101 protein-coding genes (1 of these 101 cut by a window edge) are annotated in these 114,343 nt (G+C 72.5%); 36 read left to right on the forward strand and 65 right to left on the reverse strand.

Going from position 1 to position 114,343, the window contains the following annotated elements; genetic code table 11:
• Nucleotides 1–633 carry the 3' portion of a pyruvate formate-lyase-activating protein gene (gene pflA / locus AC1DYZ_RS11805; RefSeq protein WP_477065380.1) on the forward strand. It extends 234 nt beyond the left edge of the window, so 633 of the gene's 867 nt are visible here — the last part of the coding sequence; its start codon lies beyond the left edge, outside the window; it ends in the stop codon at nt 631–633.
• Here pflA and AC1DYZ_RS11810 read toward each other — a convergent pair.
• The 5 genes from AC1DYZ_RS11810 to AC1DYZ_RS11830 form a co-directional block, all read right to left on the reverse strand.
• Nucleotides 630–2,741 (reverse strand): 3-hydroxyacyl-CoA dehydrogenase NAD-binding domain-containing protein, encoded by a 2,112-nt coding sequence (locus AC1DYZ_RS11810; RefSeq protein WP_477065381.1) that lies wholly within the window; start codon nt 2,739–2,741, stop codon nt 630–632. The genes pflA and AC1DYZ_RS11810 overlap by 4 nt on opposite strands.
• Entirely contained in the window at nt 2,738–3,982 is a 1,245-nt protein-coding gene (locus AC1DYZ_RS11815) for a thiolase family protein (RefSeq protein WP_477065382.1), read from the reverse strand. The genes AC1DYZ_RS11810 and AC1DYZ_RS11815 overlap by 4 nt, the downstream gene beginning before the upstream one ends.
• A gap of 124 nt (nt 3,983–4,106) precedes the next feature.
• On the reverse strand, nt 4,107–5,417 hold the full coding sequence (locus AC1DYZ_RS11820) for an HRDC domain-containing protein (protein ID WP_477065383.1): 1,311 nt from the start codon (nt 5,415–5,417) through the stop codon (nt 4,107–4,109).
• Nucleotides 5,418–5,527: 110 nt separating this feature from the next.
• Nucleotides 5,528–5,941: a helix-turn-helix transcriptional regulator gene (locus tag AC1DYZ_RS11825; protein ID WP_477065503.1), complete on the reverse strand. Its 414-nt coding sequence runs from the start codon at nt 5,939–5,941 to the stop codon at nt 5,528–5,530.
• A 176-nt stretch (nt 5,942–6,117) separates the two neighbouring features.
• Nucleotides 6,118–6,702 (reverse strand): DUF3000 domain-containing protein, encoded by a 585-nt coding sequence (locus AC1DYZ_RS11830; protein WP_456824300.1) that lies wholly within the window; start codon nt 6,700–6,702, stop codon nt 6,118–6,120.
• 246 nt (nt 6,703–6,948) lie between these two features.
• Between AC1DYZ_RS11830 and gndA the strand changes: the two genes are divergently transcribed.
• Both gndA and AC1DYZ_RS11840 read left to right on the forward strand, forming a co-directional pair.
• Nucleotides 6,949–8,403, forward strand: coding sequence for an NADP-dependent phosphogluconate dehydrogenase (gene gndA / locus AC1DYZ_RS11835; protein WP_477065384.1), 1,455 nt, complete (start codon nt 6,949–6,951; stop codon nt 8,401–8,403).
• Nucleotides 8,400–9,635: a carboxylate--amine ligase gene (locus AC1DYZ_RS11840; RefSeq protein ID WP_477065385.1), complete on the forward strand. Its 1,236-nt coding sequence runs from the start codon at nt 8,400–8,402 to the stop codon at nt 9,633–9,635. The genes gndA and AC1DYZ_RS11840 overlap by 4 nt, the downstream gene beginning before the upstream one ends.
• Nucleotides 9,636–9,684: 49 nt before the next feature.
• Here AC1DYZ_RS11840 and AC1DYZ_RS11845 read toward each other — a convergent pair whose 3' ends face one another.
• From AC1DYZ_RS11845 to AC1DYZ_RS11880, 8 genes are read right to left on the reverse strand one after another with little or no spacing between them, the layout of a single operon-like run.
• Nucleotides 9,685–10,170: a hypothetical protein gene (locus AC1DYZ_RS11845; protein WP_477065386.1), complete on the reverse strand. Its 486-nt coding sequence runs from the start codon at nt 10,168–10,170 to the stop codon at nt 9,685–9,687.
• Entirely contained in the window at nt 10,167–10,949 is a 783-nt protein-coding gene (locus AC1DYZ_RS11850; protein ID WP_477065387.1) for a dihydrofolate reductase family protein, read from the reverse strand. Before AC1DYZ_RS11850 ends, AC1DYZ_RS11845 begins: the two co-directional genes overlap by 4 nt.
• A gap of 10 nt (nt 10,950–10,959) precedes the next feature.
• Nucleotides 10,960–12,156, reverse strand: coding sequence for a uroporphyrinogen-III C-methyltransferase (cobA, locus tag AC1DYZ_RS11855; RefSeq protein WP_477065388.1), 1,197 nt, complete (start codon nt 12,154–12,156; stop codon nt 10,960–10,962).
• Nucleotides 12,153–13,592 (reverse strand): sulfate adenylyltransferase subunit 1, encoded by a 1,440-nt coding sequence (locus tag AC1DYZ_RS11860; protein ID WP_477065389.1) that lies wholly within the window; start codon nt 13,590–13,592, stop codon nt 12,153–12,155. The genes cobA and AC1DYZ_RS11860 overlap by 4 nt, the downstream gene beginning before the upstream one ends.
• Nucleotides 13,592–14,494, reverse strand: a complete 903-nt coding sequence (gene cysD / locus AC1DYZ_RS11865) for a sulfate adenylyltransferase subunit CysD (protein WP_477065390.1) — start codon at nt 14,492–14,494, stop codon at nt 13,592–13,594. The genes AC1DYZ_RS11860 and cysD overlap by 1 nt, the downstream gene beginning before the upstream one ends.
• Complete coding sequence (locus AC1DYZ_RS11870; RefSeq protein WP_477065391.1) at nt 14,491–15,180, reverse strand: phosphoadenylyl-sulfate reductase; 690 nt, start codon at nt 15,178–15,180, stop codon at nt 14,491–14,493. Before AC1DYZ_RS11870 ends, cysD begins: the two co-directional genes overlap by 4 nt.
• Entirely contained in the window at nt 15,177–15,335 is a 159-nt protein-coding gene (locus AC1DYZ_RS11875) for a hypothetical protein (protein ID WP_456787299.1), read from the reverse strand. The genes AC1DYZ_RS11870 and AC1DYZ_RS11875 overlap by 4 nt, the downstream gene beginning before the upstream one ends.
• Nucleotides 15,332–16,990, reverse strand: a complete 1,659-nt coding sequence (locus tag AC1DYZ_RS11880) for a nitrite/sulfite reductase (protein ID WP_477065392.1) — start codon at nt 16,988–16,990, stop codon at nt 15,332–15,334. Before AC1DYZ_RS11880 ends, AC1DYZ_RS11875 begins: the two co-directional genes overlap by 4 nt.
• Before the next feature lie 349 nt (nt 16,991–17,339).
• On the opposite strand from AC1DYZ_RS11880, the gene zapE reads away from it, so the two are divergent.
• The gene (zapE, locus tag AC1DYZ_RS11885) at nt 17,340–18,374 is read left to right on the forward strand and encodes a cell division protein ZapE (protein WP_477065393.1); all 1,035 of its coding nucleotides are present in this window, start codon (nt 17,340–17,342) and stop codon (nt 18,372–18,374) included.
• Nucleotides 18,375–18,378: 4 nt separating this feature from the next.
• On the opposite strand, the gene treZ is transcribed toward zapE, so the two are convergent.
• Genes treZ through glgX form a run of 3 tightly spaced genes read right to left on the reverse strand, consistent with a single transcriptional unit; the run spans nt 18,379 to nt 24,936 of the window.
• The gene (gene treZ / locus AC1DYZ_RS11890) at nt 18,379–20,169 is read right to left on the reverse strand and encodes a malto-oligosyltrehalose trehalohydrolase (RefSeq protein WP_477065394.1); all 1,791 of its coding nucleotides are present in this window, start codon (nt 20,167–20,169) and stop codon (nt 18,379–18,381) included.
• 4 nt (nt 20,170–20,173) lie between these two features.
• Nucleotides 20,174–22,684, reverse strand: a complete 2,511-nt coding sequence (gene treY / locus AC1DYZ_RS11895) for a malto-oligosyltrehalose synthase (protein ID WP_477065395.1) — start codon at nt 22,682–22,684, stop codon at nt 20,174–20,176.
• Entirely contained in the window at nt 22,681–24,936 is a 2,256-nt protein-coding gene (gene glgX, locus AC1DYZ_RS11900; protein ID WP_477065396.1) for a glycogen debranching protein GlgX, read from the reverse strand. The genes treY and glgX overlap by 4 nt, the downstream gene beginning before the upstream one ends.
• Nucleotides 24,937–25,108: 172 nt before the next feature.
• Here glgX and AC1DYZ_RS11905 point away from each other — a divergent pair, with 172 nt between their 5' ends.
• Nucleotides 25,109–26,338 (forward strand): NAD(P)/FAD-dependent oxidoreductase, encoded by a 1,230-nt coding sequence (locus tag AC1DYZ_RS11905; RefSeq protein ID WP_477065397.1) that lies wholly within the window; start codon nt 25,109–25,111, stop codon nt 26,336–26,338.
• Here the strand turns inward: AC1DYZ_RS11905 and AC1DYZ_RS11910 are convergent.
• Nucleotides 26,335–27,423 carry a carboxylate-amine ligase gene (locus AC1DYZ_RS11910; RefSeq protein WP_477065398.1) on the reverse strand — a complete coding sequence of 363 codons (1,089 nt, stop codon included), beginning with the start codon at nt 27,421–27,423 and terminating at the stop codon, nt 26,335–26,337. The two genes, AC1DYZ_RS11905 and AC1DYZ_RS11910, sit on opposite strands and share 4 nt — an antisense overlap.
• A gap of 612 nt (nt 27,424–28,035) precedes the next feature.
• Between AC1DYZ_RS11910 and AC1DYZ_RS11915 the strand changes: the two genes are divergently transcribed.
• From AC1DYZ_RS11915 to AC1DYZ_RS11925, 3 genes are all read left to right on the forward strand, one after another.
• Nucleotides 28,036–29,388, forward strand: a complete 1,353-nt coding sequence (locus AC1DYZ_RS11915; protein WP_477065504.1) for a DUF6421 family protein — start codon at nt 28,036–28,038, stop codon at nt 29,386–29,388.
• 44 nt (nt 29,389–29,432) lie between these two features.
• On the forward strand, nt 29,433–31,037 hold the full coding sequence (locus AC1DYZ_RS11920) for a LuxR C-terminal-related transcriptional regulator (protein ID WP_477065399.1): 1,605 nt from the start codon (nt 29,433–29,435) through the stop codon (nt 31,035–31,037).
• 125 nt (nt 31,038–31,162) lie between these two features.
• Entirely contained in the window at nt 31,163–32,272 is a 1,110-nt protein-coding gene (locus tag AC1DYZ_RS11925) for a flavin-containing monooxygenase (protein WP_477065400.1), read from the forward strand.
• Nucleotides 32,273–32,274: 2 nt separating this feature from the next.
• On the opposite strand, the gene AC1DYZ_RS11930 is transcribed toward AC1DYZ_RS11925, so the two are convergent.
• The 6 genes from AC1DYZ_RS11930 to AC1DYZ_RS11955 all read right to left on the reverse strand — a co-directional run bounded on the left by AC1DYZ_RS11930 (nt 32,275) and on the right by AC1DYZ_RS11955 (nt 37,795).
• Nucleotides 32,275–33,033 carry an ion channel gene (locus tag AC1DYZ_RS11930; RefSeq protein ID WP_477065401.1) on the reverse strand — a complete coding sequence of 253 codons (759 nt, stop codon included), beginning with the start codon at nt 33,031–33,033 and terminating at the stop codon, nt 32,275–32,277.
• Between the two features lie 25 nt (nt 33,034–33,058).
• The gene (locus tag AC1DYZ_RS11935) at nt 33,059–33,850 is read right to left on the reverse strand and encodes a transglutaminase-like domain-containing protein (RefSeq protein ID WP_477065402.1); all 792 of its coding nucleotides are present in this window, start codon (nt 33,848–33,850) and stop codon (nt 33,059–33,061) included.
• A 146-nt stretch (nt 33,851–33,996) separates the two neighbouring features.
• On the reverse strand, nt 33,997–35,460 hold the full coding sequence (locus tag AC1DYZ_RS11940; protein WP_477065403.1) for an SDR family NAD(P)-dependent oxidoreductase: 1,464 nt from the start codon (nt 35,458–35,460) through the stop codon (nt 33,997–33,999).
• Between the two features lie 83 nt (nt 35,461–35,543).
• Complete coding sequence (locus AC1DYZ_RS11945; RefSeq protein ID WP_477065404.1) at nt 35,544–36,305, reverse strand: hypothetical protein; 762 nt, start codon at nt 36,303–36,305, stop codon at nt 35,544–35,546.
• Nucleotides 36,306–36,329: 24 nt separating this feature from the next.
• On the reverse strand, nt 36,330–37,010 hold the full coding sequence (locus AC1DYZ_RS11950) for a class F sortase (RefSeq protein WP_477065405.1): 681 nt from the start codon (nt 37,008–37,010) through the stop codon (nt 36,330–36,332).
• Nucleotides 37,010–37,795, reverse strand: coding sequence for a hypothetical protein (locus AC1DYZ_RS11955; RefSeq protein WP_477065406.1), 786 nt, complete (start codon nt 37,793–37,795; stop codon nt 37,010–37,012). The genes AC1DYZ_RS11950 and AC1DYZ_RS11955 overlap by 1 nt, the downstream gene beginning before the upstream one ends.
• A 200-nt stretch (nt 37,796–37,995) precedes the next feature.
• Here AC1DYZ_RS11955 and gad point away from each other — a divergent pair, with 200 nt between their 5' ends.
• Together gad and AC1DYZ_RS11965 are read left to right on the forward strand one after the other, a co-directional pair.
• Nucleotides 37,996–39,408: a glutamate decarboxylase gene (gene gad / locus AC1DYZ_RS11960; protein WP_477065407.1), complete on the forward strand. Its 1,413-nt coding sequence runs from the start codon at nt 37,996–37,998 to the stop codon at nt 39,406–39,408.
• Entirely contained in the window at nt 39,405–40,250 is an 846-nt protein-coding gene (locus AC1DYZ_RS11965; RefSeq protein ID WP_477065408.1) for a hypothetical protein, read from the forward strand. The genes gad and AC1DYZ_RS11965 overlap by 4 nt, the downstream gene beginning before the upstream one ends.
• A 1-nt stretch (nt 40,251) precedes the next feature.
• Here the strand turns inward: AC1DYZ_RS11965 and AC1DYZ_RS11970 are convergent, their stop codons facing one another.
• Entirely contained in the window at nt 40,252–40,917 is a 666-nt protein-coding gene (locus AC1DYZ_RS11970) for a nitroreductase family protein (protein WP_477065409.1), read from the reverse strand.
• Between the two features lie 14 nt (nt 40,918–40,931).
• Here AC1DYZ_RS11970 and hrpB point away from each other — a divergent pair, with 14 nt between their 5' ends.
• Entirely contained in the window at nt 40,932–43,439 is a 2,508-nt protein-coding gene (hrpB, locus tag AC1DYZ_RS11975; protein WP_477065410.1) for an ATP-dependent helicase HrpB, read from the forward strand.
• On the opposite strand, the gene AC1DYZ_RS11980 is transcribed toward hrpB, so the two are convergent.
• On the reverse strand, nt 43,402–44,226 hold the full coding sequence (locus tag AC1DYZ_RS11980) for a bestrophin-like domain (RefSeq protein ID WP_477065411.1): 825 nt from the start codon (nt 44,224–44,226) through the stop codon (nt 43,402–43,404). The two genes, hrpB and AC1DYZ_RS11980, sit on opposite strands and share 38 nt — an antisense overlap.
• Nucleotides 44,227–44,313: 87 nt before the next feature.
• Between AC1DYZ_RS11980 and AC1DYZ_RS11985 the strand changes: the two genes are divergently transcribed.
• Entirely contained in the window at nt 44,314–45,039 is a 726-nt protein-coding gene (locus tag AC1DYZ_RS11985; protein ID WP_477065412.1) for an esterase/lipase family protein, read from the forward strand.
• On the opposite strand, the gene AC1DYZ_RS11990 is transcribed toward AC1DYZ_RS11985, so the two are convergent.
• Together AC1DYZ_RS11990 and AC1DYZ_RS11995 are read right to left on the reverse strand one after the other, a co-directional pair.
• Nucleotides 45,008–45,835 carry an alpha/beta fold hydrolase gene (locus tag AC1DYZ_RS11990; RefSeq protein ID WP_477065413.1) on the reverse strand — a complete coding sequence of 276 codons (828 nt, stop codon included), beginning with the start codon at nt 45,833–45,835 and terminating at the stop codon, nt 45,008–45,010. The genes AC1DYZ_RS11985 and AC1DYZ_RS11990 overlap by 32 nt on opposite strands.
• Before the next feature lie 65 nt (nt 45,836–45,900).
• Nucleotides 45,901–46,485, reverse strand: coding sequence for a DoxX family protein (locus AC1DYZ_RS11995; RefSeq protein ID WP_477065414.1), 585 nt, complete (start codon nt 46,483–46,485; stop codon nt 45,901–45,903).
• A gap of 225 nt (nt 46,486–46,710) precedes the next feature.
• Here AC1DYZ_RS11995 and AC1DYZ_RS12000 point away from each other — a divergent pair, with 225 nt between their 5' ends.
• Nucleotides 46,711–47,586: a universal stress protein gene (locus AC1DYZ_RS12000; RefSeq protein WP_477065415.1), complete on the forward strand. Its 876-nt coding sequence runs from the start codon at nt 46,711–46,713 to the stop codon at nt 47,584–47,586.
• 18 nt (nt 47,587–47,604) lie between these two features.
• On the opposite strand, the gene AC1DYZ_RS12005 is transcribed toward AC1DYZ_RS12000, so the two are convergent.
• A complete protein-coding gene (locus AC1DYZ_RS12005) occupies nt 47,605–49,155 on the reverse strand; it encodes a GAF domain-containing sensor histidine kinase (protein ID WP_477065416.1) in 1,551 nt (516 codons plus the stop codon).
• A gap of 137 nt (nt 49,156–49,292) precedes the next feature.
• Here AC1DYZ_RS12005 and AC1DYZ_RS12010 point away from each other — a divergent pair, with 137 nt between their 5' ends.
• A complete protein-coding gene (locus tag AC1DYZ_RS12010) occupies nt 49,293–49,847 on the forward strand; it encodes a flavodoxin family protein (RefSeq protein ID WP_477065417.1) in 555 nt (184 codons plus the stop codon).
• Here the strand turns inward: AC1DYZ_RS12010 and AC1DYZ_RS12015 are convergent.
• Entirely contained in the window at nt 49,783–50,502 is a 720-nt protein-coding gene (locus AC1DYZ_RS12015; RefSeq protein ID WP_477065418.1) for a response regulator, read from the reverse strand. The genes AC1DYZ_RS12010 and AC1DYZ_RS12015 overlap by 65 nt on opposite strands.
• A 4-nt stretch (nt 50,503–50,506) precedes the next feature.
• Nucleotides 50,507–52,030, reverse strand: a complete 1,524-nt coding sequence (locus AC1DYZ_RS12020; protein WP_477065419.1) for a helix-turn-helix domain-containing protein — start codon at nt 52,028–52,030, stop codon at nt 50,507–50,509.
• 121 nt (nt 52,031–52,151) lie between these two features.
• Here AC1DYZ_RS12020 and ppdK point away from each other — a divergent pair, with 121 nt between their 5' ends.
• The gene (gene ppdK, locus AC1DYZ_RS12025) at nt 52,152–54,857 is read left to right on the forward strand and encodes a pyruvate, phosphate dikinase (RefSeq protein ID WP_477065420.1); all 2,706 of its coding nucleotides are present in this window, start codon (nt 52,152–52,154) and stop codon (nt 54,855–54,857) included.
• 45 nt (nt 54,858–54,902) lie between these two features.
• On the opposite strand, the gene AC1DYZ_RS12030 is transcribed toward ppdK, so the two are convergent.
• The 4 genes from AC1DYZ_RS12030 to AC1DYZ_RS12045 all read right to left on the reverse strand — a co-directional run bounded on the left by AC1DYZ_RS12030 (nt 54,903) and on the right by AC1DYZ_RS12045 (nt 59,291).
• Nucleotides 54,903–56,753: a bifunctional metallophosphatase/5'-nucleotidase gene (locus tag AC1DYZ_RS12030; protein ID WP_477065421.1), complete on the reverse strand. Its 1,851-nt coding sequence runs from the start codon at nt 56,751–56,753 to the stop codon at nt 54,903–54,905.
• 113 nt (nt 56,754–56,866) lie between these two features.
• Complete coding sequence (locus AC1DYZ_RS12035; RefSeq protein WP_477065422.1) at nt 56,867–57,850, reverse strand: magnesium transporter CorA family protein; 984 nt, start codon at nt 57,848–57,850, stop codon at nt 56,867–56,869.
• A gap of 72 nt (nt 57,851–57,922) precedes the next feature.
• The gene (locus tag AC1DYZ_RS12040) at nt 57,923–58,189 is read right to left on the reverse strand and encodes a hypothetical protein (RefSeq protein WP_477065423.1); all 267 of its coding nucleotides are present in this window, start codon (nt 58,187–58,189) and stop codon (nt 57,923–57,925) included.
• Nucleotides 58,190–58,286: 97 nt separating this feature from the next.
• Nucleotides 58,287–59,291 (reverse strand): glycosyltransferase family 4 protein, encoded by a 1,005-nt coding sequence (locus AC1DYZ_RS12045; RefSeq protein ID WP_477065424.1) that lies wholly within the window; start codon nt 59,289–59,291, stop codon nt 58,287–58,289.
• A 203-nt stretch (nt 59,292–59,494) separates the two neighbouring features.
• Between AC1DYZ_RS12045 and AC1DYZ_RS12050 the strand changes: the two genes are divergently transcribed.
• Genes AC1DYZ_RS12050 through AC1DYZ_RS12060 form a run of 3 tightly spaced genes read left to right on the forward strand, consistent with a single transcriptional unit; the run spans nt 59,495 to nt 63,068 of the window.
• On the forward strand, nt 59,495–60,625 hold the full coding sequence (locus AC1DYZ_RS12050; RefSeq protein ID WP_477065425.1) for a glycosyltransferase: 1,131 nt from the start codon (nt 59,495–59,497) through the stop codon (nt 60,623–60,625).
• On the forward strand, nt 60,625–61,638 hold the full coding sequence (locus tag AC1DYZ_RS12055) for a glycosyltransferase (protein WP_477065426.1): 1,014 nt from the start codon (nt 60,625–60,627) through the stop codon (nt 61,636–61,638). Before AC1DYZ_RS12050 ends, AC1DYZ_RS12055 begins: the two co-directional genes overlap by 1 nt.
• Nucleotides 61,635–63,068 carry a glycoside hydrolase family 130 protein gene (locus AC1DYZ_RS12060; protein ID WP_477065427.1) on the forward strand — a complete coding sequence of 478 codons (1,434 nt, stop codon included), beginning with the start codon at nt 61,635–61,637 and terminating at the stop codon, nt 63,066–63,068. Before AC1DYZ_RS12055 ends, AC1DYZ_RS12060 begins: the two co-directional genes overlap by 4 nt.
• A 17-nt stretch (nt 63,069–63,085) precedes the next feature.
• Here the strand turns inward: AC1DYZ_RS12060 and AC1DYZ_RS12065 are convergent, their stop codons facing one another.
• The gene (locus AC1DYZ_RS12065) at nt 63,086–63,472 is read right to left on the reverse strand and encodes a Rid family detoxifying hydrolase (RefSeq protein WP_477065428.1); all 387 of its coding nucleotides are present in this window, start codon (nt 63,470–63,472) and stop codon (nt 63,086–63,088) included.
• Complete coding sequence (locus AC1DYZ_RS12070; protein ID WP_477065429.1) at nt 63,469–63,861, reverse strand: VOC family protein; 393 nt, start codon at nt 63,859–63,861, stop codon at nt 63,469–63,471. Before AC1DYZ_RS12070 ends, AC1DYZ_RS12065 begins: the two co-directional genes overlap by 4 nt.
• Nucleotides 63,862–64,092: 231 nt before the next feature.
• On the opposite strand from AC1DYZ_RS12070, the gene AC1DYZ_RS12075 reads away from it, so the two are divergent.
• Complete coding sequence (locus tag AC1DYZ_RS12075) at nt 64,093–64,842, forward strand: polyamine aminopropyltransferase (RefSeq protein ID WP_477065430.1); 750 nt, start codon at nt 64,093–64,095, stop codon at nt 64,840–64,842.
• A 46-nt stretch (nt 64,843–64,888) separates the two neighbouring features.
• Here the strand turns inward: AC1DYZ_RS12075 and AC1DYZ_RS12080 are convergent, their stop codons facing one another.
• The 3 genes from AC1DYZ_RS12080 to AC1DYZ_RS12090 are packed head-to-tail and all read right to left on the reverse strand — an operon-like array spanning nt 64,889 to nt 66,567.
• Nucleotides 64,889–65,188 carry a DUF3349 domain-containing protein gene (locus AC1DYZ_RS12080; RefSeq protein WP_477065431.1) on the reverse strand — a complete coding sequence of 100 codons (300 nt, stop codon included), beginning with the start codon at nt 65,186–65,188 and terminating at the stop codon, nt 64,889–64,891.
• Complete coding sequence (locus tag AC1DYZ_RS12085; RefSeq protein WP_477065432.1) at nt 65,188–65,412, reverse strand: hypothetical protein; 225 nt, start codon at nt 65,410–65,412, stop codon at nt 65,188–65,190. Before AC1DYZ_RS12085 ends, AC1DYZ_RS12080 begins: the two co-directional genes overlap by 1 nt.
• Before the next feature lie 12 nt (nt 65,413–65,424).
• A complete protein-coding gene (locus AC1DYZ_RS12090; protein WP_477065433.1) occupies nt 65,425–66,567 on the reverse strand; it encodes an inorganic phosphate transporter in 1,143 nt (380 codons plus the stop codon).
• A 211-nt stretch (nt 66,568–66,778) separates the two neighbouring features.
• Here AC1DYZ_RS12090 and AC1DYZ_RS12095 point away from each other — a divergent pair, with 211 nt between their 5' ends.
• The gene (locus AC1DYZ_RS12095; RefSeq protein ID WP_477065434.1) at nt 66,779–69,013 is read left to right on the forward strand and encodes an esterase-like activity of phytase family protein; all 2,235 of its coding nucleotides are present in this window, start codon (nt 66,779–66,781) and stop codon (nt 69,011–69,013) included.
• A 113-nt stretch (nt 69,014–69,126) separates the two neighbouring features.
• Here the strand turns inward: AC1DYZ_RS12095 and AC1DYZ_RS12100 are convergent, their stop codons facing one another.
• The 3 genes from AC1DYZ_RS12100 to AC1DYZ_RS12110 form a co-directional block, all read right to left on the reverse strand.
• Nucleotides 69,127–69,564: a rhodanese-like domain-containing protein gene (locus tag AC1DYZ_RS12100; RefSeq protein ID WP_477065435.1), complete on the reverse strand. Its 438-nt coding sequence runs from the start codon at nt 69,562–69,564 to the stop codon at nt 69,127–69,129.
• Between the two features lie 14 nt (nt 69,565–69,578).
• Complete coding sequence (locus AC1DYZ_RS12105) at nt 69,579–70,076, reverse strand: cysteine dioxygenase (RefSeq protein ID WP_477065436.1); 498 nt, start codon at nt 70,074–70,076, stop codon at nt 69,579–69,581.
• A 300-nt stretch (nt 70,077–70,376) separates the two neighbouring features.
• Nucleotides 70,377–70,850, reverse strand: coding sequence for a CD225/dispanin family protein (locus AC1DYZ_RS12110; protein WP_477065437.1), 474 nt, complete (start codon nt 70,848–70,850; stop codon nt 70,377–70,379).
• A 916-nt stretch (nt 70,851–71,766) separates the two neighbouring features.
• Between AC1DYZ_RS12110 and AC1DYZ_RS12115 the strand changes: the two genes are divergently transcribed.
• From AC1DYZ_RS12115 to AC1DYZ_RS12130, 4 genes are all read left to right on the forward strand, one after another.
• Nucleotides 71,767–73,359 (forward strand): glycosyltransferase family 2 protein, encoded by a 1,593-nt coding sequence (locus AC1DYZ_RS12115; RefSeq protein ID WP_477065438.1) that lies wholly within the window; start codon nt 71,767–71,769, stop codon nt 73,357–73,359.
• Entirely contained in the window at nt 73,356–74,087 is a 732-nt protein-coding gene (locus tag AC1DYZ_RS12120) for an HlyD family secretion protein (RefSeq protein ID WP_477065439.1), read from the forward strand. Before AC1DYZ_RS12115 ends, AC1DYZ_RS12120 begins: the two co-directional genes overlap by 4 nt.
• Before the next feature lie 65 nt (nt 74,088–74,152).
• Nucleotides 74,153–76,243, forward strand: a complete 2,091-nt coding sequence (locus AC1DYZ_RS12125; protein WP_477065440.1) for a glycosyl hydrolase — start codon at nt 74,153–74,155, stop codon at nt 76,241–76,243.
• A gap of 370 nt (nt 76,244–76,613) precedes the next feature.
• On the forward strand, nt 76,614–79,907 hold the full coding sequence (locus tag AC1DYZ_RS12130) for a glycosyl hydrolase (protein ID WP_477065441.1): 3,294 nt from the start codon (nt 76,614–76,616) through the stop codon (nt 79,905–79,907).
• Here AC1DYZ_RS12130 and AC1DYZ_RS12135 read toward each other — a convergent pair.
• A complete protein-coding gene (locus AC1DYZ_RS12135) occupies nt 79,900–80,898 on the reverse strand; it encodes a LacI family DNA-binding transcriptional regulator (protein WP_477065442.1) in 999 nt (332 codons plus the stop codon). The genes AC1DYZ_RS12130 and AC1DYZ_RS12135 overlap by 8 nt on opposite strands.
• A gap of 51 nt (nt 80,899–80,949) precedes the next feature.
• A complete protein-coding gene (locus AC1DYZ_RS12140; protein ID WP_477065443.1) occupies nt 80,950–81,459 on the reverse strand; it encodes a TlpA family protein disulfide reductase in 510 nt (169 codons plus the stop codon).
• On the opposite strand from AC1DYZ_RS12140, the gene AC1DYZ_RS12145 reads away from it, so the two are divergent.
• Together AC1DYZ_RS12145 and AC1DYZ_RS12150 are read left to right on the forward strand one after the other, a co-directional pair.
• Nucleotides 81,452–82,207, forward strand: a complete 756-nt coding sequence (locus AC1DYZ_RS12145; RefSeq protein WP_477065444.1) for a dienelactone hydrolase family protein — start codon at nt 81,452–81,454, stop codon at nt 82,205–82,207. The genes AC1DYZ_RS12140 and AC1DYZ_RS12145 overlap by 8 nt on opposite strands.
• A 16-nt stretch (nt 82,208–82,223) precedes the next feature.
• The gene (locus AC1DYZ_RS12150; RefSeq protein ID WP_477065445.1) at nt 82,224–82,667 is read left to right on the forward strand and encodes a hypothetical protein; all 444 of its coding nucleotides are present in this window, start codon (nt 82,224–82,226) and stop codon (nt 82,665–82,667) included.
• Nucleotide 82,668: 1 nt separating this feature from the next.
• On the opposite strand, the gene AC1DYZ_RS12155 is transcribed toward AC1DYZ_RS12150, so the two are convergent.
• The 6 genes from AC1DYZ_RS12155 to AC1DYZ_RS12180 all read right to left on the reverse strand — a co-directional run bounded on the left by AC1DYZ_RS12155 (nt 82,669) and on the right by AC1DYZ_RS12180 (nt 88,777).
• On the reverse strand, nt 82,669–83,157 hold the full coding sequence (locus AC1DYZ_RS12155; protein ID WP_477065446.1) for a GNAT family N-acetyltransferase: 489 nt from the start codon (nt 83,155–83,157) through the stop codon (nt 82,669–82,671).
• 29 nt (nt 83,158–83,186) lie between these two features.
• Nucleotides 83,187–84,713 (reverse strand): alpha-N-arabinofuranosidase, encoded by a 1,527-nt coding sequence (locus tag AC1DYZ_RS12160; protein WP_477065447.1) that lies wholly within the window; start codon nt 84,711–84,713, stop codon nt 83,187–83,189.
• A 15-nt stretch (nt 84,714–84,728) separates the two neighbouring features.
• Nucleotides 84,729–85,715, reverse strand: coding sequence for a glycoside hydrolase family protein (locus AC1DYZ_RS12165; protein ID WP_477065448.1), 987 nt, complete (start codon nt 85,713–85,715; stop codon nt 84,729–84,731).
• Nucleotides 85,712–86,530 carry a carbohydrate ABC transporter permease gene (locus AC1DYZ_RS12170; protein WP_477065449.1) on the reverse strand — a complete coding sequence of 273 codons (819 nt, stop codon included), beginning with the start codon at nt 86,528–86,530 and terminating at the stop codon, nt 85,712–85,714. Before AC1DYZ_RS12170 ends, AC1DYZ_RS12165 begins: the two co-directional genes overlap by 4 nt.
• A complete protein-coding gene (locus AC1DYZ_RS12175) occupies nt 86,527–87,480 on the reverse strand; it encodes a carbohydrate ABC transporter permease (protein WP_477065450.1) in 954 nt (317 codons plus the stop codon). The genes AC1DYZ_RS12170 and AC1DYZ_RS12175 overlap by 4 nt, the downstream gene beginning before the upstream one ends.
• A 61-nt stretch (nt 87,481–87,541) precedes the next feature.
• Nucleotides 87,542–88,777 (reverse strand): ABC transporter substrate-binding protein, encoded by a 1,236-nt coding sequence (locus AC1DYZ_RS12180; protein WP_477065451.1) that lies wholly within the window; start codon nt 88,775–88,777, stop codon nt 87,542–87,544.
• A gap of 89 nt (nt 88,778–88,866) precedes the next feature.
• Between AC1DYZ_RS12180 and AC1DYZ_RS12185 the strand changes: the two genes are divergently transcribed.
• Nucleotides 88,867–89,862, forward strand: a complete 996-nt coding sequence (locus tag AC1DYZ_RS12185; RefSeq protein WP_477065505.1) for a LacI family DNA-binding transcriptional regulator — start codon at nt 88,867–88,869, stop codon at nt 89,860–89,862.
• Nucleotides 89,863–90,094: 232 nt separating this feature from the next.
• On the opposite strand, the gene AC1DYZ_RS12190 is transcribed toward AC1DYZ_RS12185, so the two are convergent.
• On the reverse strand, nt 90,095–91,627 hold the full coding sequence (locus AC1DYZ_RS12190) for an MFS transporter (protein ID WP_477065452.1): 1,533 nt from the start codon (nt 91,625–91,627) through the stop codon (nt 90,095–90,097).
• Between the two features lie 126 nt (nt 91,628–91,753).
• On the opposite strand from AC1DYZ_RS12190, the gene AC1DYZ_RS12195 reads away from it, so the two are divergent.
• The gene (locus AC1DYZ_RS12195) at nt 91,754–92,380 is read left to right on the forward strand and encodes a TetR/AcrR family transcriptional regulator (RefSeq protein ID WP_477065453.1); all 627 of its coding nucleotides are present in this window, start codon (nt 91,754–91,756) and stop codon (nt 92,378–92,380) included.
• Nucleotides 92,381–92,452: 72 nt separating this feature from the next.
• Here AC1DYZ_RS12195 and AC1DYZ_RS12200 read toward each other — a convergent pair whose 3' ends face one another.
• Nucleotides 92,453–92,899, reverse strand: a complete 447-nt coding sequence (locus AC1DYZ_RS12200) for a DUF1579 family protein (RefSeq protein WP_477065454.1) — start codon at nt 92,897–92,899, stop codon at nt 92,453–92,455.
• Between the two features lie 108 nt (nt 92,900–93,007).
• On the opposite strand from AC1DYZ_RS12200, the gene AC1DYZ_RS12205 reads away from it, so the two are divergent.
• Together AC1DYZ_RS12205 and AC1DYZ_RS12210 are read left to right on the forward strand one after the other, a co-directional pair.
• Entirely contained in the window at nt 93,008–93,568 is a 561-nt protein-coding gene (locus tag AC1DYZ_RS12205; RefSeq protein ID WP_477065455.1) for a pyridoxamine 5'-phosphate oxidase family protein, read from the forward strand.
• 69 nt (nt 93,569–93,637) lie between these two features.
• Entirely contained in the window at nt 93,638–93,805 is a 168-nt protein-coding gene (locus AC1DYZ_RS12210; protein WP_477065456.1) for a hypothetical protein, read from the forward strand.
• Nucleotides 93,806–93,829: 24 nt separating this feature from the next.
• On the opposite strand, the gene AC1DYZ_RS12215 is transcribed toward AC1DYZ_RS12210, so the two are convergent.
• Together AC1DYZ_RS12215 and AC1DYZ_RS12220 are read right to left on the reverse strand one after the other, a co-directional pair.
• The gene (locus AC1DYZ_RS12215) at nt 93,830–94,423 is read right to left on the reverse strand and encodes a mismatch-specific DNA-glycosylase (RefSeq protein WP_477065457.1); all 594 of its coding nucleotides are present in this window, start codon (nt 94,421–94,423) and stop codon (nt 93,830–93,832) included.
• A 5-nt stretch (nt 94,424–94,428) separates the two neighbouring features.
• On the reverse strand, nt 94,429–95,262 hold the full coding sequence (locus tag AC1DYZ_RS12220; protein ID WP_477065458.1) for a nuclear transport factor 2 family protein: 834 nt from the start codon (nt 95,260–95,262) through the stop codon (nt 94,429–94,431).
• A gap of 158 nt (nt 95,263–95,420) precedes the next feature.
• Between AC1DYZ_RS12220 and AC1DYZ_RS12225 the strand changes: the two genes are divergently transcribed.
• From AC1DYZ_RS12225 to AC1DYZ_RS12240, 4 genes are read left to right on the forward strand one after another with little or no spacing between them, the layout of a single operon-like run.
• Nucleotides 95,421–95,921: a VOC family protein gene (locus tag AC1DYZ_RS12225; RefSeq protein ID WP_456825801.1), complete on the forward strand. Its 501-nt coding sequence runs from the start codon at nt 95,421–95,423 to the stop codon at nt 95,919–95,921.
• Between the two features lie 12 nt (nt 95,922–95,933).
• Nucleotides 95,934–96,101 (forward strand): hypothetical protein, encoded by a 168-nt coding sequence (locus AC1DYZ_RS12230; protein WP_456825800.1) that lies wholly within the window; start codon nt 95,934–95,936, stop codon nt 96,099–96,101.
• Nucleotides 96,098–97,429, forward strand: coding sequence for a dihydrolipoyl dehydrogenase family protein (locus AC1DYZ_RS12235; protein ID WP_477065459.1), 1,332 nt, complete (start codon nt 96,098–96,100; stop codon nt 97,427–97,429). The genes AC1DYZ_RS12230 and AC1DYZ_RS12235 overlap by 4 nt, the downstream gene beginning before the upstream one ends.
• Entirely contained in the window at nt 97,426–98,166 is a 741-nt protein-coding gene (locus tag AC1DYZ_RS12240; RefSeq protein WP_477065460.1) for an SDR family oxidoreductase, read from the forward strand. Before AC1DYZ_RS12235 ends, AC1DYZ_RS12240 begins: the two co-directional genes overlap by 4 nt.
• Before the next feature lie 4 nt (nt 98,167–98,170).
• On the opposite strand, the gene AC1DYZ_RS12245 is transcribed toward AC1DYZ_RS12240, so the two are convergent.
• Together AC1DYZ_RS12245 and AC1DYZ_RS12250 are read right to left on the reverse strand one after the other, a co-directional pair.
• Nucleotides 98,171–99,895 (reverse strand): MOSC domain-containing protein, encoded by a 1,725-nt coding sequence (locus tag AC1DYZ_RS12245; protein WP_477065461.1) that lies wholly within the window; start codon nt 99,893–99,895, stop codon nt 98,171–98,173.
• Between the two features lie 13 nt (nt 99,896–99,908).
• Nucleotides 99,909–100,514: a redoxin domain-containing protein gene (locus AC1DYZ_RS12250; protein WP_477065462.1), complete on the reverse strand. Its 606-nt coding sequence runs from the start codon at nt 100,512–100,514 to the stop codon at nt 99,909–99,911.
• 183 nt (nt 100,515–100,697) lie between these two features.
• Between AC1DYZ_RS12250 and AC1DYZ_RS12255 the strand changes: the two genes are divergently transcribed.
• Both AC1DYZ_RS12255 and AC1DYZ_RS12260 read left to right on the forward strand, forming a co-directional pair.
• Nucleotides 100,698–101,033: a YciI family protein gene (locus tag AC1DYZ_RS12255; RefSeq protein ID WP_477065463.1), complete on the forward strand. Its 336-nt coding sequence runs from the start codon at nt 100,698–100,700 to the stop codon at nt 101,031–101,033.
• A complete protein-coding gene (locus tag AC1DYZ_RS12260) occupies nt 101,030–102,268 on the forward strand; it encodes an RNA polymerase sigma factor (protein WP_477065464.1) in 1,239 nt (412 codons plus the stop codon). Before AC1DYZ_RS12255 ends, AC1DYZ_RS12260 begins: the two co-directional genes overlap by 4 nt.
• Here the strand turns inward: AC1DYZ_RS12260 and AC1DYZ_RS12265 are convergent.
• From AC1DYZ_RS12265 to AC1DYZ_RS12305, 9 genes are all read right to left on the reverse strand, one after another.
• Nucleotides 102,261–102,926, reverse strand: coding sequence for a hypothetical protein (locus tag AC1DYZ_RS12265; RefSeq protein ID WP_477065465.1), 666 nt, complete (start codon nt 102,924–102,926; stop codon nt 102,261–102,263). The genes AC1DYZ_RS12260 and AC1DYZ_RS12265 overlap by 8 nt on opposite strands.
• A 44-nt stretch (nt 102,927–102,970) precedes the next feature.
• The gene (locus AC1DYZ_RS12270; protein ID WP_477065466.1) at nt 102,971–105,106 is read right to left on the reverse strand and encodes a winged helix-turn-helix domain-containing protein; all 2,136 of its coding nucleotides are present in this window, start codon (nt 105,104–105,106) and stop codon (nt 102,971–102,973) included.
• 127 nt (nt 105,107–105,233) lie between these two features.
• Entirely contained in the window at nt 105,234–106,547 is a 1,314-nt protein-coding gene (locus tag AC1DYZ_RS12275) for an NAD(P)/FAD-dependent oxidoreductase (protein WP_477065467.1), read from the reverse strand.
• Nucleotides 106,544–108,409: a glycoside hydrolase family 15 protein gene (locus AC1DYZ_RS12280; protein ID WP_477065468.1), complete on the reverse strand. Its 1,866-nt coding sequence runs from the start codon at nt 108,407–108,409 to the stop codon at nt 106,544–106,546. Before AC1DYZ_RS12280 ends, AC1DYZ_RS12275 begins: the two co-directional genes overlap by 4 nt.
• Nucleotides 108,410–108,430: 21 nt before the next feature.
• Nucleotides 108,431–109,981, reverse strand: coding sequence for a GMC family oxidoreductase (locus AC1DYZ_RS12285; protein WP_477065469.1), 1,551 nt, complete (start codon nt 109,979–109,981; stop codon nt 108,431–108,433).
• Nucleotides 109,982–109,991: 10 nt separating this feature from the next.
• Complete coding sequence (locus AC1DYZ_RS12290; protein WP_477065470.1) at nt 109,992–110,759, reverse strand: glucose 1-dehydrogenase; 768 nt, start codon at nt 110,757–110,759, stop codon at nt 109,992–109,994.
• Complete coding sequence (gene cydB, locus AC1DYZ_RS12295) at nt 110,756–111,820, reverse strand: cytochrome d ubiquinol oxidase subunit II (protein ID WP_477065471.1); 1,065 nt, start codon at nt 111,818–111,820, stop codon at nt 110,756–110,758. Before cydB ends, AC1DYZ_RS12290 begins: the two co-directional genes overlap by 4 nt.
• 13 nt (nt 111,821–111,833) lie before the next feature.
• Complete coding sequence (locus AC1DYZ_RS12300) at nt 111,834–113,243, reverse strand: cytochrome ubiquinol oxidase subunit I (RefSeq protein ID WP_477065472.1); 1,410 nt, start codon at nt 113,241–113,243, stop codon at nt 111,834–111,836.
• Between the two features lie 120 nt (nt 113,244–113,363).
• Nucleotides 113,364–114,269: a bile acid:sodium symporter family protein gene (locus AC1DYZ_RS12305; RefSeq protein ID WP_477065473.1), complete on the reverse strand. Its 906-nt coding sequence runs from the start codon at nt 114,267–114,269 to the stop codon at nt 113,364–113,366.
• Between the last annotated feature and the right edge of the window lie 74 nt (nt 114,270–114,343).

Raw genomic sequence — 114,343 nt, forward strand, 5'->3', positions numbered from 1 at the left:
CTGTACTGCCACAACCCCGACACCATGCAGATGCGCCGGGGGACCGACGTCACCGCGAACGAGATCCTGGCGCGCGTCGCGCGGTACCGGACGGTGTTCGCGGCGACCGGTGGCGGGCTCACGATCTCCGGCGGCGAGCCTTTGATGCAGCCGGCGTTCGTCCGGACGCTGCTGCGGGGCGCGAAGGCGATGGGCGTGCACACCACGATCGACACGTCCGGGTTCCTGGGCGCGCAGTGCACCGACGAGATGCTCGACGACGTCGACCTCGTGCTCCTCGACATCAAGTCCGGGCTGCCGGACACCTACCGCCGGGTGACCGGGCGCGCGCTGCAGCCCACGCTCGACTTCGGCCGCCGGCTGCGCGAGCGCGGCACCCGCACGTGGGTGCGGTTCGTGCTGGTGCCCGGGCTGACTGACGCCCCGGAGAACGTCGAGGCCGTGGCCGACCACGTCGTGGCCCTGGGCCCCGTCGTCGACCGCCTGGAGGTCCTGCCGTTCCACCAGATGGGCCGGGACAAGTGGGACGACCTGGGGATGCACTACGAGCTGGGAGACACGAAACCCCCGACCCCGGAGCTCGTCGAGCGCGTACGCGCGACGTTCCGGGACCGGGGGCTGGCCGTGTACTAGGCGCTCGGGACGTTCGCCACGCCGTCGGGCAGGATCCGACGGCCCAGCACGCGCTCCGAGTAGCCGGTGCGGTCGAGGTACGGCGTGAGCCCACCGAGGTGGAAGCCCCAGCCCGCGCCCAGGATCATGCAGAGGTCGATCTGCTGCGGGGTGGCGACGACGCCCTCCTCCAGCATGTGCCCGACCTCGACCGTGAGGGCGGTGAGCACGCTGTCGAGCACGCCCGCCTCGTCGAGCGGGGTGCCTGCGGCCGCCTCGGTGAACACCGACTGGATGGCCGGGTCGACCGGCTTGGGCAGCCCCTTGGCCTTGGCGGGCAGCACGACCGTGGTGCCGTCGGCCACGAGCTTCTCGAGGCCGGGGGAGCGCGGGAACCGATCGCCGAGCTCCTCGCGCAGCGACGTCAGCACGTGCAGGCCGACGGCGGGACCGACCAGGTCGAACAGCTCGAAGGGTGGCATCGGCAGGCCGAGGGGCCGCAGCGCGCGGTCCGCGACCTCGACCGGCGTGCCCTTCTCGACCGCGTCGACGATCACGCCGAGCAGCAGGACGAGCAGCCGGTTGACGACGAAGCCCGGGCGGTCCGCCACGAGGACGGCCGTCTTGCGCAGCTTGGCCGCGACCGCGAACCCGGTGGCCAGCGCCTCGAGCGACGTGTGCTCGGCCTGCACGACCTCGACCAGCGGCATCGCGGCCACGGGGTTGAAGAAGTGCAGCCCGACCACGCGCTCGGGGTGCTGCAGGTCGGCGGCCATGGCGCTCACGCTCAGCGCGGACGTGTTCGTCGCCAGGATGGTGGTCGGGGCGATGACCGTCTCGAGCTCGGCGAAGACCTTCTTCTTGAGGTCGAGGATCTCCGTGACCGCCTCGATGACGAGGTCGCACGACGCGAACTCGGCCAGGTCGGTGGTGCCGTGGATCGACCCGATCAGGCGGCTCGCCGCGGACTCGCTCATGCGACCCGTCGACGTGAGGCGCTCGACGGAGGACCGCACCGCGGCGAGGCCCTTGTCGACGCGCTCCTGGTCGAGGTCCCGCATGACGACCGGCACGCCCAGGCGCTGCGCGAAGAGCATCGCGATCTGCGCGGCCATGAGCCCGGCGCCGACGATGCCGACGCGCGTGACCGGCTGCGCGAGCGAGCGGTCGGGCGCGCCCACCGGCTTCTTGCCGCCGGAGACCAGCCCGAACGCGTAGATCGACGCGCGCATCTCGTCGCTCATGATGAGGTCGGCGAGCGCCTCGTCCTCGGCCGCGAAGGCCTCGGCGCGCGACGCCGTGCGGGCGTCGGCCACCAGGTCGAGAGCGCGGTACGGCGCCGGTCGTGAGCGGTTGATGACCGCGTCGAGGCGCTGCCGCGCGGCGGCGACGACGCCGTCCCAGACCTCGGCGGAGTCGAGCTCGCGCCGCTCGACCACGACCTCGCCCGTGACCACGCGGGCGGCCCAGCGGATCGACTCCTCGAGGAAGTCGGCGGGGTCCAGCACGAMGTCCATGAGGCCGATCTGCGCGGCCTCCTGGGCGGCGAACGGCTTGTTGGCCGCCGGCCGTGTGAGGATGACGTCGAGCGCCTTCTCGACCCCGACGAGCCGCGGCACGATGTACGCGCCGCCCCAGCCGGGGACCAGGCCGAGCCCGGTCTCGGGCAGCGCGAGCGCCCGGACGTCGGAGGCGACCGTGCGGTAGTCGCAGTTCAGCGCCAGCTCGAGGCCGCCGCCCAGCGCGACGCCGTTGACGAACGCGAACGTCGGGACGCCCATCGTGTGCAGCAGCTCGTAGGCCGCGTGGCCCCCCTGGCCGAGGCCCAGGGCGACGTCGCGGCCGGCGATGGTGCCGATCTGGGTGAGGTCGGCGCCGGCGGCCAGGAAGTACGGCTTGCCGGTGACGGCGACGGCCGCGATCTCGCCGGCCGCGACGCGTGCCTGGACGGCGGTGAGCGTCACGGTCAGCTCCGCGATGCCCTGGGCGCCGAACGTGGTCGGCTTGGTGTGGTCCAGGCCGTTGTCGATGGTGACGAGCGCGAGCGTGCCGGCTCCGCCGGGCAGGGTGACGTCGCGGGCGATCGCGTGGCTGACGCGCTCGGGGCGCGGTTCCGTGGAGGTGCTCACTTGACGTTCCCCTCGAGGGCCTCGTAGTCGGCGTGGTGCGGGTTCTCCCAGATGACGGTCCCGCCCTGGCCCAGTCCCACGCACATGGTGGTCAGGCCGTAGCGGACGTCCGGGTTCTCCTCGAACTGGCGGGCCAGCTGCGTCATCAGGCGCACGCCCGACGAGGCCAGCGGGTGTCCGACGGCGATCGCGCCGCCGTACTGGTTGACGCGCGGGTCGTCGTCGGCGATGCCGAAGGCGTCGAGGAAGGAGAGCACCTGGACCGCGAACGCCTCGTTGATCTCGAACAGGCCGATGTCCTCGATGGACAGGCCCGCGCGGTCGAGCGCCTTGACCGTGGCCGGCACCGGGCCGATGCCCATGATCTCGGGCTCCACGCCGGCGTAGGCGAACGACACCATCCGCATGCGGGTGGGCAGGCCCAGCTCGGCGGCCGTGTCCTCGGCCGCGAGCAGGCAGGACGCGGCGCCGTCCGTCAGCGGGGCTGCGGTGCCGGCGGTGACGCGACCGCCCGCGCGGAACGGCGTCGGCAGCTTCTGGATCGCCTCGACGGTGGTGCCGGGGCGCGGCGGCTCGTCGGCAGTGGCCAGGCCCCAGCCGTTCTCCGGGTCGCGCAGCGCGACGGGGACCAGGTCGGGCTCGATCTTGCCGGCGGCCAGCGCGGCGGCGTACTTGTCCTGGCTGGCGACGCCGTACGCGTCGGCCCGCTCGCGGGTCAGCGCGGGGAACTTGTCGTGCAGGTTCTCGGCGGTGACGCCCATGTTGAGCGCGTCGTTGGCCACCAGGCGCTCGGACAGGAACCGCGGGTTCGGGTCGGCGTCGAAGCCCATCGGGTGGTGGCCCATGTGCTCGACACCACCGGCGAGCGCGACGTCCTGCGCCCCGACGCCGATCGCGGCGGCGGTGTTGGTCACCGCGGTCATGGCACCGGCGCACATGCGGTCGATCGCGTAGCCGGGGACGGACCGGGGGAGCCCGGCCAGGACGCCGACCGTACGGCCGAGCGTGAGGCCCTGGTCGCCCTGCTGCGTGGTCGCGGCGATGGCGACCTCGTCGATGCGCTCCGGCGGGAGCTCAGGGTGGCGGCGCAGGAGCTCGCGGACGGTCTTGACCGACAGGTCGTCGGCGCGGGTGTGGGCGTACAGCCCGTCCTTGCGCGCACGGCCGAACGGGGTGCGGACCCCGTCGACGAAGACGACGCGCCGGACGAGGGCGGCGGGCCGCGAGGAATTGGTGGGCATCAAGCCTCCAGGGGCGGGACGGCGGTGTCCGACGAGCTCGCAGCAGCGGGCCCGCGACGGTCGACGCTACCCGGGTCTACCCAGGCGGTGCCAGCCGTAAGTTACCGAAGAGTAACACCGGCGCTCAGTCGCGCGGGAGGGCCTCGAACGTGTCGGCCAACCGCTGCGCGACGAGCTCGATCTGCCACGGCCGGGCCCCGCCCGCCCGCAGGAATCCGGCGATCCCGTCGGCGTCGAGGACCTCGGGCGGCGTCCAGCACAGCCGGCGCAGCAGGTCGGGCTGCAGCAGGTTCTCGGCGGGGACGTCGTGGGTGGTCGACAGGTCCGCGACCACCTCGCGGGCGGCGACCAGGCGTGCGGCGGCGGCCGGGTCCTTCTCCGCCCAGGCGCGGGGCGGCGGCGGTGCGTCGCTCTTGGGCCCGCGCACCGAGGGAAGCTGGTCGTCCGGGGTCGCCAGGCCGCGGTCGATCGCCTGCTGCCAGAGGGCGGCGCGGCGGCGAGTGCCCTTGCCGGCGAACGCGGGCAGGGCCGTGAGGGCGCCGAGCGACCCCGGCAGCGCCTGCGCGGCGGCGACGATCGCGTGGTCCGGCAGGACGCGGCCGGGGGAGATGTCGCGGGTGCGGGCGTTCTGGTCGCGCGTGAGCCAGAGCTCGCGGACCACCGCCAGCCGGCGGGCGTCGCGGATGGCATGCAAGCCGGAGACGCGGCGCCACGGCTCGACCCGGGGCGCGGGCGGGGCTGCGGTGCGCACGGCCTCGAACTCCTGCGCGGCCCACTCGGCCTTGCCCGCGACGGCCAGCCGCTCGGCCAGCACCTCGCGCAGCTCGACCAGGACCTCGACGTCGAGCGCGGCGTAGCGCAGCCACTCGGTGGGCAGCGGGCGCGTGGACCAATCGACCGCCGAGTGCTCCTTCGCGAGCCCGAGGCCGAGGGCGTCCGCGACGACCGCGGCCAGCCCGACCCGCTCGAGCCCGAGCAGGCGTGCGCCGAGCTCGGTGTCGAACACGCGGCTGGGCCGCATCCCCTGCTCCGCCAGGCCCGGCAGGTCCTGCGAGGCGGCGTGCAGCACCCACTCGACGCCGACCAGCGCGTCGGACAGCGACGACAGGTCGGGGACGGCGATGGGGTCGATGAGCGCGGTGCCGGCGCCCTCGCGCCGGATCTGGACCAGGTACGTGCGCTGTCCGTAGCGGTAGCCGGACGCCCGCTCGGCGTCGACGGCGACCGGACCGGTGCCTGCGCCGAACGCCGCGACCACGGCCGCGAGAGCCTCGGGGGTTTCGACGACCGGCGGGATGCCCTCGGCCGGCTCGGTGAGCATGACGACCTCGGTGGCTGCATCAACCTCGGTGGCCGCATCGACCTCGGCGCTGTCGGGGGTCGGCGGCGGCACAGTGCCCCCGGCGGGGGCGCCGGCGGTCGCCTCAGGTCGCATGGGACCACGGTAAGCGACGACCCGGACGCATCTGCGCAGGCCGCGCGGGCGGCGCGTACTTCTGTCGAGGTGTCATCCGTACGCCCGACGTACCGGGCGGAGCGGGCCCGTCAGGCCAGGACGCCGCCGCGGATCGAGATCGCCACGAGCTCGGCGCGGTCGCCCGTGCCCAGCTTGCGGGAGATGCGGGCCAGGTGGCTCTTCACCGTGAGCGCGGACAGGCCGAGGTCCTCGCCGATGAGGCGGTTGGTGCGCCCGTCGGCCACCAGTCGCAGGACGCTGATCTCCCGGGCGGTGAGCTCGGGCAGGGGAGGGGGCGCAGCGGCGACCACGGCGGTGCGCGGCAGGCTCTGCGCGACGGCGCCGGCGACGACGCCGCGCAGCCCGCCCTGCAGGAGCACGCTGAGCTCGGGGCGGCTGGCGCGACGCGTGAGCACGACGACCCGCGGAGCGCCGCGACGACGCAGGTTACGGACCAGCAGGGCGCCGTCTCCGTCGGCCACCTCCGTGACGACCACGCACATCTGCTGGGTCGACGGGGGCGTTACCGTCCGAGAGGTCGGCACACCGGCCCGCAGCCCGGGCCGACGTACCGGGGCCACGTCTCGTCGCAGGGGCTCGATGGTCACGTGCCAGTCATCGGCATCGTGGTGCGCCGACTTGAGGTCGAAGTTGCGACCTGGCCCCCCCGGACCTCCGGTCAGCGCCTCGGCCCGAGGGCGACGACGCCGTCGGGCAGGGGTTCGAGGCCCGCCGCGGTGCACAGCAACGTGCCCCAGGCCTGCAGGTGGGGGCCGAGGTCCTCGTCGGCCGCGGTCCAGGACGCGCGGATCTCGAGCTCGGTCTGCTCCGAACGCCGCTCGAGGGCGCCGAAGCTCTGGGAGAGCACGCGGGTGACGGTCCCGCCGGCCGCGTGGGCGTCCAGCCCGGACTCCTCGAGGGCGTCCGTGAACCAGGTCCACGCCACCTCGGCGAGCAGCGGGTCCGCACCGACCTCGGCCTCCAGCGTCGCGCGCACGAGCGTGACCAGGCGGAAGTGGCCGTCCCAGGCCTCCTGGCCCGCGGGGTCGAAGAGGACGACGAACCGGCCGGACGCCAGCTCCTCCGCGGCGACCGAGCGTCGGGCCGTCCGGACCTCGGCCGTGAGCGCCGCCGAGAAGGGTGCGATGCGCGCTGGACCGGGTACCTCGTCGAGGATGACCTCCGGGCGGACGGTCACCCGGCGGAGCGAGCGCAGCGCGCTGACGAACTCGACCGGGACGTCCTCAGGACCAGCGGGTGTCACGCAGTGGAGCGTACGCACGGCAGTCGCTGAACGGGTGTCCGGCACGCCGCCGCCGACGCGCGGGGCTGCCCGTCTCGCCGTCCGGCACACCCCTGTGGTCCGCGGCGCACCGGACTAGGCTGACCCGCGCACCCAGCACCCCCGGACGTCGCCCCACCCGACCTGCGCCTGCACGTGCCCCGCACCTGCTCGTCGCCGTCGCGGCCGCGGCGCGTACCGGCCGTCGATCGAAGGAGCACTCCCCGCATGGTCGCCTCAGGAACCGCCACCGGAACCGCCCAGATCGGCGTCACGGGGTTGGCGGTGATGGGCCGCAACCTCGCGCGCAACTTCGCGCGCAACGGCTACACGGTGGCCATCCACAACCGCTCCTACGCGAAGACCGAGTCGCTCGTGGCGGACCACGGCGACGAGGGCGCGTTCGTGCCGTCCGAGTCCGTCGAGGACTTCGTCGCGTCCCTGGCGCGGCCCCGCAAGATCGTCGTCATGGTCAAGGCCGGCGGCCCCACGGACGCGGTCATCGACGAGCTCGTGCCGTTCCTGGAGGAGGGCGACATCGTCGTCGACGCCGGCAACGCGCACTTCCCGGACACGATCCGCCGCGAGGCCGCGCTGCGCGAGAAGGGGCTGCACTTCGTCGGCTCCGGCGTCTCGGGCGGCGAGGAGGGTGCTCTGCTCGGCCCGTCGATCATGCCCGGCGGTACCAAGGAGTCGTACGAGTCGCTCGGGCCGATCCTCGAGAAGATCTCGGCCAAGGTCGACGGCGTGCCGTGCTGCACGTACATCGGCCCGGACGGCGCCGGTCACTTCGTGAAGATGGTGCACAACGGCATCGAGTACGCCGACATGCAGCTCATCGCGGAGGCGTACGACCTGCTGCGCCAGGGGCTGGGTGCCTCGGCCGCGGAGATCGGCCAGATCTTCGCCGAGTGGAACACCGGGGACCTCGAGTCGTTCCTCATCGAGATCACCGCGGACGTCCTGCAGCACGTCGACGCCGAGACGGGGTCGGCGTTCGTCGACATCGTGCTCGACCAGGCGGAGCAGAAGGGCACCGGTCGCTGGACCGTGCAGAACGCGCTCGACCTCGGCGTGCCGATCACGGGCATCGCGGAGGCGACGTTCGCGCGCGCCCTGTCCGGCTCGGTCCCGCAGCGGTCGGCCGCGCTGGGCGTGCTCCCCGCGCACACGACCCCGTGGGACGTGACCGACCGCGACGGCTTCATCGAGGACGTCCGGCTCGCGCTGTACGCCTCCAAGGTGGTCGCGTACTCGCAGGGCTTCGACCAGATCGCCGCCGCGAGCGCCGAGTTCGGCTGGGACATCGACCGCGGGGCCATGGCCCGCATCTGGCGCGGCGGCTGCATCATCCGCGCGCGCTTCCTCAACCGCATCACCGAGGCCTACGAGCGCGACGCCCACCTGCCGCTGCTGCTCGCCGACGAGTACTTCACGGGCGCGGTCGGCAACGGCGTCGAGGCCTGGCGCCGGATCGTCGCGGGCGCCGCGCTGCACGGCGTGCCCACGCCGGCGTTCTCGTCGTCGCTGTCGTACTACGACGGTGTCCGGGCCGAGCGGCTCCCTGCCGCGCTGATCCAGGCGCAGCGCGACTTCTTCGGCGCGCACACCTACCGGCGTACCGACAAGGACGGCACCTTCCACACCGGTTGGTCGGCCGACCGCTCCGAGCAGACCGCGTGAGCGGGACGGCGCTGCAGCCCGTCATCCTCGGCGCCGACATCGGCGTGTACGCCCTGGCCCGGTCGTTCCACGAGGCCTACGGCGTCACGTCGGTGGTCGTCGCCGGCGCGGCGCTCGGTCCGGTCGCGCACTCGAAGATCGTGCGGCACGAGATCGTCGCCGACGGCCACGACCCCCGCCAGCTGGTGGACCGGCTGGTCGCGGTCGCGCAGGGGATGCCCGACAAGCGCCTGCTGCTCATGGCGAACTCGGACTGGCTGGTCCGCGTGGTCGTGCAGCACCGGGCGCTGCTCGAGCAGTACTACGTGGTCCCGTTCCTGTCGGAGCACCTGCTCGACAAGCTCTCCGACAAGGCGACGTTCGCCGAGATCTGCACCGAGCTCGGCATCTCCGTGCCGCGCACGATCGTGCAGGAGTTCTCCGGCGGCACGTCCTGGGAGGCCGCTCCGGTCGACCTGGAGTACCCGCTGATCGCGAAGGCGGCGAGCAGCGCGGACTACCAGGACATCGAGTTCGAGGGCAAGAAGAAGGTCTTCGAGATCGCGACGCCCGACGAGCTGGCGTGGCTGTGGGGCGCGCTGCGCGAGGCTGGGTTCCACGGGCGGTTCGTCGTCCAGGAGCTCGTGCCGGGCGACGACACCCAGATGCGGTCGATCACGGCGTACGTCGACACGCACGGCGAGATCACCCTGCTCTGCTCGGCGCACGTGCTGCTCGAGGAGCACACGCCGTCCGGGCTGGGCAACCCCGCCGCCATGATCACCACGCGCGACGACGCGATGCTCGAGCAGGCGCGCACGTTCCTCACCTCGACCGGGTACCGCGGGTTCGCCAACTTCGACGTCAAGGTGGACCCGCGCACCGGGCAGTTCCGGTTCTTCGAGGTCAACCCGCGGATCGGGCGCAACAACTACTACGTGACCGCGGCGGGGGCCAACCCGATGCGGTTCGTGGTCGAGGACGCGGTCGAGGGTCGGTCGGTGCCGCCCGTCGTCGTCGAGAAGGAGATCCTCTACTCGGTCGTGCCGCACCGGCTGCTGCTCAAGTACGTGCGGGACCCGCAGCTCGCCGCGTGGATCCGTCGCCTGGTCAAGGCGAAGGCCGTGGCGCGTCCGCTGGAGTACCGCGGGGACCTGTCGCCGCGCCGCCGGCTGTACGTCTGGATGGCGCTGGTCAACCAGGTGCGCAAGTTCCGGCGGTACTACCCGGAGGTCACGTCGACCGGGTTCTGAGCGCTCAGAAGGGCGGCACCCGACGCGGGGTGCCGCCCTTCTGCGTCGGTCAGCCGATCTCGCTGGTGCCCGAGTACAGGTGCAGCACGGGGACCTGCAGCTCCTCGCGCGCCCGGGACGCCCAGTCGCGGTGGAACGTGTCCTCGACGGCGTGCGGGTAGGTCACGACGGCGACCTCGACCACGTCGCCGTCGGCCACGGCGGCCTTGAGCGCGGGCAGCGGGTCGTCGTCGACGACGGAGCCGGTGGCCTCGCGGCCCGCGGCCATGAACGCGGCGATGCTGCCGGCCAGCTGCTCGTCGGCGGTCGACTTGGCCTCGTGCGTGGAGGGCTCCTTGCCGAGCGCGCGGTGCCACGCCTCCTTGAGCTCGCCGAGGCTGAGGTTGTCGATGATCGTGGAGACGAGCGGTCGGTCCGTGTCCGCCGGGACGAGGACGCGGTACGCGTACGTCTCGCCCTCGTGCAGGGCGAGCAGCTTCTCGACGTCGGCGCTGGCGAGGGTGTCCTCCGTGAGGACGATGATCGTGTCGGTCACGCGCCGAGCCTAGCCACCCGCCACCGTCCCAGCAGCACGCCGTCCGCGTGGAGCAGGTGCAGCGGCGCCAGTGCGCGGGGCGGCACGAACCAGGTGGGCAGGTGCGTGATGCGCCCCACGGGTCCGCCGACCAGCTGCGGGCTCCAGGTCAGGCAGAGCTCGTCGAGCAGGTCCGCGTCGAGCAGCTGGGCCAGGAGGGTCGGGCCGCCCTCGGCCAGGACGCGCACGAGCCCGCGGTCGGCCAGGGCCGCGACGACCGCCCGGGGATCGACGGGACCCGGGATCCCACCGTCGGCCACGACGACATGGTCGGCGCCGATCCGCTCCCGGAGCGCGTCCAACGACGGGTTCACGCCGGTGGTGAGCACGATCGGCGGGCGCTCGGAGTCGAGCAGCTCGGCGGGGAGCACGCCMGAGGCCGTGACCACCGCGAGCTCGAGCCGCTCCGGCAGGCCGAGGGCGGCCCGCGCCGCCCGCAGCTCGGCGGGGACCTCCAGCGCCGTGTAGCGCTCGCCGCGGGCCGTGCCGGCGCCGACGAGCACGACGTCCGCGAGCGCGCGCAGCACGCGGAACACCCGGAAGTCGGCCGGGCCGTTGATGGAGCCGCTCAGGTGGTTCGCGCCCGTCGCCGCCCCGTCGAGCGTGGTCACCATGTTGGCGCGCACGACCGGACCGTCGGCGAACAGGGCGAGCAGCTCGGCCTCGTCGGCGCTCGGCTCCAGGCGGCGGGCGCTCGCGTCGAGGGGGAGCAGGACGTCGAGCGCGGGGAGGTCGGGCACGAGCGCCAACCTAGGCCAGGACGTCCGCCAGTGCCGCGACGTCCCCGATGACCACGACCGCCGGGTTGCCGACCCCGCGCTCGCGGGCTCGGTCCGCGATGTCGGCCAGCGTGCCGACCGTGGTCCGCTGCCCGGGCAGCGTGCCGTTCTCGATGACGGCCGCCGGCGTGCCCGGGTCCTTGCCGTGCGCGAGCAGCTCGCGCGTGTGCGACGCCAGCTGGGCCACGCCCATGAGCAGCACGAGGGTGCCCTCGAGCCGGGCGAGCGTCGACCAGTCGGGGGCCGTGTCGTGCGCCGAGAGGATGGTGAGCTGCCGGGCCAGGCCGCGGTGCGTCACCGGGATGCCGGCGGCCGCGGGGACCGCGAGCGCGCTGGTCACGCCGGGCACGACGTCGACCTGTACCCCGGCCTCGAGGCACGCGAGCACCTCCTCGCCGCCGCGGCCGAGCACGAACGGGTCGCCGCCCTTGAGCCGGACGACGCGGTGCCCGGCCCGGGCCCGCTCGACGAGGACGGCGTTGATCTCGGTCTGCGTGAGGGTGTGCGCGTGCGGGGACTTGCCCGCCTCGATGATCTCGACGGTGGGGTCCAGCTCGGCCAGCAGTGCGCGGGGGGCCAGGCGATCGACGACGACGACGTCGGCCTCGGCGAGCGCGCGGCGCCCGCGGGTGGTGATCAGGCCCGGGTCGCCCGGACCGCCACCGACGAGCGTCACGCGGCCGGTCGACGGGCGGTGGTGGCGCAGCGGCAGGCCGCCGGTGTCGAGCAGGAGCGCGATGGCGGACCGCAGCGCGGCGGCGCGGCGCGGGTCGCCGCCCGCGCCGACGGCCACGGTGACGTCGCCCGTCCGTGCGACGGCCGGCGTCCAGGCGGTCGACGCGCTGGCGTCGTCGGCACGCACGCACCACAAGCGTGCGGCCTCGGCGTCGGCCGCGACGGCGTCGTCGACCGCGCGCTCGCCCGTCGCCGTGTGGACCAGCCAGGCGCCGTCGAGATCGGTGGCGAGGTAGTCGCGGGAGCGCCAGGTGACGCGGCCCGCGGCGGCGAGCTCGGCGAGGTCCTCGCAGAGCGCGGGCGCTACCACCACGACGTCGGCGCCGTCCTCGACCAGCCGCGCCGCCCGCCGCGCCGCGACCGGACCGCCGCCCACGACGACGACGCGCCGGCCGGTCACGTCGAGCAGCAGCGCGTGCTGCGGGGTGCTCATATCCCCGACCCAGCGAACCAGTCGTCGTCGTCCTGCGCCGGGGGTGCCGGGGTGAGCCGGTCCAGCAGGGTGGCGCCGATCATGCCCGCGGCGAGCGTGGTGCCGTCGGCCGGGTCGACCAGGAGGAAGCCGCCCGTGCGCCGGTGGGTGGCGTACTCGTCGAGCACGATCGGCTCCGCCAGCCGGATCTTCACGCGCCCGATCGCGTTGAGCGTGAGCGCGCGCGGCGGGATGTCGGAGGACGTGTCGGTGGCGTCGACCAGGTGCAGCGTGTCGACGCCGTCCCAGGCGTCGACCGTCAGGGTGTCGACGTCGAGCCGCGCGTTGACCTCCCGCAGGAGCGCGCGGACGGTGCGGGTGCCCACGCGGACCAGCAGCCGGGCGCCCAGGACGCTGCGCTTCTCCGCGAGCCAGCAGACGGTGCCGACGAGGTCCGTGCCGACCTCGACCGCCGCCGCGCTCGGCACGAGGACGTCCCCGCGCGCCACGTCGACGTCGTCGGCCAGCCGCAGCGTCACCGACTGGGGTGCGTGCGCCTCGGTCAGCGGCCCGTCGAACGTGTCGATCCCGACGACCGTGCTGCGCTTGCCCGACGGCAGGACCGTGACCTCGTCGCCGACCGACACGACGCCGGACGCGACCCGCCCCGCGTACCCGCGGTAGTCGGGGTGTTCCGCGGTGCGCGGCCGGATGACCACCTGCACCGGGAACCGGAACGGCTCGGACAGGGCGTCGCGGCCCACCGGCACCGACTCGAGGTGCTCGAGCAGCGTCGGACCGTCGTACCAGGGCGTCCGCGTGGAGCGGTCCACCACGTTGTCGCCGGCGAGCGCCGACAGCGGGACCGCGGTGACGTCCTCGATGCCGAGGCTGAGCGCGTAGGCCGTGAACTGGTCGGCGATCGCGCGGAACGTCGCCTCGTCGAAGTCGACCAGGTCCATCTTGTTCACGGCGAGCACGACGTGCGGCACGCGCAGCAGCGCGGTGATGGTGGCGTGCCGGCGGGTCTGCTCGAGCACGCCCTTGCGGGCGTCCACCAGCACGATCGCGAGCTCGGCCGTCGACGCGCCGGTCACCATGTTGCGCGTGTACTGCACGTGGCCCGGGGTGTCGGCGAGCACGAACGCGCGGGTGGCCGTCGAGAAGTAGCGGTACGCCACGTCGATGGTGATGCCCTGCTCGCGCTCGGCGCGCAGCCCGTCGGTGAGCAGCGCGAGGTCGACGTCGCCGCCGCCGCGGGCGAGCGTGGCGGCCTCGACGGCGCTCAGCTGGTCGGCCAGCACCGACTTCGTGTCGTAGAGCAGGCGGCCGATCAGCGTGCTCTTCCCGTCGTCGACGGAGCCGGCCGTGGCCAGGCGCAGGAGGTCCCGCGTCGCATGCTCGGTCACGTGATGGATCTCCTCGGTCGGGTCGAGCTGGCTGGTCGCGGCGCCCATCAGAAGTAGCCCTCGCGCTTGCGGTCCTCCATGGCGGCCTCGGACGCGCGGTCGTCGGCACGCGTCGCGCCGCGCTCGGTCAGGCGGCTGGCGCCGACCTCCGCGATGACCTCGGGGATGGTCGACGCCTCGGACTCGACGGCGCCGGTGCAGCTCATGTCGCCGACGGTCCGGTAGCGGACCGTGCGGACCTCGAGGGTCTCGGCCGCCCGCGGGCCGCCCCACTCGCCGGGCGCCAGCCACATGCCGTCGCGCAGGAACACCTCGCGCTGGTGGGAGTAGTAGATCGAGGGCAGCTCGATCTGTTCGCGCTCGATGTAGCGCCACACGTCCAGCTCGGTCCAGTTGGACAGCGGGAAGACGCGCACGTGCTCGCCGGGCTTGTGGCGGCCGTTGTAGAGGTCCCACAGCTCGGGGCGCTGGCGTCGGGGGTCCCACTGGCCGAACTCGTCGCGCAGGGAGAAGACGCGCTCCTTGGCGCGGGCCTTCTCCTCGTCGCGGCGGCCGCCGCCGAACACCGCGTCGAACTTGTGCGCGGTGATGCCGTCCAGCAGCGGGACCGTCTGCAGCGGGTTGCGCGAGCCGTCGGCGCGCTCGACCACGCGGCCGTCGTCGATGGCGTCCTGCACGCTGGCGACGACGAGCCGCAGCCCGTGCTCGGCGACGACGCGGTCGCGGTACTCGATGACCTCGGGAAAGTTGTGCCCCGTGTCGACGTGCATGAGCGCGAACGGCACCGGGGCGGGCCAGAACGCCTTGCGGGCCAGGTGCAGCATGACTATCGAGTCCTTGCCGCCGCTGAACAGCAGCACCGGACGCTCGAACTCGCCGGCCACCTCCCGCATGACGTGGATGGCCTCGGACTCGAGGGCGTCCAGCTGGGTCAGCGTCACCACGCTCATGTGTGCAACCCGCATTCGATCTTGGAGGTACCGGACCAGCGACCCGCGCGGGGGTCCTCGCCGGGGGCGACGGCCCGCGTGCACGGGGCGCAGCCGATGGAGGCGTAGCCGGCCTGGCGCAGCGGGTTGAGCACCACGTGGTGCTCGTCGACGTAGGCGTCCACGTCCGCCTGCGTCCACGCCGCCAGCGGGTTGAGCTTGACCTTGCCGCGCTTGGCGTCCCACCCGACGACGGTGATGTCCGTGCGGGTCGGGGCGTCCTCGCGGCGCATGCCGGTGACCCACGCGGTGTACGGCTCCAGGCCGCGCTCGAGCGGCTCGACCTTGCGCAGGGCGCAGCACAGGTTCGGGTCCCGGTCGTGGAGCTTCTCGCCGTGCTCGGCGTCCTGCTCGGCGACCGTGCGCAGCGGCAGGATCGTGCGCAGCGAGATGTTCGTGAAGTCGGCGTAGTAGTCGCGCGTCCCCAGGGTCTCTGCGAAGTGGTAGCCGGTGTCGAGGAAGATCACGTCGATGCCGGGGACGGCCTCGGCGGCGATGTGCACGAGCACCTCGTCGCCCATCGACGACGCCAGGACGAGGTCCGTGCCGAACGTCTCGGCGGCCCAGCGCAGGATCTCCGCGGGGTGGGCGCCCTCGAGGTCGCGGCCCGCCTGCTCGGCGAGCTCTCGCAGGTCGGTGGTGATCATGAGCGCGCCACCAGCCCGACGAACTTCAGCGCGAACGCGCGGGTGCACGAGCGGCACTCCCACTGGCCGTGGGTCTCGCCGGCGGGCCACAGGTCCTCGCTGGCGCAGAACGGGCAGTAGTAGGGCACCGCCCGCTCGCCTGACGTTCCGCTCATCGCAGGTCCTCCTCGTCCGCCCGCTGGGCCCACTGCGCGAACAGCTCGCCGTCCACCCGCTGCTCGTCGAACTTGCGCGTGACGCGCTCGATGTAGTCGGGGAGCTCCTCGGCCGGGACGCGCAGACCGCGCAGCGTCTTCCCGAGCCCGCTCGTCAGCCCGAGGCCGCCGCCGAGGTGCACCTGGTAGCCGTCCTCGCCGTTCGCCAGCGCGCCCTTGAGGCCGATGTCGGCCGTCTGGATGCGTGCGCACGAGTTGGGGCAGCCGTTGAGGTTGATGGTGATCGGCTGGTCGAACGTGGGGAGCCGGTCTTCCAGCTCGCCGATGAGGTGCGTCGCTCGCGCCTTGGTCTCGACGATCGCCAGCTTGCAGAACTCGATCCCCGTGCACGCCATGGTGCCGCGGCGGAACGTGCTCGCGGACCGGACCGGGAGCCCCAGCGCCTCGAGCCCCCCGACCAGCGGGTCCACCTTCTCCGGCGCGACGTCGAGCACGACGATCTTCTGCTCGACGGTCAGCCGGACCTTGTCCGACCCCGCGGTCTCGACGAGATCGGCCAGCTGCTGCAGCAGCTCGCCCGAGATGCGACCGACCGTGGGCGCCATGCCGACGTAGAAGTTCCCGTCGTTCTGCGGGTGCACGCCGACGTGGTCGCGGCGGCCCGAGGGCGGCGGAGGCGGCTCGGGACCGTCCTCCAGCGCGAAGCCGAGGTACTCGCCCTCCAGCACCTGCCGGAACAGCTCCGGTCCCCAGTCGGCGACCAGGAACTTCAGGCGCGCTCGCGTCCGCAGCCGGCGGTAGCCGTAGTCGCGGAAGATGCTCACGACGCCGACCCACACGTCCGGGATCTGCTCGAGCGTGACGAACGCGCCCAGGCGCACGCCCAGCTTCGGGTTGGTGGACAGGCCGCCGCCGACCCACAGGTCGAAGCCGGGACCGAGCTCGGGGTGCACCACGCCGACGAACGCGACGTCGTTGATCTCGTGCGCGACGTCGTGGTGCGGCGAGCCGCTGATCGCGGTCTTGAACTTGCGGGGGAGGTTGGAGAAGCGCGGGTCGCCGATGTAGTTGTCGACGATCGCGCGCACGGCCGGGGTGCCGTCGATGATCTCGTCGGCCGCGACGCCCGCGACGGGGGACCCGAGCACGACACGCGGGCAGTCACCGCAGGCCTCCTGGGTGCTGAGCCCGACGGCTTCGAGCCGGCGCCAGATCTCCGGGACGTCCTCGACGCGGATCCAGTGCAGCTGGATGTTCTGCCGGTCCGTGACGTCCGCGGTGCCGCGGCCGAACTCGACGGAGATGTCCGCGATGGTGCGCAGCTGCTGCAGGCTCAGGGCGCCGCCGTCGCAGCGCACGCGGAGCATGAAGAACTCGTCGTCCAGCTCGTGCGGCTCGAGCGTCGCCGTCTTGCCGCCGTCGATCCCGGGCTTGCGCTGCGTGTAGAGCCCCCACCAGCGCATCCGGCCGCGCAGGTCCTCCGGCGCGATGCTCGCGAAGCCCTCGCGGGAGTACACGTCCTCGATCCGCTGCCGGACGTTCAGGGCGTCGTCCTGCTGCTTGAACAGCTCGTTGCCGTTCAGCGGTTCCGTCTGGCCGAACGCCCACTGGCCCTCGGCACGAGCAGCGGGTGGGGCGATCCTGGTGTGCGCCATAGGGGCGTTATCTCCGGAAGAACGTGGACGTGCGCCTGCACCCACCGCTGGGGGAGCGGTTCTTAGGACGCAGACCGCGCGCCCGAGGGGACGAGGGGCGGGGTCAGTTGCTCCGCGGACAGCAGCACACGCACGGGTCCGCGACGACGGTGCACATGCACCGACACGACTGGCGGAACCGGGGGGCGATCACCCGACGAGGTTGTCACGTGAGCGTGGAACACGGGAGAGGGTGTCCGGATCATGAGATGTTCGGGTCGAAATATGGGACGGGCGTCCAGAACGCGATAAGTGGACCGATCCGGTCGTGATTCGGACCCGTCGCGAGCGCGACGTAGGCTGCTCGATCGTGACCTCTCCGGACGCCCCGAGCGGCGCCCCCAGCCTGACCGAGCGCCGCCCCGTCGTCCCGCCGGACCGCCTGCTGGCCGAGCTCGTCCCGCCCCGCCACTTCGCCGACGAGTCCTTCGCGACGTACCGCCCGGACCCGGCGCACCCGTCGCAGGCGGCGGCCGTCACCCGGCTGTCCGCCGCGGCCGACCAGATCCGGCGCGGACCGTCGCGCTCGTGGCTGAAGCGCGGGAGGTCGACGCCGGTCGCGATCTACCTCGACGGCGGGTTCGGCGTCGGCAAGACCCACCTGCTCACCTCGCTCGCGCACGCGGTCGGGGTTGACGACGCCGCCTACGGCACCTTCGTCGAGTACACGAACCTGGTCGGCGCCCTCGGCTTCCTGCCGACCGTCGAGGCGCTCGCCACCCGACGCCTGGTCTGCATCGACGAGTTCGAGCTGGACGACCCCGGCGACACCGTCCTCATGTCCCGCCTGCTGCGCGAGCTCGCCGACCGCGGGGTCGCGCTCGCGGCCACGTCGAACACGCTGCCCGGCTCGCTGGGCGAGGGCCGGTTCGCCGCCGAGGACTTCCTGCGCGAGATCCAGGCGCTCGCGGCGCGGTTCGAGGTGCTCCGGGTCGACGGCGACGACTACCGCCACCGGTCCGTGGTGACGGACGCGGACGGGCTGTCGGAGCGGGCCGTGCGCGACGCCGCCGCCGCGCGCACCGACGCCACGCTCGACGACTTCGGCGACCTGCTCGCCCACCTGGCCACCGTGCACCCGAGCCGGTACGGCGCCCTGCTCGACGGCGTCGGGCTCGTCGCGCTCACCGGTGTGCAGCCCGTGCCCACCCAGGACGTCGCCCTGCGGCTGGTCGTGCTGGTGGACCGGCTCTACGACCGGGACGTCCCCGTGCTGCTCGGCGGTGCCGGCGAGCGGGACCTGTTCTCGCCCGAGATGCTCGCCGGCGGCTACCGCAAGAAGTACTACCGCGCGCTGTCGCGCCTCGGCTCGCTCGCCGCGGACGGCGCCGCACTCGTGCACTGACCCGTCAGGCGAGCACCACGACCGACCGCGGCGGGGTGTGCACGAGCGCACCGCCGGGCGTCGGCGCGACAGTGACCGGGTCCCACGCGGCCACGACGTCGAGCGGGACGCCGGTGTGCACGGGGACCGCGACCTCGTCGTCGGACAGGTTCATCACGACGCGCGCGGCCCCGCGGTGCAGCACCATCCAGCCGTCCCACGGCACGTCCGCCCGGTCGTGCTCGGCGGCGCCGCCCCACACGAGGTCGGTCGCGGCGAGCTCGCCGGAGCGCAGGTCAGGCACGGTGCGGCGCAGGGCGATGAGCGTGCGGTACCAGTCGAGCAGCCGGCGGTGCTCGGGGTGGGCCGGGTCGTCGAGCTCCTCGCGGGTGAGGACCGAACGGCGGAACGTCGCGGGGTCCTGCGGGTCCGGTATCGCCATGTCGCCGCCGCCATCGAGCTCGCTCCAGCCGAAGCCCCCGAACTCGCGGCGCCGGCCGTCGCGCACGGCGGCGGCCAGGTCGGGTTCGGGGTGGTCCGTGAAGAACTGCCAGGGGGTGCGCGTGCCCCACTCCTCGCCCATGAAGAGCAACGGGCTGAACGGGGACAGCAGGACGAGCGCGGCCTCGACGGCGAGGCGACCCGGGTCCAGGCGGGCGGACGGGCGGTCGCCGAGCGCGCGGTTGCCCACCTGGTCGTGCGTCGAGGCCGCGACGACGAACCGGTGGCCGTCCGTCCCGGGCGGCACCGGGCGTCCCCAGTCGCGGCCGCGGAACGTCGAGAAGCCGCCGTCGTGCACGAAGACGCTGGTCAGCGCCTTGCGCAGTACCTCCGGGGAGCCGAAGTCGACGTAGTAGCCGTGCCGCTCGCCGGTGACCAGCGCGTGGATGGCGTGGTGCACGTCGTCGTCCCACTGCGCTGTCATGCCCCGGCCGCCGTCGGCTGTCGGCGTGACCGACACGGCGTCGTTGAGGTCGGACTCGGCGACCAGGGACAGCGGCCGCCCGAGCTCGGTGGAGATCGCCGCGACCTCGTCGGACAGCTGCCCGAGCAGGTGCCGGTCCGAGAAGTCGATGAGCGCGTGCACGGCGTCCAGGCGCAGGGCGTCCACGTGGAAGTCGCGGAACCACCGCAGGGCGCTGTCGCAGACCCAGCGCCGGACTTCGTCGGATCCCTCGCCGTCCAGGTTGATCGCGGAGCCCCACGGCGTCTGGTGGGCGTCGGTGAAGTACGGGCCGAACACCCCGAGGTAGTTGCCCGACGGGCCCATGTGGTTGTGCACGACGTCGAGGCAGACGCCCAGGCCGCGGGCGTGCGCGGCGTCGACGAACGCCTGGAGCGCCGCGGGACCGCCGTACGGCTCGTGCACCGCGAAGGTTCCGACGCCGTCGTAGCCCCAGCCGTGCACGCCGTTGAACGGCGCGACCGGCAGGAGCTCGACCAGGTCGACGCCGAGCGAGACCAGGTCGTCGAGGCGGTCGATCGCGGAGGTCAGCGTGCCGCCGTGGGTGAACGTGCCGACGTGCAGCTCGTACGTCACGTGCCCGCGGGCGTCGACGCCGGCCCAGCCCTCGTCCGTCCACGGGAAGGTGCCGGTGTCGTACACGCGGCTCGGACCGTGCACCCCGGCGGGCTGCCACGCGCTGCGCGGGTCCGGCCGAGGGTCGCCGCCGTCGACGGCGAACGCGTAGTCGGTGCCGTGGGGCAGGTCGCGGTCGCCGGACCACCAGCCGTCCTCGACCGACATCGGGAGGCGGGCGGGACCCAGCACGAGGTCGACGCGCGCCGCGGAGGGCGCCCACACGCGGGGGAGCACCGGCTCAGCCCTCCGCCCGCACGAGCAGCGCCACGGGCAGCCGGTCGAGCAGCGKGCCGACGTCGACGACGCCGCCGACGACGGGCCGGTCGGTGAGCACGTCGTGCCAGTCGCCCTCGGGCAGTGCCACGGTGTGGTGCGACCACCCGCCGAGCCGGTCGACGGCCGCGGCGAGGCGGGTGGCGACGACGGCCACTCGCGGGTCGCCCGCGACGGTCCTCGCGTAGGTGAGCGAGTGCCCCGACGAGTGGGCCAGCGGCAGGAACCCGCTGTCGGGTCCGACGAACGCCTCCGGCAGTGAGCGGCGCAGGCGCAGCGCCCGCGAGGTGACCAGCAGCTTCTCGTCGGCGAGGTCCCGCGGGCCGGCGCCGTCGTCGAGCCGCGCGAGGCGGGCGGCCAGGGGCTCCAGGGCGACGGGCCGCCGGTTGTCGGGGTCCACCAGCACCGGGTTCGGCACCTCGGTGCCCTGGTAGACGTCGGCGATCCCCGGCAGCGTCAGCTGGACCAGCTTGGTGCCCAGGGTCGCGGCGCGGACCGCGGGCCGCGTGAGGACCTCCCACCCGCCCAGCAGCGCGGCGACGGCGGGGTCGGCCAGCGCGTGCCGTGCGGCGTCGAGGACCGCGCGCTCGTAGGCCTCGTCCGGCGCCGTCCAGGTGGTACGGCTCTTGGCCTCGCGGATCGCCTTCGTGAGGTACTCCACCAGGCGGTCCTCGGAGATCGGGCCGCCGTCGGTCCACGTGCCTGCGAGCGTCTGCCACAGGAGGTACTCGGTGCGCCCGTCGAGCAGCGCGCTGCGGTACGGGGCGGACGTCGCGCGCAGGTCGTCGACCAGGACGGACCACTCCCGCGGCAGCTCGCTGAGCACGCCGAGGCGGGCGCGGGTGTCCTCGCCGCGCTTGGTGTCGTGCGTCGAGAGGGTGGTCATGCCGAGCGGGGCCGAGGTCTGCTGCTCCGCCGCCCACGCCGACAGGTCGGTGGGCGTCAGGGCGAACTGCTCCGGGGCGCCACCCACCTCGCACAGGCCCGTGAGGTGGGTCCAGCGGTAGAACGCCGTGTCCTCCACGCCCTTGGCCATGACGGCGCCGCAGGTCTGCTGGAACCGCACGACCAGCTCGTCGCGGCGGGCACCGCGGGTGCGACCGGCGCTGCCCACCTCGCGACCGAGCAGCAGGTCGACGACGACATCCATCGTCTCGCTGCGCTCCGGCGACAGGCGGGTGCGCGCGTGCGCCGCGGCGGCGTGCAGGACCTCGAGCGACTCGGGGTGCACGGGCTCGCCGGGCACGACGTAGGCGCGATAGCGGTCGAACGCGACGAGCAGCTCGATCAGGCAGTCCTCGAGCGCGCGCCACGTGTGGTCGCGCAGACGCAGGTCGTCCCGGCAGATGTCGGCCGCCAGCGACGTGAGCCGGTGCACCTCGGCGTAGAGCGGGCCGTCGACGATCTCGCGCTTGGCCTGCTCGGCGATCGCCGGGAACGCGTCCGACGTGTCGCCTGTGAGCCGGTGCATGACCGCACCGAGCACCGCAGCACCGCCCGGGTCGACGAAGGCCTGCTGGATGCGCCACAGCGCCTCGTACCCGGTGCTCCCGGTAGTCGCCCAGTCCGCCGGGAGCGTCTCGAGGCCCTCGAGGATCTTCTCGACGACGACCCACGCCCCGCCGCTGGTCTCGCGCAGCCGGGCGAGGTAGCCGCCGGGGTCCGCGAGCCCGTCGGGGTGGTCGATCCGCAGACCGTCGATCGTGCCGTCCTCGAGCAGCGAGAGCACGAGCTTGTGCGTGGCGTCGAACACGGCCGGGTCTTCGACGCGGACGGCGAGCAGCGTGCCGACGTCGAAGAACCGCCGGTAGTTGAGCTCCTCGTCCGCCACCCGCCAGTACGCCAGCCGGTAGTGCTGCCGCTCGACCAGCTCCGCCAGCGACAACGACTCCGTGCCCGGGCGGACCGGGAACACGTGGTCGTAGTAGCGCAGGACCGTGCGCGCCGGTTCGCCGGGGATCTCCACCTCGTCCAGCTGCAGCTCGTCGCGCCCGAGGACGGCCCCGATGCGGTCGCCCAGCACGGGCATGAGCACCGCGCCGTCGCCCGCGGACCAGTCCACGTCGAACCAGTCGGCGTAGGGGGAGTCGGGACCCTCGGCGAGCACCGACCACAGGGCACGGTTGTGCCAGACCGGCGTCGGCACCGCCATGTGGTTGGGCACGATGTCGAGCACGAGGCCGAGGCCGGCCTCGTGCGCGGTCGTCGCCAGGCGCCGCAGAGCCGGCAGGCCGCCTAGCGAGGGGGCGATCTCGTCGTGGTCGACCACGTCGTAGCCGTGCGTCGAGCCCGGCGCGGCGCGCAGGATCGGCGACAGGTAGACGTGCGTCACCCCGAGCGACGCGAGGTACGGGACCCGCGCCGCGACGTCGTCGAGTGTGAGGTCGGCGCCCAGCTGCACGCGGTAGGTCGAGACGGGCACGGGCTTGCCCGCCGTCGGCAGCCGGCGGGTGGGCGTCGGGCGCTGATCGCTCATGCGGTCGGGCGCGGCCGAGTCGTGCGTCGCTTCGGCTTCTCCTCGGTCGTCGTCGCCGACGCCCGACGCTTCTTCGCCTGCTTCGCCGCCTCGCGGGAGGCCGTCGCGACCGCACCGATGCCCGAGGAGGTGGCCGACGCGGCGATGGGCGGACGGGTGAACACGATGATCGACTTCTCGCGGAGCGTCAGCTCCGCCCCGGCCTCGACCGTGCTGCCCGCCTCGATCTGCGAGTCGGTGTCGATCACGGCGGTCCAGACCTCGCCGAAGTCGACCTCCGGCATGGTGAACGTCGCCGGGTCCGGCTGCCCGTTGAACAGGATGAGGAAGCTGTCGTCGACGATCTCCTCGCCACGCCGGTCCGGCTCGGGGATGGCGTCGCCGTTGAGGAAGACGGTGACGGCGCGCGCCTGGTCGGCGCCCCACGCCTCGTCCTGCATGTGCTCGCCGCTGGGCGAGAGCCACGCGATGTCGAGCAGGTCCGACTCTCCGCCGTGCTCGGGCGCACCGGCGAAGAAGCGGCGACGCCGGAACACGGGGTGGTCCTGGCGGAGGCGCACGATGCGCCGCGTGAACTCGAGGAGCGCGTTCTTGTCCTCGTCGAGGTCCCAGTCGATCCAGGAGATCGGGCCGTCCTGGCAGTAGACGTTGTTGTTGCCCTGCTGGCTGCGACCCAGCTCGTCGCCGTGCGCGAGCATGGGCACGCCCTGCGACAGCAGGAGCGTCGTGAGGAAGTTCCGGCGCTGGCGCGCCCGCAGGGCGAGGATCCCGGGGTCGTCCGTCGGCCCCTCCGCCCCGCAGTTCCAGGAGCGGTTGTGGCTCTCGCCGTCGTTGTTTCCCTCGCCGTTGGCCGCGTTGTGCTTCTCGTTGTACGACACGAGGTCGTTGAGCGTGAAGCCGTCGTGCGCGGTGACGAAGTTGACGCTGGCGATGGGTCGTCGGCCGGTGTGCTCGTAGAGGTCCGACGAGCCGGAGAGCCGGCTGGCGAACTCCCCCAGGGTGGACGGCTCGCCGCGCCAGAAGTCGCGCACGGTGTCGCGGTACTTGCCGTTCCACTCCGACCACAGCGGTGGGAAGCCGCCCACCTGGTAGCCGCCGTCGCCGACGTCCCACGGCTCGGCGATGAGCTTGACCTGCGAGACCACCGGGTCCTGGTGCACCAGGTCGAAGAACGCCGAGAGCCGGTCGACCTCGTGGAACTGCCGGGCGAGCGTGGCCGCCAGGTCGAACCGGAAGCCGTCGACGTGCATCTCGGTGACCCAGTAGCGCAGCGAGTCCATGATCAGCTGCAGCACGTGGGGCGAGCGCATGAGCAGCGAGTTCCCCGTGCCCGTGGTGTCGAAGTAGTGCGCCTGGTCGTCGTCGACGAGCCGGTAGTAGTTCGCGTTGTCGATTCCGCGGAAGCTCAGCGTCGGGCCCATGTGGTTGCCCTCGGCGGTGTGGTTGTAGACCACGTCGAGGATGACCTCGATGTCCGCCTCGTGCAGCGCGCGCACCATGGCCTTGAACTCCTGCACCTGCTGCCCGGACGAGGCGAACGCGGAGTAGCCGTTGTGCGGCGCGAAGAAGCCGATCGTGTTGTAGCCCCAGTAGTTGGACAGGCCCCGCTCGACCAGCGACGGGTCGTTGACGAACTGGTGGACGGGCATGAGCTCGACCGCGGTCACGCCGAGCGACGTCAGGTGCTCGATGACCGCCGGGTGCGCGAGGCCGAGGTACGTGCCCCGCAGCTCGTCGGGCACCGCCGGGTGCTGCATCGTCAGGCCGCGCACGTGCGCCTCGTAGATGACCGACTCGTGGTACTCGTGCTGCGGCGGGCGGTCGTGGCCCCAGTCGAAGTACGGGTTGATGACCAGGGCCTTCATGGTGTGGGCGGCGGAGTCGTCGTCGTTGCGCTTGTCGGGGGCGTCGAACTTGTACGAGTACAGCGACGCGTGCCCGTCGATCTGGCCGTCGATCGCCTTGGCGTACGGGTCCAGCAGCAGCTTGTTCGGGTTGCAGCGGTCGCCCTGCGTGGGGTCGTCGGGCCCGTGCACGCGGTAGCCGTACCGCTGGCCGGGGGAGATGGCCGGCAGATAGCCGTGCCAGACGAACGCGTCCACCTCGGGCAGGTCGACCCTGGTCTCCGTCCCGCCCTCGTCGAAGAGGCACAGCTCGACTCGTTCGGCCACCTCCGAGAACAGGGCGAAGTTCGTCCCGGTCCCGTCGTAGGTGGCGCCCAGGGGGTAGGGGCGGCCCGGCCACATCAGCATGCATGCCAGGGTGCCAGTCAGCCGTCCATCTGGCGCGTGGGGCGACCAGTTGGTCGGCGTGGACTTCGCCACACCCCAGCCGTTGCGTCGGGGCCCGCGACCTGGTGCGCTGGCCTTCGACACCGTGGCCGCGGACACGACCTCCGGTGCTCCGACGAGATGGAGGACAGCCGTGAGCGGTCAGGTCGTGGTCGTGGGAGCGGGCTTGGCCGGTGCGAAGACCGTCGAGGGTCTGCGCGAGCGGGGGTACGACGGCCGGCTCGTCCTGCTCGGCACCGAGACCGAGCGGCCGTACGAGCGGCCACCCCTGTCGAAGGGCTACCTGCAGGGCAGCGACGAGCGCGACGGTGCGTTCGTGCACGCCGCCGACTGGTACGCCGCGCAGGACGTGGACCTCCGGCTCGGCACGACCGCCGCCTCGGTCGACCTCGCGGCGCGGGACGTCATCGACGGCTCCGGCACCCGCACGCGGTGGGACCACCTGGTGCTCGCGACCGGCTCCGAGCCGCGGCGGCTCGACGTGCCCGGCGCGCACCTGGACGGCGTCGTGTACCTGCGCACCCTCGACGACAGCGACCGGCTGCGCGCCCTGCTGGCCGCCGGCAAGCACGTCGTGGTGATCGGCGGCGGCTGGATCGGGCTCGAGGTCGCCGCAGCGGCCAGGGCCGCCGGATGCACCGTGAGCGTGCTGGTGCGCGACCCCCTGCCCCTGCTCGGCGTCCTCGGCCCCGAGCTGGCCGCGATGTTCGCCGACCTGCACCGGGAGAACGGCGTCGACCTGCGCACGCGCACCGAGGTCTCGGAGATCGTCGCGGCGGGCGACGGTACGCACGTGGGCGCGGTGGAGCTCGCGGACGGAACCCTCGTCGACGCCGACCTCGTCGTCGTCGGGATCGGTGCGGCGCCGCGCGTCGACCTCGCGAGGTCGATCGGGCTGCACGTCGAGGACGGCGTCGTCGTCGACGCCCACCTGCGCTCGTCGAACGCTCATGTGCTCGCCGTCGGCGACATCGCGCGCGCGCACCACCCCTTCTACGGCACCCACGTGCGGGTCGAGCACTGGGCGAACGCCCTCAACCAGCCCGCGACCGCGGCGGCGACGATCGTCGGGGCCGACGAGCCGTTCGACAAGCTGCCCTACTTCTTCACCGACCAGTTCGACCTCGGCATGGAGTACGTCGGGTACGTGGGCGCGCACGGGTACGACGAGGTGGTCGTCCGCGGCGACCTGCAGAGCCGCGAGCTCATCGCGTTCTGGCGCCGGGACGGGCGCGTGCTGGCCGGGATGAACGTGAACGTGTGGGACGTCGTCGACGACGTGCAGGCGCTGATCCGGTCGCGAGCCGTGATCGATCACGACCGGCTGGCGGACCCCGACGTGTCGCTGACCGACCTTCTCTAGGCCAGCGTGCGCTCGGCGGCCCGGCGGACCACGTCGTCGTCGTCGGMACCCTGGGCGCGCCACCCCATCTGCTGGACGGCGCCGTTGCCGCGCCGGAGCACGGCTGCGACCTGGCGTTCGACCCACTCGAGGTCGCCGGCCTCGGCCAGCGCGGGTCGGACGTGGTCGACCAGCTGAGCGATCACCTCGGCGGCCGGCAGCGGCTTGCCCGACAGCGGGCTGACCAGCTCACCTGTGATGCCGGAACGCGCCGCGCGCCAGGTCGCGGCGCGCAGCAGCTCGGTGCGGGGCTGTGCCGGCCCGTCGGGCTGCGCGAGCGAGGTCTCGGCGAGCCCCCGGACCAGGGCGGCCTGGAGCGCGGCGTCGTCGGCGTCGAGGCACACGTCGGCCACCCGCACCTCGACCGTCGGATACCGCGAGGACAGGCGGGCGTCGAAGTAGACCATCCCCTCGTCGAGGATCGCGCCCGAGCCCAGGAGGTCGTCGATGACCGCGTGGTAGCCGGCGGCGTCGCCGAACGGTGCCGTCGGACCGGCCGTCGGCCACCGACCCCACACCTGCGAGCGGTAGGACGCGTAACCGGTGCTGCTGCCCTGCCAGGACGGGCTGTTGCCGCTGAGGGCGAGCAGCACCGAGTTCCAGGGGCGCAGGTGGTCGAGGATCCGGACGCCCTCGTCCTCGTCGGCGATCCCCACGTGGACGTGGCAGCCGCAGGTGAGCTGGTCGCGCGCGGTCTGCGCGAACTCCGCCCGGATGGCGTACGCGCGCTTGTCGGGCAGGACGGTGGACTCGACCACCTGCGGTGCCGACGCCAGCGCCGCGATGCGCGCACCCGCGAGCCGCGCCAAGGCGTCGGTGCGGGCGCGGCCCGCGCGGATCTCGGCGGCGAGCTCGCCGAGGTCGGCGCGCGGGGGCGTCGACGTCTCGATCTGCTCCTGCTTGAACTCCTTCTCGACGTCCCCGCCGGGTTCGTCGCTGGTCGACCCGTCCGCCGCGGCGTGCCGGAGCACCGTGACAGCGACCGATGTCGGCCGGCCCTCGGGGGTGACCAGCAGGAACTCCTCCTCGACGCCCAGGGTTCGCATCGGAACAGTGTGGGGGACGGGGGATCTGCGCGCGCGGGCTCACCCTCCGCTGCGTTCCCGAGTCGTTGACCGGGCGCCGCGCGGACCGTACCGTGCAGTAACGCTGCCGTCCGAATGGTGAGATGACACATGAGGCTCTTCCCGACCGTCCACGCGACCGGTGACCTCCCCGCGACGCACCGCGAGCATCTCGAGCGCCACGGGCTGACCTTCGTGGGGCCGCAGGACGATCCGGACGTGGTCCTCGTGCTCGCCGGCACCGAGCCCGCCGGAGACGTCTCGGGCACCGGGCTGGTCGTCCTCGCCTCGGGCGACGAGCGTCCCGCGGTCGCGCAGCTGCTCGCGGCGGCCGGCATCGCCGCCCGCCCGGCGACGGCTGTCGGGACGGTCGCGCTCGTGCCCGCCGACCTCACCGCCGACGACCTCCTCGCCTGGACGACGGACGTCGCCCTGCCGGTACGCGCGACGCTCGACGCGGACGCCGGGCCGCTGCTGCGGACGGCGACGGGCAGCCAGGCACCCGGGCATCTCGTCGCCGCCGGGCTGCGCGGGCCGTCCGGCGGCGTCCTCGCGCTCGGCGTGGAGCCGACGGCCGACGTGCTGCTCAACGCCGTGACCTGGGCCGCGCGCCCGACCCCGACGGACGCCGCGGCCACGACCCGGTCCGACCTCGCACAACATCCCGCGTGGATCCGCCTGAAGCGCGACGTCACGGAGCTCCAGGCTCTGCAGGTCCGCGACGGCTCGGTGCCGGACGCCGAGCACCACGCCCGCGCGAGGGAGCTCGTGCACGCGATCGGGCTCTCCCTCGACGAGCTGGCCCCCGCGCTGCCGCACGACGAGGACTACCTCACGGCCGTCGGCAAGGACCTGACCCGCTGGGCCGACGGCGGCTTCGAGGTGCCGGACTTCCTCGACTCGCTGGTCGCGTTCCACCCGGAGCGACAGCGGGTCGACGGGCTGCCGCACCTCGTCGTGTTCCCGATGTACACGCAGAACGGCAGCACCGACCGTCGGGTCGAGGCCGTGCTGCTCCAGGTGCGGTGGCCCGACCTGGTGGCCCGGCTCGAGGCCGAGCAGTTCAGCAACGCGCTGTTCGTCCCGGTGACCTTCCTCGACTTCACGCCGGGCTACGACACGAACTCGGCGGTGCTGTTCCCCGAGACGGTCGCCGTGCGCGAGGTGCCCACCTTCACGTGGGGCGCGATCTTCGCCGACCGCGAGGCCGCCCGGTTCCGTCGGGTCGTGCGCGCCGCGGCCGACACGACGCGCCTCACGCTGCCCCCGGACGCCGCGCGTCTGCTGGCCGACCAGCGCCTGGCCGAGGAGACGTTCGTCCTGTGGGACCTCGTGCACGACCGGACGCACATGCGCGGTGACCTGCCGTTCGACCCGTTCATGATCAAGCAGCGGATGCCGTACTTCCTCTACTCCCTCGAGGAGCTGCGCTGCGACCTGACGGCGTTTCGGGCGGCGGTGCGGCTGGAGGGCGAGGGCGTCCCGCACGCGCGGTACGTGCAGTACGCCATCCTCTTCGACCGACTGTTCCGCTTCCCGGTCACCGGCTCGCGCGTGCGCAACTACGACGGCCTGGGCGGCCAGCTGCTGTTCGCGTGGTTGCACCAGCACCACGTCCTGCACTGGACGGACTCGCGGCTGACCATCGACTGGCCGCAGGTGCCGGACGCCGTGATCGCGCTGGCCGAGCAGATCGAGCAGCTGTACTGGCGTTCCATCGACCGACCCAAGACGGCCCACTGGTTGGCCGCCTACGCGCTGGTGTCGGGCACCCTCACCCCGCACCCGGCGTCGGCGTGGGCGCGGGGCGACCTGCCGCTCGATGGCCCGCCCAAGGGGTTCACCGACGCGGTGCTGGACGACGAGTTCCCGCTGTCGATGTTCTACGAGGCGCTGGCCCGCAAGATCGCCGACGTGGTCGCGTCGACCAGCGGGATCACCGCCTGACCGGATCCGGGTAGCGTCGCAGGAGTGCAGCGACGAGGCGCGCGATGACGGAGGTGGACCGGGGCCGGGAGGCCTTCGCGTCGGCCGAGTGGGCGCTCGCTCGCGACTGCTTCCGGTCCGCCGACGCCGAGCACCCGCTGGGCCCACAGGACCTCGTGCTGGCCGGGCAGGTCGCCGTGCTCCTCGGCGACGACGCGGCCGCGCCCGACCTCTTCGCGCGCGCGCACCGCGCGTTCCTCGCGACCGGCGACGGGGAGCACGCGGCGCTGTGCGCGTTCTGGCTCGGGATGCACCTGGTGAACCGCGGCGAGCTCGCGCCCGGCTCCGGCTGGTTCGCCCGCACCCACCGGTTGCTGGCCGACGGCGGCGGCGACTGGGTGGTCGCCGGCTACCTGATGGTGCCCGAGGGCTGGCGGGCGCTGGCCGAGGGCCGGTTGGACGCGGCGGCGGACCTGTTCGCGCGCGCGTCGGTGGTGGGTGAGCGGTTCCGCGAGCCGGACCTGGTCGCCCTGGCGCGCGTCGGCCACGGGAACGTGCTGATCGCGTCCGGGCACCCGCGCGAGGGGGTGGCCCTGCTCGACGAGTCGATGGTGTCCGTGACCGCGGGCGAGCTGACGCCCATCACCACCGGGGTCGTCTACTGCACGGTCATCGACGTCTGCCAGCGCGCGCTCGACGTCCGCCGCGCGCAGGAGTGGACGACCGCGCTCGAGCAGTGGTGGGCCTCGCAACCGGGCCTCGTGCCGTTCACGGGGGCGTGCCTGGTCCATCGCGCGCACATCTCCAGGCTCCACGGCGACTGGTCGCAGGCTCTGGCCGAGGCGACAGACGCGTGCGAGCGGCTCACGCGCAACGACCCGCGCGCGGCGGCGACGGGGTTCGTGGAGATCGGCGAGCTGCGCTGCCTGCGCGGGGAGACCGACCTCGCCGACGAGGCTTTCCGCCGGGCCGCGGCGCTCGGACGTGATCCCGAGCCGAGCCTGTCCCTGCTGCTGCTCGCCCAAGGGCGCCCGGAGGCCGCGGCGGCGGCGATCTCGCGCGTGCTGGCCGACCCGGCGCACCCGGCGGACCGCGCGTCGGTGCTMGCGGCCGCCGTCGARATCCTCCTGGCGGCCGGCGACGTCGGGTCCGCCCGCCGGGCGGCCGACGAGCTGACCGAGGTCGCGGGCGCCCGTGCGACGTCGTGGCTCGACGGCTTGAGCGCCGACGCGACGGGCGCGGTCCTGCTCGCCGAGGGTGAACCCGGGCGGGCGCTGCCGGCCCTGCGGCGCGCGCGGTCGGTCTGGCTGGAGCTGGGCGCGCCCTACGAGGGCGCCCGCACGCAGGTGCAGGTCGCACGTGCGCTGGAGGCGCTCGGCGACGAGGACGCGGCGCGCCGCGAGCGGGACGCCGCCGCGGCGACGTTCGAACGCCTCGGCGCCGCGCCGCCCTCGTCGGTGGCGCCCGCGGGCGGGCTCACGGGCCGCGAGGTCGAGGTGCTCGCCCTCGTCGCGACGGGGCTCAGCAACCGCGCCATCGCCGAGCAGCTCGTGCTCAGCGAGAAGACGGTCGCCCGCCACCTCAGCAACATCTTCGTGAAGATCGACGTGCACTCCCGCGCGGCCGCGGGCAGGTGGGCGCACACCCACGGCGTGGTCCGCGCCGGCTGACGGCCGGGTGTGGGGCGAACGACCCATGTCTCCGCGCGCGCACGTGCACGGTTCGCCCGATGCGGGGCTGTGCGCCGCGTTCCTAGCGTGAGACGCGACAGCGGCACGCAGGGACGGAGACCGAGATGGGCACGCAGAGGTTCGACACCGTGGTGGTGGGTGGAGGTCAGGCCGGCCTGGCCGTCGGCTATCACCTCGCTCGGCGCGGTCGGTCGTTCGTCGTCCTCGACGAGAACGATCGGGTCGGAGACGCCTGGCGCAAGCGCTGGGACTCCCTGCACCTGTTCACGAACGCGTGGGCGGTGGGCCTGCCGGGCACGCGGTACCCGGGCCCGCGGCTCGGGTTCCCGTCGAAGGACGAGTACGCCGACTACCTCGAGGCCTACGCCCAACGGTGGGCGCTCCCGGTCCGCACCGGGGCGCGGGTCACCCGCGTGCGCGCCGGGAGCGACGGGGCGTTCGTCGTGACCCTCGACGACGACGAGATCGAGGCCGACCACGTCGTGGTGACCACGGGGTCCAGCCACGTGGCGCGGGTACCCGAGCTCGCCGACGGGCTGGACCCGCGGATCGTCCAGCTGCACTCGTCCGCCTACCGGAACCCCGACGGGGTGCCCGCGGGGCCCGTGCTGGTGGTGGGTACCGGCAACTCCGGCGCGGAGCTCGCGCTCGAGCTGGCCCGCACGCGGCCCGTGCTCCTGGCTGGGCCCGACCCGGATGAGATCCCCGTGCCGCTGACCACCGCGACGAGCGCGATCGTGCTCCCGCTCCTCCTGCTGGTCCAGCGCCACGTCCTGACCCTGCGCACGCCTATGGGTCGCCGCGCGGCCGCCCAGCACCGCACCGTGCCCCTGATCAGGACGCGCACGCGCGACCTCGCGGCCGCGGGCGTCGAGCGCGTGCAGCGCGTGGTCGGGACGCGCGACGGCCTCCCGCTGCTCGACGGTGGGCGCGTCGCCGAGGTCGGGTGTGTCGTGTGGTGCACGGGCTTCCGCACCGATCTCGGGTGGCTCGACCTGCCGGCGTGCGACGACGACGGCCGGGTCCTGCACGACCGGGGCATGTCGACGACGGTCCCGGGGCTCGCGTTCGTCGGTCTGCACTTCCAGTTCGCGCTCGCGTCGGAGACGATCGCCGGAGTCGGTCGCGATGCGGCCTGGGTCGTGCGCCACCTCGACGACCGGCGCGCGCCGACCGCCGTCGACCCTCCCGTGGCCCGCACGTCGGCGGGCTGACGTCAGTCGCGGGCCGGTGTCTGGTCCGGGACCGGCTCGGGTGCGTCGTCGTCCTTCGGCGGGATGATCGCCTCCGAGCGGCCGTGGAACGCGGCGACGAGGCGGGCCACCAGGACGGCGAGGAACACCTGGCCGACGAGCGCCTCGAACGTGGCGATGCTGCGGCCGGGGAACAGGGCGGCCGTGTAGTCCCCGTACCCCAGGGTGGTCAGCGTCGTGTACGAGAAGTACTGGAACGACCGCGCGTTCGCCACCTCGCCGTTGGCGAAGAACTGCCCCGCCGTGAAGGCGTCCATCAACCCGAACAGGCTCGCGAAGAACATGCCGATGATCAGGTACGCGCTCAGCGCGCCGGCGAGCGACTGCACGGTGACGGCGGTCCGTCGCAGGATCCGGTCGAGGATCACGACGAGCGCCGTCATGAGGATCACGCAGACCACCCCGTCGAGGACGCCCTCGGCGATGTCGCGGGGCAGCGCGACGAGCGCGACGAGCGCGATGACGGCGGACACGACGAGGACGATGCGGACGAAGCGCTTCTGGTGCGGCATCGGCCGGGACGTCCGCACGGCCAGCCCGAGCGTGAAGAGGTAGAGCACGAGGACGAGGATCTCGACCCACAGCGCGGAGCTCAGGGCGTACAGGACGTACACGGTCACCAGCAGGCTGAGCACGATGCCGAAGTCGTCGGTGCCTGTCCGCCGGGCGAGGAACGACCGGCGGTGCGTCGTCGCCGGTGTCGCGTCGAGCGGTTGTGTCACGACCCGGAGGCTAGCAGCGGCGTTCTCAGCCGATCGTGACCAGGTCCCGCACGTCGTCGTTGGGCAGCACGTCGACCACGGCGGTGACCTCGAGCTCGTCGAGGTCGGCGTAGCCGTGGTGCACGTTGAGGAACGCGGTGTCGGAGGCGTCACGACCGGTCGCGATCCGGACGAGGCTCGTGCGCGGTGCCAGCGTCGTCGCGTCGACGACGTACCACTGGCCGTCGATGTTGGCCTCGGCGACCGCGTGGAAGTCCATCGGGGACAGGCCGGGCGCGTACACGGAGACCAGGCGGGCCGGCACGTCGAGCGCGCGTAGGAGGGCGATGACCAGGTGGGCGTAGTCCCGGCAGACGCCCTGGCGTGCCAGGAGCGTCTGCACCGCACCGTCGGTGGGCAGGCTCGATCCGGGCACGTACGTCAGGCGCGACCCGACCCAGGAGCTGATGGCGGCGAGCAGGTCGTAGCCGTGCAGCCCGGCGAACTCCGCGTACGCGGTGGGCCCCAGCGTGTCCGACTCGCAGTACCGGCTGGGCCGCAGGTAGCGCAGCAGGTCGGCCTCGTCGGAGGTGACCGGCGCGGCGCGCCCGTCGACGGACGCCGAGTAGTCCAGCACCAGGCGGCCGACCTCCGCCTGGACCACGTGGAGCCGCGTCCCGTGGTGGTCCGGGACCTCCGTGGCCTCGACCGGTCGCCCGTCGAGCGTGATCCGCAGGGACTCGCGCGCGGCGACCTGCGTCGAGACCGCGAGCTCGAAGGCGAGGGTGGCGGGCGAGGTGACGTCGAGGGACAGGTGGGCGGTGAGGTCGCGATGCACGCGCTCATCGTGGTGGACGCGCGCCGTCTGCGCCTCTCGGGACCACGACCTGGCCCTTGGTGGGGGAGCGGCGTCGCCGTCGACGCCGACCCCCGTCACCGATGATGCTCGCGGGGATCAATCCATGACAAGGATGACAAATCGCGTCACCAGGCGGAGCGCACGTAGTCCTTGAGGAAGCAGCCGTACAGGTCCTCGCCGGCCTCGCCGCGCACGATCGGGTCGTACACGCGCGCGGCKCCGTCGACCAGGTCGAGCGGGGCGTGGAAGCCCTCCTCGGCGAGCCGCACCTTGGTCGGGTGCGGCCGCTCGTCGGTGATCCAGCCGGTGTCGACGCTCGTCATGAGGATGCCGTCGGTCGCCAGCTCGGTCGCACTCGTCCGCGTGAGCATGTTCAGCGCGGCCTTCGCCATGTTGGTGTGCGGGTGGCCGGGGCCCTTGTAGCCGCGGGAGAAGACGCCCTCCATCGCGGAGACGTTGACGACGTAGGCCCGGCCGGCTTCGGTCGCGCGCATGGCGCCGCGCAGGCGGCTGACCAAGATGAACGGCGCGGTCTGGTTGCACAGCTGCACCTCGAGCAGCTCCATCGGGTCCACCTGGTCGACCGTGTGCACCCAGCTGTTGGTCTCGGCCGTGTCGGGTACGAGGCCGCCGGCGTCGATCGCGGTGCCCGACACCAGGCGCTCGAGCGAGGCGTGCTCGGCGCTGAGCGCGAGCGCGTCGACGCCGGGKCCGGCCGCGATGCTCGTCAGCTCCGTGACCGAGCCGGCCAGCGCGACCGGGTGCGCGCTGCTGGTGCGGCCGAAGGTGGTGATCTGCGGCAGCGGACGGTCGGGGAGCGGCTCGAGCTCGGCGTCCGCGAGGTGGGTGTACGCGCCGGGGGAGCGGCGGACCGTCTGCGCGGCGTTGTTGATGAGGATGTCGAGCGGTCCCTGCGCGGCGACCGAGTCGGCGAGCGCGACCACCTGGGCCGGGTCGCGCAGGTCGATGCCGACGATGCTCAGCCGGTCCAGCCAGTCGGCGCTGTCGGGCATCGCGGCGAACCGACGGGCGGCGTCGCGCGGGAACCGGGTCGTGATGGTCGTCGTCGCGCCGTCCCGCAGCAGGCGCAGGGCGATGTACATCCCGATCTTGGCGCGGCCGCCCGTGAGCAGGGCGCGCTTGCCGGTCAGGTCCGTCCGGGCGTCGCGCTTGGCGTGGTTGAGCGCTGCGCACGCCGGGCAGAGCTGGTGGTAGAACGCGTCGACGTCGACGTACGGCTCCTTGCAGATGTAGCAGGGCCGGGCCTTGAGCAGGGTGCCGGCGCTGGCGCCCTGGACGCTGGACACCAGCGGGATGCCCTGCGTCTCGTCGTCGATGCGGCCCGGGCTGCCGGTCGCGGTCGCGTGGATGACGGCGCGGTCGGCGGCGCTGATGGCGTCCCGCTTCTCCGCTCGGCGCTGCTTCTTCGCGGCCTTGAATAGCGCGGACGTCGCCCGGCGGGCCAGCGCGAGGTGGGGGTGGTCCGACGGGAGCGCGCTGATCTGCTCGGCGACGCGGAGGAAGACCTCGAGCTCGGCGGGGTCGACGCCGTCGAGGGTCTCAGGGCTGGTGAGCGTAGGGGCAGTCATCGTGCGGGTGTCCTAGCTGGTCGTCAGAGAGTGGCCGACGGGCAGGGAGCACGAGAGCCGGGCGCGCGGGGGATCGGTCGATTCTACCCGTCGGCCCTGGGGGATCCCGCGGGACCTTCGACGGGGGTTCCCCCGATCAGGTCCCGCAGCCGGTCGTGCCGGGCGGCGTAGGCGGCGTCGAACCGGTGCTCGGCACGCTCCAGCTTCCGGCCGCGGTACCGGCGGCGCGCCCACCACGACCCCGGCCTGGCCAGCCGGATCGCGCCGACCCAGGCGATCACCGGCACGACGATGCCCAGGATCCCGGTGGAGAGCTTGCCCTTGAGGATGCAGACGAGCGCGCAGGCCATGTGGGTCAGCACGACGCCGGTGAAGAGCCACGACGGCGTGCCCTCGACCGGGGTCTGGCCGATGGGCGACACCCCGAGCAGGATCGCGCCGCCCAGCGCGGCGCCGACCAGGATCGCGTCGATCGACTTGCGGCCCTCCGTCGACCAGTACACGTCGTCGAGGTGGAACCAGAGCGCGAACTCGTCCAGCGTCAGGGCCGCACCCGCGCCGAAACCGACGGCCAGGAGGTCGATCCACGGCGAGGCCGGCGTGAACCGGAAGACGAGCAGGCCGCTCACCAGGACGAGCAGGATGTCCCAGACCTGGTGGTGCACGTGCACGCCGCCGATGTAGACGTCCTGGACGGGTCCCGGTGCGGCAGCCCGCGCCGCCTGCCGGGCGTGGATCCGGCGGGTGATCGTCCGCACGAGCGCGAACGTCACCAGGAACCCGACCAGAGCCCACAGTGCCGGCGAGCGTCCGGTCTGCACGAACGTCTGGTCGTACCAGTCCACCCGTCGACCGTACCGGGGCGACGCTCAGGCGCTCAGGTGCGCGAAGACCACGGTGTTGTCGGTGTAGTGCCCGGTGCTCCGGTCGAACCGCCCGCCGCACGTCAGGAGCCGCAGCTCCGGACCGGTCGTGTTGCCGTAGACCTCGAGCGTGGGGAAGTCGTGCTTCGGGACCGAGCGCACGGCGTCGACGACGAAGGTCGCGGTCGTGCCGTCGGCCCGCGTCACCACCACCTGCGCCCCCGCGGCGAGCCGGCCCAGCTCGTGGAAGACGGACGGGCCGTCGACGCCGTCGACGTGGCCCTCGATCACCGCCGGCCCGACCGCGCCTGGTCGCGGCGAGCCGTCGAACCAGGCCGCCTTGTCGTAGTCCGGGCCGGGTTGCGGCACCTCGAGGGTGCCGTCGGACTGCACGCCGACCGTGAGCAGGTCGGACGAGATCCCGAGCGACGGGATGCTCACCTGCACGGGGAGCGGCTGCTCGGGAGGCAGCGGCGCCGCCGTCGTCTCGCTCGGCGCCGGTGGTGCCGGGACCGGAGCCGGGATCGCTGCCGCGATCGCCACGGGTTCGGGCGGGTCGGGTTGCTGCGCGTGCAGGCCCACGGCGAGCGCCGCGCCGCCGCCGAGGACGAGGACCGCCCCGGCGACGAGCGCCCGACGACGCCCGGTCGTCGGCCCCGGGCCGTGCGACCGGGCGTCGTCGTCCATCAGCGCGTCGCCGTCGCGGTCGCCGTGCGACGGCGGACCAGCAAGCCGGTCCCGGCCAGCAGCGCGATGCCGCCCGCCGCCAGGAGCCCGGCGTCCTGGACACCGACCGTGGAGCCGCTGCCGGTCTGCGCGCCGCCTGCGGGCATGGTCGACATCTGCGAGGACGCCAGCACCGCGCACAGTGCGGGGTCGGTGGCCTCGGTGGGCAGCGACGGGTCCAGGTCGGACTTCGTGTCGCCGTCGTACGTACCGTCGTTGTTGTAGTCGACGCCGTGGATCACGACGACGGACTTGCCGGAGACGATCGCGTCGGCGACCTCGGGGGCGATCTGGATGGAGCCGCGCTCGTAGTTGAGCTTGCCGCCGGGCGCGGTGTCGAACCGGTCGACCGCCAGGCCGGACGCCGGGGAGGTGTCGCCGGTCTTGGTCAGCGACACGACGATGTCGCCGTACGCCGGCCCGCCATCGGTCGTGTTGAGGTGGCCGACGTCGCCGTTCTTGTCGTCGCTCGCGGCCGGGCACTCGTGCCGCGCCTCGGCGCCGAAGTGGATGTGCGCCGCGTGCGGGTTGTCGGGGAGCAGGCCGTACGCGGCGAGGTCGACGGTGAGCGTGGTGCCGGAGACGGTGGCCATCGCCGTGCCGCCGCCCTGCACCCCGTTGAGCGCKACCGGGGCGAGCGTGCCCTGCGCCGATCCGTCGGCGGCCGAGGCGGGTCCGGCCAGGGCGATCATCGTCGCCAACCCGAGTGCGGGTGCGGCCAGTGCGAAGCGCGTGCGTGCCTTCATGACGGAGGTCCTCCTGGGTCTCGTGGTCGTCCCCGTGCGAGGGCGGCCTGACCGGTGAGGTTCGGAGCGTGGGCCGACGCGGATGGGTCGCAAGACAAACCGGACAGATCGACCCGAGCGGAGATAGGTTCGATCTCGCAGGTGCCCGCCGGGGACGGCAGTCAGCCGGAGCTCCGGACGGATGAACTGGAGGAGCACACGTGAGCGAGACGCCCGACCCCTACGGCCCGATCCACGGGCGGTCCAGCTTCCGGGAGCACATCGACCGTGGCACGTTCCCGGAGCACGGGCTCGAGCCCGACGAGGCCTACGAGCTGCTGCACACCGGTCTCATGCTCGACGGGCGCGAGACGCTGAATCTCGCGTCGTTCGTGACCACCTGGATGGAGCCGCAGGCCGAGAAGCTCATTCACGACACCCTCCGCAAGAACCACATCGACCACGAGGAGTACCCGGCGGCGTCGCTGATCGAGGAAGCCTGCGTGCACATGCTGGGCGACCTGTTCAACGCCCCGGACTCGACGCAGGTCGTCGGCGTCGCGACGATCGGCTCGTCGGAGGCGATCATGCTCGGCCTGCTCGCCCACAAGCGGGCGTGGCGCGACCGTCGGCAGGCCGCGGGACTGCCCACCGACCGGCCGAACGTGGTCTTCGGCGCGGAGACCCACGTGGTGTGGGACAAGTTCGCCAACTACTTCGACGTCGAGATGCGCAAGATCCCGATGAAGCGGGACCGGTTCGTGCTCGGCGCCGACGACGTCGAGGCGCACATCGACGAGAACACGATCGCGGTGGGGGCCGTGCTGGGCACCACCCACATCGGCGAGGCGGACCCGATCGAGGCGATCAACGACCTGCTGGTGCGGGTCAAGGCCGAGAAGGGCTGGGACATCCCGCTGCACGTCGACGGGGCCAGCGGCGCGTTCATCGCCCCGTTCAGCGAACCCGACCTGCGCTGGGACTTCCGGCTCGAGCAGGTGGCGTCGATCAACGTCTCCGGGCACAAGTACGGGCTCGTCTACCCGGGCGTCGGATGGCTGATCTTCCGCGACGCCTCCAAGCTGCCCGAGGACCTGGTGTTCAGCGTGAACTACCTCGGCGGCGCGCAGCCGACGTACACGTTCAACTTCTCGCGCGGCTCGGCGATGATCCAGGCTCAGATGTACAACTTCCTGCGGCTCGGGCGCAGCGGCTACACGTCGATCGTCGAGACGATGCTGGCCAACGCCCGGTTCCTCAACGAGAGCCTCGAGGCGAGCGGGAAGTTCACGATCCTCAACCCTGGCCTGGCCGAGCCGGTGGTCACCTTCTCCTTCAAGGGCGACCCGGGCTTCGACGTCTACCACCTCTCTGCCCGCCTGCGGGAGGACGGGTGGATCGTGCCCGCGTACAGCCTGCCGCCCGACGCCGACGAGGTGCACCTCCTGCGCGTCGTGGTCCGGCTGGACCTCAGCCGGATGATGATCGAGCAGCTCCTGCGCGACCTGTTCGCCGCCTGGGACGCGCTGGTGGCCGAGCAGCCGGTGCAGCGGCCGGCCGCCAAGCCCGACGTGTGGACGTCACCCGCGCACGCCGCGGCGAAGAGCAAGGCGCGCACCGGCCTGGGGCAGTGACCTCGACGGTTCCGGACCTGCCCGCGGGCTGGCGCGTCCTGCGCACCCGCGGGCCGGCCGGCTTCGTCACGCACGCGGTCCTCGCGCGCCCCGACGGCACGGAGGTCGAGTGGACGTCGCGACGGCACCGCAAGGGGCTCGGCCTGAGGCTGGCCGGCGTCCGGGCGGAGGGCGGCCGGGCCAGCGCGATGAGCTGGTGGATCGGCTCGCTGTTCGCGATCGGCTCGGTCTGCTTCGCCCTCGGGTCGGTGCCGGCGTACTTCGACAACATCGACCCGGGGATCGTCGCGGGCACCTTCTTCGTCGGCTCGATCTTCTTCACCAGCGCCGGGTACCTGCAGTTCCACGAGGTGCTGCGGGCGCCCGGCGGGGTCCTGGTGGAGTCGACGCGCTCGCGGCCGCTGGCGTCGCTGATCGGGTGGAAGCCGCGGCGGATCGACTTCTGGGCCGTGCTCGTGCAGCTGGTCGGCACCGTGTTCTTCAACATCAGCACCTTCGCGGCCATCCAGAGCGACCTGACCACCGAGCAGGCCAAGCGGCTGGTCTGGGCGCCGGACGTCTTCGGCTCGATCTGCTTCCTCGTCGCCAGCTGGCTGGCCTACTCCGAGGTCAACCGCGGGATCCTGCCGCGCTCGGACCGGTCGGTCGGCTGGCGGATCTCCGCGCTGAACATGGTCGGGTCCATCGCGTTCGGCGTGTCCGCGATCGCCGCCCGCTACCTGCGCTCCACGGGGGAGCTCGCCAACCTGGCGCTGGTCAACCTCGGCACCTTCCTGGGGGCGGTGTGCTTCCTGCTCGGCGCGGTGCTGCTCCCCGTGGAGTCGGCCAGGGACCGGTCCTGACTCACCACCCGTCGAGGTGCCAGACCTCGTCGAGCGGCTGGCGCCACGCCGGGCGGAACGTGTCGCCCGTGTAGTACGCCGTGGGGATCAGCGCGCCCTGGCGGACGTCGGCGGGGATCCCCAGGAGGTCCGCGACCTCCCGCTCGTGCGCCAGGTGGAGCGTGGTCCATGCCGTCCCGAGCCCTCGCGCTCGCGCGGCGAGCATGTAGCTCCACGCGGCGGGCAGCAGTGAGCCCCAGAGCCCCGCCTGGCTCCCGCTCGACAGCCGCGGAGCCGTCAGGCACGGGAGGACGAGCACCGGAGCGTCGCCCATGTGCTGCCCGAGGTACTCCACGCTGTCGCCGATGCGCCGCTGCACACCCGCGCGCTCAGGGTCGTCCTGGAAGAGGCGCCCCGCGTACCCCGGCGCGGCGACGTAGTCGTCGACGGCTCGTCGGTACACGTCGCCCACCGCGTGCCGGAGGTCCGGGTCGGTGACGACGACCCAGTGCCAGCCCTGCCGGTTCGAGCCCGAGGGGGCCTGCAGGGCGATCTCGATGCACTCGCGGACCAGCTCGAGCGGCACCTCGCGCGTCAGGTCGAGGCGCTTGCGCACGGACCGTGTCGTGGTCAGGAGCTCGTCGGGGGTCAGCGGCAGCGTCGTCATGTGGACATCCTGGTCGCTCACGGCAGACTCCACCCGTGGACCACGACCCGATCGGCCGGCTGCTCGGCGACCCGCCCGACCTGCCCGTGCGGCACGGGCTCGCCGACGTGGTCGCGGCGCTCCGGACCGGCCGCGTCGCGGTGGTGCAAGCGCCGCCCGGCACCGGAAAGACGACGCTCGTGCCCCCGGCCGTGGCGGCGGCGGTGACCGGTCGGGTGGTCGTGACCCAGCCGCGGCGGATCGCGGCGCGGGCGGCCGCACGCCGGCTCGCGCACCTGCTGGGCGAGCCTCTGGGCGCGACGGTCGGCTTCTCGGTGCGCGGCGAGCACGTCGTGAGCGCCGCGACGCGCATCGAGGTGGTGACGACGGGCGTGCTGGTCCGGCGCCTGCAGCGCGACCCGGAGCTGCCGGGCGTCGGCGCGGTGATCCTCGACGAGGTCCACGAGCGGCACCTCGACGACGACCTCGCGCTCGCGCTGCTGGTCGACGTGCGCGCACACCTGCGCGACGACCTCGCGGTGGTGGCGATGTCCGCGACCGTCGAGGCGGAGCGCACGGCCGCCCTGCTCGGCGGGGCGCCCGTGGTGAGCGTCGCCGGTGCGCTCTTCCCGGTCGACGTCGTCCCGAGCCCGCCGCCGTCCCGCGTGGCACGGACCGACGAGCGCGGCGTGACCCCCGGGTTTCTCGACCACGTCGCCGCCACGGTGCGCCGCGCCCTGACCGAGCGCACGGGCGACGTCCTCGTCTTCGTGCCCGGCGCGGGCGAGGTCGACGGTGTCGCCCGACGGCTCGGGAGTCTCGACGTGGACGTGCGGCCGCTGCACGGGCGGCTGCCGGCCCGCGAGCAGGACCTGGCCCTCACACCGGGTCCGCGACGCCGGGTGGTCGTGTCGACCGCGGTCGCGGAGTCGTCGCTGACGGTGCCGGGGGTCCGGGTCGTCGTCGACGCGGGCTTCTCCCGCGAGCCGCGCACCGACCATCGTCGTGGCCTCGCGGGCCTGGTGACGGTGAGCGTGAGCCGGGCGGCGGCGGAGCAGCGCGCCGGGCGCGCGGGCCGGGAGGGGCCGGGCGCGGTCTACCGGTGCTGGTCCGCGGCCGACGACGCCCGCCTGTCGGCGCACCCGCAACCCGAGATCCTCACCGCCGACCTCACCGCGTTCGCGCTCGAGCTGGCGTGCTGGGGGAGCCCGGACGGCGCCGGGCTGGCGCTCCTCGACGCCCCGCCGGAGGCGGCCATGGCCGCGGCGCACGCGATCCTCGCCGACCTCGGGGCGATCGGGGCGGACGGCCACCCGACGCCGCGGGGCCGGTCCGTGGCCGCCGTCCCCGCCGACCCGCGACTGGCGCGGGCGCTGCTGGACGGTGCGGGGCTCGTCGGCACCCGGCGTGCGGCCGAGGTCGTCGCCCTGCTCTCCGACGACACGCGCGCGCCCGGCGGGGACCTCGTGGCGGCCCTGCGGGCGGTCCGGCGCGGCGGCCCGCAGGGGTCGGCCTGGCGTGCGCAGGTCGCGAGGCTCGCGTCGTCCGCGCCACCCGGCGGGCCCGTCGAGAGCCTCACCGACGACCTGGCTGTCGGCCTCGTCGTCGCGCTCGCCCATCCCGACCGCATCGCGCGGCTCCGCCCCGGCGGCTCCACCTACCTCATGACGTCCGGCACCGGCGCCGCGCTGCCCGCGGGATCGGCCCTCGTCGGCCTCCCGTGGCTGGCCGTGGCCGACGCCKACCGCGGCGCGGGCCGCCGCGACGCGACCATCCGGTCCGCCGCGCCCATCGATCTCGACCTGGCGACGGAGGCGGCGCCCGCCCTGCTCCACGACGAGGAGACGGTCACCTGGGCGCAGGGCGCCGTCGTCGCGAGGCGGGTTCGCCGGCTGGGCGCGATCGAGCTGACGTCGGTGCCTCTCACCGACCCGCCCCGCGAGCTCGTCCTGTCGGCGGTGCACGACGGTCTCGCGCGCGAGGGGCTGTCGATGCTGCGCTGGTCCGAGGCCGCCACCGCGCTGCGCCGTCGCCTCGCCTTCCTGCACGCCGCGCTGGGCGCGCCGTGGCCCGACGTGTCCGACGAGGCCCTGCTCGCGGACCAGGACGCCTGGCTGGACCTCTCGGGGGTGCGGGGCCCGCGCGACCTCCCGCGCGTCGACGTGCTCCAGGCGTTGCGCCGGTTGCTGCCCTGGCCCGACGCCGCGCGTCTCGACGAGCTCGCCCCCGAGCGGCTCGCGGTGCCCAGCGGCTCGAGCGTGCGTGTCGACTACACCGGGGACCAGCCCGTGCTGGCGGTGCGGCTGCAGGAGACGTTCGGATGGCGCGCCACCCCGCGCCTGGCGGACGGGCGGGTGCCGGTCCTGCTGCACCTGCTGTCCCCGGCGGGACGTCCGGCCGCCGTCACCGCGGACCTCGAGTCGTTCTGGCGGACCGGCTACCCGCAGGTCCGCGCCGAGCTGCGCGGCCGGTACCCGAAGCACGCGTGGCCCGACGACCCGCTCGAGGCGGCGCCGGTGCGCGGCCTCACTCGGCCACGCCCTCCTCGTCGCACGGGATCGTGACGTCGAGCTGCAGCTCCTGCAGCTCCGCGTCGACCAGGCGCAGGGTCCGCTGCATCGCCACCGGCTGCAGCTTGCCCACGTCGTTGCCGTGGGGGTGGTCGAAGAACGCGAGCAGCAGGAGCAGGAGCGTGATGACGACCGTGACGCTGCCCATGAGGAGCCCCTGGGTCACGATCCCCTCGGACGAGTCGGCGAAGAACAGCACGTACACGAAGATCACGGCCGAGATGAGGAAGAGCACGAGCCACAGGGGAATCGGGATCAGCCCCTCGGCGCCGTGGACCCGGTCGATGCGGGACTGCTCGCGCTGGGCGGTCTGGTCCATCCACCGGTCGTAGGCCGACTGCTCGACGTCGGTCTGCGGTTCGACGGAGTGGATCGTGCGGAACAGCCCGGCGGCCCAGGGGTTGAACGCGTCGCCGAGCGTCCCCGACTGCATCTTCGGCCACTCGACACCCACGACCGCCCGGGCGTAGCAGACCAGCTGGCCGGTGAGGCCCTCGCTCACGTCGGCCGGGAGGTACTGGGCCGTCTGCACCTGCTGGGCGACGATCACAGCCTCGGTCTCGGCGCCCGAGCGCGCCTCGTCATAGGACTGGAACGCGAGGAAGATGATGAAGCCCAGGAGCACCGAGAAGCCGGTGGCCAGCACCCCAAAGACCCCCGAGGCACGGTCCCCGTCGCTGAAGTAGCTTCCCTCGGGCGCGCGGCGCCGGACCAGGAGCATCGCGGTGACGGTGAGCGCGGTGACGCCAATCGTGATGACGGCGCCGATGACGATGTTCACGCGGCCTCGTGGGGGCGGGTCTGCTGCACCCGCCCAACATAGGGCCAAACCGGGCACGGGCGAACGATCGTGCGCGACGATGACCGCATGCCCGACGCTTCGCCGCTGCCCGCTCGCTTCCTGCGTCAGTCCTGGTGGCGCGCCCGCGACTACGCCGCGGTCGTCCGCTGGCAGGCCGAGGGCATCGTCTCGCGCGTCGACCCCGAGCACCTGCGCAACCCTGAGCGGCCGGTCGGGCCGCCGGTCGTTCTGCTGCCCGGCGTCTACGAGTCGTGGCACTTCCTGCTGCCGATCGCCACGTTCCTGCACGAGCACGGTGTGCGCGTCCACGTGCTGCCGGACCTGCGCAACAACCGGCGTCCTGTGCCGCAGGGTGCGGAGGTGCTCGGGCGGTACCTCGTGGCCCACGACCTGCGAGACGTCGTCCTCGTGGCGCACAGCAAGGGCGGCCTCATCGGCAAGCTCGCCATGCTGCGCGAGGACCCCGACGGGCGGATCGACTCGATGATCGCCGTCAACACGCCGTTCTCGGGCTCCGCCTACGCGCGCTGGTTCCTCGCGCCGTCGGTGCGCGCCTTCATCCCGAGCGACGCGACCATCGTGGCGCTGGCCGGCGAGCGGGAGGTGAACGCCCGGATCACCTCGGTGTACAGCGACTGGGACCCGCACATCCCAGCCGGGAGCGCGCTCGACGGCGCACAGGACGTGGTGCTGACGACGCCGGGGCACTTCCGCCCGCTCGCGGACCCGGCGCTGCACGCGCTCCTGCTGGAGCGGCTGCTCAGCCCCGGGGGAGCTGCAGCACCCTCGTGAACCCGGGGGAGTCGGGGTCGTCGACGATCTCCACGCCGTCGAGCCAGGACCCGATCACGTGCGACAGCTCGCCGGGGTGGCTGAAGTTGATCGCGTGGGCGGCACCCTCGATCAGGGCGACCGTGGTCTGCGGGCCGGCGAGGCGGGCGATCTCCCGCACGCGCTGCGGCGGCGCCATCAGCGGATCCTTGCTCCCGATGACGACGAGGGTCGGCACGGTCGCCTTGAGCAGCCGCTCCAGGGACGGGAACCGGGTGAGCTCGGCGAACGTGTTCCACGTGTTGATCGGCCCGAACTTGAAGTAGTCCGGCACGGCCACCCGAGCCATCCGCGGGCTCTCGCGCGCGCCGTCCCGCGCCAGCTGCCTGATCGCCTTGCCGAGCCCCTGGTTGTGCACCCCGCCCGCGGGCGAGACGAGCACGAGCCGATCCACCCGGTCCGGTGCCGCGTGCGCCACCTCGAGGCCCACCGGGCACCCCATCGAGTTGCCGACCAGGACGACCTTCTCCAGCCCGAAGTCGTCGAGCATCTTCAGCAGGGCGACCGCCAGCGCGGGGATGCCGAGGGTGTAACCCCATCGTTCGCTCTTGCCGTAGCCCGGCAGGTCCGGCACCAGGTTCATGGCCCGGTCGGCGAGCAGGCGAGCCGTCGGCATCAGGTAGGTGCCCGAGATGCCGAACCCGTGCACGTGCACGATCGGCACGGCTCCCGGCACGTCGGGGCTCCGTCTGTAGAAGACCTTGTGGCCTTCCACGTCGAGCGTGCTCTCGGTCCATCCGGGGTCAGTGTCCACCACCCGCAGATCGTGTCAGAGCGGCGGCTCGTAGGCGAGACGCCGCTCTGATGGTGCGACCTTGCTGGTCAGCGCAGCCAGCCGAACCGCTGCACCAGGGGGATCCGCGCCCACCGGCGGCCGAGGCCCCAGGTGTCTCCGGCGAGGAGCGTGGCGCACAGGATCAGTGCGAGCGCGTAGATGATGTGATAGTCGACCAGCGGGTTGTTCGAGCCCTGCAGGAGCGGCCACTCGGCGACCCACATGAGGGCCATGGTGAGCGATCCCGCGACGGCGGAGACCCGCAGGCCGATGCCGAGCATGACGGCGACGCCGACACCGAGCATGCAGAGCATGAAGAGCCAGTCGGTCCCGACGCTGGCCATCGAGGCGAAGGTGTCCTTGAACGGGCCGATGGCCCCGAACTGCATGAAGCCCTGGCTGGGCGCACCGCCGTTAATCCAGGCGAGGCTCGGGTCGCCCTCCGCCACGGCGGCGCCGGTGCTGTAGTGCAGCCCGAACGCCTTGTCGAGGAACGCCCACAGGAAGATGAAGCCCGTGGCGAGCCTCGTGACGGCGAGCCAGCGGCGGCCCGTCGCTGATGTGACGACGTCGTCTTCGACCAGCACGGCCGGGTGCGTCGATGTCGTGATCTCGGGATGGATGGTGGCCATGGCGATTCTCTCCTCCGTGCGAGGTCCGCGATCGGGACCGGGTTGGTCGGGCTCTGTTGACGCCACCGTGCTCGCCCTGGGTCGTTCTCCCCAGGGCCGAACGTCCCTCCTGAGGTGGGCCGATCAGGGACTCAGGTCCCAGGACGGCTGGCCGCCTTCGGTCGACGCTGGAGGGGTGCGGACCGGCGGACGCCGAGCCGCGCGCGAGAGGCAAGGAGGCATCTCATGCGTACCGACGGACCGGTGGTCGTGGCGCTCGACGGCTCACCGAACAGTGCGCACACCCTCGAGTGGGGCGTCGCGGAAGCCGTGCGGCGACGCGCCGACGTCGTGCTCACCCGGGTGGTGGACGACGCCTGGCAGGCGATGGCGTGGAGCTGGTACCCCGTCATCGACGGCAGGGACCTCGGCACGGAGATCGAGGAGTACCTCACGGAGCAGCGCGTGCGCGTCCGCGAGCTCCACCCCGGTGTGACGGTCCGGGTCCGGGTGCTCCGGGGGAAGGTCGTCCCGGCCCTGCGTCAGCTGAGCACGGACGCCCAGCTGCTCGTCGTCGGTGCGCGCCCCCGGTACGGCCGATCCCGGACGGGCGCCACGGGCTCGCACGTCGCTGCCCACGCGCGGTGCGCCGTCGCGGTCGTCCGTGCCGACGCCGGACACCCCCTGCAGCCGGACGCGCCCGTCGTGGTGGGGGTCGACGGGTCGTCGGCCTCGCTGGCCGCGGCGCACGTCGCGGCGCACGAGGCGTGGATGCGTGGGCGGCCGCTCGTCGTCGTGCACGCCCGTCCGACGATCCCGGACCCGTTCGGCACCGGCAGCGTGCCGCCGCTGGCGACCAGCGACGAGAGCGACCCGACCCACAAGGCCGCCCAGGTGGTGGCCGACACGCTCCGGGAGGAGAACGCCGGCCTGGACGTCCGGCTGGACCTCGTGGACGACCACCCCGCCGACGCCCTCGTCGGCCTCGGACGCGGCGCCGCCCTGCTGGTCGTCGGGTCGCGAGGCCTGGGCGGCTTCCGCGGCATGCCGCTCGGATCGATCAGCAGCGCGGTCGTGCGGGAGGCCACGGGCCCGGTGCTCGTGGTGCACGACCAGGGCTGAGCGCGGCGCCCGGTCGGCTCAGCCCAGGGGCACCGACCACTGGAGGTGGGTGCCGCCCTGGTCCAGCGCGACCACCCGGAAAGCCCCGCCGCGGCGGGTGGCGCGGTGCTCGAGGTTCGCCAGACCGCTGCGGGCGGCGACGGTCGGCATCCCGACGCCGTCGTCCTGCACCTCGACCAGCAGGTCGAGCCCGACCTCGATGCGGACGACCACCTCATGGGCGTGGGCGTGCCGTGCGACGTTGGCCAGGGCCTCGCGGACGACGGCGACGGCATCCTCGGCGATGTCGTCCGGGACCGTCGCGGTGACGCCGTCGGTGCGCAGACGCGGCAGGAAGCCCAGGCCCCGGCGCGCGTTCACCACCTCGGCGTCGATGCGGTGTCGCAGGCCCGTGCCCGTGGCGCCGCCCCGGGCGCCGAGCCGGAAGATGGTCGTGCGCACGTCCTTGATGGTCTCGTCGAGGTCGTCGACCGCGCCCTCGAGCCGTCGCGCGACCTCGGGCCGCACGGCGTCCTGGGCGGCCCCCTGCACGTCGAGCCCGATGGCGAACAGCCGCTGGATGACCATGTCGTGCAAATCTCGGGCGATCCGCTCGCGCTCCTCCAGCACGGCGAGCCGCGCGCGGTCGGCCTGCGCGTCCGAGACGTCGAGGGCGAGCGCCAGCTGCTCGCCGAATCCCACGAGGCTGGGCAGGTCCACCTGCGGTCCGGACGATCCCGCTTCCGGCCAGAAGATCGCCAGCCCGCCCACCCAGCGCTCGCCGCTGCGCAGGGGGAGTGTGAGCACCCAGGTCGGCCCGGGCTGGTCGACATCGGTGCCGTCGGCCCGGCGCAGGGCCGGCGACCGGCCCGTGAGGTCCCCGGCGAGGGCCGGCGGCAGATCGTCGGCGAGCCCGTACAGGGTCGACGTCGCTGCCTGCGCGCGCTCGCGCACGAGGGTGAGCACCGCTTGCACGGCCTCGTCCGCCGGCAGACCACCGGTGAGCACCGCCGTGGTGGCCGCCGCCGTCTCGAGCCACAGCTCGTGGTCCCGCGCCTGGCGGTAGGCGCGCGCGTGACCGAGCGCCACGCCGGCGGTCGCGGCCAGGGCCACCGCGACCTGCTCGTCACGCGCCGTGAAGTCGACGCCCGCGCCGTCGGTGTCCACCTTGTCGGTCAGGTAGAGGTTGCCGAACACCGCTCCGCGGTCGCGCACCGGCACGCCGAGGAACGTGTGCATCGGGGGGTGGTGCGCGGGGAAGCCGACCGACGAGGGGTGGTCCGCGAGGTCGTGCAGGCGCAGCGGGTGCGGGCTGGTCACGACGTGCCCGAGGACCCCCTTGCCCTCCGGCAGGTGACCGATCAGCCCGGCCGTCTCGTCGTCGATGCCCTGGTGCACGAACTGCTGCAGCCCGCCGTGCTCACCGAGCACCCCGAGGGCTCCGTAGCGGGCACCCGTCAGCCGGCACCCGGCCGCGACGAGCCGCTCGAGGACGGTCGCGATGTCGAGCTCCTCGGACACGGACACGAGGGCGCCCAGCAGCTCCTCGAGCCGGTCGTCGTGCTCCGTTGTGCTCCCGTCCGACCGCATGCACGGAGCATAGGTGCGCCGCGAGCACCCACGGCGCACCAGGGCCCTTCGGCCCTGGGCAGCACGTCCGTGCCGACGAATGCTGGAGCCACACAGAGACGGACACAACGGACGAGACGCACGAGGAGGTGGGGACGATGCGGGCACTGGTGGTGTACGAGTCGTCGTTCGGGAACACGGGTCGGGTGGCGCAGGCCGTGTGGGAGGGGATGTTCAGCCGGATGCCGGACGTCGAGCTCCTCGAGGTCGGCGCGGCACCGCTGCGGCTGTCGCCGGAGCTCGAGCTGCTGGTGGTCGGCGCGCCGACGCAGGCGTTCGGCATGAGCAGGCCGGCCACGCGGGCGGACGCGCAGGTGCAGGCGGGCGCGACGGTGGCGGACGCGACGATCGGCGTGCGCGAGTGGCTCTCGGCGCTCGAGGCGCCCGACCGTCCGGTCCACGCCGCCACGTTCGACACCCGGATCCACAGCCCGCACGTGCCCGGCTCGGCCGCGGTCGGCGCCTGGCGGGTGCTGAGCCACGCGGGGTTCCAGGTGGCGGCGGAGGCGGAGAGCTTCTGGGTCACCGGGATCAAGGGACCCCTGCGCGACGGCGAGCTCGACCGGGCCCGCGCGTGGGGCGTCGGCCTCACCGGCCTGCTGCTGGGCCTGCGTCCGATCGACCCCGGCCAGCTCCGGGCGGGGGCTCGCTGAGGTCCGTCGCCTCCGGGTGCTGGCGGTGCTGCTCCGTGATGAACAGCGCCGCCTGCGTCCGTCCGCGCACCTCGATCTTGGCGAGCAGGCTCGAGATGTAGTTCTTCACGGTCTTCTCCGCCAGGAACATGCGGTCGGCGATCTCGCGGTTGGTCAGGCCCTCACCGATGAGGTCGAGCACGGCGCTCTCCTGGGCGGTGAGCAGGTCGAGCCGGGCATCGTGGCGTCGTGACTCGCGGAGCCGTTCGACGACGCGAGCGGTGGTGGCGGGATCGAGCAGATCCCGGCCGGCGGCGACGAGCCGGATCGAGTCGAGGAGCTGGGGCCCGCGGATCTCCTTGAGCACGTAGCCGGCCGCGCCGGCGGTGATCGCGGCGAGGAGCGCCTCGTCGTCCTCGTACGACGTGAGCATGAGACAGCGGACCCGCGGGGCCGACGAGGCCAGCTCCCGGCAGACCTCCACGCCGCTGCCGTCGGGCAGCCGCACGTCGAGGAGCGCGACGTCGGCGTCGGTGTGCGGGACCCGGGCGAGGGCTTCGTGCGCGGTGGACGCCTCGCCGACCACCGCCATGTCGGGTTCCGCGTCGATCAGGCGCAGCAGCCCCTGCCGCACCACCTCGTGGTCGTCCAGTACGAACACCCGGATCACCGCCATGAGGTCACTGTGCACCCGTCGAGGCCGGTGCGTGACCCCCGGCGTGCCGGTCCAGGAACGCGTACACCTCGGCGTCCTCGACGCCGGGGAACGAGCCGGTCGGCAGCGGGGACAGCACGTGCGCGTGCACCGCGGCGCTCGGCCAGGCGTGCTGCGCCCACCGGGCCGCGAGAGCCGGGTCCGCCTGGCGGCAGCACGAGGGGTCGGGACAGCGGGACTCGCGCCGGGTCGACGTGTCCCGGCCGCGGAACCACTTGGCCGCGGAGAACGGCACGCCCACGGTGATGGAGAAGCCCCCGGCCGAGGTCGACCCGGTCTGGGTTGTGCACCAGAACGTGCCCTCGGGGGTGTCCGTGTACTGGTAGTACTCCGTGGCCCGGTTCCGCCGGGTGAACGCCGACCGCGCGGCCCACTCGCGGCACACCACCTGGCCCTCGATCGCGCCGGTCCCGTCCGTGGGGAAGCGGACGGCATCGTTCTCGTAGCCCTTGAACAGCGTCCCGTCGTCCGCCACGCGCAGGAAGTGCAGGCGGATGTCGAGGTGCTCGGTGAGCAGGTTGGTGAGCCGCTGCGCCGCCGCCTCGTGCGTGACCCCGAAGGCGTCGCGGAAGTCCTCGACCGCCAGCTCCTTGCGCCGCTTGGCCCCCTCGAGGTGCGCGACCGCCGCCGTCCGCGGCATCAGGCATGCGGCTGCGAAGTAGGTGATCTCCACCCGCTGGCGCAGGAAGTCGGCATAGCTGCGCGGCGTGGAGTGGGCGAGCACCCGGTGCGCGATCGCCTGCAGCGCGAGCGAGCGCAGGCCGTGGCCGCCGGGGATCGACGCCGGCGGCAGGTAGATGCGGCCGTTGGCGAGGTCGGTGACCGTGCGCGTCGAGTGCGGCAGGTCGTCGACGTGGAGCAGCGAGAAGCCGAGGTCCTCCGCCATCTGCGCGACCGCGCTGTGCGTGAGGGCGCCCGTGGTGTAGCCGGCGCGGCGGACCAGGTCCTCGGCGGCCTCCTCGATCTCCGGGAGGTGGTTGTTGCGCTGCCGCATCCAGAGCCGCAGCGCGGTCGTCGCCCGGCGCGCCTCCTGCGGGGTCGCGATGGCGGCGTCCTCGCGCCGGGCCAGCTCGCGGTGCAGACCCACGAGCGCCTCGAGCGCCTCCGTCGGCAGGTTCTTGGCCGGGCGGACGGTCGGGAGGCCGAGTGCGGCGTAGGCGCCGGAGCCCTGCGACCGGTCGAGCTCGATCTCGAGGGCGGCGCGACGCGACGGCGGTGTGGTGTCGAGCAGGTCGGTGGTCGTCGTGCCCAGCGCCCCCGCGAGGGACTGCAGCAGGCTCAGGCGCGGTTCGCGTCGGCCGTTCTCGACGAGGGACAGCTGGCTCGCCGTGCTGCCCACCTGCCGACCGAGCTCGTCGAGCGTCAGCCCGCGCTCCGTCCGGGCGTGCCGGATGCGGCGGCCGAGCATGAGCAGCTGGCTGCCCGTCGTCGCCGGCCCGCGCGGGTCGGCGGGCAGGTCGATGACGGGTCGGGGGGAGCTCGTCGTCATGGCGTTGACAGTAGGGCAAGAAGTGCTGATCTTGACGGCCTTGCACCGTTGAATTCGGTCCTGTGGCCGCCGGATGCTGAAGGAAGTGGGAAATCCCCGCATCCGACGACAGGAGTGCCCCATGGCCCGCTACGTCTCCCGGTTCCGCGACGGCGACAAGGACCAGAAGGACCTGCTGGGCGGCAAGGGCGCCAACCTCGCGGAGATGACCAACCTCGACCTGCCCGTCCCGCCGGGGTTCACCATCACCACCGAGGCGTGCCGCGCCTACATGCGGGACGGGCACGTCCCGCCCGAGCTCCGGGTCGAGGTGACGCTGGCCGTCCGGGAGATCGAGGACACGCTCGGACGGCGGCTGGGGGACTTCCACGAGCCGCTGCTGGTCTCCGTCCGGTCCGGGGCCAAGTTCTCGATGCCCGGAATGATGGAGACGGTCCTCAACATCGGGCTCAACGACGCGTCCGTGAAGGGGCTCACCGAGTTCTCAGGCGACGAGCGGTTCGCCTGGGACTCCTACCGGCGGCTGATCCAGATGTTCGGCAAGACCGTCCTCGGGATCGACGGCGAGCTGTTCGCGACGGCGCTGGACGAGCGCAAGGCGGCGGTGGGTGCGGCCACCGACGTGGACCTGTCGGCACAGGACCTGCGCGTGCTCGTGCAGACGTTCAAGGAGATCGTCGTCGAGCGGACCGGCCGCGAGTTCCCGCAGCACCCGCGCGAGCAGCTCGACCTGGCCATCGAGGCCGTCCTGGACTCGTGGAACACGGACCGTGCGCGGCTCTACCGGCGCCGCGAGCGCATCCCGAACGACCTCGGCACGGCCGTCAACGTGGTGAGCATGGTGTTCGGCAACCTCGGCGAGACGTCGGGTACGGGCGTCTGCTTCACGCGGGACCCGTCGACCGGTGAGACGGGCGTGTACGGCGACTACCTGCCCAACGCGCAGGGCGAAGACGTGGTCGCAGGCATCCGCAACACCCTGCCCCTGGCGGAGCTGGCGCTGCTGGACCCGGCGTCGTACGACGCGCTGCTCCACGCGATGCGACGGCTCGAGACCCACTACCGCGACCTGTGCGACATCGAGTTCACCATCGAGCGCGGCAAGCTCTGGCTGCTGCAGACCCGCGTGGGCAAGCGGACGGCCGCCGCCGCGTTCCGGATCGCCACCGAGCTGGTCGACGAGAGCCTCATCACGATGGACGAGGCGATCACGCGCTGCACCGGCGACAAGCTCAGCCAGCTGCTCTTCCCGCAGTTCGACGCGGGCGACGAGAGCACGGCGGAGCAGCTGCTGACCCGCGGGATGCCGGCCTCGCCCGGTGCCGCGGTCGGCGAGATCGTCCTGGACAACGCCCAGGCTCTCGAGCGGACCGCCGCGGGTGCCCACGTGATCCTGGTCCGGCGCGAGACCAACCCGGACGACCTGCAGGGCATGATCGTCGCCGACGGCGTCCTGACGGCGCGCGGTGGCAAGACGTCGCACGCCGCGGTGGTCGCCCGCGGCATGGGCACGTGCGCGGTCGTCGGCGCCGAGGAGCTGGCCGTGGACGAGGCGCGCGGCGAGGTCCGCGTGCGCGACCAGGTGCTGCGGGCGGGGGACACGATCGCGATCGACGGCGCCACGGGCGAGGTGTTCCGGGGCGAGGTCGCGGTGGTCGACTCGCCGGTGATGGTCTACGTCTCCGACGGGCTCGACGCCGGGCTCGCCGCCGCGCGGGACCCCGAGGCCCGCGCCCTCGTGACGTCGGTCGACCGCGTGCTGCGCCACGCCGACTCGGTCCGTCGGCTGCAGGTGCGCACGAACGCCGACACGGCCCTCGACGCCCGCCGCGCGCGGGACCGGGGTGCGCAAGGGGTCGGGCTGTGCCGCACCGAGCACCAGTTCCTGGGCGAGCGGCGGCAGTACATCGAGCGCCTCGTGCTGGCGGACACCGACGACGCCCGGCACGCGGCGCTCGACGCGCTGCTCCCGATGCAGCGCGACGACTTCGCGGGGCTGCTCGAGGCGATGGACGGGTTGCCGACGACCATCCGGCTCATCGACCCGCCGCTGCACGAGTTCTTGCCGGACCTCACGGAGCTGGCGGTGCGGGTCGCCGTGGCCGCGGAGCCCGACCCCCAGGACGTGGCGGTCCTCGCCGCCGTCCGTCGGATGCACGAGCAGAACCCGATGCTCGGGCTGCGCGGCGTCCGCCTCGGGCTGACGCTGCCAGGCCTGTTCGCCCTGCAGGTCCGGGCGATCGCCGAGGCAACCGTGCAGCTGCGCCGGGCCGGGCTCGACCCGCGGCCCGAGATCATGGTGCCGCTCGTCGGGTCCGTCCGGGAGCTGCAGCTGGTGCGCGAGGAGGCCGAGCGCGTGCTGGCCGAGGTCTCCGAGGCGTCGGGCGTCCCGCTCGATGTGCCCATCGGCTGCATGATCGAGCTGCCGCGGGCGGCGCTGACCGCGCACCGCATCGCCGAGGAGGCCGACTTCTTCTCGTTCGGCACCAACGACCTCACGCAGACCACGTGGGGGTTCTCGCGCGACGACGTCGAGCGGGCGTTCTTCGCCGACTACCTGCAGAACGGGGTGCTGACGATCTCCCCGTTCGAGACGCTGGACGCCGACGGGGTGGGCGCGCTGGTGCGGGCCGGGGTCGAGGGCGGGCGGGCGACCAAGCCCGGGCTGCACCTCGGGGTCTGCGGCGAGCACGGGGGAGACCCCGAGTCGATCCACTTCTTCCATGACGTCGGGCTGGACTACGTGTCCTGCTCGCCGTTCCGGGTGCCGATCGCTCGCCTCGAGGCCGGCCGCGCGGCAGTGTCGTCCAGCCGGGGCGCGGCCTGAGCACGACGAGGGCGCCGGGGGAGCCCCGGCGCCCTCGTCACGGTGCTACGGCGTGACGGTCAGCGGCATCCCGCCGGACGTCAGCTGCCAGTCGGGGTTGGTCGACGAGAACACCGTCGGGTCCACCACCTGGTGGGCCGTCACCCAGTCGATGAGCAGCTGCCGGATCTCCACCTGCCGGTTGTAGACGACGGGGGCACCGACCACGCCCGGGAAGTTGCCACCGCCCGACTGCCGGTAGTTGTTGATCGCGACGACGAACTGCTGCGTGTCGGTGACCGGGACGCCCCCGTAGGCGAGGCCCGTGATCCGGCTGCCGACGGGCTTCGCCAGGTCGATGTCGTAGGTCAGCGGCTGGTCGAGGCCACCCATGACGTCGTAGTTGTAGTCCGGCGTCCCGGTGGGAGCCGTCGGCGTCACCGCGTTGGTGAGGTCGGCGGCCGCGTAGGTGCCGGGGGTCGGCGCCGCCTTGAAGTACTCCGCCGACTTCTCCAGGTACGCCTTCACCTGCGCGCCCGTGAGCTTGATGCCCAGGAGCGTGTTGTCGTAGATGTACAGCCCGGCGATGTCGCGCACCGAGACGTCGCCCTGCGGGATGGCGGCGTCCTTGTTGAAGGGCGCGGCGATGGACAGCACGGGCAGTGCGGCGTCGGCACCCGTGAGCTCGGCCTTCACGGCCCCGGCCTCCACGTAGTTGATGAAGTCGAGCGCCGCCGTGTCCTCGTAGCGCGCCGTCGCGGCCGACATGGCCTCGGTCGACGTGCCGATGACGCCGTTGACGTAGTCGACGACCTTCTGGTGGTCCGCCTGGAGCAGGCTGACGATCTTCGGGTCCTCGGCGACCGTGTTCGAGTTGAGCACCTTCGCGCCCACCGACTGCACGGTCCACTGGCCGCGGGCGAAGGACAGGTCGATGTCGAACACCGACAGCCGCTCACCCCACTTCAGCGGCTCCGACAGCACGACCGGCTTGCCGGTGGCCACGTTGGTGACGGTCCGGGACGCGATCTCCTGGTGCGCGTGGCCGACGAGGATCGCGTCGATGCCGGGCACCTGCTGCGCCACGAGGGTCGAGGCGTTCTCGGGGAACGGTAGCGTGTCGCCGTACGACGAGGAGGTGTCGGCGCCCGAGTGTGCGGCGACGATGACGACGTCGGCGCCCGCGCGCTTCATCTCGGGCACGTACTTCTTGGCCTGCTCGACCAGCCCGTCGAAGTGCATCTTGCCCTCGACGTTCGCCTTGTCCCAGATCGCGATGCCCGGGTTGGTCAGGCCGAGGATGCCCACCTGGATCGGCTTGCCGTGCGCCGGCTTGACGGTCTTGATGACGTAGGGCTTGAAGGCCGGCTTGCCCGTGCCGTCGTCCAGCGCGTTCGCCGCGAGCAGCGGGAAGTCGAGCTGCTTCTCGAACGTGCGCAGGTACGGGATGCCGTAGTTGAACTCGTGGTTGCCCACCGCGGCGGCGTCGTAGCCGATCGCGTTCATGGCGGCCGCCATGGGGTGCTCGACGCTCTTCGAGATCGGTTGGATCTTGGCGAAGTAGTAGGCCAGGGACGTCCCCTGGATGGTGTCGCCCGCGTCGATGAGGAGCGTGTTCGACTCCCCGCGGTCGGCGCGGACCTGGTTCACCAGCGTCGACACCTTGGCCAGGCCCACGTCGTTGTGGGCGCTGTCGTCGTACTCCGCGTTCTTGAAGTAGTCCCAGTTCAGGGCGTTGCCGTGCAGGTCCGTGGTCCCCATGACGGTCAGCCGGAAGTCGTTCGAGCCGCCGTTCCCGTGCTCGTTGCCGGCCATCGCCGGTGTGGCCATGGCGACGACGAGCGCCGTGGCTGCTGCCACCGTGCCCGCCCTCAGGCCCAGCCGGCCTCTGCCGTGCTGCAGGACATTGATACCCATGCCGGAGTCCTCCCGTGCTGTCGGTTCTGCACCGGGTTGCGGTGCCCCGGGCACGGTAGCGGCTCCAAGTGACATTGACACCTCTGGCGGGTGACGGGCGCGTTGACTCCGGCTCACCACCAGCCTTGGCGCTTCGCCCACCACAGGAGGCCGCCGGACATCGCGACCATGACCGTGAGCGCGATGGTCAACGGGATCGGGACCGTGTGGCTGTTCACGATCATGTTCATGCCGAGGACCGACGCCAGGGCGGTGATCGGCAGGGTGACCACGGCGATCACGGCGAGCCGCTCGGCGGCGATGGTCATCTTCGTCTCGGTGCGGGTCCGGTAGAACTCGATGACGCCCTGCAGGTACTCCTTCTCCTCCCCGGCCAGGCCCGCGATGCGGTCGAACTGGTTGACCAGGTCGCCGACGAGGTGCCGGCTCTCCTCGGGCACGGCGCGGGGGAGGCCCACGAGGCGGCGGTAGATCTCGGCGGTCTGCGCGGCGATGGTCTTCACCGCCAGGAGGCCGTGTCTCGTCCGGAACATCTGGTCGAGGAACTTCTCGGGGTTGTCGTACGCGCCGTCGGTGACCCGCCGCTCGAGCTCCCAGACGTCGGCGGTGAGATCCTCGACGAACTTCTCCATGCGCCGCGTGAGCGCCGACACGATCGCGTGCGAGATGTCGAAGGACGTGCGCGGCTTCAGCCGGCCGGACCTGATGCGCTCGAGGACCTCGCGGGTGTCGCGCAGAGGCACGTCGGGCGCGACCGCGGGGTTGACCGGCCCGTGCACGGTGACCAGAAAACGGGGACCGATCAGCCGGTCGAGCTCGACGTGGTGGACGTGCCCGCCGACCCCACGCTCGGGGGCGTGCAGCACGAGGAACAGCGAGCTCGGGTACGCGTGCAGCTTGGGCAGCCGGTTGCGTACCTCGCAGTCGTGCACCGCGAGGGGGTGCATCCCGAACACCGTCGTCAGGACCTCGGCGGCCTGCGGCGACCATTCCGGGATGTCGACCCAGACGATGCCGTGCCGCCCGGTGAGCAGCTCGGGGAGCTCGTCGACGGCGCACTCGCGCACCCCGTCGTCGGTGATGAGGTGCACGTCCACGATCGGCCTCCCGGTTGCCCTGCGGCCATCATGCCCGGGGTCGTGGGGCCGCCGAGGGCGGTATCGCTGAGGTCAGCGGAGGTCGTCCGACTCGATCTGCTCGGCCTCCGTCGTGTGGTGCCAGGTCTGGGTGGTCGTGCCGCCGACCCCGTCGGCCTCGATCTTCTCGGCCTCGGTCGTGTGCACGTCCGGGGCGTCGGGGCCGCGGAGCCCGTCGGCCTCGATCTTCTCGGCGTCGGTGGTCAGGTCGACGACGTCGTCGACCCCTCGAGGAAGTCCGTCGGCCTTGATCTTCGCCGCCTCGGTGGTCTCGAGCTCGGTGTCGTCTTCGCGAGTCATGACGTGTTCCTTCGTCCTGCTGTGCCTACCGTCGTGGCGCCGGGTCGGCGCCACTCCCAGTGTGCGTCTCCGGGGGCCCGGCCGCGCGTCGCCGACGTCACCGGTTCGATGCCGCGACCCGCGCGAAGAGCGCCTCGTACTCGTCGACCATGCGATCGGCGCTGAAGCGGGTCTCTGCGTCGCGCCGGCAGGCGGTCCTCTCGATCGTCGACAGCCGCTCGACCGCGGCGACGGCGTGGTCCGCGTCGCGCACGAGGAAGCCGGTGACGCCGTCGCGGACCAGCTCGGGCATGGAGCCCCGCGGGGTGGCGATCACGGGTGTCCCGGCGGCGAGCGCCTCCACCACCGACAGCCCGAAGGGCTCCTCGAAGTCGATGAGGTGCAGCAGGGCCGCCGCGCCGCCGAGCAGCGCGTCCCGCTCGTCCGGCCCGACCGACCCGACGAACCGCACGCGGTCCCCATCGACGTGGGGCTCGACGAGCGAGCGGAAGTACGGCTCGTCGTGCACCACGCCGGCGACGACGAGCGGCATCCCGGCCCGCCGGGCGACCTCGATCGCCACGTGGGTGCCCTTGTCGGGGTGGATGCGGCCGAGGAACAGGAGGTAGCCGCCGTCGCCGCGGCCGGGGGAGAACTGCGAAAGGTCGAGCCCGTGGTGGATGGTCGACGCGTAGGTGAGGTCCGGGTGCCGGTCCGAGTCGCTGATCGACACGTAGCGCGCGACGTCGTCGTAGGCGCGGTAGACCCGCACGACCCGTTCCGACGAGAAGCCGTGGACGGTGGTCACCACGGGCGTCGCGACGAGCCGGCTGTAGGTCAGCGGGAGGAAGTCGAACTGGTTGGAGATCACGTCGAACCGCGGGGCCCGCTCGAACACCGCCGCGATGTGCAGGGACTCGCACACCTTGACGTCGATCGTCGGGTCCTCCTCGTAGCCCGTCGGCGCCTCGGCGTGCAGGCGTGCGCGCGTCTGCGAGTCGGCCGTCGCGAAGAGCGTGACCTCGTGCCCGCGGGCGACCAGCCCCTCCGCGAGGGTCGAGGCCACCTGCTCCCATGGCCCGTACGAGCGGGGCGGCGTGCGGTGGGCGATCGAGGCGAGCACGGCGATCCTGACGGGGTGCCTCCACGGCTGGCGCAGTCGGACGTCCCGGAAGGGCGCCGACCGCGACTGGTAGCCTAGCCACGCGGTGCCAGGCCCGGCCGAGACGCAGCCGGTGGGCCAGGACGCCCGGGGATGTCGATCAGGCCCCGCCCGAGGTCGGTAGCGCACTCCGCTGCGAAGCATCACCAGCGCGAAGGGCCTTCATGGCCATCAGATTCGGCGTCCTCAGCACTTTCCCCCCCACGCAGTGCGGCCTCGCCACGTTCTCGGCGGCGCTCGCCACGCACCTGGTCGACCGCGGCGCCGACGTCTCCGTCGTCCGCGTCGTCGACAGCCTTCAGCCCCCGGTGCCCCTCGTGTCCCACCAGCTGGTGACCGGGGCACCGGACGAGGCGCGGGCCGCGGCCGCGGCGCTCAACGCGTGCGACGTCGCGCTCGTCCAGCACGAGTACGGCATCTTCGGCGGCGCCGACGGCGAGGACGTCCTGGACGTCCTGGCGCGCGTGCGCGTCCCCGTCATCACCGTCCTGCACACCGTCCTGGCCCACCCGACGCCGCACCAGCACGAGGTGCTCGCGCGGGTCGTCGCCGCGTCGTCGGTCACCGTGACGATGACCGAGGCCGGCCGCCAGCGGCTCGTCGCCGGCTGGGGCGTGGATCCGTCGTCCGTCGTCGTCATCGCGCACGGCGCGCGGGACGACCGGGGGCACGACGCGACGATCACGCCGTCACGCACGGCGCCCACGATCCTGACCTGGGGGCTGCTCGGCGAGGGCAAGGGCATCGAGTGGGCGCTGGAGGCACTCGCCGGGCTCGGCGACCTGCGCCCGCGGCCGACCTATCGGATCGTCGGCGAGACGCACCCGAAGGTCCTCGAGCGGGACGGCGAGAGGTACCGCCGGCGCCTCGAGGGCCTGGTCGACCGGCTGGACCTCGCGAGCATGGTCCAGTTCGACGCCCGGTACCTCGACGTCCCGACGTTGCAGCGCATCGTGCGTGCGGCGGACGTCGTGCTCCTCCCGTACGACTCCCCGGACCAGGTGACGTCGGGCGTGCTGACCGAGGCCGTGGTCGCGGGCAAGCCGGTGGTGTCCACCGCGTTCCCGCACGCCGTCGAGCTGCTGTCCGGGGGCGCGGGGATCCTCGTGCCGCGCCGCGACCCGGCGGCGATCCGCGACGCGCTGCGGCGCGTGCTCACCGAGCCCGGCCTCGCGGCGTCGATGGCGGCCACCTCCCGCGCGATCGCGCCCAGCCTGCTGTGGACGGCGGTCGCCGAGCAGTACGTGGAGCTCGGGGCCGGCCTCCTGCACGCCCGCGCGCTGTCGGCCGCCTGATGTATCCGACACCGGTCTTCGACCACCTCGCGCACCTGAGCACGCCGATCGGGCTGTTCGAGCACGCGCTGCTCACCGAGCCCCGGCCCGAGCACGGCTACTGCCTCGACGACGTCGCTCGTGGCCTTGTCGTGACGGCCCGCCAGCCGCACCCGACGCCGCAGGTCGAGGGCCTCACGGCGACCTACCTGCGCTTCACGCTCTTCGCCCAGGACGGCCTCGGGCGGTTCCACAACCGCCGCGACCTCGCGGGCCGATGGACCGATTGCGCCAGCGTGGAGGACCACTGGGGCCGCGCGCTGTGGGCGCTGGGCACCGCCGCGCGCGCGACGCCGGACGCCCGCGTGCGGTCGGCCGCCCTCGACGGTGCGGTCGTGAGCCTCCAGCAGCGCTCGCCCTGGTGGCACGCCATGGCCTATGCGGCGCTGGGCGCAGCCGAGGTGCTGGACGTGCAGCCCGCCAACCGCGCCGCCCTCGGGCTGCTCACGGACGCCCGCGACCTGCTCGCGCGGCCGATGGATCGGTCGTGGCCCTGGCCCGACGCGCGACTCACCTACGCCAACGCGGTGCTGCCCGAGGCGCTGGTCGCCATCGGGACCGCGTTGGGCGACGACGACACCCTGCAGGCCGGGCTCGACCTTCTGCACTGGCTCGTCGAGGAGGAGACCCACGACGGGCACCTCTCGATGACCCCGGTCGGCGGTCGGCAGGACGGCGACGACCGGCCCGGGTTCGACCAGCAGCCCATCGAGGTCGCGGCTCTGGCCGAGGCGTGCTGGCGGGCGTTCCGCGCGACGCGGCAGGAGGTCTGGCTCGCGTACCTGGACCGCTGCGTCGGGTGGTTCCTCGGCGACAACGACACCGGCATGGCGCTCTACGACGAGGTGTCCGGCGGCGGGTACGACGGCCTGCACGCGCACGGCGTCAACGAGAACCAGGGCGCCGAGTCGACACTGGCCGCGCTCTCGACCCTGCAGCTCGGCCGACTCGCGCTGGTCCAGGCGGTCGCGTGACGATCGTCGAGGCGGGCCCGCTCGTCCGGCGCACCGGCCACGTGCTGCGGCCGGACGCGACGAGGGTGGTCAGCACGCCGTTCCTGCCTGGCGAGGAGATCTTCGGCGCCGGCGTCTCGCGCAGGGCCGCGGTCCTCGCGCGCCTCCTGGCCCTGCCCGACGCCGAGGTGGACGCCGCGCTCATCGACGTCCTGACGAGGTTCAGCGCGCGGCACGAGGACCTCGTCGGGCTGCTCGACTCGCGCTTCGCAATGGTCGCCGGCCTTCTCGACCACGCCGGGTCGCTGTCGCTCGAGCGTCGCCGACTCATCGGCGCGTGCATGAGCCAGGAGTACGCGATCGAGTCCGCGGCGCTGTTCAACCCGTCGATGGTCGCGCACCCCGACCAGGGCGGCCTGCCGCCCGGGAGCACGCGGTTCGTCATGAGCGTCCGCGGCGTGGGCGAGGGCCACGTGTCGTGCGTCGAGCTGCGGACGGGCGTCGTCGACGCCGACGACGAGCTGACGTTCGACACCCCGGGGCCGACGACGACCGTGCCGACCCGGGACACGACGGCGCACTCGCGCGCTGACCTGCGCCGCCAGAACGACGAGCTGGAGGGTGAGCGCGAGGAGGCCGACGCCCTGCTTCTGTCCCTCCCGGAGGTGTTCGCGGCGGAGGCCGTCCGCGGGATCCCGCGGCTGGAGTGGCTGGTCGCCTGCACGTACGACGTCACGTTCCCCGCGGACAGCCGCGTCGACTCCCGCGTGCTGCTGCCGGGGAGCCCGGCGGAGCGCAACGGCATCGAGGACCTCCGTCTGGTCGAGGTCGAGTATGCCGACGGTCGGCGCACCTACCTGGGGACGTACACGGCGTTCGACGGCGAGACGGTCGCGCCGCACCTGGTGGCCACCGACGACTTCGACTCGTTCCGGATGAGCCGGCTCAGCGGCGCCGGGGCGAAGAACAAGGGGATGGCGCTGTTCCCGCGGCGGGTGGGCGGCCAGTACCTCGCCCTGTCGCGCTGGGACCGCGAGAACAACTCCCTGGCTGGGTCCACGGACCTGCAGCACTGGGACGACCTCGGCACGCTGAGCACGCCGGTGCACGCCTGGGAGATCGTCCAGGCCGGGAACTGCGGCTCGCCGATCGAGACGAGTGCCGGCTGGCTGGTCCTCACCCACGGCGTCGGCCCGATGCGTCAGTACGGCATCGGCGCCATGCTCCTCGACCTCGACGACCCGCGCCGCGTGCTCGGCAGCCTGGCGACGCCGCTGCTGACCCCGGCCGCCGACGAGCGCGACGGGTACGTGCCGAACGTCGTCTACTCGTGCGGGTCGCTGCTGCACGGCGACACGCTCGTCCTGCCGTACGGGTGCAGCGACGCCGCCGTGAGGGTCGCGCTGGTGGACGTGCCGCAGCTCCTCGAGCGGATCCTGCGTGGTCCCTGACCGGTCGTGCTGCGCTGCTACGTCGACGAGATCGTGGCGATCGCCTCGATCGACACGAGCAGGCCGCGGGGGAGGACGACGTTGCCCGGCGCCGATCGCGCGGGGGGCGGCGTGGGCATGTGCCGGGCGTACACCGCGTTGAGGGCCGCGAAGTCGGCCACGTCGGCGTAGAAGATCGTCGTCTTGACCAGCTCGGCCATCGACGAGCCGGCCGCCTCGAGCGTGGCCGCCACGTTCCGCAGCGCCAGATCGGTCTGAGCCTCGATGCCGTCGGGGATCTCGCCGGTGGTCGGGTCGATCCTGGCGGTGCCCGAGCAGAAGACGAATCCGCCCGCGACGATCGCCTGGCTGTACGGACCCAGGGCGGCGGGGGCCTTGTCGGTGTGCACGCTGCGGCGGGTCATGGCGTCTCCGTGTGGTCGGTGGGCGGCAGCCGGTGGCCGACTTCCCAGTGGTGCCCGAACGGGTCGGTCACACGCCCCACGAGCCAACCGTTGCCTTCTCCTACCGCGACGACCTGCGCCGCCCCGGCGCTCAGGGCCGACGCGTGCACGGCCCGTGGATCGCCGACCGTGAGGATCATCCGCACGGCCGGGTCGTCGGGGGCGTCCGCCGCCGGTGGTCCGCCCGTCTGCACCCAGAACTGCGCCCCGTCGATCGAGAGCAGGGCCACCACCGCGTTCCCGGCGCCGTCGTCGAGGTGCTCCACGACGACCGCGCCGAAGGCCCGCCCGTAGAACTCGACCGCCTCCTGGGCGTCGACTACCTGCAGCCACGGCGCGATGCTGGTCATCCGGTCTCCCTCGACGACGAGTCCGGCTCGACCCGAGCGCCCTCGACGAGCACGCCGGTTCCAGCATCCTGCGCGGCCTGTGCGATGGCTAGCCAGGCAGTCTCTCCGTCGACGTGGTCTCCGAAGGGCGATGGACGAGGTTCGGGTCGATGCCGTCCGAAGACGGGGCGCATGATCGACACTGGCCCGAGCCGCACCGGTTGCGCCGCGCCCGACAGGAAGGTGGAGGCCATGCCCGATCGGGACGTGCGGCGCCGGTTCGAGGAGCTCGACTGGCACTTGACGCCGATCGGCGCCATCAGCTTGCGGCGGCGGATCGAGCCCGTCACCGGTCGAGAGGTGCACGAGGTCAAGATCGACGACGACTTTCTCATGTCGAGCATGTTCACCGAGGCCGAGGTGGCCTTGGCCGAGCTGGGGCTCGACCGCGTCGCCGGACGTACGGGGCTCGAGGTTGTCGTCGGCGGTCTGGGCCTCGGCTACACCGCGCGAGCCGTCCTCGACCGTCCCGGTGTCGCCGCGCTCGTCGTCGTGGAGGCTCTCGCGCCGGTGATCGACTGGCATCGGCGAGGGCTCGTGCCGCTCGGTCCGGAGCTCGTCGGTGACCCCCGCTGCCGCCTCGTGCAGGGGGACTTCTTCGCGTTGGCGGCTGCCGGGGCGGGCCTCGACCCGGGTCGCCCGGGCTGGCCCTGCGATGCCGTTCTCGTCGACATCGACCACTCGCCGCGACACCCGCTCGCCCCGCAGAACGCCCCGTTCTACACGGCCGACGGCCTGCGCCGGGTCGCGGGCGCCCTGCGCGCGGGCGGGGTCTTCGCGCTGTGGTCCAACGACCCGCCGGACGAGGTGTTCCTGGCGACGATGGCGCAGGTGTTCACGGATCCCGTCGCGCGCGTTGTCGCCTTCGACAACCCGCTCCAGGGTCGGCCGGCCGCCAATACCGTCTATGTCGGCAGCGCCGGAGAACGAGCACCCGCCTGAGGACGTTCGACATCCGGTCCGAGGTGCCCGCGGGGTGGGTCTCGGCCTACTCGTCGACGTCGGCGAGCGGCCAGCCGACCGCCGCGAGCCGGGCGCTGACCCGCGCGATGTCGCTCTCGTGCGGCTCGTCGCTCAGCAGCGCACCGATCTGCGCACCGACCGCGTCGTGCGTGGCACCGTCGGGGTGCAGCAGGATGACGCGGTCGGCCACCTCGGTCACCTCGTCCTCGCTGAGCTTGCGGCGCAGGAGGGCGAGCAGGGCGACGTAGTCGTTCTCGGGCACCCCGACGGGGTAGCCGGCGCGCAGCCAGTCCGCGACGCGGCGCACGGCGTTCGGCCGGTCCATCACTTCGCCTCGATGATGCTGACGATGCCGAGGACGACCGCCGCGACGACGACGACGAAGCACGCGTAGCCCGCCACGGTCCGGATCGCCGGACGCGGACCCGCGCCCGCGTCGGTCGCCAGGGCGCGCACACCCAGCGCGAACACCGCGGGGATGCTGGCCCCGAGCAGCAGGCTGACGACCACCACGCGGAGCAGGGCGCCGCCGTCGATGAGCTGATCCATGTCGCTCTCCTCTCAGACCGTGGCGGGGCGCCGGGTCGGGCGTGCGGGTTCGGACCACTCCTCGTTGACGTTCTCGTGGTTGACCGTGCTGCGCCGCGCGGCGAGGAAGATCCACGCGGACGCGCCGACGAGGAGCACCAGGACGGCCAGGTTGCCGAGCGTGCCCCCGAGCCAGCTCTGCAGCGCCTCCGCCCCGCCGCCGACGAGTGCCGCGGCAGGCAGGGTGACCAGCCAGGCGACGGCCATGCGGCGGGCCGTCGACCAGCGCACCTCGCTGCCCCGACCGACGCCGGAGCCCATGATCGAGCCGCTCGCGACATGCGTGGTGGACAACGGGAAGCCGAGGTTGCTGGACACGAGGATCACGACGGCGGACGACGTCTCGGCGGCGAGCCCCTGCGGGGACTCGATGTCCACCAGCCCCTTGCCCAGCGTGCGGATCACGCGCCAGCCGCCGATGTACGTGCCGAGGCCGATCGCGAGCGCGCAGCTGACGATCACCCAGACGGGCACGGCGGCGTCGTCGGGGAGCGCGCCGCCGGCGATGAGCGCCAGCAGGATGATGCCCATCGTCTTCTGCGCGTCGTTGGTGCCGTGGGCGAGGGACACCATCGAGGCGGAGCCGACCTGCCCCCAGCGGAACTCCTTGGTGCGTTCGCGCCCGGGGACTCCGCGCGTGATGCGGTAGACGAGCCACGTTCCGAGGAGGGCGACGACGCCGGCGGCCACGGGCGCGACGACGGCGGGGATCACGACCTTGCCGATGAGACCCGCCCAGATGACGCCCGAGGGACCGGCGGCCACGAGTACGGCGCCGACCAGGCCGCCGATGATCGCGTGCGACGAGCTCGAGGGCAGCCCGAGGTACCAGGTGACGAGGTTCCAGAGGATGCCCCCCGCCAGCCCGGCGAAGACCACCGAGAGGGTCACCGCGTCCTGCTCGACGATGCCGGAGGCGATCGTCGCGGCCACGGCCAGCGAGAGGAACGCACCGACGACGTTGAGGACGGCGGAGAGCAGCACTGCGGCCTTGGGCCGCAGGGCCCCGGTCGCGATCGACGTCGCCATGGCGTTCGCCGTGTCATGGAACCCGTTGGTGAAGTCGAACGCGAGCGCGGTCACGACCACCAGGACGAGCAGCGGGACATCGGTCATGTCTCGACGGTCGACCGGATTCGGGGGGTGCAGCAACTCGGGCAGGGCGAGTTGGCCGAGAGTTCACCTACGCGTCATCGAGCGGTTCGTCCAGAGAGAGTGCGGCCTCGACTCCAGTCATGCTCCGAGTCACAGGAGGTTCACAGGGTCGCCATCCGGACCTTCCCGGAAAGTCGGGCGCTCGTCGCCCGCGCCCGGTTGCCTGGCCGCCATGAGACGCACCGCAGCACTCTCAGTCCTCGCGACGGCCGTGACCGTCGCCCTCCTCGCCCCGACGCCGGCCCTCGCCGGTGACCACGGCGGGCAACCCGACCGAGGTCGGCACACCGTCGTCCAGCCCACGCTGGTCGCCCGGGCAACCCTTTCCGCCGACTTCCTCGCCGCCGGACCCCCGTCCGGGGCATTGGCCTCGCCGGCCAACGGGCGCCAGGGACCCTTCGCCGGGCAGGTGATCCCGGGCTTCTCCGGGGTCGTCGACGCCGGCGACGGCACGTTCTGGGCGCTGCCGGACAACGGCTTCGGCACCAAGGCCAACTCCGCCGACTTCCTGCTCCGGCTCTACCACGTGACGCCGCAGTGGCAGACGGCGCGCGGCGGGAGTGGCGAGATCGGCGTCGGCGAGTTCATCTCGCTGCGCGACCCGGACCACCGCATCGACTTCCCGATCGTCAACGACGCGACCCCCGACCGCCTGCTCACCGGGGCCGACTTCGACGTCGAGTCGGTGGTGCGGGCACAGGACGGCAGCTTCTGGATCGGCGAGGAGTTGGGCCCGTTCCTGCTGCACGTCGACGCGTCGGGCGCGCTGCTGGCCGCCCCGGTGCCCTTCCCGGCCGGGAAGTCGCCGCAGAACCCGTACCTGCAGGCCGGCGAGACCCCGCGGATCCGCGCCAGCCGGGGGTTCGAGGCGATGGCCGGCTCTCGCGACGGGCGGTTCCTCTACCCGATCACGGAGGGCGCGTTCGTCGACGACCCGCAGCAGCGTCGGCGCACCATCTCCGAGTTCGACACCGCCGCGGGCGCGTACACCGGCCGCACGTGGGCGTACCAGACGCACCAGGACGCGAACGTCATCGGCGACGCCTTCATGACCGGCAAGCACGAGCTGCTGCTCATCGAGCGTGACGACTTCCAGGGCGCCGCCTCGGTGATGAAGCGGGTGTACCGGGTCGACCTCGACAAGGTCGACGCGGACGGCTTCGTGGCCAAGACCCTCGTGCTCGACGCACTCAAGATCGCCAATCCGGACCACCTCGGCTCCGGCGACGGCTACGGCACGGACGACCCGTTCTCGCTGCCGGTGCAGTCGTTCGAGACGGTCGTGCAGCTGCGCGACGGTCGCCTCCTCGTCGCCAACGACAACAACTACCCGGGCAACGCCGCGCGCATCGCGGGGACGCCGGACGACACCGAGATGGACGTGATCGACCTGCGACAGGTCCGGGCGGCGAAGGCGGGCGACGTCACCGTCGTCGGCCACCGCGGCGCCAGCGGGTACCGGCCCGAGCACACGCTGGCCTCCTACGAGACGGCGATCCTGATGTGCGCCGACTACATCGAGCCCGACCTGGTCTCGACGAAGGACGGAGTGCTCGTCGCGCGGCACGAGAACGAGATCGGCGGGACGACCGACGTGGCCGACCACGCCGAGTTCGCAGGCCGCAAGGCCACGAAGGTCATCGACGGACGCAGCGTCACCGGCTGGTTCACGGAGGACTTCACGCTCGCCGAGCTGAAGACCCTGCGCGCCAAGGAGCGCCTGCCCGCCGTCCGACCGGCGAACACCGCCTTCGACAAGCTCTACGAGATCCCGACGTTCGACGAGGTGCTCGACCTCGCCCGTCACTCGGTGACCTGCGACGGGCAGCCCGTCGGGGTCTACCCGGAGACCAAGCACCCGACGTACTTCGACTCGGTCGGACTCTCGCTCGAGGAGCCGCTGCTCGCCCAGCTGAAGGCGAACGGCCTGGACGACCGACGGTCCCCGGTGATCATCCAGAGCTTCGAGACGGGCAACCTCCGCCAGCTCGACACGATGACGGACGTGACCCTCGCGCAGTTGGTCGACTGCTCCGGCGCGCCGTACGACCTGGTCGCCGCGGGTGACCCGCGCACCTACCGCGACCTGGTGACCCGGTCGGGCCTCGCCCAGATCGCCACGTACGCCGACGGCGTCGGCTTGTGCAAGGACGTGATGATCCCGCGGAACCCCGACGGGACGCTCGCCACGCCCACCACGGTCATCCGGGACGCGCACCGCGTCGGCCTCGAGGTGCACGGCTGGACGTTCCGCCGGGAGAACCAGTTCCTGCCGGCGGAGTTCCGCAGCAGCGCCGACCCGAACGCGGTCGGTGACCTGGCCGGGGAGATCCAGGTGTTCGTCCGCGCCGGCATGGACGGGTTCTTCAGCGACAACCCGGACCTGGCGTCGGCTGCCGTGGGCTGACCTGCACCCAGGTCCGCGAAACGCCACCGAAACGACTCGTGTGACACTCTCGACGCGCATCCCGAGGTCCCGGTTCGAGCATCGCTCCTGGGCCTCGGGATGTCGTCGTGCGATCAGTGCGCGGGGCCGGCCCCGACCAGCTCGCGAGCCTCGGCGGTGACGGGCAGGCCAGCCGCGGACCAGGCGTGGAAGCCTCCGACGACGTCCGTCGCGCGGTGCAGGCCGAGGTCGGCCAGCGCGGCGGCGGCGAGGCTGGAGGTGTAGCCCTCCGAGCAGAGCACGACGACCTGCAGGTCGTACCCGGTCGCCGCGGGGATCCGGTGGGCGCTGGCCGGGTCGAGGCGCCACTCGAGCACGTTGCGCTCGATGACGACGGCCTGCGGGACGTCGCCCTCGGCCGCCCGCTGGGCCGCCGGGCGGATGTCGACGAGCACGGCACCGTGCTCCAGCGCGTCCCACGTCTCCTCCGGCGACAGCCGCACCAGGCGGGCGCGGGCCTCGGCCAGCACGTCGTCGATGGTCCGGCGGCGCGCCGTGTTCAAAGAGCTCACAGGGCTCGCCGGGCTCACGCCTCGGTCTCCGGCTCATCCGTCTCGACCGTGCGCGTGGGCACCAGGGTGCCCTCGGCGTCCTGCGCCCAGTACGTCATCCGCGTCAGCGGCGCCGAGTAGGCGTGGATGCTGACGGCCGGCTCGGTCCCGGCGTTCAGCACGTCGTGCAGGTCGCCGGGGTCGACGGTCTGCGTGAGGCCGGCAGCGAACTCCTGCGGCACCAGCCGGCCCTCGCGGTCGGGTCGGATCTCGGTCAGCGTGCCGGCGACGATGGTGAACGCGGCCGACGAGATGCCGTGGTCGTGCAGCTCGGTGCCCTGCGACGGCAGCCACGAGATCAGCCACACGTCGACGCCCGCGGGGGCGTCCAGACGGGTCCACCAGCGGCCGGCCGCCTGGAACTGGACCAGGGGCCGCCAGAGCTCGGGGCGGGCGGCGATGGAGCGGGTCAGTGCGCTCAGCTCCTCGACGCCGAGGACGGTGTCGGGACGGTGGGACAGGTCGACGGTCATGGTGGTGCCTCTCGGGTGCGTCTGCGGACCGACGGCGCGGCTCTGGCGGCGCGGTCGGATGGCCTGCTCCTGGCGTAGGGCCGGGCGGGTGCGTCAGTGCTGCTGACAGCAGGCGGTACAGAGGTGCAGACAGGCACGCAGGGAGGGCGACGAGACGTGGACGGTCGTCATCGCGAGCTCCCCTCGAGTGGTCGTCGAGCGGGTGCGGCTGGCACCCACCCGGTCGTGGCGCGCACAAGGAAGCACCCGTCGCGCAGCGCGGTCAAGGGCTGGGCGGCGAATCCCGGATGGTGGACGAGGTCAGTTGCCGKAGTCGGAGCGGTCGGGCGGCCCGGGACGGCCGGGCGCGTCGAACGGGAGCTCGTTGCGCCAGCCGGGTCCACGCTGCTCCCAGTCCAGGCCACCGCGGTGCTCGTGGACGGCGACCACGGCGAGGACGGCCCACGCGATCGAGACGAGGATCGACAGGAGGATCAGCGCCGCCCCCACGATCACGCTGATGATTCCCCAGCGCCGGGCGTTGGCGGACTCCCGGGCGGCCGTCCCGACGTCGGCGGCGCCGGCGGCTCGCGCCGCGCGGTGCGAGGCGAGCAGCGCGGGGATGCCGGTGGGCCAGAACAGGATCATCGCGGCGATCACCCAGCCGACCGGTGCGGCCGCGGCCGGGGGCAGCGGGGGAGGAGGCGCCGTCGCCGTGGGTAGCGTGGCGGGGCCGGGCGAGGCGGCGGGCACCGCTGCGGGGTCCGGGCCTGGGGAGTTCGACTGAGCCGACATGACGTCCTCCGGAGTGACGAGACTGCGTGAGCGAACGGTAGGTCCCCTGCCTGGGAACACCCTTTGAATGGGGCACCAGGCGCTCTCGAGAGACGGAGCGGCGACGCCCGAGGCGTCCGGTCCGTGGACATTCCTGGCGGGGTCGACCGCATGTCGGGACGCGGTCACGGGTGACTTTCGGGGATGGCGTGCGTCGGTGGGACGCGCCGGCGGGGGTCTGCTGGCCCCGTCGGCAGCGTCGTCGAGCCTCGTCGGCCGGGCCCCACCCGACKAGCCCCGCCACGGCGTGGCCGGCGTTCTTGCGGTGGCCCCGGTGCCGCGCCGCCGGCCGGGGCGCTGGCGGTCGGACCCCCTCGCTGACCTGCAGCGACGCAGTCTCCCTCCGGCTCCCACGATCGTCACATGAGCCGATCGTGGGACGCGCGGCGCCCTGCGGCACGCCGTACCGAGTCGCTCCGGCGGCGCCGGCCGCGGTCCGCCGTCGGCGCGTCCTGCGCCACGCGGGGACCGGCGATGCCGGGGCCCGCTGAGCGGGGCACAGTGCCGGCGAGCGGTTGCTCCCGCTTCGTCCTCTCGTGGGTGATGTGACCTGTCGAACAGCGTGTGCTGTGGACGGTGCCACACATCCCACGTACGTTCGTAGACATCCACGAGGGCGGTGACGCTGCGTGAGGTCCGGTCCAGCCGGGTCCTCACCGTCGCCGCCCTTTCGTGCACCTGGTGCCGATGTTGCTGCCTCACAAGGTGGGTCGAGCCCAGCGCCCACCACTGCCATCCGACCGGACGACAGCGAAAAGAGGGCAACCCTATGACGACCACGTTCGACAGGCTTCTGATCGAACCTCGTAAGACGGACCAGGTCAGGATCAGACCGACCAGGCGGGCGGAGAACGAGGCCGCCCAGAGCCCGTCGCTCATGCTTCTGGTCCTCCTGGCGTGCGCCGGGGTCATCGTGTACGCGGCGTTCCTGCTGAACCCTGCGAACCGAGGAGACTGGCTGCCGTACACGCTCGTGATCGTCGCGGAGACGATCCTCGTGGTGCACGCCCTGCTGGCGATGTGGACCGTCCTGTCCAGCGGGAGCAACCCGCGAGGCTTCGCGTTCCACCTCGCGCAGGACCGGCTGTACGACCTCGCCGAGATCATCCGCGAGGGCGCCGAGAAGTCCCCCCAGGACTGGCGCATGTACCTGGACGAGTGGCCCATCACGGTCGACGTCTTCATCACCACGTACGGCGAGGACCTCGACACCATCCGGCGCACCGCGACGGCGGCCGTCGCCATGCACGGCCGGCACGAGACCTGGATCCTCGACGACGGCCGGTCGGACGAGGTCCGCGACCTGGCGGCACGGGTCGGCGCCCGCTACGTGCGCCGGCTGTCCAGCAACGGGGCCAAGGCGGGGAACATCAACCACGCCCTGACGCTGGCCAAGGGGGACTTCTTCGTCATCCTCGACGCCGACTTCGTGCCCAAGCCGGAGTTCCTGCACGAGACGGTCCCGTTCTTCGCCAGCGACGACGTGGCCTTCGTGCAGACACCCCAGGTGTACGGGAACCTGAACTCGGTCATCTCGAAGGGCGCCGGCTACATGCAGTCGGTGTTCTACAAGTTCATCCAGCCGGGCCGCAACCGGTTCAACGCCGCGTTCTCGGTGGGGACCAACGTCATCTACCGACGGGCCGCGGTCGACTCGATCGGCGGCATCTACTCCGACTCCAAGTCGGAGGACGTGTGGACGTCCCTGATGCTGCACGAGAACGGCTGGCGGACGGTCTACATCCCGACCGAGCTGGCCGTGGGGGACACCCCGGAGACCGTCGAGACGTACACGAAGCAGCAGCTGCGCTGGGCGACCGGCGGCTTCGAGATCATGCTCACGCACAACCCGTTCTCCCGGAAGCGCAACCTCACGATGGACCAGAGGCTGCAGTACCAGGTGACCGCGACGCACTACCTCACCGGGATCGCGCCCCTGCTGCTGATCCTCGTGCCGCCGCTGCAGATCTACTTCAACCTCACCCCGATGAACCTCACGATCACGCCGCTGACGTGGTTGCTCTACTACTCGGGCTTCTACGTGCTGCAGATCGTGCTCGCGTTCTACACGCTCGGTTCGTTCCGCTGGCAGGTCCTCCTGCTGGCCGCGGTGTCGTTCCCCATCTACACGCGCGCGCTGATCAACGCGATCTTCCGCCGGGACCAGAAGTGGCACGTCACGGGCCAGAAGGGCGCGTACCGCTCGCCCTTCGCCTTCATGATGCCGCAGGTCCTCTTCTTCCAGTTCCTGCTCATCACCACGGTGGTCGGCGCCTGGAAGGACCTCGGCAACGGCTACCCGAGCCTCGCCCTCGCGTGGAACGCGACCAACACCCTGATCCTGGGCAGCTTCATCCTCACCGCCTGGCGGGAGGGCCACCGCGGCCGACTCACCGCCAAGGCCGAGCGCTCCGTGCGCCGCGCGAGCCACGCCCGTCTCGAGACCGCACCGACCGGAGGTGTCGCATGACCTGGGCCAGCCGTTTCCGACTGCTCGTGGGCACGATCCTCGTGCTCGTCCTGGCCGCACTGGCCACCTACCAGCTCAACCAGAAGAAGGGCGTCGCCGCCAGCGACTCCGCGCAGATCCTCGCCAGGACCTACGACGTCGGCACGCCCTACGCCGGCCTCGTGGTCGACCAGAGGGTCGACGTCGGCGACACCGTGACGAAGGGCCAGCCGCTGTTCGTCATCGATTCGTCGAGCCTGCAGTACGACCTCAAGAACGGGTTCGCCAAGCCGGAGACGGAGGCCACGCAGGTGGACGACCAGGGCCGCCTCGTGGTCCTGGCGGCCGGCGACGGCACCGTGACCGCGATCAACTCCGAGCGCGGCACGTTCGTCCAGTCCGCGACCGAGCTGGCGACCGTCCAGCGCGCCAACACCCTCTACGTCCAGGCCGAGTACACGCTCACGCCGAACGAGTACGCCCGCGTCGCGGACAACGCGACGGCGACGGTCGAGCTGCCCAACCACCGCACGATCACGGCGCACGTCTCCAAGGTCAAGGTGGAGACGGTGGCCGGCCAGGCCCAGGCGGTCATGACCCTCACGGGGACCGCCCTCAAGGACGGGGCACAGAACGGGCTGGTGTCCGCCGGCACCCCCGTGACGGCCGAGCTGCAGCTGCGCAACAACGGCGTGGTGACTCGGACCGCTGACTCGGTCAAGACCTACATCGGAGGAATCTTCGGATGACGGCACACCTGACAGAGCACACGACCGACGTGCGGCCCCCGCCCCGAGACCGTCGGCGCCGCCGCGTGCTGATCGCCACCGCCGTCGCGGTCGCGGTCGCGGTGGCAGCGGTCCTCGCCCTGACGACGCCCTGGTCCACGTCGGGCGCGACGACCGCCGACGGAGGCCCCGGCTCGGCGCCGGAGGCACCCACCAGCGGTCCGCAGGACGCCCAGACGCCCACCGTCGACTCGGCGGCCCTGGTCGCCGGGGTGCCGGAGAAGTCGGTCGGCAAGATCGACCCGGTCCGGCTCAAGGACGGCGTCGTGCCGCCCACCAACCGCTGGTACAGCGGCCTCGTGTTCGGGGACCAGGCGCAACCGGTCTTCGCCGAGCCGCTGTCGTTCGGCCTGACGGACACCGGCTTCACGCTGGGGCTTCCGACGCCGACGACGAGTGCGCAGACGATCATGGCGCCGCACGTGCCCGCCGTGACCGTCGACGCGGGCGCCGCCTCGGCGCAGATCAGCGCCGCGGACCCCGTGAGCGTCACGATCGAGCTGCTGGACGCGTCCGGCGCCGTGCTCGGCCACGTCGTCCTCGCCGAGGGCTCGCCGTTCGTGAGCCTCACGGCCGAGAAGGATCTGACGGTGAGCTCCACGGTCGCCGGCGGCTCCTTCGAGGCCGGCGACGACGGTGCGCTGACCGCCGACGCGGGGACCTCGACGTGGGGGCTCGTCGGTGGCGGGGCGGACGGCGGCTCGACGACCCTGGCCGCCGGTCGTACGGCGACCTGGTACGCGCTACCGCAGGACGCGAAGCCCGCGACGGCGGCCGCCCTGGCCGCCGCGGCGGCCGACCCTGTCACGGGTGTCGACGTGAGCTACGGCGTGGACGACTCGGTCGCCCGCACCACGCTGACCTACCGCACGGCCGGCGGATCGCCCACGGCCTACGTGACCATGCCGCACCACCGCACCGGCGACCAGCCGACGCGGTCGGACTGCGGACTCGGCTCGTACGCCAGCGTCTACGGGGACCTCGAGCTGTGCACCGGCTCGCAGCTCACGTCCTACGCGCCGGCCCTGCCCGCGGCCGGCGCGATCGACCTCGACGGCATCACGGCCGACCAGAAGTCGGCCATCCTGGAGGCGCTGACGCAGGACGTCGCGGCGACGCCGGCGTTCCCGTCGGACACGTACTTCGGCGGCAAGGCCCTCAACCGCGCGGCGTCGCTCGTGGTGCTCGGCGAGCAGCTGGGCGCGCAGGACGTCGTGGCCGACCTGAAGGCGAAGACGGTCGACGCGCTGAAGGAGTGGACCGAGCCGGACGGCTGCACGCAGCGCGACGCGCGGTGCGTCGTCTACGACCAGGCCGCGCGCTCGGCGATCGGGCTGACGCCGTCCTTCGGGTCGGACGAGCTCAACGACCACCACTTCCACTACGGCTACCTGCTCGCGGCGGCCGGTCTGCTGGCCAAGGACGACCCGTCCCTGGCGAAGCAGCTGGCACCGGTGATGAACCTGCTCGCGCAGGACATCGCCGCCGCGAAGCCGTCCGCCGAGCTGCCGCAGCTGCGGTCGTTCGACCCCTACGCGGGCCACTCGTGGGCGTCGGGAACGTCGCCCTTCGCGGACGGGAACAACCAGGAGTCGTCGTCGGAGGCCGTCAACGCCTGGAACGGGCTCGGCCTGTGGGCGGGCGCGTCCGACCAGTCGGCGCTCGCCACGGAGGCCACCTGGCTGGCCTCGACGGAAGCCTCGACGGCCCGGACGTACTGGACGGATCCGGACCTCGCGTCCTTCGACGGGTTCGACCACACGATGGTGTCGCTGAACTGGGGTGGCAAGCGGGACTACGCCACCTGGTTCAGCCCCGAGCCGAACGCCATCCTCGGCATCCAGCTGATCCCGATGGGCCCCGTGCAGACGTACCTGGCGGCCGGCGTGGACCCGGAGCAGATCCGGGCGTCGGTCGCGGAGGCCACGCCGGGCGGGTACGGGGTGCAGTTCGGCGACTACCTGCTGATGTACGCCGCCCTGGCCGGCGCGGATGACGCGGCGGCCGCGTGGACGGAGGCGACGAGCCTGCCGGACACGTCGATCGACGACGGCAGCTCACGCTCCGCGATGCTCGCGTTCATCGCGTCGGCCCAGGCGCACCCGACCGCGGGCTGACGGCAACCAGGCGCCCGCTCCCGCCATCCGGCGGGGGCGGGCGTCGCCCTGCCCGGGCCCAGCACTTGACAACGCGCGCCCCCGGATCGAGTGTGGTGCTGAGCCCGGTGACACGAGTCACTGCGTGGGACACCTCAACGTGGAGGGAGTCGGTCCCACCCGGCACACCCGGCCCGAGAGCGCCTGAGCGACGCCCGCGGACCTGCCTGTCCGGAGGTCGGCGGGCTGCGCTTTCGTCGCGCCCGCACGGGCGCGGCAGCGGTCGACGAGCCCGTCGCCGGTCGCAGGTCAGAAGGAGACGACGATGTCTGCTCGAGCAACGACCGTGACCAGTTCAGTGCCCCGGGGGGACCGTCGCAGGATCGTCGCGATGGTCGTGATCGGCGCGATGCTGGCGTATCTCGTGCAGGTGCTCCTCCTCCCGGTCACGCGCGCCGCGGCGGAGTCGGTCGGGCAGGGTAGCTACGCCGAGGGCACKCCGACGGGCGGGGCGGTGCCCACCGAGTGCGACAACACCCCGGTCACCAACCCGCGGGCGCACGTGACGGCGAACTTCCCGGCGGGCGCCATCCCGACCAACGACTGGTGGACGTCGCTGATCTGGCGCAAGTTCAGCTGCGCGTCGGTCTCCGAGAACCTCATGGCGCACCCGCTCGCCTACCACGCCTTCACCGACGGGCTCGGGGTGAGCTACCCGACGACGGCGACGATCACCGGGACGGCCACGGGGGTGGGGGAGTACCACTACCCGTACACCGAGGACTTCCGGCTCGGGATCGCCGGCCTCGACGCGGACGGCAAGGTCGACGCCTACTCCGACTGGACGGTGAGCGAGCTGTGGACCAACGGCGCGAGCAGCCTGCGGACCACGTTCGGTCACGGCCTCCCGTTCGTCTACGCGACGAAGACCGGCGGCAACGCGACCCTCACCGGCACCGCGGCGCCGACCGTGTGGAGCAACGCCGACGCGACGATCGGCTACACGATCAACGGCCACGACTACGCGGCCTTCGCGCCGACGGGCTCGACGTGGACGGTGTCCGGCAGCACGATCAGCTCCTCGCTGGGCGGCAAGAGCTTCTTCTCCGTCGCGGTCCTGCCGACGTCGCCGAGCAGCACCACGGCGGACCGGCTCGCCGCCCTGGCCGCCTACGCGCCGTACGCGCACAACCACGTGACCGGCACCAAGGTCTCGTGGTCGTACGACGAGGCCACCGCGAAGATGACCGCCACGTACGCGTTCACCACGACCGTGCGCCAGGGCTCGGCCACCGGCACGGTCTACGCGCTGTACCCGCACCAGCGCGACCACCTCGCCGGCGCGACGCCGAGCGGCTACTCCTACGTGTCCCCGCGCGGCCCGATGCGCGTGGTGGTCGGCAGCTCGCAGTTCCAGACGGTCACACCGTTCCACGGCGTGCTCCCGCAGGTGGCCACGACGGGCTTCGCGGCGGGCTCGGCCGACGCCACCCAGCTGAACGGGTACGTCGAGCAGGTGGCAACGGGTGACCCGTTCGCGGGCTTCGGCGACGACACCTACTGGACCGGCAAGGCGTTCGGGCGGACCTCGCAGGTCGCCCAGATCGCCAACCTCACCGGCAACACGAGCGCACGCGACCGGCTGCTCGGCGCCATGAAGACGCGCCTGACGGACTGGCTCACGGCATCGCCGGGGGAGACCACACGGTCGTTCTGGTACAACCCGTCGTGGGGCACGCTCATCGGCTATCCCGCCTCGTACGGCTCGGACACCGACCTCAACGACCACCACTTCCACTACGGCTACTTCGTCGTCGGGGCGGCGAACGTCGCCGAGTTCGACCCGGCGTGGGCCGCGGACTCCGCGTACGGCGGCATGGTCAACACCGTCATCAAGGACGCGGCCAACTGGGACCGCACCGACACGCGATTCCCGTTCCTGCGTGACTTCGACATCTTCGCCGGGCACGACTGGGCGGCCGGGCACGGCGCCTTCGCCGCGGGCAACAACCAGGAGTCGTCGTCGGAGGGCATGAACTTCGCCAGCGGGCTCATCCAGTGGGGCCAGGCGACGGGCAACAAGACCGTTCGCGACCTGGGCATCTACCTGTACACGACGCAGGCGTCGGCCATCGAGAACTACTGGTTCGACACCGACGACGAGGCGTTCCCGGCCGCGTTCGGCCACTCGGCGGTCGGCATGGTGTGGGGCGACGGCGGCTCGTACTCGACGTGGTTCAGCGCCGAGCCCGAGATGATCCAGGGCATCAACCTGCTCCCCAGCACCGCGGGGCACCTGTACCTGGGCTACGACCCGGCCTACATCAGCCGCAACCTCGCCGAGCTCGAGCGCAACAACGGGGGTCCCGCAACCGTCTGGAAGGACATCCTCTGGGAGTACCAAGCGCTGGCCGACGCCCCGACGGCGCTCGCCCAGTTCCGCGCCCAGGCGGACAGCTACGCCGTCGAGGAGGGCGAGTCGAAGGCGCACACCTTCTACTGGCTCAAGGCTCTGGCGGGTCTGGGCACGGTCGACCTGTCGGTCACCGCGAACAGCCCGCTGGCCGCGGTCTTCGTCAAGAACGGCACCCGCACATACCAGGCCGCGAACATGAGTGGATCCGCCACCACCGTGACCTTCTCCACCGGCGTCACGCTGAACGTCCCGGCCCGCTCCGTGGCCAGCTCGAACAGCACGGCCCCGGCGGACACGTCGGCGCCGACGGCCCCGACCAACCTCGCCGCGTCCGGCACGACGGCGACCTCCACGAACCTGGCCTGGACGGGCTCGACCGACAACGTCGGGGTCACGGGCTACGAGGTGCTCCGCAACGGCGCCGTCGTCGGCACCGCGTCGGGGACCGCCTACGCGGTGACCGGCCTGCCGGCCTCGACCACCTCCTCGTTCACCATCCGCGCGCTGGACGCAGCCGGGAACAGGTCCGCGAGCAGCGGCGCGGTGTCGGTGACCACGTCGGCCGGCGGAGGCGACACGACCGCGCCGTCGGTGCCCACCGGGCTCACCGCTTCGGGTACGACGGCCTCCGCGACGACCCTGGCATGGTCGGCCTCCACCGACGCCGTCGGTGTGACGGGCTACGACGTCCTGCGCAACGGCACCGTCGTGGGTTCCACGGCGGGCCGGACGTACACGGTCACGGGCCTGGCGGCCTCGACCGCCTACACGTTCACCGTGCGGGCCCACGACGCGGCGGGCAACCAGTCCGCCGCGAGCAGCGCCGTCACGGTGACCACGACGGCCGGCGCGTCGACGGGCGTCGACGCCACCTCCCGCATCCAGGCCGAGGCGTACTCCGCGATGTCCGGCGTGGCCACCGAGACGACGCAGGACGTCGACGGCGGCCAGGACATCGGCTGGATCACCAACGGCGACCACGTCCGCTTCGACAACGTGAACTTCGGGACGACGCCGCGGTCGACGTTCACCGCGCGGGTCGCCTCCGGCGCGGCGGGCGGGATCAGCGGCCTGGTCAACGTCCGGCTCGACAGCCTGACCGGTCCGTCCATCGGCAGCTTCGCCCTCAGCAGCACGGGCGGGTGGCAGGCGTGGCGGACGGTCCCGGGCAACATCGTGCCGACCACGGGCACGCACACGGTGTACCTGACGTTCGACTCCGGCCAGCCGGCGGACTACGTCAACATCAACTGGTTCACGTTCAGCTAGGCGTCGTGGCCGTCGAGTCCCGGGCGATGACGTGGAAGACGTCGCCCGGGTGGGCGGGTGGCTCGAGCTCGTCGAGGGCCGCGACGACGGCGGCGGCCAGGTAGCTCGCCTGCGCGTCGAGCGCCTGCCACACGGTGCTCAGCGCGGGGGCGGCCAGGCGCGCCGCCGGGATGTCGTCGACGCCGATGACCGCCACGTCGTCCGGGACGCGCAGGCCCTCGGCGCGCAGCCCGGACAGGACGGCCAGCGCCACCTCGTCGTTGTAGGCCGCGACCGCGGTCACGGGTGACCCGCCCGCCCGCCACGACCGCACCGCGGCGGCGGCGGACGCGGTGTCGAGCTCCACCTCGTGGACCCTGGGCGCCGAGAGCCCTCGCCGCTCGCACTCGAGCGCGACCCCCGCGAGCCGGCGGTCGGCGAACGCCGTGAGACGGGTGTCGCTCGGCGACGCGTAGGCGAGGACCCGGTGGCCCCGGTCGGCCAGGTGCTCGACCTGGAGCCGCCCGATCTCCGTCTGCGGGGCGGAGAACGTCCCCGGGTGCGAGTCCACGTCGAGCGCGCTGCCCACCACCTTGATGCCGGCGAGTCGCATCGCGCGCTCGTCCGCCTCGGCGAACGGGCCGAGCCCGAGCACGGCGCGGGGGGTGACCGCGTGCCAGAGCTCCGAGAGCGGTCGAGGGCCCCGGGCGTGGTGTACGAGGACGGCCAGCCCGCGGTCGGCCAGCTCGGACGTCAGGTGGTCCAGGAGGGTGTCGATGACCGGGCCGATGGTCCAGTTGGGCAGGACGCACAGGACGAGGTCGCTCTTGCCCGAGCGCAGCGCCCGCGCGGCGGCGGACGGGGTGTAGCCCAGCCGCTCGGCGGCGTCCCGGACGCGCTGGCGCGTGGCTTCGGGGATCGTGACGCCGTCCTTGCCGTTGAGGACGTAGCTGACGGTGGTGCGCGAGACGCCGCTCTCTCGGGCCACGTCGGCACTCGTCAACCGCGGCACGGTTCGCTCCCTCGCCAGTCGCCACCGGATCCCGACACCATAGCCGGGAGGTCAGTCGGTGGTGCCGCTCCCGACGGGCTCGGTGAGGTCCCTGAGCGCGGCCTGCGCGTGCTCGGCCGTGAGCGGCCCGGACGCCCGGGAGCGCACGTGCCCGGCCGAGTCGAGCAGCAGCACGGTCGGGGTGCGGAAGACGGAGAACCGTCGGACCAGGTCGAGGTGGTCCTCAGAATCGAGGTCGACGTGCACGACGCCGGGCTCGTCCGCGGCGAGCGCGCCCAGCACGCGCCTGACCTGCGGGCACGTCGCGCAGGTCTGGGCGGAGAACTGGACCAGGGTCGCGCGGGACCCCAGCTCGACCCCCAGGTCGGTGCCCGCGAGTGTCGAGCCGTCCTGCGCGTCCGCCTCGGGTCGGACTCGCACGGGTCGGAAGCGTTGCGTGCGGCGTCGGACGAGCAGCCAGGCGACGGTCGTGACGGCAAGCAGGATCGCCACGAGCGCGGCGCGTCCGCCCAGGCCGGAGCCGGCATCGGACGCCGCGGCAAGCACGGTGGTGATGCGCACCGTCGCCTCGCTCTCTGTCGGACAGTCGCCCCCACAGAACACCGGCGCCGATGCCGCGTCAAGAATCGGCCGCGCCCACCGGAAGGGGAGCGGTCCGGGGGTCGTCTTGATCCACGAGCTGCCCGGCCTCACGCCGGAGTGCATCCGGTTCGGGGCGGAGATCGTCGCGCGGGGCCACACCGTCGTGATGCCGGTGCTCTTCGGCACGGCGGGCGCCCCCAAGACACCACGCGCGATCGCGGCGTCGCTGGCCGGCGTGTGCGTGAGCAGGGAGTTCCACGCGTTCGCGCTCGGCCGGACCAGTCCCGTCGCCGGATGGCTCCGGTCGCTCGCCCGCGAGCTGCACGACGAGCTCGGCGGTCCCGGCGTGGGCGCGGTCGGCATGTGCTTCACGGGCGGGTTCGCGCTCGCCATGCTCGCCGACGCGCCCATCGCCGCGCCCGTGCTGGCTCAGCCGTCGACCCCGTTCCCCGTCGGTCGCCGTCGGTCCGCCGACCTTGGTCTTGGTCCCGACGACGTCGCCGCGGTGCGGGCCAAGGTCGACGCGGGCTGCCAGGTGCTGGGCGTCCGCTACCTCGGCGACCCCGCCGTCGGCACGCGGTTCGAGACGCTGAGCCGGGCGCTGGGCGACAACTTCCTCACCGTCGACCTCCCCGGCTCACGGCACGCCACCCTCACCCAGCACCGGGACGAGACGGCGGTCGCCCGGGTGCTCGACTTCTTCGACGAGAAGCTGGGCACCGGCTGACCCGTAGGCTCCGGCCATGAGCACCCTTCACGAGGTCGGCGAGCGCGACGGCTGGCGATGCTGGCTGTGCGACGAGCCGGTCGACCCCGACGCGTCGGTCAACGCCGACCGCGGCCCGAGCATCGACGGCGGGGCGACGCCGAAGGGCAAGAAGCCGACCCCGGGCTCCGAGCGCCTGGCGCACCGGGCCTGCAACACCCGCAAGGGCGCGGTCAAGCCCGTCGTGGCCTGGTCGCCGGACCTGTTCGTCGTGGAGCCGGCGCCCATCGTGGCGACCGTCGAACGGCTGACCCGCAAGGGAGGGCGCGAAGTGGTGGCCCGCTGCCCCACGCGATCCGACGCCGACGAGGCCGCGACCTGGCTGGTCGACCGGCTCTCGCGGTTCGCGCCGGACCTCAAGGTCACGGCCAGCGCCGAGCCGGGTGGCGGCCAGTTCCTCCTGGTGCTGCGAACGATCTGAGTCAGCGCTCCGGCAGGGCGAGCCGGTAGAACACGCTGTGCGGGTCGAGCACGTAGTCCGCGAACGGCGTGCACTCGACGAACCCCGCGCGCTCGTAGAGGCGGCGGGCCGGCGCGAAGTAGTCCTCGGTCCCCGTCTCCAGGTGGACCGTCAGGATGCCGCGATCCGTCGCGGCAGCCAGGACGTGCGTCAGCACCGCCGTCGCGACACCGCGCCCCCGCGCCGCGGTCGTCGTGCGCATGGACTTGAGCTCGCCGTCCGACCCGCTCAGCTGCTTGAGGGCCGCGCAGCCGAGCAGGGCGCCGGCGCTGTCGCGCGCCGTCCAGAACGTGATGCCCGGCGCCGCGAGCGCCGACGGGTCGAGCGCGTGCACCGACTCGGCGGGCGAGGTCGCGAACATGTCCGCGAGGTGCTCACCCAGGAGCTCCAGCACGTCCGGCGCCCGCGGGTCGTCGGTGGCGATCGTGAAGGCGGTCGTCGTCGGAGGCACGGCACATGGTCCCACCGTCTCGATCGACGTCAGCCCAGCGTGAGGTCGACGGTGGCGAAGGCGGCCGGCGGGAGGTCGAGCTCGATCGTCGTGCCGGTCAGGCGCAATGCTTCGAACGGCCGCGGCGCGACGGCATCGGGGTCGTCCGCGGTGTTGTGATCCCGCACCGACGCCGCGGTGAGCACGGTTCCCCGGGGGGCGGACACAGCCCTGCCGCGAAGGTCGATGCGGACGGTCGCGCCGGCGGCGGGGTCCAGGTTGGTCACCGACAGGAGCACGCGGCCGTCCTTGGTGGACGCCGATGCCGAGACGGTCGGGACCTCGGCGTCGTCCACCTGGTGCGACCGCCCGGTGACCACCCGCACGGGCAACGACTCGGCGTCGTGGTGCCCCTTGCTCATCGCGAAGACGTGGAACGTCGGGGTGCGCACGAGCTGGTCGCCGTCGGTGAGGACCATCGCCTGCAGCACGTTGACGGTCTGGGCGATGTTCGCCAGGCGCAGCCGGTCGGCGTGGTCGTGGAACGCGTCGAGGTGCACGGACGCGACGAGCGCGTCGCGCAGCGCGTTCTGCTGGAACAGGAACCCGGGGTTGGTGCCCGGCTCGACGTCCCACCATGTGCCCCACTCGTCGAGCGCAAGGCCGACCTGCTTGGTGGGGTCGTAAGCGTCCATCACGGCGGCATGCCCGGCGATCAGCTCGCGCACGTGCTGGGCGCGGCGGATCGTCGTCCAGTACTCGTCGTCGGTGAAGGCGGTGGCGGAGCCCTTCTGCGACCAGGTGCCGGACATCGTGTAGTAGTGGAACGAGACCGCCTGGAACAGCGGTCGCGGCGCGCGGTCGCCCAGGCCCGTCGTGAGCTCCTTCATCAGGGTCTCGGTCCAGGCGTAGTCGCCGTCGGCGGCACCCGCGGCCACCCGGTACAGCCGGTTGTCGCCGTGGTCGCGGGCGTAGGTGGCGTATTGCCGGGCGAGCGACGCGAACTGCGGGGCCCGCAGGTTGCCACCGCAGCCCCACGGCTCGTTGCCGATGCCCCAGAACCGCACGCCCCACGGCTCGTCGCGCCCGTTATCGCGCCGCAGCCGTGCCATCGGGGAGTCGCCGGAGCGGGTGAGGTACTCGACCCACTCGCTCATCTCCTGCACCGAGCCCGACCCGACGTTCGATGACACGTACGGCTCGGCACCGAGCAGCTCGCACAGCGCCATGAACTCGTGGGTGCCGAAGTGGTTGTTCTCCTCGACGTCGCCCCAGTGGGTGTTCACCATGCGCGGCCGTTGCTCGCGGGGTCCGACGCCGTCGCGCCAGTGGTACTCGTCGGCGAAGCAGCCCCCGGGCCAGCGGAGGTTGGGCACGGAGAGCTCGCGCAGCGCGTCCACCACGTCGGCACGGATCCCGCCTACGTGCGGGACGTCGGCGTCCTCGCCCACCCAGAAGCCCTCGTAGATGCAGCGGCCGAGGTGCTCGGCGAACTGCCCGTACAGGTGGCGGCTGATGGTCGGGCCGGGGACGTCGAGGTCGATGGCCGCGACCAGCGCGGGCGTCGTGTCGTGCATCGGGTGAGGCTCCTGTCAGGGGTGGGCGAGGGCGGAGATGCGTCGCAGGTCGAGGTCCGGGTCGGCGTCGCGGTCGCAGACGAGGTGGTCGTCGACGACGACGGCGGCGGCGACCTGCACGTCGGTGCGGTGGGCGAGCGGGATCCCGTCGTCGTCGAGCTCGTCGGTCGTGCTCACGTTCTCGGGCCCAGGCTCGACGCGGTGTGTGAAGTAGAAGATCCACGCGACCTCGTCGCCGGCGCGCGTGCGCCCGACCACGACGTCGGCGTGCCGACCCGTGCCCGCGTCCCATGGCCGGGCGCCGGGGGAGTCGAGCACGAGCCCATCGCGCTCCCACGACTCGAGGTCGGACGACCGGTAGACGCCCAGCCCGCGCCACTCGTCCACCAGCAGCCACCACCACCCGCCCAGGCGAAAGACGTTGGCCCCCTCTCCCGGCGGCTCGGTGATGACCGGCCGCGGCTCGGTCCACGTGACCAGGTCGGGGGAGTCCACGCTCCACTGCTGGGAGCCGGCCACCTCGTCCTTGTACCAGAGGCGGAAACCGCCGGTCGGCAGCGGGACGATGCACGCGTCGATGACCCGGTCGGAGGACAGCGGCAGAGTGCCGCGGTACGTCCACGTGGTGAGGTCGGGCGACGTGTGGTGCGTGATGCTGCGCGTCGCGTCCCAAGAGGCCGGGGTGCCGGGCACGTGCGAGAGGAACATGTGGTACTCGGCGCCGATGCGGACGATCTCCGGCGCCCACAGGGTGTTGGGTCCGGGCAGGTGGTCGAGGCCGTCGACGACGCCCGCGTACGTCCAGGTCAGGCCGCCGTCGTCGGACGACGCGACGCCGATCTCGGTGCCGTGCACCCAGCCGACGCCGCCGGAGCGGTCGGCCGCCCGGCGCTGCGTGTACAGCAGCCGCCAGGTGCCGTCGGGGGCCTCGACGACGACCGGGTCGGTCGGCGCGTGGTGCACGGGGTCGGTGAACAGCGGGGCGGGGACCGCGCGGCTCATCCCTTGAGGCTTCCGGCGAGCAGGCCCGAGACGATGTGCCGCTGCGTGACGACGAAGAACACGACCATGGGCAGGAGCGCGATGACGCTCAGGGTCATGAACGACGGCCAGTCGGTCCGGAACTCCCCGACCGCCGTGTAGACCTGCAGGACGATCGTCCGCTTCTCCGGGGAGGAGATGAACACGTTCGGCAGGATGAAGTCGTTCCACACCCACATCGTCTGGAACACGCCGACCGTCACCAGGATCGGCCGGATGAGCGGCAGGACGATGCGCCAGAAGATCTGCACGGCCCCGGCGCCGTCGAGCATCGCCGCCTCGATCACCTCGAACGGCAGCGTCCGCATGTACCCCTGGATGAGGAAGAAGCAGAACACCGCGCCGGCCGCGTACATGATGACCAGCCCGTTGAGGGTGTCCACCTGGTTGATGCCGACGAGGATCCGGTACAGCGGGATGAGCGTCGACTGCGCGGGCACGACGAACGCGAGGACCAGGACGATCCCGAGGATCCGGTTGAACCGCGAGGCCCGCATGATCATGCCGTAGGCGGCCATCGCGCCCACGAGCAGCTGGATCAGGACGCCCACGACGGTGACGTAGAGCGTGTTGGCGAAGCTCTGCACGAGAGGGACGTCGCGGAACACGTCGACGTAGTTCTGCAGCGTGAACTGCGACGGCAGCGCGATCGGGGACGCGACCATCTCGGCCTGCGTCTTGAACGTGTTGACGACGATGTAGTACAGCGGCAGGGCGACCAGGCAGGCGATCGCGATCATGACGACGCTCAGCGTCGCCCGCTTCAGGCGGATCACAGCACGTTCCTCTCCACGCGGCGGGACAGCACCAGCTGCCCGATCGACAGGGCGGCCACCGCGAGCGTGAACAGAGCGGCGAGCGCGGAGGCCAGGCCGTAGCGGCCCTGGCCGACACCGGACGTGATGATCGACTGCGTGATCGTGTACGTCGCGAACCCTGGGCCGCCGTTGGTCAGGGTGTACGGCAGGTCGAACACCTTGAGGCCGCCCGTCATGAGCAGGAACTGGCTGACCACGATGCCGGGGGTGAGCAGCGGAAGCGTGATGTGCCGGAACTGCGCGATGGCGCCCGCGCCGTCGATGGTCGCGACCTCGTACAGCTCGGCCGGGATCGACTGCAGGTAGGCCAGGTACAGCACTGCGTGCCAGCCTGCTGCGCCCCAGACGCCGACGAGGATGACCGACAGCCGCGCCAGGCTGGCGTCGGACAGCCACGGCACGGGCCCGAGGCCGAACAGGTTGTTCAGGACGGTGTTCAGGGCTCCCGACGCGATCGGCGACAGGATGTAGGCCCAGACCAGGCCGAGGACGGCCATGCTCGGGATCGCGGGGAAGAACAGGGCCGAGCGGACGAAGTTGCGCCCGACGAACGCCTTGTTGAGCAGGACCGCCAGCGGGATCGCGATCGCGGTGACCAGCAGGGTGGTGCCGACGGCGAACAGCAGCGTGAAGCCGAGCCCGGCGAGCATCGACGGGTCGCGCAGGATCACGCGGTAGTTCTCCAGCCCGACGAAGTTCACGTCCGCGGAGTACCCGGTGAAGTCCGTGAAGCTCCAGTAGACGGTCTGCCCCAGCGGGATGACGAACAGCACGACGAAGACGAGCACGATCGGCACGAGGAACAGCTGGCTGGCGCGGGGTCCGCCCCAGCCGGAGGGCCTCGGGCGGCCGCGGCGTCCGGCGGGGCGGGACAGCGCGGTGGTGGTGGGTGCGGTGGCGACGACCACGAGCAGCTCCTTCCGGGGGAAGGCCGGTGGTGCGCGTGCCCGCGCACCMCCGGCCGGGTCGTCAGGAGCTGGCGAGCTTCTGGTCGAGCGCCGCGGCGGCCTGCTGCGGCGTCACCGTGCCCTGGACCATCTGCTGGATCTGGGCGACCGCCTCGACGTTGAGCACGTCCTCCGAGCGGGTCCAGGCGATCATCGGCAGGTACACGTTGCCGGCGCGCACGTCCTCGACGATCGCGTCGAGCGACGGGTCGACGGTGGGCTGGAAGTCCGACGTGACGGTGATGTCGGCCGACAACGACTGGAACTTCTCGACGCCCTCGGCGCTCACCAGCCACTCCAGGAACGTCTTGGCCTGCTCGATCTTGTCGGACTGGGCGTTGATGGCGTAGCCCGGGCTCGCGGCACCGGCGAGGTAGGGATCACCGTCGGGCGCGGCAGGGATCGGGGCGATCGCGAACTTCATGTCGGGCGCCGCCTCCTTCAGCGGCGTGACGTTCCACGGCCCGGAGGTGATCATGGCGACGCGTCCGTTGGCGAACTCGTCGAACACCTGGTCGCCGGTCAGGCCGACGGTGTTCGGGTCGCCCAGCCCCGACTCGTAGAGCCGGTTGAACTGCGTGAGCGGCTCGGTCCACTCCTTCTCGAAGGACGACGTGCCGTCGAAGATGGCGGCGTCCATGCCGAAGCCCTCCGCGGCGTTGTGGGCGCCCACGAACGACGAGACGATCGTCGGCATCTGCGACAGGTCCTCGAGGTACGGCGTGATGCCCGCGTCCTTGAGCTTCTGGCACAGGGCCAGGAACTCGTCCCACGTCGCCGGCACGCCGTCGGCGCCGACCTCGGCCAGCAGCGCCTCGTTGTACATGATCCCCGCGCCCCACGTGGAGGTGGAGGCTCCGTAGACCGCGTCGCCCGAGCCGTAGGTGTTCTGGTTGAACTCGGGAATGGTCGACATCCAGGGCTCGCCGGACAGGTCGACGACGTGCTTGCCCTCGATGAGGTTGGTCTTGTTCTCCGCGGCGATGAGGAAGACGTCCGGCGCCGTGTTCGACAGCACGCGCGTCTGCAGCGCCTGGATGTACTCGGCGACGGGCGGGGCGTAGGACACCTTGACCTTGATGTCGGGGTGCGCCTTCTCGAACTCCGCCACCACCGGTGCCATCACCTCCTCGCCGCTCCAGGACAGGAAGGTCAGGGTGTCGTCGTCGCTGGACGAGCCGCCGCTGCACGCGGTGATGGCAAGGGCGAGGGTCGCGGCGGCCGTCAGGGCCGTGGCGATCCGGGAGCGTCGCTTCATCGGGAGGTCTCCTCGGTCAGATGGGTGAGTTGGGCGTTGCCTGGCGCACCGCGGGGGCCGCGGGGCACCAAGATGGGGGGGTGGTCACCATGGACGACGTCGCCAAGGCAGCAGGCGTGTCCAAGATCACCGTGTCGAACGTCGTGAACGGCAGGAACCGAGTGGGTGCACCGACTCGCCTGCGGGTGCTCCAGGCGATCGACGAGCTGGGCTACGAGGTCAACCTGGCGGCGCGCTACCTGCGGGTGGGCCGCACGGGCGCCATCGGGCTGCTGGTGCCGGAGCTCGAGCGGCCCTACTTCAGCCAGCTGGCCCGGCGCCTGGCCGACCGGGTGGAGCGCCACGGCATGCACCTCGCGGTGGAGCGCACCGGAGCGTTGCGCGAGCGCCAGCTCAGCTCGGTGGCCAAGGAGCGTGTCCAGCTCTACGACGGCGTGGTGCTCAGCGTGACCGGCTTGACGCCCGACGACCTGCGGCGCATCGAGCTGGGCCGCCCCGCGCTGCTCATCGGCGAGCGCGACGTGCCGGGGACGTTCGACCACGTGGTCATGGACAACGTCGGCGGTGCCGAGCTGGCCACCGGGCACCTTCTCGCGACCGGCTCCCGCGTCGTCGCCATGGTCGGCGGCTCGCTGGACCACGCCGAGCACGACATGGTGAGTCTGCGGACGCAGGGATGGATCCGGGCGCACGAGGCGGCCGGCCTGGTCGCCGACCCCACGCTCGTCGTGACGCCGGAGGAGCTGGACATGGGCGCTGCCCATGACGTGGTCCACCGGCTGCTGTCCGAGCGGCCCGACGTGGACGGCATCGTGGCCATCACCGACGTCGTGGCCTTCGGTGTGCTCCGCGCCCTGGCGGACCTCGGTCGGTCCGTCCCCGACGACGTGCAGGTCGTGGGATTCGACAACGTCGACGAGGGGGAGTACTCCGTGCCCCGGCTCTCGTCTGTCGAGCCCGACAACGACGCGATGGCCGACGCGATCGTCGACCTGCTGCTGCGCCGGATCGGTGCGACGGAGCCTCCGGAGCCGCAGGTGGTCATGCCGACTCCGCGTCTCGTGCTGCGCGAGAGCACGCGCTGAGCTCGGTCGTCGCGTCATCACGCACCTCCTCGGGGTTCTCCGTCGAACCGGTGGTGTATCGATACACCAACTCGCTGGCAACGATTAAGCACCGGGGCGGTCCGTCCGGTCAAGCGCCCTCAGGTCACGATTTGTTAACGCTCACATCCGCACTATTCGTGTGGCGCACACGAGAGAGCCGAGCCCCCCGGGGCGCGGAGGCGCTGCGGGGGGCTCGGCTCTCGGGTCGGGATCAGGCCCGGGTGTCCGCCTTGCTGTCGTGGTGACCAGGCAGGTGAGGGTGCGGCAGGTGAAGCTCCGCGGGCTCGGCCGGCAGGTCGCTGACGCCGGCCGCCAGCGCCTGCTCGCGGCGGTGACGGGCCGAGGGCAGGGCGACCGAGGCGATCACCGCGAGGACCGCCACGGCGGCGCACACGAGGAACCCGTAGGTGAACGCGTCGTCGGTCGGCATCCCCTGCGGCGTGCTGTGCGACGTGATCACGGCCGCGACGACGGCGGTACCGATGCTGCTGCCGATGGTCCGGGAGATGACGTTCACGCTGCTGGCCTCGCCGGTCTGCGCCGCCGGGACGCTCTCGATGATGGCGTTGGACATGGCCGCGAAGGCCAGGCCGATGCCGGCACCGGTGAGCAGCCCGGAGGCCAGCACCTGCCAGAGGTGGTCGTGCATGAGGCCGGGCAGCGCGAAGGCCAGGACGACCAGGGACGTGCCGAGGAACATCGGTAGCTTCGGGCCGAACCGCCGGTCCAGCAGGCCGGCGATCGGGCCGAACACGACCATCATCAGGACGGTCGGCAGCAGGAACAGCCCCGCCTCGGACACCGACTTGCCGAACCCGATCCCGGAGGCCGCGGGCAGCTCGAGGAGGGTCGGGACCAGCAGGAACGTCCCGAACATGGCGAAGCCGAGCGTCAGGGCGACGAGGTCGGTGGCCCACACGCCACGGTTGGCCATGAGGCGGATGTCGATCAGCGGCTGGCTCACGCGCAGCTCCACCAGGACGAACGCCACCAGGGCGACGACCCCGAGGAGGAACAGGCTGACGGTCTTCGTCTCGAGCCATCCCCAGGACTGGCCCTTGCTGATGGCGAGCAGCAGCGACACCAGGCCGACGGTGAGGATGCCGGCGCCGAGCACGTCGAGCCGGCCCGGGGTCCGCACGGGCGACTCCTTCATCCCGAAGATGGCCCCGAGCAGGGCGATCACCACGAGCACCAGGGGCAGCCAGAACAGCCAGTGCCACGACAGGTTGTCGACGATCGGACCGGCCGCGACGATGCCGATGCCGGCGCCGACGCCGAAGATTGCCGACAGGAGGCCGACGGTGACGCTGACCTTCTCGCGGGGCAGCTCGTCGCGGACCATCCCGATGGACAGCGGCAGGATCGCCCCGGCGGAGCCCTGCAGGACGCGGGCGATGATGAGCACGCCCAGGTTCGGGGCCAGCGCCGCGACCAGCGTGCCGACGGCGAGAGCGGCCAGGACGCCGATGAGGACGCGGCGCTTGCCGACCATGTCGCCCAGGCGGCCGAGGATCGGGGTCAGGACCGATGCGGCAAGCAGGTAGGCCGTGAGGATCCAGCTCGCGTCGGCCGTCGAGACGGCGAGGTCCTGCGCGAGGATCGGCAGCGCCGGTGCGACGAGGGACTGCAGGACGGCGAACGCGAGTCCGCCGAGGGACAGGTAGAGCACCAGGAACTTGCTGCCGGACCGGTGCTGGCCGGCAACGTCGGCGACGTCGGGGAGGGCGGGGGAGTGTGACACGGGGTCCTCGGGTGCTAGAAGTCAACGCCTGTTGACTCAAGTATGGGTGCCTCGCGCAATCGAAGTCAACGAATGTTTACTTGTGACACGCGTCTCGCTACGCTGCTCCGGACCAAGGGAGGTCCCATGCGCGTCGCCGCAGCTCCGTCGTCGGCGCCCACCTCGAGGCGCCGTGACGCGGCCACCACACGGCAGGCCCTGCTCGCCGCGGCCCGCGGGCGCTTCGCCGCACGGGGATACGCGGCGACGACCGTGCGCGAGATCGCCGACGACGCCGGCGTCAACGCCGCCCTCATCAGCCGCTACTTCGACTCCAAGGAAGGGCTCTTCGAGGCCTGCCTGCGGGGGGTCTCGGCCGAGCTCGGCAGCTCGCTCGGGCCGCGGTCGACGGTCGAGGAGGTGGCCGGCGCCGTCGCCGAGCAGCTCGCGAGACCGGGCACCGCCGAGCACCCGAACCAGCTGGTCCTGCTGCTACGGACCTCCGGCGACGAGAACGCCGAGGCGATCCGTCGGGACACGTTGCAGTCCTACGCGCGGCGCCTCGCGGAGGCTGTGGGCGGCGCGCCGGACGGGCCGGGGGGCGAGCAGCTCCTCGTCCGGGCGCAGCTCGCGCTGTGCGCGGCACTGGGGATCGCGGTGCTGCGCTCGTCGACGGCGCTCGAGCCCCTCGCGTCCGTGGACTCCGCCGAGCTCGTCGCGCCGATCCGCGCCCTGATGCACTCCCTGCTCGACCCGGGCGCCGACGGGCACTGACGCCGAGCATCGTCCCCGCGGCGGTTCGCTATCGCCCGTGAGCCTCTCTCTGCACGAGCCCGCGGAGCGTCCTCAACCGGCGCGCTCGAGCGCGAGCTCGACCACCTGGTACGGCTCCGACCCGGGCACGACGTTGTGCATCGTGAGGAGGGCGTCCTGCGGGCGCACGTGGATGTGCCACCCCCAGTCCGGTCCGGTCGGTGCGGCGTACGAGCCGTGGAGCCTGAGCTCGCCGTCGTCGCCGACGCCGCCGGTGAAGGTCATCCACGTCGGTCCCGTGTGGAACGAGTCCACCCAGACGGCCTCGGCGGCCTCCGCGGAGCCACCGACCAGGAGAAGACCGTCCTGCGGTGCGTCCCCGTCCGCCCACGTGTAGGCGATCGAGACGAACCGGACGGCCGTGATGCCGACCGTGGCGGTGGCGACCGAGGACTGGTACTCGTCGGTGGGCATCAGTCGCAGGCGGTTGGTGCCCTGCCAGCTGCCCAGCATCGGGTCGAGGAAGTCGGCGACGCCCATGCTGCGACTGTAGCGACGGGCGTCCGGCGCCGGACCCTCCCGGCGGGGGCCTCGACGCGTGGAGGATGGATCCACGTGCGTACGAGCTCTCGAACCGAGGTGACCCGCATGACGACCGGAGTGATCGACCCCAGGTACGGCGACCCCACGGCAACCCCGCCGCCATGGGCGGACATCGAACGCCTCCTGGCCGAGGCGCAGCTCTACTGGATCATCACCGTCCGAGCCGATGGACGCCCGCACGCCGTCCCGCTCGTCGGCGTCTGGCACGACGGTGCGTTCGCGTTCTGCACCGGCCCCGAGGAGCAGAAGCAGCGGAACCTCGACGTGCATGCCCAGGTGGCGGTGACCACCGGCAGCACCGGGGCGAGCGGGTGGGACAGCGGGAAGGACCTGGTGGTCGAGGGCACAGCGGTGCGCGTGACCGATCCCGACGAGCTCCAGGCGCTGGCCGACGCGTGGTCCGCCAAGTACGGCGACGACTGGTTGTGGGACGTCCGCGGCGACGTGTTCGTCGAGAGGAGCAGCTCGGGCGGGGGTTCCGGCGGCGCGTGGGTCTACCGGGTCGCCCCCGCGAAGGTCATGGCCTTCGGCGACGGCCACGGCCAGACCACGTACCGCTTCTCGCCCCCACCGCCCGGTCACTCGGACGAGGGAACCAGTGGGTGATCCTGCCCCCGCGGGATGGTCGAGCCGCGAGTCTCGGGAGAGGCTCGACGCATGGGGCTACGAGTGGAAGTGACTGGCGCGGACATCGCGGACGCGCGGCGGCGGTGGGAGCTCGCCGTCTCCGGCGGGGCGACGCCGGCCCGGATCGAGCTGCTCTGGACCGACTACGTCCGGTTCATCAGCGCGCAGGCCCAGCAGATCGCCGATGACTTCCGCCGCGAGCGCCGCTCGTCCTGAGGGGGTTGCGTTCTCCGCGACGTCCTACGAGCCGTCCGTCACCGTGAAGGGCTCGATGCCCGCGGCGACAGCGACCTCCCGGTAGGCGATGGCCAGGTCGTCCACCGTGGCACCCCGGTTCAGGCCGCTCGGGTTGGGCACCACCCACACGATGACGCCGATGCCCAGGTCTCCCGGCTGACGACCGACGGTCGCCCGCGGCTGGGAGAACGCGGTCCGGTAGGCGGTGATCCCGAGCATCGCCACGGCGGTCGGCGCGATGCGTCCGACGCGCTCGGCCAGGTCGCCGGCCGCACCGACGAGCTGCGCCGCGGAGAGCTCGTCCGCCCGAGCCGAGGCTCCCGCGACCAGCGAGGTGATGCCGACCCCGCGTTCTCGGAGATGGTCGGCGTCCTCGGGGAGCAGGCCGGCGGAGGCGTCGATCCGCCGATCGACGATGCCGGCCCGATAGAGCGCCGGGTAGAAGCGGTTGGTTCCGCCACCGCCGAAGTGCGCCTGGACCGCGACGGCGCGCAGGCCCGGGTTGATGCCGACGAAGAGGAGCCGCGTGGGCTCCCCGAGCAGGTCGGGCAGGCTCCCGCCGCGGAACGACTCGAGCTCGGACCGACTGAACGGCACGCCGGTCAGCCGCGCTGCACCAGAGGTTCGATGTCGTCGTAGAGGCGCACCGCGGTGAGCAGGTCGTCCGCACCCCACTCGTAGACGGCCGCCCCGGCCTGCGGTGGGAGGCCGCGGTCGCCCCAGCGGACGCAGTTGTACTCGACGGCGCTCCGCGCGCCGTCCTGCGTCACGCTGCAGTGCTCCAGCGCGATGCCGCCGCCCGCGCTGAAGCTCGTGGTGAAGTAGGCGCGCAGCTCGTCGCTCCCGCGGTGGGCGCCGTGCGGGCCGAAGGACTCGCGGAGGTACGCGTCGTCGGCGAACAGGGTCATCACGGCGTCGACGTCCCCGCCGGCCAACGCGGTGTGGAAGCGGCCGACCACGCCGGAGAGGGCGCCGCTGCCGGGTGGCAGGACGGGCGGCCGAACGTGGCGCCGGCCGTCGACCGGCCACTGGCTGCAGTAGGTGCGGAAGATCACCGAGCGGTCGTCCGGGGACTCGGCGACGACGGCGACCGGCCAGTCCGTGGCCAGCCCGTCGTCGTCCTCGACGCGGGCGAGGAGCTCCACCACCGCCCGCCGCCCGACGATCGTCGAGGCCACGGTCTCGACCCGGGCACGGTGGCCCGCCAACCACGACGTGTTGCGCCGGACGAACGTCCGGAGCTGACGGTGGCCGTGCACCTCGCCGGCGCGCGGGTCGTAGACCCTGACGTCGCCTGGCCAGACGTACTCCAGGCCTCCGGAGTCGCCGGTGTCCAGGGCCCGGAGGTACTGCGCGACGGGGTCGGCATGCCCTTCCTCTCGTGCCTGATCGCGGGCAAGCTCGGCGGCGGAGACGAACTCCGGGAACCACGGCATGCCGTCACCATGCACCCTCGAGGGGTACCCACGACAGTCCCCAGAGACACCCTTGACGCTCGTGGCGGCCGGGAGCATCGTGTGTCACGAGCAACTCACCTCTCTACCCACGTGGGGCTGGTCCTCGCGCGGACGGAGCCGACGCGAGGGAGCCGGAGATGACCAGTACCGAGGCGAGCAGCGCGAGCACGGGCGGGAGCCCGCCGGTGGAACCGGGGCAGTTCCGGCTCGAGGTCGTGGTTCTCCCGGTCTCGGACGTCGACCGGGCGAAGAGCTTCTACGAGTCGCTGGGCTGGCGGCTCGACGCCAATCTCACGATCGACGACGGCTACCGCGTGGTGCAGCTGACGCCACCGGGGTCGGCGTGCTCGATCATCTTCGGCACGGGCCTGACGAACGCTGCGCCCGGCTCGTTCGAGGGCCTGCAGCTGTCCGTCTACGACATCGACGCGGCGCGCGCCGACCTGGTCCAGCGCGGCGTCGAGGTCAGCGAGCCGTTCCACGACGAGACCGGCATCTTCCATCACGCCGGCACCGGGGGCCGGGTGAGCGGCCCCGCGCCCGGCCACGCCGACTACGGCTCGTTCGTCGCCTTCAGCGATCCGGACGGCAACGGGTGGCTGCTCCAGGAGATCAAGACGCGACTGCCCGGCCGATGAGGGGATGAGCCGATGGACACGCGCTACGAGTCCGTGAGCGACCTCGCCGACGCCCTGCGGCGCGCGGCCGCGGCACACGGCGAGCACGAAGCCCGGACGGGCGAGGCGGACGCGGACTGGCCGGACTGGTACGCGCTGTACATGGTCCGCGAGCGCGCCGGCGAAGAGCTGCCGACGTGACCGCCGACTACGACGTGATCGTGCTCGGCGGCGGCTCGCCCGGCGAGCACTGCGCGGGCGCCCTGGCCGAGGGCGGGCTGCGGGTCGCCGTCGTCGAGCGAGAGCTCGTCGGGGGCGAGTGCTCGTACTGGGCCTGCATCCCGTCGAAGACCCTGCTGCGGCCGGGCGAGGCGGTCCACGCGGCACGCGAGGCCGCGGCGACGGCGGACATCGACCTCGAGGCGGTCTTCGCCTGGCGGAACTTCCAGGTGTCGGACTACTCCGATGCCGGTCAGGTGACGTGGCTCGCCGACAACGGCATCGACCTGCTGCGGGGCGACGGTCGGCTCGCCGGACCCGGTGCCGTGGAGGTCGACGGCGTGCGGCACACGGCCGACCACGTGGTGCTCGCCAACGGCGCGTCGCCGATCGTGCCCCCGGTGCCCGGGCTGCGTGAGCTGGACGGCCTCTGGACCAGCCGCGAGGCGACCTCCATGACGGCGGTCCCGCGCCGCCTGCTCATCATGGGCGGCGGACCGGTCGGGGTGGAGATCGCGCAGGTGGTCCGGCGGCTCGGGGGCGAGGTGGTCCTGGTCGACCGGTCGGCGCACGTGCTCGGGCGGGAGCCCGCGCCCCTCGGAGAGGCGCTGGGCGACGTGCTGCGGGGCGAGGGCGTCGAGCTCGTCCTGGGGGCCGGCGTGGCCCGAGCGCGGCGCGACGGGGACGACTACGTGCTCGAGCTCGACGACGGGCGCGAGCTGCGGGGCGACAAGCTGCTCGTCGCCACGGGACGGCGCCCGCGCGTGCACGACGTCGGCCTAGAGACGGTCGGCATCGAACCGGATGACAAGGGCGTGCCCGTCGACGAGCACCTGCGCGTCGCCGACGGACTGTGGGCGATCGGCGACGTGACCGGGCTCTGGCCGCTCACGCACGTCGGGAAGTACCAGGGCGACGTGGTCGCGGCGAACATCCTGGGCGAGGCGCGGGCCGCCAACTACGAGGCCGTCCCGCGGGTGACGTACACCGACCCTCAGGCAGCGGCGGTGGGCGTCGCGGACGACCGCTTCCAGGCGACCGTCCCGGTGTCCGGGGTGGCGAAGACGTCGACCTACACACGCGCCTACGCCGAGAGCAACGGGTTCCTCACGCTGGTCAGCGACGGCGAGCGGCTGACCGGGGCGTACGCGCTCGGTCCAGAGGCGGGGGAGTGGCTGCAGCAGGCCACGCTCGCGATCCGGGCGCACGTCCCGCTGAAGATCCTGGCCGACACGATCCAGCCGTTCCCCACCTTCTCGGAGATCTACGTGCCGGCGCTGAAGGCCCTGCTCGGCGAGATCGCACGATGAGCCCCTCGACGCGCGAGCCGGCGCTGGCGGGGCAGACCGTCGTCGTCATCGGCGGGAGCGCGGGCATCGGGCTCGCGACGGCCCGGCGGGCGCGCGCCGAGGGAGCCGAGGTCGTGCTGACGGCCCGCGATCCCGACCGGCTCCGGAGTGCCGCCGACGAGGTCGGTGCGCGGAGCGTCGCGGCGTTCGACGCGAACGACCTCGCCGCCCTGGAGGGCTTCTTCGACGGGCTCGACGGGCCGATCGACCACGTCATGGTGACGGCCGGCGCTCCCTACTACGCGCCGCTGGTCGACATGGACTTCGAGGACGTGCGCCGCGCCATCGCCGAGCACCCGATGGTGATGCTGGGTGTGGCCCGCTACACCGCCGGCAAGATCCGGCCCGGCGGGACTCTCCTGTTCATGGGCGGCACCGGCGCCCGGCGACCAGGGGTCGGCCTGGGGATCACCGCGGCGATGACCGCGGCGCTGCCCGTCCTGGCGGCGAACCTCGCGATCGAGATCGCCCCGGTGCGCGTCAACCTCATCGCCGCGGGGTTCGTCGACACCCCGCTGTCGGCGTCGCTGCTCGGCGACAGGCTGGACGAGCGCCGCGAGCAGCTGCGCGCGACGCTGCCGATCGGCCGGGTGGTCGGACCGGACGACGTCGCGGCGCTGGCGGTGCACGTCATGACCAACACCGCCCTGACCGGCGCGACCTTCGACGTCGACGGCGGCCAGCAATTCGTCCGCTAGCCCGTCAGAGGTCGAGGACGAGATCCGTCGTGGGGCGCGACGAGCAGATGAGCAGCTCGTCGTCGCCGGGCGGCTCGAGCGGCGGCGTCCCGTACGACGCCGACCCGGACAGAACCGCCGTCACGCACGTGTGGCACACGCCCGTGCGGCACGACCACTGCGTGGGCACGTCGCACGCCTCGGCGAGCTCGAGCACGGAGTCGTAGCCGTCCGACCAGCCGGCGGAGAGACCGGAGCGCGCGAAGGTCACCTGCGGACCGGTGCCGGGCGGGCCGGATGGCTGGTGGGGCGGCGGTGCGTCGGACCGGACGACGCCGGGGTTGATCGGGGAGCGTGAGCCGAAGCGTTCCGTGTGGACGCGGGCCGGGTCGAGGCCGGCCGTGGCGAGGGCGGCGACGACGTCGTCCATGAACGACTCGGGGCCGCAGACGTAGGCCTGCGCGTCGACCGGCAGGTCCAGGCCGGCCAGCACGTCCGCGGTGAGCCGTCCCGCGCGGACCCCTGCGGGCAGCGGGCCGCTCGGGGTCGTGTAGAAGACGCGCGAGCGTGCCGCCGGGAGGCGGGCGAGCAGCTCGGCGGCCTCGCCGGCGAAGGCGTGGCTCTGCTCGTCGTGGGTCGTGTGGATCCACCACACCTCGCGGGCGCTGGGCTCGCTCGCGAGCCGGTGCAGCATCGCCAGCACGGGGGTCAGGCCGATGCCCGCCGAGATGAGCAGCACGGGCTCGGTGCCGTCGTCGAGCACGAAGCCGCCGCGCGGGGCCGCGACCTCGATCCGGTCGCCCCGGTGCAGGAGCGCGCGCAGACGCGAGCTGACCAACCCGTCGAGCTCGCTCTTCACGCTGATCCGGTAGTCGCCGCCGTCGGGATCGCCCGACAGCGAGTACGTGCGCACCGGTGCAGGATCACCGGCATCCCGCACGCGCAGGCTGAGGAACTGGCCGGGCGCGAACTCCGGCAGCGGGCCGTCGCCGGCGAGCCGGAACGACGTCACCGCCTCCGTCTCGGCGACGACGTCCGTGACGGTGAGCGTCCGGAAGCCCGCCCACGACGGCTTCGCGGCGACGGCGACACCGGCGGGCTGGACGGTCCCACCGGCGAGCATGCTCCGGAACGACTCTCKCCAGCCGGGGCTGAGGGCCGGGATGTCCATGGCGATCTCGAGCCGCGCCTCGTCGTGACCGGGCAGGTAGAGCAGGGCGTCGACGTCGGCGACGCTCAGCGCGTGCGGCCCGCGTCGGGTCCGCTCGATCGGGTCGCCGGCGGCGACGTGCCCCTCGGTCAGGACGCGGAGGTAGAACCCGGGACGGTGGTGCGCCACCAGCAGCGACGGGAGCTGCGGCTGTCCCATGCGCATCCCCACGCGGAAGCAGGTGACGCGCGGCTGGGTGACCTCGAGCTCGGCGTCGCCGATGCGGTACCGGTCGCCGATGCAGACCTCGTCGTCGCCGAGTCCCTCGACCGTGAAGTTCTCCCCGAACGCCCCCGGCTCGAGGTCCTCCAGCCCGAAGAACTCCTTCCAGTGCCGGTACGACTCGATCTGGTAGACGAGCACCGCGCGCTGCTCGCCGCCGTGACCGGCGAGGTCGCCCTGCCCGTCGCCGTCGATGTTGAGCCGGCGGACCATCTGCGGGCCCGTCACCGGGCTCTTCCAGACGCCCGTGTGCACCGTCCGGCCGCGCCAGGGCACGTCCTTCGGCAGCCCGACGTTCACCGACAGGAGCGTGGCCATGGTGCGCGGCCCGTCAGTCCAGGCCGCGGGCTCGGCGGACCTCCTCGGGCGACCGCCGTTCCCAGCCGTGGAACTTCGCGACGTCGCCGGCTTCCCAGGCCTCGCGCAGTCCCGGGGCGCTGAGGTCCCAGTCCGGACGGACCTCGCGCGAGGCGGCGCGCAGGTCGCGCCAGAGGTCGTCGGTGGAGGGGCGGCCCCAGAACCAGTAGCCGTTGTAGATGCTATGGATCACGAGCCCCGGCTTGAGCACGAGCGTGTGGGGGATCATCGGGTCGTGCTCCGGGTCCGTGTACTCCTGGATGTCCAGATCCTGCTGCACGACACGACCCGGGTCGGACAGGAACGGCCAGTGCGCGCCCACGGAGGCGCGGAACTCCTGGAGCGTGTGGTGCTCATCCGTCGCGATGGTGGCGATGCGGGTGTAAGCCACCCCGATCTTGGACTGCATCCCGGCGAGCTCGAGATGCTGCTGGTGCTCCTTCGGGCAGTAGTGCCCGCGCGCGAGCGTGAGAACCATCGGGTCGTCGCCCTGGATCTCGCTCAGCCGGCGGACGGTGCCGGTGTGGTCGGGCAGCTCGTAGTCGGGGAAGACTCCGCCGGGCACCATGTCGGAACGCACGAAACGATCTCCTCGCTCGCGGGAGCCGGGGCTCCGGCGCCGACGGACTCGCGGACGCCGACCAGTCTGCTCCACCGCGGACCAGCACGAACACTCCCGCGCTGCGGCGCCGCGGGGTGTACGAAGATGCTCGAAGAGGTTCGGCGGTGCGCGGCCGCCGCGTTCCGATGAGAAGGAGACCCGATGGCGCAGTACCTGATCTCCGTGCTCGACCACACGTCCGGCTCCGCCACCCCGGACGAGATGGCGGCCATCGACGTCTTCAACGCGCAGCTGGTGGCCGCCGGCCACTGGGTGTTCGCCGGCGGCCTCGGGGCGCCCGACACCGCGACCGTCGTCGACGGCCGGGACGAGGCGGCGGTGTTCACCGACGGGCCGTACCTCGAGTCGAAGGAGTGCGTGGCCGGTTTCTGGATCATCGACGCCCCTGACCTCGACGCGGCGAGGCGGCTCGCGGCGCAGGGGTCGAAGCACTGCAACCGGCGGGTCGAGCTCAGGCCGCTCCTCGGCGGCGCATGACCGACGTCGCCGACGCGATCACCCGGGTCCACCGCGAGGAGTGGGCCCGGGTGGTCGCGGCCGTGGCCCGGCGCTTCGGCAACCTCGACCTGGCCGAGGAGATGGCCGCCGAGGCGTTCGCGACCGCCGTCGAGCGCTGGCCCGTCGACGGGGTGCCGCCGAACCCCGGCGCGTGGCTCATCACCACCGCCCACCGCAAGGCCATCGACCGGATCCGCCGCGAGGCCAAGCGGGGGTCGAAGCACAGGGAGGCGATGATGCTCGTCGACGCCCCCGAGGCGCTCGGTGCCATCGACGACGACCGCCTCCGGCTCCTGTTCACCTGCTGCCACCCCGCGCTCGCCATGGAGGCGCGGGTGGCGTTGACCCTGCGGATGGTCGGCGGGCTCACCGTGCCGGAGATCGCCCACGCGTTCCTGGTCCAGGAGACCGCCATGAGCCGGCGGATCACGCGCGCGAAGGCCAAGATCGCGGCCGCCAGGATCCCGTACGGCGTGCCGTTCCGGGAGGACCTCCCGGGGCGCGTCAGCGGCGTGCTCACGGTGCTCTTCCTCATCTTCAACGAGGGCTACCTGGCGTCCGAGCCCGGCGCCGACCCGGTCCGCAGCGACCTCACCGCCGAGGCGATCCGGCTGACGCGGCTGGTCCGAGAGCTCCTGCCGGCGGACGGCGAGGTCGCCGGGCTCCTGGCGCTGATGCTCATGACGGACGCGCGCCGGGTGGAGCGGGTGTCCGCGAGCGGTGAGCTCGTCGCCCTCGACGACCAGGACCGCTCGGCCTGGGACCCGGAGCTGATCGCCGAGGGCCACGCCCTGATCCGTGCGCGGCTCGGGTCCGGCGAGCCGCCGGGGCGATACCAGGTCCTCGCCGCGATCAACGCGGTCCACACAGACGCCCGCGACGTCCGCGACACCGACTGGTCGCAGGTGGTCGCGCTCTACGACCAGCTGGTCCGGCTCGACCGCTCGCCGATCGTGCGGCTCAACCGGGCCATCGCGGTCGCCGAGCTCGACGGTCCGCAGGTCGCGCTCGCGGAGGTCGACGGCCTGCCGCTGCAGGGCTATCGCGCCTTCCACGCCACCCGCGCCCACCTGCTGCGGCGCCTGGGTGAGGACGCGCAGGCGCGAGCGGCGTACGACCAGGCGATCGCCGTGCCCGGCAACGCCGCCGAGACGGCGTTCCTCGTCCGTCGCCGCGACGAGCTGACCGGCCCGCCGGCCGGTCCCGTCAGTTGAGGATGTTGACGGCCCGAGCCAGGACGACGGCGAACGTGGCGAGCGAGACGGTCGACTGCCAGGCCATCAGCATCTTCGCGGTGCGGGTCAGCGGCATCGTGTCCGTGGGGGAGAACGCGATGAGGTTGGTGATCGCGACGTACAGGTAGTCGAGGAAGCGTGGCTGCCAGCTGTCGAACTGGTCCGAGTACTCGCGGATGGCGTCCTGCGTGAACCAGAACGACATCCGCTCGACGTCCGGTTGCGCGCGGCCGTTCGGCCCGCCCCGGTCGAGCTGCCAGAACAGGAGCGCGAACCCGACCGTCAGGACGACGAGGATCTGCCCGCCCTCCCCGAGCAGCTGCTGGACGCTCACGGGCCGGACCGCGATCACGTCCCTGATGAGCAGCAGGGCCGACGAGGTCGCCGAGACGCAGAGCACGAGCGCGAGCGCGTACCGCAGGAGGTCCACGCGGTGCCGCTGGGCCGGCAGCGCCTCGTCGCCCAGGATGATCGCGAGGAGGAGCACGACCTCGATGACGGGCACCAGCAGGAGCGGGCCGAGCACGATCCGGTCGCGCATGAGCACCTGCGCGAGCACGGCGACGACGACGGCGAGCAAGGGCGCCAGGCGTGCGCTCAGCGGGGCGTATCGCGGTCCGGCGCTCGCGTCGCTCACGAGTGCGTCCACCTTCCTCGCCGGGGAGTTCGTGCCGGACCTGGCTACGCGCTCGTGGTCCCGTCGAGCAGCTCCCAGCGCGCGACAGCCTCGCTGCGAGACGAGACGCCGAGCTTGCGGTAGGTCGAGATCGCCTGCGTCTTCACGGTGTTGCGGGAGACCCCGAGTCGCTCGGCGATCAGCGGGAACGTGAGGTGCGTGGCGAGGAGCGGCATGAGCCGGACCTCGGCGGGCGTGAGGGTGTCGGGCATTCCTCGGTGGGCGGTCTCCTGCACGGCCTCGAGCAGGGTCGCGACCTTGTCCGGCAGGTCGCCGAGCCCGGGTCGCCGGCGCACGATCTCCTCGGCCTGCCGCGCGGCAGCGGCGGCCGCGTGGTGGTCCCCCAGGCCGAGCGACGTCTGCGCGATGGCGAGGAGTGCCTGCGTGGAGACGACCGGGATCGCGTACGTGAGCAGGGGCTGCAGGGCCAGGGCTCGCCGTGCGTGCTCGACGGCCTCTGACCGCAGGCCGAGGTGCAGGGCGACGCGAGCTGCCCAGGCGAACACCAGCGCACTGGACCAGTAGGAGCCGTAGTCGCCGTCGACGACGATCGACGTCGCGCGGCGCACCGACGTCTCTGCCGACGACCAGTCGCCGCGCTCGACCGCGATCGCCGCCCGCTCGCAGAGGACCATCGCGACGAGCGGGTCGACGCCCACGAGGTCGGCGGCCTCCTGAGCCTCGACGAAGAGGTCGTCGGCGTGGTCGAGGTCGCCGTCCAGCAGGTCGGCGAGGGCCTCGGTGTGGCGCATCGTCGCGCGCAGCGGGCTCACCGGTGACAGTCCCGTCCAGGCGCTGCGTGCGTCGGTCCGCATCTGCGCCGTGCCCTGGCGGGCCTCGATCGCATCCAGGTAGGCGAGCGTCCCCTCGACCGTGCTGCCGTCGGCCAGGGTGCCGGACCCGGGTGTCCCCTTCGCGATCGCGGACCACCGCTCGGCGCGCGCGGGCTCGCCGACCAGCGCGAAGATGAGCGCCGCGTGCGCGGCGATCGCCGGGAACGCGTTGCCGTCGTGGGCCTCCTCGAGCCACGACATCCACCGGTGGACGGAGTCGATGCCGCCGCTGGCCCAGGTCTGCTGCGACCAGTCGAGGACCAGTCGCGTGAACTCCTCGACGTCGCCCGACCGGTGCGCGTGCTCGATCGCCTGGTCCGGGACGCCGGCCTGGCCGTACCAGCGGGCCGCGCGATCGTGGAGCTCGGGCACCAGGGCGGGCTCCTTGCGGTGCAGCTCGGCGCTCAGCAGGTCGCGCAGGAGGGGGTGGCACCGGAACCGGTCTCCGCCCCGGCCGACCGGCTCGATCACCCCGTGCGCCGCCAGGTGCTCCAGCGCCGCGCCCGACGAGCGGGCGCGCAGGACCGCGTCGCACAGGGGGCCGGACAGCTCGTCGAGGATCGCGCAGCGCACCAGCAGCCGGGTGTCGCGCCCACCCAGTCCGCCGAGCACCTCGGTGCGCAGGTACTCACGCATGAACCGGTCGTCGCCCGTGAAGGGGGGCTGGGCGGACGGGTTCTGGCCACCCGCGCGCAGAGCCATCGCGGCGAGCGAGACGGCGACGGGCCAGCCCTCGGTCCGGGCGAGCAGGTCGGTCATCGCCGGGGGAGGGAGCGAGACGCCCGCGCGCGAGAGGACCACCGTTGCCTCGTCGGCATCCAGCGAGAGCTCGGGCGGCCCGATCTCCAGCAGGTCGCCTGCGGCGCGCAGGCGGGCGAGCGGCAGTCGCGGTCGTGCGCGCGAGGTCATCACTACGCGCCAGGGCTCGGGGAGCCGGTCGATGACGTCGGTCAGCACGTTCAGGCTGCCGGCGCCGGTGATCGCATCGACGTCGTCGAGCAAGAGCGTGCGCGGTCCGTTGTCGGCGGCGGACGCGACCAGGCCGGCGACGGTGACCACCCCCCGGTCGGGGCCGATCTTGCGCCCGAGCGAGGTCAGCAGGCCCACCGGGTCGTTGTCGACCGCCGAGCAGGTGTGCCACGCGGCCGCCCCGGGCCAGCGGTCCGCCCATTGCGCGAGCACCGCCGTCTTGCCGTAGCCAGGCCCTGCGACCAGGGCGACCACCCGGGCGGGCGAGACGTCGATGGCGTCCATCAATGCCGTGCGCGGGACCAGGCGCGCCCGCACTCGCGGGCTGCGGGCCCTCACCGGGCCCTCCTCGTCGCCTGTCGTCAGCTCGACCTCGGATGCGGATGAATGGGACCTAACGGTGTTTTCCCCCACATCGGGCCACGCTACGCCCCGACTCCGCCCGGCGATCAACCCCCTGGCCGGCTCACTCGGCCCTCGGTGCGTCGAGGTCGATGTGCGGGACGTCGTCGGTGTCGTCACCCCAAGCGATCCGACGCGGGGTGTCGTGCGACTCGACCGTCGCCGCGTGGTCGCGGTCGAAGTAGTCCCAGGCCCAGCTGAGGAACGCGTCCGTGCGGCTGTGCACCCCGCTGAGGAGCATCGCGTGGACCCCGAGCCAGGCGGCGAAGGCGAGGGGACCGTCGACCTCGTGCCGGTGGGCGCCGACCTCGGCGACCGCGGAGTTGCGGCCGATCATCGCCATGATGCCCTTGTCCTTGTAGTGGAACGGCGCGAGCTTGTCGCCCTGAGACTCGCGCAGGATGTTCTGCGCCGCCCACCGGCCGGACTGCTGGGCGACCGAGCCCAGCTGCGGAAGCGTCGGAGCCCCCTCGTGCGGTCCGGACGGGATGTTGGCCACGTCGCCCACGGCCCAGACGCCGGGGTAGCCCTCGACGCCGAGGTCGGGCCGGACGTCGATGCGTCCGCCGCGACCGGTGGTCGGTCCGGCCGACTGGGCGACGGCCGAGCCCGACTCGCCGCCCGCCCAGATGACCGTCCGGGTAGGCAGGCTGGTGCCGTCGTCGAGGTCGACGTGGTCCGCGTGCACGGACGCGACACCCGCACCGAGCCGGAGCTCGACGCCCGCCTCCGTCAGGTGCTTGTGCGCGTACTTCTGCGCGCGTTCCGAGAACTGGCCCAGCACGGCGTGCCCCCTGTCGACCAGGTGCACGCGCGCGTCGTCGGGCATCCGGCCGTGGGCCTGCAGCGCCGCGACGAGCTCCGCGAGGGCGCCCGACACCTCGACCCCGGTCGGCCCGCCGCCGACGACGACGACGTCACGTGACCCCGGCGGATCGCCACCCTCCGCGTCCGACTCGGCGACCAGGGCCCGGTGGTGGCGGCGCAGCCGTTCCGCGTCCACCACCGAGTAGAGCGGGAAGGCGTGCTCGCGTGCCCCGGCGATGCCGAAGAAGTTCGGGCGCGCGCCGGCGGCGAGCACCAGGTGGTCCGCGGACAGCGAGCTGCCGTCGTCGAGCACGAGCGTGCGGTCGGCGAACGACGCCGACGCGACGCCCTGCACCACCACGTCGACGTTCGGCGAGTCCGCGAAGATCGTCCGCAGCGGCCGGGCGACGTCCTCGGCCGGCAGCTGCGACGTGGCCACCTGGTAGAGCAACGGCTGGAACTGGTGGTAGTCGGTGCGGTCCACCAGTGTCACGTGGACGCCGGCCTCGCCGAGGGTCTGCGCGGCGGCGACGCCCGCCAGGCCACCGCCGAGGATGAGGACGTCCGTCACAGCGACATCTCCTGGACGCGCTCCGCCAGGATGATCCGGGCCGCGGCCTCGATGAGCGCCAGGTGCGAGAACGCCTGCGGGATGTTGCCCAGGTGCCGCGCGGCGTCGACCTCGAACTCCTCGGCATACAGCCCGAACGGGGAGGCGATCCGCAGCAGGCGCTCCATGAGGTCGAGCGCGCGCTGCTTCTCGCCGACGACCATGAGCGCGGAGACCAGCCAGAACGAGCAGATGACGAACGTGCCCTCCTTGCCGGACATCCCGTCGTCGGTCTCGTCGGTCTTGTACCGCAGCACGAAGCCGTTCTCGGAGAGCTCGTCGGCGATGGCCAGGACGCTCGCGTGCAACCGCTTGTCGGTGCCGGGCAGCAGCCCGAAGTGCGCCGCGAGCAGGTTGGAGGCATCGAGCGCGTCCGTCTCGTAGTGCTGCCGCAGCACGCCACGGTCGCTGACACCGTGCTCGAGGATGTCGGCCTTGATCTCCTCCGCGATCGCGGCCCAGCTCGACTGCAGGTCGGGCTCGCCGCGGATGCCGGCCAGCTGGGCGGCACGGTCCATGGCGACCCAGCACATGATCTTCGACGAGACGTAGTGCTGCGGCTTGCCCCGGGCCTCCCAGATGCCCTGGTCGGGTTGCTGCCAGACGGCCGCCGCGCACTCCGCCTGGGCTTTGACGATCGGCCACAGCCGCGCCGGCAGGCGTTCGCTGCGCCGGGTGTGCAGCAGGATCGAGTCCAGCACGGAGCCGAAGACGTCGTTCTGCTTCTGGTCGAACGCGCCGTTCCCGAGACGCACGGGCCGAGCGCCCTGGTAGCCGGTCAGCTCGTCCCGGGTGGTCTCGGTGAGGTCGCGCCGGCCGTCGATGCCGTACATGATCTGCAGCGCGCCGTCCGCGTCGGGCTCGACGTCGGCGACGAACTGCATGAACTCGTCGGCCTCCCAGTCGAGCCGGAGGTAGTGCAGCGCCTGCAGCGTGAACGTCGAGTCGCGCATCCACGTGTACCGGTAGTCCCAGTTGCGCTCGCCGCCGGGGGTCTCGGGGAGCGAGGTCGTGAGGGCCGCGACCGTGGCGCCGGTCGGCATGTAGGTCAGGCCCTTGATCACGAGGGCGGAGCGCTCGACGTAGGGCCGCAGGCGGTGGTCGGGCATCAGGGCGCGACCGAGCCAGCGGCGCCAGAAGTCGCGCGTCGTCGCGATCCGCGCCACGGCGTCCTGCGCATCGGTGGGGCCGTCCAGCGACGCGGACCACGACAGCGCGCAGAACACGGTCTCGCCCGCGACGAGCTCGTGCCGGCCGCGGAGCGCGTCGCCCTCGACGCCCAGCGCGAGGTCGGTGGTCAGCCGCATCGCCAGCCCGGCCGCACTGATGTCGGCGGCGTGGCCTGCGGCGTCGAGGACCCAGGGCGCGCGCGTCCGGCCGTAGTCGAACGCCGGGTCGCACACGAGCTCGATCCGCACGGCCCCCTCGAGGCAGGTGGCGGTCCGCACCAGCACGTGCTCCGCGTCGTCGTCGGCGGGCGGGCGGGTGTGCGGTGTCGTCTCGTCGGGACCCTCGCGCCGGCCCATGATGAGCGCGTCGCGGATCTCGATCCACCCCGACGGGGTGTGCCACGTGGTGACCAGCACGTTGGTGCCGGGGTCGTAGGCGCGCGACGTCGGCACGTTGATCCCGTACGGCGCGAACCGGAAGTAGCCGGCGCCGCGGTCGAGCAGGCTGCCGAACACGCTCTGGCTGTCGAACCTGGGCACGCACAGCCAATCGATCGACCCGTCCGGCGCCACGAGCGCCCCGGTGTGGCAGTCGGACAGGAAGGCGTACTCAGCGATGGGAGGGAATGGCGAGTCGGGGCTGTTCGAGTCCATGGGTGTCTCCTCGGGTAGGTCTCAGCCGAGCCGGGCGAGCAGGTGGTCGCCGACGCGCAGGGCGTTCGCGATGGCGGTCAGCGCCGGGTTCACCGCACCGATGCTCGGGAAGAAGCTCGTGTCGACGACGTAGAGGTTGTCCACCTCGTGCGTGCGGCAGTCGCGGTCCAGCACCGACGTCGCGGGGTCGTCGCCGAACCGGACCGTGCCGGCCTGGTGGGCGCACCCCGCGACCGGGATGTCGTTCTTCATGTACATGTCGCGCGGCACCAGGTGGTGCGGGTGCATGCCGAGGTGCCCCAGGTTGCCCTTGACGCGGCTGTAGAGCTCCTCGAGCGGCTGCCGGTTGTTCGGGGTGTACGTCAGCACGATGTCGCCGTGGTTGCCGAGGGTGACGCGGTTGTCGGGGTCGGGCAGGTCCTCGGCCGACAGCCAGAAGTCGACCGCGTGCTCCGCCACCTCGCCGAGAGCGAACAAGGGCGCGAGCTTCGCGATGGGCTTCTCACCGCGGTACATCGGCGCCGATGACTTGCCGACCATCTGCACGTTGCCCATCGGGAACGCGAAGTGCTCGTCGCCGAAGTAGTAGTCGTTGACGCCCAACGTCTTCTGGAAGCGGGTGTCGTTGCGCTCGAGCGAGACCGCGAGGAACGCCCGGCTGTTGTGGAACATGTAGTGGCGACCGACGTGGTCGGACCCGTTGGCCAGGCCGTTCGGGTGCCGGTCGTTGGCGCTGGCCAGGAGGAGCTTCGCCGAGTTGGCGGCACCCGCCGAGACCACGACCACGTCGCCGGAGAACCGCTGCTCGACGCCCTCGACATCCGCGACGACGGAGGTCACCGTGCGCCCCGAGTCGTCGGTCTCGAGCCGGCGCACCTCGGCGTTGCGGACCAGCGTGACGTTGGCGTGCTCCACGGCGGGTCGGACCGCGATGACCTCGGCGTCGGACTTGGCGTGCAGCAGGCACGCGAACCCGTCGCACGTCGCGCTACGGATGCACGGGCTGTACGCCGGGTTCGCCTCGTTGAGCATGATGCCCGAGGGGGAGTGGAACGGGTGCAGGCCGATCTTCGACATGTCGTCGAAGAGCTGCTGGATGCGCGGCTCGTGCGAGACGGCCGGGAACGGGTAGGGGCCGGTCGACGGGGGCTCGGTCGGGTCCTCGCCGCGCGCGCCGTGCACCTGGTAGAGCTCCTCGGCCTGGGTGTAGTACGGCTCGAACTCGTCGTACGCGACCGGCCACGCCGGCGAGATCCCCCCGTGGTGCTGCAGCTCCCCGAAGTCCCGCTCCCGCAGCCGGTAGAGCGCGGCTCCGTAGAACTTGGTCGCGCCGCCCACGTTGTAGTGCACCTGGGGCTGGAACGACCTGCCTTCGTGGTCGTACCAGGTGTCCTTCGAGACGTAGCGGTTCTTGACGAACGTCTCGGTCGCGTCCCAGTTCTCCGGCTCGCGCGGGAGCCAGTCGCCGCGCTCGAGGATGAGGACCTTCTTCCCCGACGGCGCCAGCCGGTGCGCGAGGGTCCCGCCTCCGGCGCCCGACCCGATGATGACGACGTCGTAGTGCTCGGTCATCTCGTCCGCCTCACAGACCCGGGCTGCTGTGCATGATGCCGCCGTCGGCGAAGACCGTCGTGGCGGTGAGGTACGTGGCGCCGTCGCCGGCGAGGAAGGCGACGAGGCTGGCGATCTCCTCCGGCTCGGCCATGCGGCCCAGCGGGATCGCCGCGTCGAGCGTCTTCATCTTCTCGGGGTCGTTCATGGTCGACGTGTTGATCGGCGTGGCCACCGCGCCGGGCCCGACACCGACCACCTGGACGCCGTACGGCCCGAGCTCGACACCCGCGGTCCGGGTGAGCATCCGCATGCCGCCCTTGGACAGGCAGTACGCGGTGTTCCCCGGCATGGGCCAGTCCTCGTGCACCGAGGTCATGTTGATGATCCGGCCGCCCGTGCCCTGCTTGATCATCTGCTTGGCGGCGATCTGGGTGCCGAAGAAGGCGCTCTTGAGGTTGATGTCCATGACGCGCTCGTACTGCGCCTCGGTGGTGTCGAGCACCGACGTGCGCGTCTCGATCCCGGCGTTGTTCACCATGATGTCGAGGTGCCCGAACGCCTCGACGGTGCGCGCCACCAGCCTCTCGAGGTCGGCCACCTTGCTGACGTCGGCGTCGACCCCGATCGCCTGGTCGCCCAGGGCGTGCACCTGCTTCTCCAGCTCCTCCGTCGCCTCGGGGTGGGCGACGAAGTCGATGACGATGTTGGCGCCGGCCTCGGCGAGGGCGAGCACGACGGCCTTGCCGATGCCGCTGTTGCCGCCGGTGACGACCGCTACTTTCCCGTGCAGGCTCATGTGAGTGCTCCTTCGTCGAGGGGTGCGGACGGGCCCGTGGTGGGGTCCGGTGGTTCCGATGGTTCCGTCGTCGGCGGGCCGACGACCCGCCGACGGAAGACGACGTACGACCAGCCCTGGTAGAGCAGCACGACGGGTACCAGGACGAGCGCCACGATGGTCATGACCTGGAGGGCGTACTGCCCGGATGCGGTGCTGGTGACGGTCAAGCTGTCCGAGGCGGCAGTGCTGGAGACCAGCACGTTCGGGTAGAGGTTGGCGAAGAGGGTGACGACGGTCAGGGCGATCGCGATCGCCGTGGCGGTGAAGGCCCACCCCTCCCGGCCCGCGCGGGACAGTGCGCCGGCGAGCAGCACGGCGACGACGGCGAGTGCGGGCAGCCCGATGCCGCGAAGCGCAGGGGCGTCGGACACCGACGGCGTCCACACGGCCAAACCGAGCAGCAGCAGGACGGCCGGCACGTGGGTGACGGCGACGGCGCGGTGGGCGCGACGACGCACGTCGCCCTCGGTGCGCAACGCGAGGAACGTGGCGCCGTGCAGCAGGCAGAGGGCGACGAGGGTGAGCCCGACCAGCAGGCCGTACCCCGTGATCGAGTCGGCGACGGAGCCGCTGAACTCCTCGGAGGAGTCCACGGGCATCCCGGCGAGGAGGTTGCCGAGCGCCACGCCCAGCAGCAGCGGGCACAGCGCGCTGCCGATCGTCAGGCTCCACGACCAGGTCTGCCGCCACCGGGTGGCGTCCATGCGGCCGCGGAACTCGAAGGAGACGCCGCGCGCGATGAGCGCGACGAGCAGCAGCACCAGGGGCAGGTACATCGCGGAGAACCACGTGGCGTACCAGCTGGGGAACGCGGCGAAGATGGCGGCCGCGCCGACGATCAGCCAGACCTCGTTGCCGTCCCAGAACGGGCCGATCGCGTTGATGGCGACGCGCTGCTCGGTGTCGGTGCGTCCCACCACCTTGTGCAGCATGCCGACGCCGAAGTCGAACCCCTCCAGCACGAAGAAGCCGGTCCAGAGGAACGCGACGACGAGGAACCACAGGTCGGGCAACGTCATCGTGACTCCTCCTTCAGAAGGTCAGGGCCGGGACTCGCGGCTGCCCGCCGTCACCGGTGTGCTCGGCCTCGTCCGGCTCCTCGAGCTCGAGGCCGCGGCGGGCGAACCGCATCATGAGATAGAGGTTGACCGCGCCGAGGAGGAGGAAGACGCCGTAGAAGACGACGAGGCTGGTGATCAGCTCGGTCGTGCCGACCGACGGCGAGACCCCGGCCGACGTCTTCATGAGGCCCTGGACGATCCACGGCTGGCGGCCGTTCTCGGTGAGCATCCAGCCGGCGGTGTTCATCAGGAACGGGAAGGCGACGGCCCAGGTCGCGACGAACAGGAACACGCGCGCCGTCGGTAGTCGCCGTCGCCAGATGAGCCACAGCCCCCACAGGGCCACGAGCGCGGCCAGCGAGCCCAGGTAGGCCATCACGCGCATCGACCAGTACTGGACGAAGACGTTCGGCACGTAGTTCCCGGGCCCGTACTCCTCCTGGTACTGGGCGTTGAGCTCGTTCAGCCCCTGCACCTCGCCGTCCCACGTGCCCGTGGCGAGGATCGAGAGCAGGTGCGGGATCTCGATGATCTTGGTGGGGTCTTGGTCGTTGTTGCCGCCGCCGATCTGGAACGCCGAGAACGAGCAGGGCTGGCACGTCTCCCACTGCCCCTCCGCCGCGGAGATCTTCATCGGCTGGTACGTCGCCTCGATCACGCCGAGGTGGCTGCCGACGCCCAGCGCCAGGAGGATCGAGGGCAGGAGTACGGCGATCGACACCTTCGCCGTGCGGGTGAACACCTCCGCGTGCTGACCGCGCCGCAGGTACCACGCGGAGACGGCCAGCATGAGGACCGACCCGGTGACCAGGGACGCGGTGAGCACGTGCGCGTACCCCCACAGGAACACGGGGTTGGTCATCACGGCGCCGATGTCCGAGAGCTCGGGCCGGCCCGTGGACTGGTCGACCGTGTACCCGACGGGGTGCTGCATCCACGAGTTCGCGGCCATGATGAACGCCGCCGAGCCCGCGGCCCCCAGCGCCACGAGCCACACGGTGAGCAGGTGGATGCCGCGGGGGAGCACGTTCCAGCCGAAGACCCAGAGCCCGATGAACGTCGACTCGAGGAAGAAGGCCGCGAGCCCCTCCATCGCCAGCGGCGCCCCGAACACGTCTCCGACGTACCGGGAGTAGGCCGACCAGTTCATGCCGAACTCGAACTCCTGGATCAGGCCCGTCACCACGCCGACGGCCACGTTGATCAGCAGGAGCGTGCCGAAGAACTTGGTCAGCCGCTTGTGGTCGGGGTTGCCCGACCGGAACCACATGGTGTGCAGAACGGCGACGAGGAACCCCAGCCCGATCGTGATCGGGACGAAGAGGAAGTGGTAGATGCTCGTCGATGCGAACTGCAGGCGAGCCAGGTCGAGATCGGACACCGGCCCTCCCCAGGTCGACGATCTTGGTGGGCCGACGCGCGCTCGGCGCGTCGACCCGTTCGAGCGTCGCACCGGCCCCGACGACCGAGCATCATCCCGTCGGGATGAAAGGGGCTCGGCTCACGGGACGGCGACGGCCGGGACCGGCGGTGCAGCGCGCCGCCACGCCAGGACGAACAGCACCACCACGGTGATTCCGATGGTGTTGAGGATGGTGATCGACACAGTCACCAACGGGTCGGAGACGAAGGGGAAGATCATCATGAGGAGCATCGGAGCGATGTTGCGGACCGCCGTGGTCACCTCGCTCGCGTGCCTGATGCCCAGGTCCTTGACCCGCAGAGTGGTGACCAGGACGTAGCCGCACCCGAGCCCGATGAACGGGCCGGCGATGGCCGCGACGTAGCTCTCGGTGCCCCAGCTCTCCACGAACTGGCTCCAGTACGCCACGAGCGTGAAGTTGAGGTTGAACAGCAGGCACAGGATGGCGACGCGGACGACCCACCGGGTCAGGGATGCGGTGAGGTCGGGCCACCAGACCCGGAAGGCGCACCCGAGAACCATGGGGAGCAGCAAGAAGAGCAGCAGCGGCCAGGCGATGTCCCAGGCGGTGGTTCTCAGCTGCGAGTCAACGGCATCGATGGCCAGGGGCAGCCCCACCGGGAGGGCGACGACGGTCCCGAGGGTCAGGACCACCAACAGAGTCGTGGCGATGCTGACATCTGCCTTGGCCAGCTTGGCGAGGATGGGAGCAAAGGGCATGCCCGCGCTCAGCGCTGCGATACAGAACCCGACCTTGATCTCGTCCGGGATGGACGAGGCGATCGTCAGCAGATAGCCGACGAACAGCAGCGGGATGATGACGAAGTTGATCACCAGCACCCACACGGTGATCTTCCAGTGCGCAGCGGCTTGGGCCAGTACCTTGCCGACCGTCAGCCGGAGTCCGAGCCCGAACGAGTTCAGGATCACGAAGAGCAGGCCGAACCCGTTGATGAGCACGCTCTGATCCGTTGGCGTCGTCATGACAGTCCACCTCACCGGCGAGCGCGATCGGCGGTCCACCGCCGCGGCCACGGCACGAGTCTTCGCGGCCGACC

The sequence above is a fragment of the Cellulomonas sp. P1_C4 genome (genome assembly GCF_056406355.1).

Coding starts and splice junctions, on each gene's coding strand:
- AC1DYZ_RS11815 (WP_477065382.1), bottom strand. CDS start 3,982: ATGCCCACCAATTCCTCGCGGCCCGCCGCCCTCGTCCGGCGCGTCGTC.
- AC1DYZ_RS11820 (WP_477065383.1), bottom strand. CDS start 5,417: ATGCGACCTGAGGCGACCGCCGGCGCCCCCGCCGGGGGCACTGTGCCG.
- AC1DYZ_RS11825 (WP_477065503.1), bottom strand. CDS start 5,941: ATGTGCGTGGTCGTCACGGAGGTGGCCGACGGAGACGGCGCCCTGCTG.
- gndA (WP_477065384.1), top strand. CDS start 6,949: ATGGTCGCCTCAGGAACCGCCACCGGAACCGCCCAGATCGGCGTCACG.
- cobA (WP_477065388.1), bottom strand. CDS start 12,156: ATGAGCACCCCGCAGCACGCGCTGCTGCTCGACGTGACCGGCCGGCGC.
- AC1DYZ_RS11860 (WP_477065389.1), bottom strand. CDS start 13,592: ATGGGCGCCGCGACCAGCCAGCTCGACCCGACCGAGGAGATCCATCAC.
- cysD (WP_477065390.1), bottom strand. CDS start 14,494: ATGAGCGTGGTGACGCTGACCCAGCTGGACGCCCTCGAGTCCGAGGCC.
- AC1DYZ_RS11870 (WP_477065391.1), bottom strand. CDS start 15,180: ATGATCACCACCGACCTGCGAGAGCTCGCCGAGCAGGCGGGCCGCGAC.
- AC1DYZ_RS11875 (WP_456787299.1), bottom strand. CDS start 15,335: ATGAGCGGAACGTCAGGCGAGCGGGCGGTGCCCTACTACTGCCCGTTC.
- AC1DYZ_RS11880 (WP_477065392.1), bottom strand. CDS start 16,990: ATGGCGCACACCAGGATCGCCCCACCCGCTGCTCGTGCCGAGGGCCAG.
- glgX (WP_477065396.1), bottom strand. CDS start 24,936: ATGCTGATGTGGCCGGGCCGCCCCTACCCCCTGGGCGCCACCTACGAC.
- AC1DYZ_RS11925 (WP_477065400.1), top strand. CDS start 31,163: ATGGGCACGCAGAGGTTCGACACCGTGGTGGTGGGTGGAGGTCAGGCC.
- AC1DYZ_RS11950 (WP_477065405.1), bottom strand. CDS start 37,010: ATGGACGACGACGCCCGGTCGCACGGCCCGGGGCCGACGACCGGGCGT.
- AC1DYZ_RS11985 (WP_477065412.1), top strand. CDS start 44,314: ATGCCCGACGCTTCGCCGCTGCCCGCTCGCTTCCTGCGTCAGTCCTGG.
- AC1DYZ_RS11995 (WP_477065414.1), bottom strand. CDS start 46,485: ATGGCCACCATCCATCCCGAGATCACGACATCGACGCACCCGGCCGTG.
- AC1DYZ_RS12000 (WP_477065415.1), top strand. CDS start 46,711: ATGCGTACCGACGGACCGGTGGTCGTGGCGCTCGACGGCTCACCGAAC.
- AC1DYZ_RS12005 (WP_477065416.1), bottom strand. CDS start 49,155: ATGCGGTCGGACGGGAGCACAACGGAGCACGACGACCGGCTCGAGGAG.
- AC1DYZ_RS12010 (WP_477065417.1), top strand. CDS start 49,293: ATGCGGGCACTGGTGGTGTACGAGTCGTCGTTCGGGAACACGGGTCGG.
- AC1DYZ_RS12015 (WP_477065418.1), bottom strand. CDS start 50,502: ATGGCGGTGATCCGGGTGTTCGTACTGGACGACCACGAGGTGGTGCGG.
- AC1DYZ_RS12020 (WP_477065419.1), bottom strand. CDS start 52,030: ATGACGACGAGCTCCCCCCGACCCGTCATCGACCTGCCCGCCGACCCG.
- ppdK (WP_477065420.1), top strand. CDS start 52,152: ATGGCCCGCTACGTCTCCCGGTTCCGCGACGGCGACAAGGACCAGAAG.
- AC1DYZ_RS12030 (WP_477065421.1), bottom strand. CDS start 56,753: ATGGGTATCAATGTCCTGCAGCACGGCAGAGGCCGGCTGGGCCTGAGG.
- AC1DYZ_RS12040 (WP_477065423.1), bottom strand. CDS start 58,189: ATGACTCGCGAAGACGACACCGAGCTCGAGACCACCGAGGCGGCGAAG.
- AC1DYZ_RS12050 (WP_477065425.1), top strand. CDS start 59,495: ATGGCCATCAGATTCGGCGTCCTCAGCACTTTCCCCCCCACGCAGTGC.
- AC1DYZ_RS12055 (WP_477065426.1), top strand. CDS start 60,625: ATGTATCCGACACCGGTCTTCGACCACCTCGCGCACCTGAGCACGCCG.
- AC1DYZ_RS12065 (WP_477065428.1), bottom strand. CDS start 63,472: ATGACCCGCCGCAGCGTGCACACCGACAAGGCCCCCGCCGCCCTGGGT.
- AC1DYZ_RS12070 (WP_477065429.1), bottom strand. CDS start 63,861: ATGACCAGCATCGCGCCGTGGCTGCAGGTAGTCGACGCCCAGGAGGCG.
- AC1DYZ_RS12075 (WP_477065430.1), top strand. CDS start 64,093: ATGCCCGATCGGGACGTGCGGCGCCGGTTCGAGGAGCTCGACTGGCAC.
- AC1DYZ_RS12080 (WP_477065431.1), bottom strand. CDS start 65,188: ATGGACCGGCCGAACGCCGTGCGCCGCGTCGCGGACTGGCTGCGCGCC.
- AC1DYZ_RS12085 (WP_477065432.1), bottom strand. CDS start 65,412: ATGGATCAGCTCATCGACGGCGGCGCCCTGCTCCGCGTGGTGGTCGTC.
- AC1DYZ_RS12090 (WP_477065433.1), bottom strand. CDS start 66,567: ATGACCGATGTCCCGCTGCTCGTCCTGGTGGTCGTGACCGCGCTCGCG.
- AC1DYZ_RS12095 (WP_477065434.1), top strand. CDS start 66,779: ATGAGACGCACCGCAGCACTCTCAGTCCTCGCGACGGCCGTGACCGTC.
- AC1DYZ_RS12105 (WP_477065436.1), bottom strand. CDS start 70,076: ATGACCGTCGACCTGTCCCACCGTCCCGACACCGTCCTCGGCGTCGAG.
- AC1DYZ_RS12115 (WP_477065438.1), top strand. CDS start 71,767: ATGCTTCTGGTCCTCCTGGCGTGCGCCGGGGTCATCGTGTACGCGGCG.
- AC1DYZ_RS12120 (WP_477065439.1), top strand. CDS start 73,356: ATGACCTGGGCCAGCCGTTTCCGACTGCTCGTGGGCACGATCCTCGTG.
- AC1DYZ_RS12145 (WP_477065444.1), top strand. CDS start 81,452: ATGCGCACCGTCGCCTCGCTCTCTGTCGGACAGTCGCCCCCACAGAAC.
- AC1DYZ_RS12150 (WP_477065445.1), top strand. CDS start 82,224: ATGAGCACCCTTCACGAGGTCGGCGAGCGCGACGGCTGGCGATGCTGG.
- AC1DYZ_RS12160 (WP_477065447.1), bottom strand. CDS start 84,713: ATGCACGACACGACGCCCGCGCTGGTCGCGGCCATCGACCTCGACGTC.
- AC1DYZ_RS12165 (WP_477065448.1), bottom strand. CDS start 85,715: ATGAGCCGCGCGGTCCCCGCCCCGCTGTTCACCGACCCCGTGCACCAC.
- AC1DYZ_RS12180 (WP_477065451.1), bottom strand. CDS start 88,777: ATGAAGCGACGCTCCCGGATCGCCACGGCCCTGACGGCCGCCGCGACC.
- AC1DYZ_RS12185 (WP_477065505.1), top strand. CDS start 88,867: ATGGACGACGTCGCCAAGGCAGCAGGCGTGTCCAAGATCACCGTGTCG.
- AC1DYZ_RS12195 (WP_477065453.1), top strand. CDS start 91,754: ATGCGCGTCGCCGCAGCTCCGTCGTCGGCGCCCACCTCGAGGCGCCGT.
- AC1DYZ_RS12200 (WP_477065454.1), bottom strand. CDS start 92,899: ATGGGCGTCGCCGACTTCCTCGACCCGATGCTGGGCAGCTGGCAGGGC.
- AC1DYZ_RS12205 (WP_477065455.1), top strand. CDS start 93,008: ATGACGACCGGAGTGATCGACCCCAGGTACGGCGACCCCACGGCAACC.
- AC1DYZ_RS12220 (WP_477065458.1), bottom strand. CDS start 95,262: ATGCCGTGGTTCCCGGAGTTCGTCTCCGCCGCCGAGCTTGCCCGCGAT.
- AC1DYZ_RS12225 (WP_456825801.1), top strand. CDS start 95,421: ATGACCAGTACCGAGGCGAGCAGCGCGAGCACGGGCGGGAGCCCGCCG.
- AC1DYZ_RS12230 (WP_456825800.1), top strand. CDS start 95,934: ATGGACACGCGCTACGAGTCCGTGAGCGACCTCGCCGACGCCCTGCGG.
- AC1DYZ_RS12240 (WP_477065460.1), top strand. CDS start 97,426: ATGAGCCCCTCGACGCGCGAGCCGGCGCTGGCGGGGCAGACCGTCGTC.
- AC1DYZ_RS12255 (WP_477065463.1), top strand. CDS start 100,698: ATGGCGCAGTACCTGATCTCCGTGCTCGACCACACGTCCGGCTCCGCC.
- AC1DYZ_RS12260 (WP_477065464.1), top strand. CDS start 101,030: ATGACCGACGTCGCCGACGCGATCACCCGGGTCCACCGCGAGGAGTGG.
- AC1DYZ_RS12280 (WP_477065468.1), bottom strand. CDS start 108,409: ATGGACTCGAACAGCCCCGACTCGCCATTCCCTCCCATCGCTGAGTAC.
- AC1DYZ_RS12285 (WP_477065469.1), bottom strand. CDS start 109,981: ATGACCGAGCACTACGACGTCGTCATCATCGGGTCGGGCGCCGGAGGC.
- AC1DYZ_RS12290 (WP_477065470.1), bottom strand. CDS start 110,759: ATGAGCCTGCACGGGAAAGTAGCGGTCGTCACCGGCGGCAACAGCGGC.
- cydB (WP_477065471.1), bottom strand. CDS start 111,820: ATGACGTTGCCCGACCTGTGGTTCCTCGTCGTCGCGTTCCTCTGGACC.
- AC1DYZ_RS12305 (WP_477065473.1), bottom strand. CDS start 114,269: ATGACGACGCCAACGGATCAGAGCGTGCTCATCAACGGGTTCGGCCTG.